This window comes from Paramagnetospirillum marisnigri (assembly GCF_001650715.1).
In the GTDB taxonomy this organism is placed as follows: domain Bacteria; phylum Pseudomonadota; class Alphaproteobacteria; order Rhodospirillales; family Magnetospirillaceae; genus Phaeospirillum; species Phaeospirillum marisnigri.
Genome location: NZ_LWQT01000088.1, coordinates 1 through 113,490, shown reverse-complemented (window position 1 = coordinate 113,490; position 113,490 = coordinate 1). Strand labels below are relative to the sequence as shown.

The 113,490-nt window shown below is 66.3% G+C and carries 106 protein-coding genes, 1 other RNA gene and 1 riboswitch (1 of these 108 only partly in view); of the genes, 45 read left to right on the top strand and 62 right to left on the bottom strand.

What is annotated here, in order from left to right:
* Both A6A04_RS16555 and A6A04_RS16550 read right to left on the bottom strand, forming a co-directional pair.
* On the bottom strand, positions 1-1,569 hold the 5' portion of the coding sequence (locus A6A04_RS16555) for a methyl-accepting chemotaxis protein (RefSeq protein WP_245651256.1). The gene continues 138 nt to the left of window position 1, outside the view; the window shows 1,569 of its 1,707 coding nt (coding positions 1-1,569); the start codon lies at positions 1,567-1,569; its stop codon lies off the left edge, out of view.
* 151 nt (positions 1,570-1,720) lie between these two features.
* The gene (locus A6A04_RS16550) at positions 1,721-2,593 is read right to left on the bottom strand and encodes a branched-chain amino acid aminotransferase (RefSeq protein WP_068494854.1); all 873 of its coding nucleotides are present in this window, start codon (positions 2,591-2,593) and stop codon (positions 1,721-1,723) included.
* 116 nt (positions 2,594-2,709) lie between these two features.
* Here A6A04_RS16550 and A6A04_RS16545 point away from each other — a divergent pair, with 116 nt between their 5' ends.
* The 5 genes from A6A04_RS16545 to A6A04_RS16525 all read left to right on the top strand — a co-directional run bounded on the left by A6A04_RS16545 (position 2,710) and on the right by A6A04_RS16525 (position 7,709).
* Positions 2,710-3,213 (top strand): MarR family winged helix-turn-helix transcriptional regulator, encoded by a 504-nt coding sequence (locus tag A6A04_RS16545; RefSeq protein WP_068494852.1) that lies wholly within the window; start codon positions 2,710-2,712, stop codon positions 3,211-3,213.
* Between the two features lie 5 nt (positions 3,214-3,218).
* Positions 3,219-3,902, top strand: coding sequence for a response regulator (locus A6A04_RS16540; RefSeq protein WP_068494851.1), 684 nt, complete (start codon positions 3,219-3,221; stop codon positions 3,900-3,902).
* Positions 3,903-4,008: 106 nt separating this feature from the next.
* Positions 4,009-5,334 (top strand): ATP-binding protein, encoded by a 1,326-nt coding sequence (locus A6A04_RS16535; protein ID WP_068494849.1) that lies wholly within the window; start codon positions 4,009-4,011, stop codon positions 5,332-5,334.
* A gap of 45 nt (positions 5,335-5,379) precedes the next feature.
* Positions 5,380-6,000 (top strand): ParA family protein, encoded by a 621-nt coding sequence (locus tag A6A04_RS16530; RefSeq protein ID WP_068494847.1) that lies wholly within the window; start codon positions 5,380-5,382, stop codon positions 5,998-6,000.
* Entirely contained in the window at positions 5,997-7,709 is a 1,713-nt protein-coding gene (locus A6A04_RS16525; RefSeq protein ID WP_068494845.1) for a sensor histidine kinase, read from the top strand. The genes A6A04_RS16530 and A6A04_RS16525 overlap by 4 nt, the downstream gene beginning before the upstream one ends.
* Here A6A04_RS16525 and A6A04_RS16520 read toward each other — a convergent pair whose 3' ends face one another.
* Together A6A04_RS16520 and A6A04_RS16515 are read right to left on the bottom strand one after the other, a co-directional pair.
* Entirely contained in the window at positions 7,710-8,102 is a 393-nt protein-coding gene (locus A6A04_RS16520; RefSeq protein ID WP_068494843.1) for a hemerythrin domain-containing protein, read from the bottom strand. It abuts the gene before it with no gap.
* A 102-nt stretch (positions 8,103-8,204) separates the two neighbouring features.
* Complete coding sequence (locus A6A04_RS16515) at positions 8,205-9,050, bottom strand: 23S rRNA (adenine(2030)-N(6))-methyltransferase RlmJ (protein ID WP_068494841.1); 846 nt, start codon at positions 9,048-9,050, stop codon at positions 8,205-8,207.
* 307 nt (positions 9,051-9,357) lie between these two features.
* On the opposite strand from A6A04_RS16515, the gene A6A04_RS16510 reads away from it, so the two are divergent.
* Together A6A04_RS16510 and A6A04_RS16505 are read left to right on the top strand one after the other, a co-directional pair.
* A complete protein-coding gene (locus A6A04_RS16510) occupies positions 9,358-9,882 on the top strand; it encodes a PAS domain-containing protein (protein ID WP_068494839.1) in 525 nt (174 codons plus the stop codon).
* Complete coding sequence (locus tag A6A04_RS16505; RefSeq protein WP_068494837.1) at positions 9,860-11,170, top strand: methyl-accepting chemotaxis protein; 1,311 nt, start codon at positions 9,860-9,862, stop codon at positions 11,168-11,170. Before A6A04_RS16510 ends, A6A04_RS16505 begins: the two co-directional genes overlap by 23 nt.
* A gap of 49 nt (positions 11,171-11,219) precedes the next feature.
* Here the strand turns inward: A6A04_RS16505 and A6A04_RS16500 are convergent, their stop codons facing one another.
* The 6 genes from A6A04_RS16500 to pseG form a co-directional block, all read right to left on the bottom strand.
* Positions 11,220-13,256: an aminotransferase class III-fold pyridoxal phosphate-dependent enzyme gene (locus tag A6A04_RS16500; RefSeq protein ID WP_068494835.1), complete on the bottom strand. Its 2,037-nt coding sequence runs from the start codon at positions 13,254-13,256 to the stop codon at positions 11,220-11,222.
* Positions 13,253-14,206 (bottom strand): Gfo/Idh/MocA family protein, encoded by a 954-nt coding sequence (locus A6A04_RS16495; protein ID WP_068494833.1) that lies wholly within the window; start codon positions 14,204-14,206, stop codon positions 13,253-13,255. The genes A6A04_RS16500 and A6A04_RS16495 overlap by 4 nt, the downstream gene beginning before the upstream one ends.
* Positions 14,203-15,390 (bottom strand): UDP-4-amino-4,6-dideoxy-N-acetyl-beta-L-altrosamine transaminase, encoded by a 1,188-nt coding sequence (gene pseC, locus A6A04_RS16490; RefSeq protein WP_068494831.1) that lies wholly within the window; start codon positions 15,388-15,390, stop codon positions 14,203-14,205. The genes A6A04_RS16495 and pseC overlap by 4 nt, the downstream gene beginning before the upstream one ends.
* A gap of 109 nt (positions 15,391-15,499) precedes the next feature.
* Complete coding sequence (gene pseB / locus A6A04_RS16485) at positions 15,500-16,531, bottom strand: UDP-N-acetylglucosamine 4,6-dehydratase (inverting) (RefSeq protein ID WP_245651255.1); 1,032 nt, start codon at positions 16,529-16,531, stop codon at positions 15,500-15,502.
* Between the two features lie 84 nt (positions 16,532-16,615).
* Complete coding sequence (locus tag A6A04_RS16480; RefSeq protein WP_068494829.1) at positions 16,616-18,427, bottom strand: glycosyltransferase family protein; 1,812 nt, start codon at positions 18,425-18,427, stop codon at positions 16,616-16,618.
* Entirely contained in the window at positions 18,424-19,866 is a 1,443-nt protein-coding gene (gene pseG / locus A6A04_RS16475; RefSeq protein WP_068494827.1) for a UDP-2,4-diacetamido-2,4,6-trideoxy-beta-L-altropyranose hydrolase, read from the bottom strand. The genes A6A04_RS16480 and pseG overlap by 4 nt, the downstream gene beginning before the upstream one ends.
* Positions 19,867-19,938: 72 nt before the next feature.
* On the opposite strand from pseG, the gene pseI reads away from it, so the two are divergent.
* Entirely contained in the window at positions 19,939-20,976 is a 1,038-nt protein-coding gene (gene pseI, locus A6A04_RS16470) for a pseudaminic acid synthase (protein ID WP_245651254.1), read from the top strand.
* 44 nt (positions 20,977-21,020) lie between these two features.
* Here pseI and A6A04_RS16465 read toward each other — a convergent pair whose 3' ends face one another.
* The 3 genes from A6A04_RS16465 to A6A04_RS16455 all read right to left on the bottom strand — a co-directional run bounded on the left by A6A04_RS16465 (position 21,021) and on the right by A6A04_RS16455 (position 23,935).
* Entirely contained in the window at positions 21,021-22,826 is a 1,806-nt protein-coding gene (locus A6A04_RS16465; RefSeq protein WP_172822796.1) for a glycosyltransferase, read from the bottom strand.
* A 28-nt stretch (positions 22,827-22,854) separates the two neighbouring features.
* Positions 22,855-23,271, bottom strand: a complete 417-nt coding sequence (gene dksA, locus A6A04_RS16460) for an RNA polymerase-binding protein DksA (RefSeq protein ID WP_068495079.1) — start codon at positions 23,269-23,271, stop codon at positions 22,855-22,857.
* Positions 23,272-23,506: 235 nt separating this feature from the next.
* On the bottom strand, positions 23,507-23,935 hold the full coding sequence (locus tag A6A04_RS16455; RefSeq protein ID WP_068494821.1) for a flagellar assembly protein FliX: 429 nt from the start codon (positions 23,933-23,935) through the stop codon (positions 23,507-23,509).
* A 250-nt stretch (positions 23,936-24,185) separates the two neighbouring features.
* On the opposite strand from A6A04_RS16455, the gene A6A04_RS16450 reads away from it, so the two are divergent.
* The 6 genes from A6A04_RS16450 to A6A04_RS16425 are packed head-to-tail and all read left to right on the top strand — an operon-like array spanning position 24,186 to position 32,740.
* Positions 24,186-25,361 (top strand): flagellar basal body P-ring protein FlgI, encoded by a 1,176-nt coding sequence (locus A6A04_RS16450; protein WP_068494819.1) that lies wholly within the window; start codon positions 24,186-24,188, stop codon positions 25,359-25,361.
* A 1-nt stretch (position 25,362) separates the two neighbouring features.
* Positions 25,363-25,704, top strand: coding sequence for a rod-binding protein (locus A6A04_RS16445; RefSeq protein WP_068494817.1), 342 nt, complete (start codon positions 25,363-25,365; stop codon positions 25,702-25,704).
* Between the two features lies 1 nt (position 25,705).
* Entirely contained in the window at positions 25,706-26,173 is a 468-nt protein-coding gene (locus A6A04_RS16440; RefSeq protein ID WP_068494815.1) for a hypothetical protein, read from the top strand.
* Positions 26,174-26,197: 24 nt separating this feature from the next.
* A complete protein-coding gene (flgK, locus tag A6A04_RS16435) occupies positions 26,198-28,810 on the top strand; it encodes a flagellar hook-associated protein FlgK (protein ID WP_068494813.1) in 2,613 nt (870 codons plus the stop codon).
* 11 nt (positions 28,811-28,821) lie between these two features.
* Positions 28,822-30,978: a flagellin gene (locus A6A04_RS23475; protein ID WP_068494811.1), complete on the top strand. Its 2,157-nt coding sequence runs from the start codon at positions 28,822-28,824 to the stop codon at positions 30,976-30,978.
* Positions 30,979-30,988: 10 nt separating this feature from the next.
* On the top strand, positions 30,989-32,740 hold the full coding sequence (locus tag A6A04_RS16425) for a tetratricopeptide repeat protein (RefSeq protein WP_068494809.1): 1,752 nt from the start codon (positions 30,989-30,991) through the stop codon (positions 32,738-32,740).
* Here A6A04_RS16425 and A6A04_RS16420 read toward each other — a convergent pair.
* The 23 genes from A6A04_RS16420 to A6A04_RS16310 all read right to left on the bottom strand — a co-directional run bounded on the left by A6A04_RS16420 (position 32,710) and on the right by A6A04_RS16310 (position 55,731).
* On the bottom strand, positions 32,710-33,120 hold the full coding sequence (locus A6A04_RS16420; protein WP_068494807.1) for a flagellar biosynthesis repressor FlbT: 411 nt from the start codon (positions 33,118-33,120) through the stop codon (positions 32,710-32,712). The two genes, A6A04_RS16425 and A6A04_RS16420, sit on opposite strands and share 31 nt — an antisense overlap.
* A gap of 185 nt (positions 33,121-33,305) precedes the next feature.
* The gene (locus A6A04_RS16415) at positions 33,306-33,908 is read right to left on the bottom strand and encodes a 2-hydroxychromene-2-carboxylate isomerase (protein WP_068494805.1); all 603 of its coding nucleotides are present in this window, start codon (positions 33,906-33,908) and stop codon (positions 33,306-33,308) included.
* Positions 33,909-33,918: 10 nt separating this feature from the next.
* Positions 33,919-34,587 (bottom strand): SDR family oxidoreductase, encoded by a 669-nt coding sequence (locus A6A04_RS16410; protein WP_068494803.1) that lies wholly within the window; start codon positions 34,585-34,587, stop codon positions 33,919-33,921.
* A 19-nt stretch (positions 34,588-34,606) separates the two neighbouring features.
* Entirely contained in the window at positions 34,607-34,981 is a 375-nt protein-coding gene (locus tag A6A04_RS16405; protein ID WP_068494801.1) for a RidA family protein, read from the bottom strand.
* 159 nt (positions 34,982-35,140) lie between these two features.
* A complete protein-coding gene (gene ftsZ, locus A6A04_RS16400; RefSeq protein ID WP_082914991.1) occupies positions 35,141-36,853 on the bottom strand; it encodes a cell division protein FtsZ in 1,713 nt (570 codons plus the stop codon).
* A 54-nt stretch (positions 36,854-36,907) separates the two neighbouring features.
* Positions 36,908-38,155: a cell division protein FtsA gene (ftsA, locus tag A6A04_RS16395; RefSeq protein ID WP_068494797.1), complete on the bottom strand. Its 1,248-nt coding sequence runs from the start codon at positions 38,153-38,155 to the stop codon at positions 36,908-36,910.
* Between the two features lie 2 nt (positions 38,156-38,157).
* Complete coding sequence (locus A6A04_RS16390) at positions 38,158-39,093, bottom strand: cell division protein FtsQ/DivIB (protein WP_068494796.1); 936 nt, start codon at positions 39,091-39,093, stop codon at positions 38,158-38,160.
* The gene (locus A6A04_RS16385; RefSeq protein ID WP_068494793.1) at positions 39,081-40,001 is read right to left on the bottom strand and encodes a D-alanine--D-alanine ligase; all 921 of its coding nucleotides are present in this window, start codon (positions 39,999-40,001) and stop codon (positions 39,081-39,083) included. The genes A6A04_RS16390 and A6A04_RS16385 overlap by 13 nt, the downstream gene beginning before the upstream one ends.
* The gene (gene murB / locus A6A04_RS16380) at positions 39,998-40,921 is read right to left on the bottom strand and encodes a UDP-N-acetylmuramate dehydrogenase (protein ID WP_068494791.1); all 924 of its coding nucleotides are present in this window, start codon (positions 40,919-40,921) and stop codon (positions 39,998-40,000) included. Before murB ends, A6A04_RS16385 begins: the two co-directional genes overlap by 4 nt.
* Positions 40,918-42,336 carry a UDP-N-acetylmuramate--L-alanine ligase gene (gene murC / locus A6A04_RS16375; protein ID WP_068494789.1) on the bottom strand — a complete coding sequence of 473 codons (1,419 nt, stop codon included), beginning with the start codon at positions 42,334-42,336 and terminating at the stop codon, positions 40,918-40,920. The genes murB and murC overlap by 4 nt, the downstream gene beginning before the upstream one ends.
* A gap of 3 nt (positions 42,337-42,339) precedes the next feature.
* Positions 42,340-43,449, bottom strand: coding sequence for an undecaprenyldiphospho-muramoylpentapeptide beta-N-acetylglucosaminyltransferase (gene murG / locus A6A04_RS16370; protein ID WP_068494787.1), 1,110 nt, complete (start codon positions 43,447-43,449; stop codon positions 42,340-42,342).
* Entirely contained in the window at positions 43,446-44,579 is a 1,134-nt protein-coding gene (gene ftsW / locus A6A04_RS16365) for a putative lipid II flippase FtsW (RefSeq protein WP_068494785.1), read from the bottom strand. Before ftsW ends, murG begins: the two co-directional genes overlap by 4 nt.
* Positions 44,576-45,937, bottom strand: coding sequence for a UDP-N-acetylmuramoyl-L-alanine--D-glutamate ligase (gene murD, locus A6A04_RS16360; protein ID WP_068494783.1), 1,362 nt, complete (start codon positions 45,935-45,937; stop codon positions 44,576-44,578). Before murD ends, ftsW begins: the two co-directional genes overlap by 4 nt.
* Positions 45,938-45,944: 7 nt before the next feature.
* Positions 45,945-47,033 carry a phospho-N-acetylmuramoyl-pentapeptide-transferase gene (gene mraY, locus A6A04_RS16355; protein ID WP_068494781.1) on the bottom strand — a complete coding sequence of 363 codons (1,089 nt, stop codon included), beginning with the start codon at positions 47,031-47,033 and terminating at the stop codon, positions 45,945-45,947.
* Positions 47,034-47,039: 6 nt separating this feature from the next.
* Complete coding sequence (locus A6A04_RS16350; RefSeq protein ID WP_068494779.1) at positions 47,040-48,434, bottom strand: UDP-N-acetylmuramoylalanyl-D-glutamyl-2,6-diaminopimelate--D-alanyl-D-alanine ligase; 1,395 nt, start codon at positions 48,432-48,434, stop codon at positions 47,040-47,042.
* Positions 48,431-49,846 carry a UDP-N-acetylmuramoyl-L-alanyl-D-glutamate--2,6-diaminopimelate ligase gene (locus A6A04_RS16345; RefSeq protein ID WP_245651253.1) on the bottom strand — a complete coding sequence of 472 codons (1,416 nt, stop codon included), beginning with the start codon at positions 49,844-49,846 and terminating at the stop codon, positions 48,431-48,433. The genes A6A04_RS16350 and A6A04_RS16345 overlap by 4 nt, the downstream gene beginning before the upstream one ends.
* A 22-nt stretch (positions 49,847-49,868) precedes the next feature.
* Entirely contained in the window at positions 49,869-51,638 is a 1,770-nt protein-coding gene (locus tag A6A04_RS16340; protein WP_068494775.1) for a peptidoglycan D,D-transpeptidase FtsI family protein, read from the bottom strand.
* Complete coding sequence (gene ftsL, locus A6A04_RS16335; RefSeq protein WP_068494773.1) at positions 51,635-52,222, bottom strand: cell division protein FtsL; 588 nt, start codon at positions 52,220-52,222, stop codon at positions 51,635-51,637. Before ftsL ends, A6A04_RS16340 begins: the two co-directional genes overlap by 4 nt.
* On the bottom strand, positions 52,219-53,181 hold the full coding sequence (rsmH, locus tag A6A04_RS16330; protein ID WP_068494770.1) for a 16S rRNA (cytosine(1402)-N(4))-methyltransferase RsmH: 963 nt from the start codon (positions 53,179-53,181) through the stop codon (positions 52,219-52,221). Before rsmH ends, ftsL begins: the two co-directional genes overlap by 4 nt.
* Before the next feature lie 2 nt (positions 53,182-53,183).
* Positions 53,184-53,651, bottom strand: coding sequence for a division/cell wall cluster transcriptional repressor MraZ (gene mraZ, locus A6A04_RS16325; protein ID WP_068494768.1), 468 nt, complete (start codon positions 53,649-53,651; stop codon positions 53,184-53,186).
* 346 nt (positions 53,652-53,997) lie between these two features.
* An RNA gene (rnpB, locus tag A6A04_RS16320) (RNase P RNA component class A) lies at positions 53,998-54,406 on the bottom strand.
* Between the two features lie 144 nt (positions 54,407-54,550).
* Positions 54,551-55,279, bottom strand: a complete 729-nt coding sequence (locus tag A6A04_RS16315) for a protein phosphatase CheZ (RefSeq protein ID WP_068494766.1) — start codon at positions 55,277-55,279, stop codon at positions 54,551-54,553.
* A complete protein-coding gene (locus A6A04_RS16310; protein ID WP_068494764.1) occupies positions 55,276-55,731 on the bottom strand; it encodes a bacteriohemerythrin in 456 nt (151 codons plus the stop codon). The genes A6A04_RS16315 and A6A04_RS16310 overlap by 4 nt, the downstream gene beginning before the upstream one ends.
* A 114-nt stretch (positions 55,732-55,845) precedes the next feature.
* On the opposite strand from A6A04_RS16310, the gene A6A04_RS16305 reads away from it, so the two are divergent.
* On the top strand, positions 55,846-56,829 hold the full coding sequence (locus A6A04_RS16305) for an endonuclease/exonuclease/phosphatase family protein (protein WP_068494762.1): 984 nt from the start codon (positions 55,846-55,848) through the stop codon (positions 56,827-56,829).
* Here A6A04_RS16305 and A6A04_RS16300 read toward each other — a convergent pair.
* Positions 56,816-57,220 carry a bacteriohemerythrin gene (locus A6A04_RS16300; protein WP_172822795.1) on the bottom strand — a complete coding sequence of 135 codons (405 nt, stop codon included), beginning with the start codon at positions 57,218-57,220 and terminating at the stop codon, positions 56,816-56,818. The genes A6A04_RS16305 and A6A04_RS16300 overlap by 14 nt on opposite strands.
* Before the next feature lie 150 nt (positions 57,221-57,370).
* Here A6A04_RS16300 and A6A04_RS16295 point away from each other — a divergent pair, with 150 nt between their 5' ends.
* Both A6A04_RS16295 and A6A04_RS16290 read left to right on the top strand, forming a co-directional pair.
* Positions 57,371-58,546 (top strand): cyclic nucleotide-gated ion channel, encoded by a 1,176-nt coding sequence (locus A6A04_RS16295; protein ID WP_068494758.1) that lies wholly within the window; start codon positions 57,371-57,373, stop codon positions 58,544-58,546.
* Positions 58,543-58,884, top strand: a complete 342-nt coding sequence (locus A6A04_RS16290) for a DUF1491 family protein (protein WP_068494756.1) — start codon at positions 58,543-58,545, stop codon at positions 58,882-58,884. Before A6A04_RS16295 ends, A6A04_RS16290 begins: the two co-directional genes overlap by 4 nt.
* Before the next feature lie 4 nt (positions 58,885-58,888).
* Here A6A04_RS16290 and A6A04_RS16285 read toward each other — a convergent pair whose 3' ends face one another.
* The 3 genes from A6A04_RS16285 to A6A04_RS16275 all read right to left on the bottom strand — a co-directional run bounded on the left by A6A04_RS16285 (position 58,889) and on the right by A6A04_RS16275 (position 61,098).
* Complete coding sequence (locus A6A04_RS16285; protein WP_068494754.1) at positions 58,889-59,593, bottom strand: hypothetical protein; 705 nt, start codon at positions 59,591-59,593, stop codon at positions 58,889-58,891.
* A gap of 181 nt (positions 59,594-59,774) precedes the next feature.
* A complete protein-coding gene (locus A6A04_RS16280; RefSeq protein WP_068494753.1) occupies positions 59,775-60,500 on the bottom strand; it encodes a response regulator in 726 nt (241 codons plus the stop codon).
* 16 nt (positions 60,501-60,516) lie between these two features.
* Positions 60,517-61,098, bottom strand: a complete 582-nt coding sequence (locus A6A04_RS16275) for a hypothetical protein (protein WP_068494751.1) — start codon at positions 61,096-61,098, stop codon at positions 60,517-60,519.
* A 212-nt stretch (positions 61,099-61,310) separates the two neighbouring features.
* Between A6A04_RS16275 and A6A04_RS16270 the strand changes: the two genes are divergently transcribed.
* From A6A04_RS16270 to A6A04_RS16235, 8 genes are all read left to right on the top strand, one after another.
* Positions 61,311-61,889, top strand: coding sequence for an ANTAR domain-containing response regulator (locus tag A6A04_RS16270; protein ID WP_068494749.1), 579 nt, complete (start codon positions 61,311-61,313; stop codon positions 61,887-61,889).
* A gap of 306 nt (positions 61,890-62,195) precedes the next feature.
* Entirely contained in the window at positions 62,196-63,491 is a 1,296-nt protein-coding gene (locus tag A6A04_RS16265) for a CmpA/NrtA family ABC transporter substrate-binding protein (protein WP_068494747.1), read from the top strand.
* A 17-nt stretch (positions 63,492-63,508) separates the two neighbouring features.
* Complete coding sequence (gene ntrB / locus A6A04_RS16260) at positions 63,509-64,366, top strand: nitrate ABC transporter permease (RefSeq protein ID WP_068494745.1); 858 nt, start codon at positions 63,509-63,511, stop codon at positions 64,364-64,366.
* Between the two features lie 11 nt (positions 64,367-64,377).
* Positions 64,378-65,169 carry an ABC transporter ATP-binding protein gene (locus tag A6A04_RS16255; RefSeq protein ID WP_068494743.1) on the top strand — a complete coding sequence of 264 codons (792 nt, stop codon included), beginning with the start codon at positions 64,378-64,380 and terminating at the stop codon, positions 65,167-65,169.
* Positions 65,170-65,191: 22 nt separating this feature from the next.
* Entirely contained in the window at positions 65,192-66,388 is a 1,197-nt protein-coding gene (locus A6A04_RS16250; protein WP_068494742.1) for a CmpA/NrtA family ABC transporter substrate-binding protein, read from the top strand.
* Entirely contained in the window at positions 66,385-68,832 is a 2,448-nt protein-coding gene (nirB, locus tag A6A04_RS16245; protein ID WP_068494739.1) for a nitrite reductase large subunit NirB, read from the top strand. The genes A6A04_RS16250 and nirB overlap by 4 nt, the downstream gene beginning before the upstream one ends.
* A 5-nt stretch (positions 68,833-68,837) precedes the next feature.
* On the top strand, positions 68,838-69,173 hold the full coding sequence (gene nirD / locus A6A04_RS16240; RefSeq protein WP_068494738.1) for a nitrite reductase small subunit NirD: 336 nt from the start codon (positions 68,838-68,840) through the stop codon (positions 69,171-69,173).
* A 159-nt stretch (positions 69,174-69,332) separates the two neighbouring features.
* On the top strand, positions 69,333-71,894 hold the full coding sequence (locus A6A04_RS16235) for a nitrate reductase (protein WP_068494736.1): 2,562 nt from the start codon (positions 69,333-69,335) through the stop codon (positions 71,892-71,894).
* Positions 71,895-71,951: 57 nt separating this feature from the next.
* Here the strand turns inward: A6A04_RS16235 and A6A04_RS16230 are convergent, their stop codons facing one another.
* Positions 71,952-74,057 (bottom strand): transglycosylase domain-containing protein, encoded by a 2,106-nt coding sequence (locus A6A04_RS16230; RefSeq protein WP_068494734.1) that lies wholly within the window; start codon positions 74,055-74,057, stop codon positions 71,952-71,954.
* Positions 74,058-74,153: 96 nt separating this feature from the next.
* On the opposite strand from A6A04_RS16230, the gene A6A04_RS16225 reads away from it, so the two are divergent.
* Positions 74,154-74,357, top strand: a complete 204-nt coding sequence (locus A6A04_RS16225; protein ID WP_068494733.1) for a ribbon-helix-helix protein, CopG family — start codon at positions 74,154-74,156, stop codon at positions 74,355-74,357.
* Positions 74,358-74,437: 80 nt separating this feature from the next.
* On the opposite strand, the gene A6A04_RS16220 is transcribed toward A6A04_RS16225, so the two are convergent.
* The 9 genes from A6A04_RS16220 to A6A04_RS16180 form a co-directional block, all read right to left on the bottom strand.
* Positions 74,438-74,923 carry an FKBP-type peptidyl-prolyl cis-trans isomerase gene (locus tag A6A04_RS16220; RefSeq protein WP_068494731.1) on the bottom strand — a complete coding sequence of 162 codons (486 nt, stop codon included), beginning with the start codon at positions 74,921-74,923 and terminating at the stop codon, positions 74,438-74,440.
* Positions 74,920-75,528 (bottom strand): glycerol-3-phosphate 1-O-acyltransferase PlsY, encoded by a 609-nt coding sequence (gene plsY, locus A6A04_RS16215; protein ID WP_068494729.1) that lies wholly within the window; start codon positions 75,526-75,528, stop codon positions 74,920-74,922. The genes A6A04_RS16220 and plsY overlap by 4 nt, the downstream gene beginning before the upstream one ends.
* A gap of 105 nt (positions 75,529-75,633) precedes the next feature.
* Positions 75,634-76,944 carry a dihydroorotase gene (gene pyrC / locus A6A04_RS16210; protein WP_068494727.1) on the bottom strand — a complete coding sequence of 437 codons (1,311 nt, stop codon included), beginning with the start codon at positions 76,942-76,944 and terminating at the stop codon, positions 75,634-75,636.
* Complete coding sequence (locus A6A04_RS16205; protein WP_068494726.1) at positions 76,944-77,897, bottom strand: aspartate carbamoyltransferase catalytic subunit; 954 nt, start codon at positions 77,895-77,897, stop codon at positions 76,944-76,946. The genes pyrC and A6A04_RS16205 overlap by 1 nt, the downstream gene beginning before the upstream one ends.
* Positions 77,898-77,951: 54 nt before the next feature.
* A complete protein-coding gene (locus tag A6A04_RS16200; protein WP_082914990.1) occupies positions 77,952-78,386 on the bottom strand; it encodes a bacteriohemerythrin in 435 nt (144 codons plus the stop codon).
* 65 nt (positions 78,387-78,451) lie between these two features.
* Complete coding sequence (locus A6A04_RS16195; RefSeq protein WP_245651252.1) at positions 78,452-79,027, bottom strand: mismatch-specific DNA-glycosylase; 576 nt, start codon at positions 79,025-79,027, stop codon at positions 78,452-78,454.
* On the bottom strand, positions 79,024-79,683 hold the full coding sequence (locus A6A04_RS22495) for an HAD-IA family hydrolase (protein WP_068494721.1): 660 nt from the start codon (positions 79,681-79,683) through the stop codon (positions 79,024-79,026). The genes A6A04_RS16195 and A6A04_RS22495 overlap by 4 nt, the downstream gene beginning before the upstream one ends.
* Positions 79,680-80,111 (bottom strand): cupin domain-containing protein, encoded by a 432-nt coding sequence (locus A6A04_RS22490; RefSeq protein WP_068494719.1) that lies wholly within the window; start codon positions 80,109-80,111, stop codon positions 79,680-79,682. The genes A6A04_RS22495 and A6A04_RS22490 overlap by 4 nt, the downstream gene beginning before the upstream one ends.
* Positions 80,108-80,713, bottom strand: a complete 606-nt coding sequence (locus tag A6A04_RS16180; RefSeq protein WP_068495073.1) for a glutathione S-transferase N-terminal domain-containing protein — start codon at positions 80,711-80,713, stop codon at positions 80,108-80,110. Before A6A04_RS16180 ends, A6A04_RS22490 begins: the two co-directional genes overlap by 4 nt.
* 135 nt (positions 80,714-80,848) lie before the next feature.
* On the opposite strand from A6A04_RS16180, the gene A6A04_RS16175 reads away from it, so the two are divergent.
* Positions 80,849-81,313 carry a hypothetical protein gene (locus tag A6A04_RS16175; protein WP_245651251.1) on the top strand — a complete coding sequence of 155 codons (465 nt, stop codon included), beginning with the start codon at positions 80,849-80,851 and terminating at the stop codon, positions 81,311-81,313.
* Here the strand turns inward: A6A04_RS16175 and A6A04_RS16170 are convergent.
* Together A6A04_RS16170 and A6A04_RS16165 are read right to left on the bottom strand one after the other, a co-directional pair.
* Positions 81,292-83,136 (bottom strand): phosphoenolpyruvate carboxykinase (GTP), encoded by a 1,845-nt coding sequence (locus tag A6A04_RS16170; RefSeq protein WP_245651250.1) that lies wholly within the window; start codon positions 83,134-83,136, stop codon positions 81,292-81,294. The genes A6A04_RS16175 and A6A04_RS16170 overlap by 22 nt on opposite strands.
* Positions 83,137-83,298: 162 nt before the next feature.
* On the bottom strand, positions 83,299-84,000 hold the full coding sequence (locus A6A04_RS16165; protein WP_068494717.1) for a HugZ family pyridoxamine 5'-phosphate oxidase: 702 nt from the start codon (positions 83,998-84,000) through the stop codon (positions 83,299-83,301).
* A gap of 152 nt (positions 84,001-84,152) precedes the next feature.
* Between A6A04_RS16165 and A6A04_RS16160 the strand changes: the two genes are divergently transcribed.
* Positions 84,153-84,617 carry a hypothetical protein gene (locus tag A6A04_RS16160; protein ID WP_068494716.1) on the top strand — a complete coding sequence of 155 codons (465 nt, stop codon included), beginning with the start codon at positions 84,153-84,155 and terminating at the stop codon, positions 84,615-84,617.
* Positions 84,618-84,967: 350 nt separating this feature from the next.
* Positions 84,968-85,324: a helix-turn-helix domain-containing protein gene (locus tag A6A04_RS16155; protein ID WP_172822793.1), complete on the top strand. Its 357-nt coding sequence runs from the start codon at positions 84,968-84,970 to the stop codon at positions 85,322-85,324.
* Here the strand turns inward: A6A04_RS16155 and queG are convergent, their stop codons facing one another.
* From queG to A6A04_RS16135, 4 genes are all read right to left on the bottom strand, one after another.
* Entirely contained in the window at positions 85,325-86,368 is a 1,044-nt protein-coding gene (queG, locus tag A6A04_RS16150; protein WP_068494713.1) for a tRNA epoxyqueuosine(34) reductase QueG, read from the bottom strand.
* Positions 86,355-86,837, bottom strand: coding sequence for a preQ(1) synthase (queF, locus tag A6A04_RS16145; RefSeq protein WP_068494711.1), 483 nt, complete (start codon positions 86,835-86,837; stop codon positions 86,355-86,357). Before queF ends, queG begins: the two co-directional genes overlap by 14 nt.
* Positions 86,821-88,296: a D-glycero-beta-D-manno-heptose-7-phosphate kinase gene (gene rfaE1, locus A6A04_RS16140; RefSeq protein ID WP_068494709.1), complete on the bottom strand. Its 1,476-nt coding sequence runs from the start codon at positions 88,294-88,296 to the stop codon at positions 86,821-86,823. Before rfaE1 ends, queF begins: the two co-directional genes overlap by 17 nt.
* 77 nt (positions 88,297-88,373) lie before the next feature.
* Positions 88,374-89,126: a metallophosphoesterase family protein gene (locus A6A04_RS16135; RefSeq protein WP_082914988.1), complete on the bottom strand. Its 753-nt coding sequence runs from the start codon at positions 89,124-89,126 to the stop codon at positions 88,374-88,376.
* Positions 89,127-89,277: 151 nt separating this feature from the next.
* Here A6A04_RS16135 and A6A04_RS16130 point away from each other — a divergent pair, with 151 nt between their 5' ends.
* The 5 genes from A6A04_RS16130 to A6A04_RS16110 all read left to right on the top strand — a co-directional run bounded on the left by A6A04_RS16130 (position 89,278) and on the right by A6A04_RS16110 (position 94,134).
* Complete coding sequence (locus A6A04_RS16130; protein ID WP_068494708.1) at positions 89,278-90,609, top strand: hypothetical protein; 1,332 nt, start codon at positions 89,278-89,280, stop codon at positions 90,607-90,609.
* An 8-nt stretch (positions 90,610-90,617) separates the two neighbouring features.
* Positions 90,618-91,880: an EAL domain-containing protein gene (locus tag A6A04_RS16125; protein ID WP_068494706.1), complete on the top strand. Its 1,263-nt coding sequence runs from the start codon at positions 90,618-90,620 to the stop codon at positions 91,878-91,880.
* The gene (locus A6A04_RS16120; RefSeq protein WP_068494704.1) at positions 91,877-92,620 is read left to right on the top strand and encodes an ABC transporter ATP-binding protein; all 744 of its coding nucleotides are present in this window, start codon (positions 91,877-91,879) and stop codon (positions 92,618-92,620) included. Before A6A04_RS16125 ends, A6A04_RS16120 begins: the two co-directional genes overlap by 4 nt.
* A gap of 166 nt (positions 92,621-92,786) precedes the next feature.
* Positions 92,787-93,590 carry an ABC transporter permease gene (locus A6A04_RS16115; protein ID WP_068494701.1) on the top strand — a complete coding sequence of 268 codons (804 nt, stop codon included), beginning with the start codon at positions 92,787-92,789 and terminating at the stop codon, positions 93,588-93,590.
* A 58-nt stretch (positions 93,591-93,648) separates the two neighbouring features.
* Positions 93,649-94,134: a YajQ family cyclic di-GMP-binding protein gene (locus tag A6A04_RS16110; protein ID WP_068494700.1), complete on the top strand. Its 486-nt coding sequence runs from the start codon at positions 93,649-93,651 to the stop codon at positions 94,132-94,134.
* Positions 94,135-94,396: 262 nt separating this feature from the next.
* Here A6A04_RS16110 and rnhA read toward each other — a convergent pair whose 3' ends face one another.
* Genes rnhA through ispH form a run of 3 tightly spaced genes read right to left on the bottom strand, consistent with a single transcriptional unit; the run spans position 94,397 to position 96,837 of the window.
* A complete protein-coding gene (gene rnhA / locus A6A04_RS16105) occupies positions 94,397-94,855 on the bottom strand; it encodes a ribonuclease HI (RefSeq protein WP_068494698.1) in 459 nt (152 codons plus the stop codon).
* Positions 94,856-94,886: 31 nt separating this feature from the next.
* On the bottom strand, positions 94,887-95,849 hold the full coding sequence (locus tag A6A04_RS16100) for a homoserine kinase (RefSeq protein ID WP_068494696.1): 963 nt from the start codon (positions 95,847-95,849) through the stop codon (positions 94,887-94,889).
* Between the two features lie 25 nt (positions 95,850-95,874).
* The gene (ispH, locus tag A6A04_RS16095; RefSeq protein WP_456095285.1) at positions 95,875-96,837 is read right to left on the bottom strand and encodes a 4-hydroxy-3-methylbut-2-enyl diphosphate reductase; all 963 of its coding nucleotides are present in this window, start codon (positions 96,835-96,837) and stop codon (positions 95,875-95,877) included.
* Positions 96,838-96,944: 107 nt separating this feature from the next.
* On the opposite strand from ispH, the gene A6A04_RS16090 reads away from it, so the two are divergent.
* The 5 genes from A6A04_RS16090 to gcvPB all read left to right on the top strand — a co-directional run bounded on the left by A6A04_RS16090 (position 96,945) and on the right by gcvPB (position 102,317).
* Entirely contained in the window at positions 96,945-97,562 is a 618-nt protein-coding gene (locus A6A04_RS16090; RefSeq protein ID WP_245651249.1) for a hypothetical protein, read from the top strand.
* Positions 97,563-97,668: 106 nt separating this feature from the next.
* Positions 97,669-97,776, top strand: a riboswitch (glycine riboswitch).
* 192 nt (positions 97,777-97,968) lie between these two features.
* Positions 97,969-99,084 (top strand): glycine cleavage system aminomethyltransferase GcvT, encoded by a 1,116-nt coding sequence (gene gcvT / locus A6A04_RS16085; RefSeq protein WP_068494692.1) that lies wholly within the window; start codon positions 97,969-97,971, stop codon positions 99,082-99,084.
* A gap of 3 nt (positions 99,085-99,087) precedes the next feature.
* Positions 99,088-99,465 (top strand): glycine cleavage system protein GcvH, encoded by a 378-nt coding sequence (gene gcvH / locus A6A04_RS16080; RefSeq protein WP_068494691.1) that lies wholly within the window; start codon positions 99,088-99,090, stop codon positions 99,463-99,465.
* A 12-nt stretch (positions 99,466-99,477) separates the two neighbouring features.
* Positions 99,478-100,830: an aminomethyl-transferring glycine dehydrogenase subunit GcvPA gene (gene gcvPA, locus A6A04_RS16075; RefSeq protein WP_068494689.1), complete on the top strand. Its 1,353-nt coding sequence runs from the start codon at positions 99,478-99,480 to the stop codon at positions 100,828-100,830.
* Complete coding sequence (gcvPB, locus tag A6A04_RS16070) at positions 100,827-102,317, top strand: aminomethyl-transferring glycine dehydrogenase subunit GcvPB (protein ID WP_068494688.1); 1,491 nt, start codon at positions 100,827-100,829, stop codon at positions 102,315-102,317. Before gcvPA ends, gcvPB begins: the two co-directional genes overlap by 4 nt.
* Before the next feature lie 107 nt (positions 102,318-102,424).
* Here gcvPB and A6A04_RS16065 read toward each other — a convergent pair whose 3' ends face one another.
* The gene (locus A6A04_RS16065) at positions 102,425-102,835 is read right to left on the bottom strand and encodes a bacteriohemerythrin (protein WP_245651248.1); all 411 of its coding nucleotides are present in this window, start codon (positions 102,833-102,835) and stop codon (positions 102,425-102,427) included.
* A gap of 101 nt (positions 102,836-102,936) precedes the next feature.
* Here A6A04_RS16065 and A6A04_RS16060 point away from each other — a divergent pair, with 101 nt between their 5' ends.
* Positions 102,937-104,142: an MFS transporter gene (locus tag A6A04_RS16060; RefSeq protein WP_068494684.1), complete on the top strand. Its 1,206-nt coding sequence runs from the start codon at positions 102,937-102,939 to the stop codon at positions 104,140-104,142.
* Positions 104,143-104,176: 34 nt separating this feature from the next.
* Here A6A04_RS16060 and A6A04_RS16055 read toward each other — a convergent pair whose 3' ends face one another.
* Positions 104,177-105,319 carry a DUF3426 domain-containing protein gene (locus tag A6A04_RS16055; protein ID WP_068494682.1) on the bottom strand — a complete coding sequence of 381 codons (1,143 nt, stop codon included), beginning with the start codon at positions 105,317-105,319 and terminating at the stop codon, positions 104,177-104,179.
* A gap of 150 nt (positions 105,320-105,469) precedes the next feature.
* Here A6A04_RS16055 and ftsE point away from each other — a divergent pair, with 150 nt between their 5' ends.
* The 5 genes from ftsE (at position 105,470) to A6A04_RS16030 (ending at position 111,010) form a co-directional block, all read left to right on the top strand.
* Positions 105,470-106,186: a cell division ATP-binding protein FtsE gene (gene ftsE / locus A6A04_RS16050; protein ID WP_068494681.1), complete on the top strand. Its 717-nt coding sequence runs from the start codon at positions 105,470-105,472 to the stop codon at positions 106,184-106,186.
* Positions 106,183-107,079, top strand: a complete 897-nt coding sequence (locus A6A04_RS16045; RefSeq protein ID WP_068494679.1) for a cell division protein FtsX — start codon at positions 106,183-106,185, stop codon at positions 107,077-107,079. Before ftsE ends, A6A04_RS16045 begins: the two co-directional genes overlap by 4 nt.
* A gap of 14 nt (positions 107,080-107,093) precedes the next feature.
* A complete protein-coding gene (locus A6A04_RS16040) occupies positions 107,094-107,699 on the top strand; it encodes a YdcF family protein (protein ID WP_082914986.1) in 606 nt (201 codons plus the stop codon).
* Entirely contained in the window at positions 107,696-108,430 is a 735-nt protein-coding gene (locus tag A6A04_RS16035; RefSeq protein WP_068494674.1) for a lysophospholipid acyltransferase family protein, read from the top strand. Before A6A04_RS16040 ends, A6A04_RS16035 begins: the two co-directional genes overlap by 4 nt.
* 240 nt (positions 108,431-108,670) lie before the next feature.
* Positions 108,671-111,010 carry an adenosylcobalamin-dependent ribonucleoside-diphosphate reductase gene (locus A6A04_RS16030; RefSeq protein WP_068494672.1) on the top strand — a complete coding sequence of 780 codons (2,340 nt, stop codon included), beginning with the start codon at positions 108,671-108,673 and terminating at the stop codon, positions 111,008-111,010.
* 171 nt (positions 111,011-111,181) lie between these two features.
* On the opposite strand, the gene A6A04_RS16025 is transcribed toward A6A04_RS16030, so the two are convergent.
* A partial coding sequence (locus A6A04_RS16025) for a Tn3 family transposase (protein WP_068494670.1) occupies positions 111,182-113,490 on the bottom strand: 2,309 nt, incomplete at its 5' end.

Below are 113,490 nucleotides of genomic sequence, written 5' to 3'. Positions count from 1 at the left end.
AATGTTCTCGTAGACGAAATTGGTCCCCGAGGCGGCGTTGTCGATATTGGCCGCGATTTCCTGGGTGGCCGAACCCTGCTTCTCGATGGCGGAAGCGATGGTGGTGGTGATGCCGTCCATGGACGAGATGGTGGTGCCGATGCCACGGATGGCGCGCACCGTCTTGTCGGTCTCGTCCTGGATGGTGTTGACCTGATTGGAAATCTGCTCGGTGGCGCCGACGGTCTGGCGGGCCAGATTCTTGACCTCGCTGGCCACCACGGCGAAGCCCTTGCCCGCCTCGCCCGCCCGGGCGGCCTCGACGGTGGCGTTGAGCGCCAGCAGATTGGTCTGTTCGGCGATGCCGGTGATCATCTCGATGATCTCACCGATCTTCTCGGCCGCCCCGGCCAGCCCCTGGACGCGGGTATTGACGGTGTTGGCCTCGCGGGTGGCGGTGGCGGCCACCTGATTGGACATGCCCACCTGCTGGGCGATCTCGTTGATGGACGAGGTCAGATCCTCGGCGGCGGCGGCCACCATGCGCACATTCTCGTTGGCCTCGGAGGCCTGGGCGGCGGCGGAATTGGCCCGTTCCAGCGCCTGATCGGCGGAGTCCACCATGCTGCGCGCCGTCAGCGTCATCTGCTGCGACGACGACGCCACCGAATCCAGCACGGCGGTGACGGTGCGATCAAAATTGGCGATCAGGTCTTCCAGGCGATGCATGCGCGCCTCGCGCGCCGCGGCGGCGGCGCGGGCCTCGTCCTCCATCTTGTGCTTGGCGATGGTATTGTCCTTGAACACCTGCACCGCCCGGGCGATGTCGCCGATCTCGTCCTGGCGCTCCAGCGCGGGAACCTCGATGGAGACGTCGCCCGCCGCCAGTTGGTTCATGCGCCCGGTCATGTCGTGGACCGGATCGGCGATGATGGCCTTGAGGCTCCAGCGCACCCCCAGCACAGCCAGGATGGTGGCCGCGATGCCGCCCAGGGTCAGCCAGGTCAGGATGCGTTTAAGCTTGGCCTCGGACTCCTCGGTGGACAGCGACGACGACAGAACGGCGATGACATCGCCGTCCTTCATCCCCATGGCACCGTGACAGGCGTGACAGACCTCGTCCTTGGCCCCTTCGGTGACGCCCAGCACGATGGGAAGGGAATAGCGGAAAAATCCGCTCTCAAAGCGGCTGACCGGCACCTTGGCGGCCATGGCCTCGCGGTCAATGTCGTCCATGGGCAGCTTGGGGGCTCGGTTAGGCTCGAGTTCCTTCATATAGGCAACCACCTGCGGCCCCCAGGCACTCCAGACCTTGCCGGGATAATGCACGTTGCGGCTGTCGAACCAGTTGTTGAAGACGGCAATGCCGATGTTGTCGCCATCCTCGGGCCGTTTGGCCATGACATTCTGGATCAGCGCATGCAGCGAGGTCATCTCATTGGCCGACAGTTGCAGCAACTGCCGTTCCATCTCGGACCGCTCGAAGCGGGCGATGGTGAGAACCACACTGGCGATAAGGGCGATGACGCCAAGACCGACGATGACCATGAAGCGGCTGGACAGCCGCATATTACGCCATACGTGCGACACGAACACTCCACCCGCTAGGCGACGGCCCCTGACCAGTCGCGGCGCCCAATGACTCTCCCCATCGGCAGACTATTACGAACGGATAAAAAAGAAAATACCGTCCATCATTGCCGGGCAAGGAAATCCCTTGGGTGCCGCGCTTTTTAATTCGTCAGGATCGCACCAGGGAATCGTAATCACTGATCAATTGGCGGGTTATTTCGCCCGGGGTGAAGGAATAGGCGCCAATCTCGCGCACCGGCGTCACCTCGGCGGCGGTGCCGGTCAGGAAGCACTCGCTGGCCTTGCCCATCTCCTCGGGGAGAATCGCCCGTTCCACCACCGTAATACCACGCTTCTTGGCCAGATCGATCACGGTCTGCCGGGTGATGCCGTTGAGAAAACAGTCAGGAGTCGGCGTATGCAGCTCGTTGCCGAATACGAAGAAGATATTGGCGCCGGTTGCCTCGGCGACTTGGCCGCGCCAATCGAGCATTAGGGAGTCCTCATACCCATCCGCCTCGGCCTTGTGCTTGTTCATGGTGGCGATCATGTACAGACCGGCCGCCTTGGACTGGGTGGGAGCGGTTTCGGGATGGGGACGCTTCCAGGCCGCCATGTTGAGACGAATGCCGCGCATGCGGGCCTCCGGGCTCCAATAGCTGGGCCAGGTCCAGGTAGCGACGGCGACGCGGATGCGCGACGACTGGGCGGCGACGCCCATCATCTCGGAGCCGCGCCAGGCCACCGGACGGACATAGCCGTCGACGATATTGTTGGCCTTGACGGTGGCCAGGGTGGCCTCGTCGATCTCCTCGACGGTGAAGGGCACCTCGAAGCCGAGGATGCGGCCCGAATCGATCAGGCGCTGCGAATGCTCGCGCAGCTTGAACACCTTGCCGTTATAGACGCGCTCACCCTCGAATACGCACGAACCGTAATGCAGGCCATGGGTCAGCACATGGATGCCGGCCGAGCGCCATTCAACCAGCTTGCCGTCGAACCAGATGAAGCCGTCACGGTCGTCGAAGGGGAGAACTGCCATGGGAGTATCCGTCCTGAGAAGATAGGGGCCCCGGCGGGGCGGCGAAGAGGAAAGCGCGACTGAAAATTACCGTTCGCACTTGCAAGACGTAACATTTTAAGGTCATATATGTCAACATGACTGACGTAAAAACCGGATTCAATCCCCTCTTCCTCCGTGAGGAGGAACTCCGCCAGGGCATCGAACTGCTGTTCTTCGCCTATCGCGACTTCACGGCCGAACCGGATGCCATCCTGGCCGATTACGGATTCGGTCGCGCCCATCACCGGGTGATCTATTTCGTCGGGCGCCACCCGGGCATCACCGTCAGCGACCTGCTGGAAATCCTGCGGATCACCAAGCAAAGCCTGTCGCGGGTGCTCGGCCAGTTGGTGATGGAAAAGTTCATCACCCAGCGCCCGGGCCTGCGCGACCGCCGCCAGCGCCTGCTGGAGCTCACGGAAAAAGGCATCGAGTTGGAGCGCCAATTGACCGAGCGCCAGCGCGCCCGCATCGCCCGGGCCTATCGCGAGGCCGGGGCCGAGGCGGTGGACGGCTTTCGCAAGGTGCTGCTGGGACTGGTGGAAGAAGCCGACCGCGCCCGTTTCCCGTCGCGTTCGCCCCATCGTCGCGGGGGATGACGACGGTGGACGACGCCCATATCCTGGTGGTGGACGACGATCGCAGGCTGCGCGAGCTGCTGCGCAAATACCTGGCCGATAACGGCTATCTGGTGGCCACCGCCGCCGATGCCGCCGAGGCGCGATCACGCATGGCGGGGCTGTCTTTCGATCTGATCGTGCTGGACGTGATGATGCCGGGCGAGGACGGCATGGCGCTGACCCGATCCTTGCGGGCCGAGGGCAACCGGGTGCCCATCCTGCTGCTGACCGCCCGGGGCGAGGTGGACGACCGCATCACCGGCCTGGAGGCCGGGGCCGACGACTATCTGTCCAAACCGTTCGAACCGCGCGAGTTGCTGCTGCGCCTGGGCTCGATCCTGCGCCGAGCCCCGCGGGACGAGCCGAAGCCGAAGCGCGAGATGGGGCTGGGAGCCTTCACCTGGGACCTGGAACGCGCCGAATTGCGCCTGGGCGAGACACCGGTCCACCTGACCCAGGCCGAGCGCGACCTGTTGGCGGTGCTGGCCGAGGTGGCGGGCCAGGGCGTCTCGCGCGATGATCTGGCGGCCCGCACCGGCAATTCGGCCAATCCCCGCACCGTGGATGTGCAGGTCACCCGCCTGCGCAAGAAGATCGAGGACGATCCCAAGCTGCCGCGCTATCTTCAGACCGTGCGTGGCATCGGCTACATGCTGCGGCCGGATTGACAGGGAATTTTGCCCCCTCCCTCCCGCTTCGCGGGTCCCTCCCTCCCCCGGCTTGGCCGGGGGAGGGTTGGGGTGGGGGCACGGGGCACGAGGGAACCGAGCCATCATGATCTCGCCCAGCCAGTGGTTGAAGCGGCTGCTGCCCCAGGGACTGCTGGGCCGGTCGCTGCTGATCATCATCATGCCGCTGGTGATGCTGCAGATGGTGTCCATCTATGTGTTCTACGGCGCCCATTGGGAGACCGTGGCCAAGCGGCTGGCCAAGGGACTGGCCGGGGATATCGGCGCCGTGATCGAGGCCACCCGCGCCTTCCCCGACCCCGAGGCCCAGGCCGTGACCCTGGCCATCGCGGCGGCCAAGATGGAACTGGACATCCGGTTCGTGCCGGGCGGCATCCTGCCCAACGAACCGCCACCGCCGCCGTCCAGCTTCCTGGAGCGGGCCATGGCCGAGGCCATGGATGAGCGGGTCCAGCGCCCCTATCGCCTGGATGCCGACGCCTTCGAGCGCGAGGTGGTGATCAAGGTCCAGCTTTCCGACGGACTTCTGGAAATCTACGCCCCCAAGAAACGGCTGTTCAGTTCCACCACCACCGTCTTCATCCTGTGGATGCTGGGCACCGCCATGCTGCTGTTCGGCGTCGCCACCGTGTTCATGCGCAACCAGGTCCGCAGCGTGCGCAAGCTGGCGGTGGCCGCCGACCGCTTCGGCAAGGGCCTGGACGTGGCCAATTTCAAGCCCGAGGGCGCCACCGAGGTGCGCCAGGCCGCCCAGGCCTTCAATATCATGAAGGGCCGCATCCAGCGTCAGATCCAGCAGCGCACCGAGATGCTGGCCGGCGTTTCCCATGATCTGCGCACGCCGCTGACCCGGATGAAATTGCAGTTGGCCATGATGGGTGATGCCGAGGGCCGCGCAGATCTGGAAGAAGACGTGGCCGAGATGGAACGCATGGTCGAGGGCTATCTCGCCTTCGCCCGGGGCGAGGGCAGTGAAAAACCCATACCGGCCTCGCTGCCCGATCTGGTGGACGAGGTGGTGGGCCGCTTCCGCCGCCAGGGATCCACCATCGACCTGCACAGCGAGGGCAAGCTGGTGCTGGCGCTGCGCCCCGACGCCCTGTCCCGGGCGCTGGGCAATTTGATCGGCAACGCCATCCGCTATGGCGGCCATGTCTGGGTGCGGGTGGGACAGCGGACCGACGCGGCCGAGGTGCTGATCGACGACGACGGTCCCGGCATCCCCGAGGCCAGCCGGGAAGAAGTGTTCAAGCCCTTCACCCGGCTGGAGGAATCCCGCAACACCGGCACCGGTGGCGTCGGCCTCGGCCTGACCATCGCCCGCGATATCGTGCGGACCCATGGTGGCGACGTGCTGCTGGAGGATTCTCCGCTGGGAGGCCTGAGAGTGCGGGTGCGGCTGCCGCTTTGAGATGATACCATCCGGCCAAGAAAACGGTCAGGCGGGAGACGGCGGATGAAGACGGTTCTGGTGGGCAATATCAAGGGCGGCTGTGGCAAGACCACCCTGGCCACCCATATCGCCGGCGCCTTCGCCGCCCAGGGACATGCCACCGCCATCGGTGATTGCGACCGCCAACGCTCCAGCCTCAACTGGCTTCGCCGCCGCCCGGAATCCCTGCCCTCCATCACCGGTCTCGACTGGTCCAAGGATGTGGGCTCGCCGCCCAAGGGGCTTGACCGGCTGGTGATCGACGCTCCTGCCGCCATGCATCACAAGGATGTGGAAGACCTGATCGACATCAGCGAAATCGTGGTGGTGCCGGTGCTGCCCGGCGCCTTCGACGAGGACGCCACCGCCCATTTCCTGGAACGGCTCGCCAAGGTCAAGGCCGTGCGCAAGAACAAGCGGATCGTCGCCGTGGTCGGCAACCGCCTGCGGCCCGGCACCCGTGCCAGCGATCATCTGGATGGATTTTTTGGCGGGCTTGGGTTTCCGGTGGTGGCTCGCCTGCGCGACAGCCAGATCTATCCCACGGTCGCTGCCCAGGGGGCCACCGTGCTGGAAGGAACCGACCGCCGGGCGCGGTCCTACGCCGTCGAATGGGAACCACTGCTGGAGTTGCTGGAGCGATGACGGCGCCCCCCTTTCGGCAAGGCGGCTCCAGGACCATCCGCAAGCGCCTGACGCTGCTGGCGGCGGCATTTTTGATCCTGCTGGATTGCGGCACCGCCACCTGGGTGGTCACCGAACGCAACGAGGCCATTACCATCGCCACCGGCTCAACGGTCAATACCGCCCGCCTGTTGTCCTCGGTGATCGAGGCCGAATTGGGGGCCATCGACAAGATCCTGGTGGGGACGGCGGAAGTACTGACCTTCCATCCGGAACCTGATCGCTGGGCCAATCCGGCCATCCTCGACTTCCTCCGCCGTCAGGCCAGATTGGTCCCGGGAGCACGGGCCATCCTGGTGACCGGCCCAAACGGCATGACCCGCTATGCCACCAATCTGACCGACCCGTTCCAGGCGGTGGATCTGTCCGACCGGCCTTACCATGCCGCGCATATGCGGCCAGGACCTTCGCGCCCCTATCTGGGCCAACCCTCCGTCAGCCGCAATGACAGCGCCTGGATCATCGCCATCAGCCGCCCCCTGACCAATCACGATGGCAGCTTCGGCGGCGTGGTGGCCGCGACCATCGATCTGCGGCAATTGGCCATCGCGCTCGCCATCGCCACCCCCAATCCCGGCGATACCGCCGTTCTGGTGGACGAGGAAGGGAGCATCATCGCCCGCGTCCCCGATCATCACCTGTTCGTTGGACGCTCCATCGCCGATATGCCGGCATTCCAGGACAGTCGCGACAAGCCGGTCTTCAGTGGGCAGGTCACCTCGCCACTGGACAATCGAGAGCGGTTATTCGGCAGCGCCAAGGGGCAGCAGTTCCCCATGATCGCGGTGGTATCCCGCGATATGGCCACGGTGCTGCGGGATTGGCAGACCCAAAGCCTCACCCTGGTGGCCGTCACCGTGCTGATCAATCTTGTGGGGGCGCTATTGGTGGCCGGGTTGCTGCGCCAACTAACACGAGTGGAGCGCACCCTGGCCGACCTGGCGGAGGCCCAGGCGGTGGCAGATACCGCCAATCAGGCCAAATCGGCTTTTCTCGCCAATATGAGCCATGAATTCCGCACCCCGCTCAACGCCATCCTGGGATTTTCCGACGCTCTGCTCGGCGGCATCCCCGGCCATGCCTGCCTCCCGCGCTGCACCGATTACCTCGGCCATATCCAAAGCTCTGGCCGACATCTGCTGGCACTGGTCAACGATATTCTGGATCTGTCCAAGATCGAGGTCGGCAAAGCCGAACTGGAGCGTGAGGACATGTCCCTGGGAGAGACCGTCCAGGACTGCATCTGGCTGCTGCGCCCCAAGATCGAGGAGAACCAGATCTCCGTGATCCATCACGGATTGGATCAGCCCCGAACCATCTCGGCCGATCCCCGGAGAATCCGCCAGATCGTCTTGAACCTTCTGTCCAACGCGGTGAAATTCACCCCGCTCGGCGGCAGCGTGACACTGACCCTGTCGTTCTTCCCCGAGAGGGCCTCGCTGTCGGTCAGCGACACCGGCATCGGCATGACCACGGACGAAATCGTCGTCGCCATGACCCCGTTCGGCCAGAACATCTCCGACATTGCCCGCGCCGAGGCGGGAACCGGCCTGGGCCTGCCGCTGTCCCGCCGACTGGCGGAAATGCATGGCGGCAGCCTGATACTGACCAGCGTCAAGGGTCAGGGCACCACCGCGACCCTGGACCTGCCGCTGGTGTCAGGGAACTGATCAGACCGCGAGGCGGTTCGCGCTGGCGTCCGGAGGCAAGGCCTGGCCATAGGCTTCGCGGCGACCGATATGGTCGATCCAGCCACGCCCCAGCGACAGCAGCGTCGAGCGGTCGATCACCGGCAACTCGCCGGAATGCCAGTCGCGCAGCAGCCGCTCCACCCGCGCCTGATAGGCCATGTGAGTCCGGACCGGACCATCGGCGGATGCGTCGCGGGCGAAGTGGCGCGACACCGCCCTGACCAGGGCTTCCAACGCCTTTTCCACCACCACCCGCGGCGCGGCGACGGCGAACACCACGTCCAGCTCGTTAAGAAGATTCAGCACCAGCCGGTGCTCGGCATCGATGCCGGCATCACCCACCGACAAGCGATTATCCCAAATGGCGATCATGCCAACCCACTCCCTGCCTTCCACGCTTCGCAATTTGCATTGCGGCGCAAAAAAAGGGCAGACGAGCAAAGGGATACCTACAAGAGAATTAGGGCTACCACCCTAGCCCCCCTCCTCGGCGATCAGCCACTCGACGGTTCCCCTGCCGCTTTGGGGGGCCAGCAGCCCGGCCAGCCAGGGCAGCATCTCGGCCAGAGACTCCTCCAGCCGCCAGGGGGGATTGATGATCACCAGGCCGCTGCCATTCAGCCGGAAAGGGTCGTCGTCGGAGCGCAGCAACAGTTCCGCCGCCAGCGTCTTGGCACCGCCCTCGTCGCGGACGGCCTGATGGAAGCGCCGCACCGTCTCGCGGCCCTTGATGGGATACCACGCCACCACGATCCCGGTGGGCCACAGGCGACGGATTCGCCGCAGCGTGACGCGCAGACGCTCCAACTCATCCTTGACCTCGAAGGGCGGGTCGATCAGCACGAGGCCCCGGCGCTCGTGGGGCGGCAGCAGCCCCTTGGCCGCCATGTGGCCATCCATGTGGTGAACCCCGACCCGGCGATCGGCGGCGAAACGCCGCCGCAGCATGTCGGCGTCCTCGGGATGCAATTCCACCAGGGCCAGACGATCGTCGTCGCGCATCATCTGGCGCACCACCTCCGGAGAGCCGGGATACCAGCGCAGGGTCCCATCGGGATTGAAGGCACGGACCATGCGGAGATAGGAATCGAGCGAGGGCGGCGCGCTGGGCTGGGCCAGCACCGGGGCGATGCCGCCCAGGAATTCACCCGTCTTTTCCGCCGCCACCGAGGCCAGGTCATAGGCGCCGATTCCGGCATGGGTATCCAGGACGAAGAACGGCTTGTCCTTGCGGCACAGCGACTCGACCACCAGGGCGATGGCGGCATGCTTCATCACATCGGCGAAATTTCCGGCATGGTAGGCGTGGCGGTAGTTCATGCGTCCTCGTCCGTGGCTGCCCGCACCTTAGTGAGTAGGCGGCGGGATGGCAACGCCACCAGTTTTCCCCAGGGTTGCCCTCCATGTATAGACATTCTATCTGGATGATTTTTTAAGAAGTCTAATTTGCGTGACATCCCAGCGGACACATTAAGACGAAATTCTTTGTATTTCCGTCAAAGGTTGACATTTTTTGACCTTGGCAATTTTCATCGCTCATTAATATGTTTTCGCGTACCATCGAATTTGTATTAGCACTATCCTTTCGGGTAGCCACCCATTTGCTATCCTCTCTGTGGGGAGAGACATGAAGACATCGGGCATATACCTTAGCGGCGTGGAGCGGACATTCGGTTCCGACGAAATCATTGTCAGCAAGACCGACACCAAGGGCCGGATCATCTATGCCAATGAGGTGTTTCTGCGTTTGGCCGGGTATTCCGAAGCGGAAATCCTGAACCAGCCGCACAGCATCATCCGCCACCCCGACATGCCGCGTTGCGTCTTCAAGCTGCTGTGGGACACCATCTCGGCGGGCAAGGAAATCTTCGCCTATGTGAAGAACCGATCCAAGAACGGTGACCACTACTGGGTCCTGGCCCACGTCACACCCACCTTCGACAAGAACGGCTCCATCGTCAGCTACCACTCCAACCGCCGCTCTCCCCGGCCCGAGGCCGTCGCCAAGGCCGAGGGCCTTTACAAGCAACTGCTGGCCATCGAGCAGGGCAACCCCGACCGCAAGGCAGGGATGGACGCGGCCTTCCAGGCCGTTGTCGCAACATTGCAGACCGCCGGAGTGCCTTACGATGAATTCGTCTTCTCTCTCTAAGGCCCTGATCGCCTGCCTGGTCGCCGCCGGTCTGTGCCTGATCGGCGCGGTGATCACCCTGACCCGTGGCGCAGCCCTGGACGCCGCCGCCATTGCCACCGCCGCCGTCAGCGCCCTGGTGGCGCTCTATTGCATCCATCAGGCCCGCACCGCCGTGCACCGGGCCTGCACCGTGCTGGGCGAGGCCGCCTCGGGGCGGCTGGACGCCCGCATCGTCGGCATCACCGAGGCCGGGGTGCTGGGGCAGTTGGAGCACACCATCAACCGCCTGCTCGACCTGACCGAGGTCTTCACCAAGGAGGCCGACGCCGCCATGGCCCTGACCTCCGAGGGCCGCTACTTCCGTCACATCCTGACCGATGGCCTGGTGGGTGAGTTCGCCGACCATGCCCGCCTGATCAACCGCGCCCTGACCGAGATGGAAAACCGCGCCAAGGCCTTCACCAGCGAGGCCACCGGCGTCGGCGAGACCATCAAGCACGTCACCGGCGTGGTCGCCGCCACCGCCACCGAGCTGGAAGCCACGGCGCGGCAAATGTCGGAGATCGCCAACCAGACCAGCGACACCTCGACCCGGGTGGCCGACGCCGCCAATGACGCCTCCACCCATGTGGAGACCGTGGCCGCCGCCGCCGAGCAGGTGGCGGCGGGCATCCGCGAGGTGGCCGAGCGCATCCAGTATTCCGCCACCATGGCCCAGGAAACCGTGCGGGTGGCCACCGAGACCGACGTGGCCATCAACGGCCTCAATCAGGCTGCCCAGAAGATCGGCGAGGTGGTCAACCTGATCACCGAGATCGCCAGCCAGACCAATCTTCTCGCGCTCAACGCCACCATCGAGGCGGCCCGCGCCGGCGAGGCGGGCAAGGGCTTCGCCGTGGTCGCCAACGAGGTCAAGCATCTGGCCAACCAGACGGCGCGCGCCACCGACGAGATTTCCAGCCAGATCGAATCCATGCGCAGCGCCACCCACCACGCGGTGGACGCGGTGCGCAACATCGCGGGCAAGATCAGGGACATCAACGACAACGCCACCGGCATCGCGGCGGCCACCGAGCAGCAAAGCGCCGCCGTGGCCGATATGAGCCGCTCCATCCGCAATGTGGCCGCCGATGTCCAGACCGTGGCCGACACTATCGGCGATGTGGCCTCCACCGCCGGAACCGCCACCGATGCCGCCGGTCAGGTGCTGATCGCGGCGGGCGACCTGGCCGCCCGCACCGTTGCCATGAACGACGATATCGACGCCTTCGTCTCGCGGGTCTGCTCGGGCATCAAGAAGGGATAAGGGAATGCGGGCGAGAGGGGCAGCGCTCCGGCGCCCCCTCCCGCGCTCCTTATCTCACCTTGAAAACCGGCATCACCGCCGGGCAGGGCAGCCGTTCCTCCAGCCTGCCCGTCGCCAGTTCCGCTTCTACCTTGGCCAGGGCCACGTCCCAGGCGGTCAGCACCCGGTTGATGTCGGCGGCGTCATGGGCGTAGCAGACGTTATGGCTGGCCAGGAACAGCACCCCGGCCCGCAGCATCTCGCGGGCAAACAGGGTCTTGATGGCTTCCTTGCGGGCCTTGGCGTGGTCCTGCACCGCCAGGATCTTCCACGGCGCCCGACCCACCAGCGAAAAGACATCGGAAAGGCCGTGGGCGGCGGTCAGCTTGCCCACCTCGTCGGCCAGGATGGTGCCGGTGCGCCAAAGGCCCTCGATCACCGGCTCGCGCTTCATCTTGTCGATCACCGCGATGGAGGCGGCCAGCGACAGCGCCTCGCCGCCGAAAGTGCCGGAGATGAACACCTCCTCCATCTCGCGCATGATGTCGGCGCGGCCCATCACCGCCGAGATGGGCATGCCGTTGCCCATGGACTTGCCGAACGAGGCCAGGTCGGGCGTCACCCCGAACAGGGTCTGCGCCCCGCCGAGATGGTAGCGGAAGCCGGTGATGACCTCGTCGAAGATCAACAGGGCGCCATGGGCATGGGCCAGTTCCTTCAGCCCCTCCAGGAAGCCGGGCGCCGGGTCGACGGCGTTCATGGGTTCCAGGATCAGGGCGGCCATCTCGCCGGGATGGTCGATGAATAGCTGCCGCGCCGAATCGAGATTGTTGTAGGCGAAGGTGTGGGTGAGGCCCTGCACCGCCTTGGGCACCCCCTTGTTGCGGGTGGTCGAGCCGATATACCAGTCCTGCCAGCCATGATAGCCGCACACCGCCACCCGATCGCGTCCCGTGAAGGCGCGGGCGAGGCGGATGGCGGCGCTGGTGGCGTCGGTGCCGTTCTTGCCGAAACGCACCGATTCGGCGCAGGGGATCAGCTCCACCAGCCGCTCGGCCAGTTGGGTCTCCAACTCGGTGGCGAGGCTGAAGGAGATGCCGTTGGTCAACTGGGCGCGAATGGCGGCATCCACATCGGGGTCCTGATAGCCCAGCACCACCGGCAGCAGGCCGCAGACCATATCCACATAGGAATTGCCGTCCACGTCCCATACCCGGCCGCCCAGGCCGTGGGTGAGGAACATGGGCGAGTCCTCGGGATACTGGATGCGGCTTTTCGAGAAGGTCTGGCTGCCCAGCGGGATCACCGCCTCGGCGCGTTCCAGCAGGGCCTTGCTGGTGGCTGCGCCGTTCCAGGGGGGCAGCGCCTCCTTGGCCAGGGACTTGGCGAAGCCCTCGTTGCGGGTGATGCGGGCGTTGATCCGGCGCAGTTCTGGCTCGGCGTCCAGCACCGCCAGCACGTCGAGATAGGAGCGCCGCTGGCCCAGTTTCGCGGTGACCGCCTCCAGGAAGTCCAGGTCGGCGGGCTCGTCCAGGGTCCAGCGCTCGGCATGCAGGCCGGGCAGCGGGCAGACCAGCGAGGCCTGCGGGAACCGGTGGCGACGGTCGCGGATGAAGACGGTGACATGCTCGCGGTCGGCGGGGCGGGTGGCCTCGCGCGCGGCGGCCTCCAGGGCGTCCATGGTGAAGGCCTCGCAGTCCAGCCCGTCGGGCCAACTGGCGGGGCTGGCATTGGAGGCATAGGCCAGCTTGGAGCGCTTCAACAGCGCCAGCACCTCGCCGCAGACCTGGGAGTCCAGCAGCGGGCAATCGGCGGTCAGCCGCATCACCAGATCGGCGTCCTGGGCGCGGGCCGCGCCGACGAAGCGGTCCAGCACGTCGTCCAGCGCGCCACGATGGCAGGCCACCCCGGCGCCCTTGGCCCAGGCCTCGACGGCATCGTCGTCGGGCTGGTCCGAAGTGGCGACCACCACCGAATCGCTGCCGGGAATGGCGCGGGCGGCATCGACCACCCAGTCGAGCACCGGGCGGCCCCGCAGCGGCAGCAGCACCTTGCCGGGCAGACGGGTGGAAGACAGGCGGGCCTGGATGACGGCGACGGCTTTCATGACGGTAATCCGGCTAGGGTGCGGGCCTTGATGACGCTGTCCAGCACGGCCAGGGCCTCGCGCCCGGAGCAGACCGGCGGGGCGCCCTTGACCGAGGCCAGGAAGGCGGACATTTCGGTGACATAGTCATCGGCATAGCTGCCGAGCAGGGTACGGTCCACCCGGTTCTCGCCCAAGGCATCCACATGGCGGAACTGGCGGCGGTCCAGGTCCACATGGATCTGTCCCCCCGTCCCCACCAGATGGAAGCCGCGCAGGCGCGGCCGGGTGACATAGTCCACATGCACGGTGGAGGTCACGCCGGTCTCGTGGTGCAGGAAGGCGTCGGCCATGTCCTCGGACTCGAGGCCCAGACTGCCGCTTTGCCCGGCGATGCAGGCCAGCGGCCGGAACTGGCCCAGCAGATGGGCGGCCAGGTCGAATTCGTGGATATAGTCGAAAATGGCGCCGCCGGTGCGGGGGTCGTTGGCATAGCCCTGGCGCCAGTCCTGACCGGGCCGCCAGTCGGGCAGATAGAGGGCGGCGAGGAAGCGGCCCCACAGCACCTTGCCAATCACGCCTTCGGCCAGGGCCATGCGGGTCATCTGGACGCAGGGATGGACCCGCAGATTGAGGGCGGCGGCCACCACCAGCCCGGCGGACTCGGCCTTGTCCAGCAGTTCGGGAAGGCGGCCGAGACGATGGCCCAGCGGCTTTTCCACCAAGGCATGGCGCCCGGCCTCGATGGCGGCGGCCAGATCGTCCTCGTGCCGATCCGAGGGGCTGGCGATGACCACCGCCTTGCACTTGGCCAGGGCCTCCTCGCGGTTGTCGGTGACCGCGCCACCCGCCGCCTCCAGCAGGGCACGGCGCTGGGGCGAGGGGTCGAAGCCTATCACCGTCTCGCCCAGATCCATGACGTTGCGGGCATGGCGCAGGCCGATGCTGCCCAGGCCGAGCACGGCGATCATGACAGCACCGCCTTCAGCGCCGCGACCACCCGTTCCACCTCGGCATTTTCCATGCCCACGAACAGCGGCAGAGTCAGGCAGCGGTCGTAATAGGCATCGGCGCCGGGCAGGGCGGTGTCGGAATAAAGGGCGCGGTAATAGGGCTGGCGATGCACCGGCAGATAATGCACCTGGGTGGAAATGCCGCGCTCGGCCAGGGCGCGCATCACCTTGGCCCGATTGGTTCCGGCGGCGGCGAAGTCGATGCGCACCACCTGGATATGCCAGGAGGGGACGCAGTCGGGACGGCGCCCCACCGGCTGGACCAGCGGCGCCAGCGGTGCCAGGGCGGCGCCGTAGGCCTCGACCAGCTCGGTGCGCCGGGTCTTGAAGCGGGCCAGCTTGGCCAGTTGGCTGGTCCCCAGGGCGCAATTGATGTCGGAGGCGCGGTAGTTGAAGCCGGGCCGCGCCATCTCGTAATACCAGGGATTGGGCTGCCCGCCGGCATCGAAGGCCTCGGCGGGCTGCAAGAAATCGGCGGCCTCGCGGGTGATGCCATGGCTGCGATACAGCCGCAGCCGCTCCGCCAGCCGGTCGTCGGCGGTGGTGACGGCACCGCCCTCGCCCATGGCCACGGTCTTGACCGGGTGGAACGAGAACACCGCCATATCCGAGGACGAACAGGCCCCGGTCAACCGTCCGCCCTGGACGCTGCCCAGGGCGTGACAGGCATCCTCCACCACGAACAGGCCGCGGCGGCGGGCCAGTTCGCCCAGTTCCGCCATGCCGACGCATTGGCCATTGAGATGAACGGGAAACACCGCCCGTGGCCGGGCAGTCCCGCAGCGCTTCAGCGCCGCCTCCAGATGCTGGGGCTCCATCAGGCCGGTGGCGGGATCAACATCGGCGAACACCACCTCGGCCCCCACATAGCGCGCCGCGTTGGCGGTGGCCACGAAGGTCACCGAGGGCACGATCACCGCGTCGCCCGGCCCCAACTCCAGGGCCATGGCCGCCAGATGCAGGGCGGCGGTACCCGAGGAACAGGCCACCGCGTGGCGCGCGCCGGTGACGGAGCGCAGCGCGGTCTCGAAGCCGGTGACGGCGGGGCCGCCGGTCAGGGCGTCGGAGCGCAGCACCGCCACCACGGCGGCGATGTCGTCGTCCTCGATGAGTTGGCGTCCATAGGGCAGCGCGCGGGTCATGATCTCCCCCGATTAACACACCGGATCGGACGTGGCACGATCGCCCCAAGCGGAGATCCCTCGGCTCCGCCTCGGGATGACAGCCCGGGATAGGCAGCGCCGCCCCCGGTCATAGCTCCAGCCGAGAGATCATGCCCAGCAGTTCGTGCTCGCTCAGCCACCAGGTATTGGTGTTGCTGGCATAGCGGAACTCCTCGGGCACCGGTTCACCCTCGCTGTCCTGGTCCTTGGACCAGAAGGAGAGCATGGGATGGATGACGTAGCGGTCGGCCAGTTCGCGGGTGGTGCGGGCCTCCTCCTCGTTGACCATGACCTCGTGCAGCTTCTCGCCGGGGCGGATACCCACCACCTTGATGGGAATGTCGGGCGCCATGGTCTTGGCCAGATCGGTCATCTTCATGCTGGGAATCTTGGGGATGAAGATTTCGCCGCCCCGCATCATGCACATGGAGGACAGCACGAAATCGACGCCTTGCTGCAGCGTGATCCAGAACCGGGTCATGCGCTCGTCGGTGATGGGCAGGAACTCGGCGTTCTTGCGGATCAGGTCGCGGAAGAACGGCACCACCGAACCGCGCGATCCCACCACATTGCCATAGCGCACGGCGCCGAAGCGGGTGGCGGACTTGCCCGACAGATTGTTGGCGGCGATGAACACCTTCTCGGCCGCCAGCTTGGAGGCGCCGTAGAGATTGACCGGGCTGACCGCCTTGTCGGTGGACAAGGCCATCACTGTGCCCACCCCATTGTCGATGGCGGCGCGCACCACGTTCTCGGCGCCCCAGACATTGGTGCGCAGGCATTCGGTGGGGTTGTACTCGGCCAGCGACACATGCTTCTGGGCGGCGGCGTGGATGACGATATCGACGCCGCGGAAGGCCATCTGCAACCGCTCCAGGTCGCGGACATCGCCCAGGAAATAGCGGATGGCGGGGTAGCGGGTGTCGTTAAATTCGTGCTGCATGTCGAAATGCTTTTGCTCGTCGCGGGAAAACACGATGAGCCGCTTGACGCAATCCAGCCCCAGCACGGTGCGGATGAACTGCTTGCCGAACGATCCGGTGCCGCCGGTCACCAGGATGGACTTGCCCGCCAGCTTGTCGCGGATGTCTTCACGCCGAAAGGTATTGAGAAGGGTCACGATCAGGGCTTCCTTGGCAAGAAATCGCACCCATCAGGGTGGCGTCAAATGGTTAAGATAATGCTTCCGGCGACCCATTGCGGGTCAGCCAAACGTCACCTGGGCCCAGTCATGGGCGGCGGCGCCCTCGGCATCCAGATCGGCCTCGGGCCTTGGCCGGGCGGCATGGCCCAGCATGGCGCCCCACACCGCCCTGGGATGGTAGTGCCGCAAGGCCCAGGCATGGCCCTCGGCGGCGATGCGGGCCGCCAGATCGGGGTGGCGTTCCATCAGCTTGGCCAGATGGACGATGTCGTCGAGGCTGCCCCAGGGCAGGTAATGGCGCCAGGGCGCGAGATAGGCCGCCGTGCCGGGATTGTCCTGCTCCACCAGCACCGAGCCCACCGCCAGGGTCTCCCACACCCGGCCGGTGACCAGATGGTCCTTGGGGGTGTGCAGCGAGATGTTGAGCACGCCGCGCGCCTCTCCCAGCACCCGGGCATAGGATGCCATGTCGGGCGCCAGATGGCGGCGGGCCTCGCCATAGATGGCGCGAAAGCGGATATCCTCGGTCATCAGCACCGACAGCAGGGCATGGCGGGCGAGGAAATTGACGCTGCCGATGAACACCAGCCCATCGCCTTGGGGCGAAGGCTGAAGGAACGGGCCGTGCTGCACCGGCACCACCAGCGGCAGGGTCTTGGCCCCCGTCTCCTCGGCATGGATGGGCGACAGGATGTCGGCCACCAGCGTGTCGCAGGCGGGCAGCCAGGCACGCACCAGCGGCATGGCATAGGGATGGGAATCGCGCATCAGGCACAGGACGCGGAACCCCAGGCGCCGCTTCAGGTCGAAGATCATGGCGGGATTGATGCCGCGCATGATCAGGGGCGAAACACAGTCCACCACCAGCACGTCGGGGCGAAGCCGCGCCATCTCGGCCTCGAACGCCCGGATGCGCCGTTCCACCTCGGCATCGGAACCCCGGAACTCCCGCGGCAGGGTCAGGGCGGAATCGGCATAAAGGTGAATGTCCACCCCGGCCAGCCGGGCCGTCTCGCCATAGTGGACGGCGAAGTCGTTGACCAGGGCGCGATCGCCGAAGGTCAGGAACACCACCCGCTTGCCCAGCGCATCCGGACCGAAATCGGGCAGCGCCACCCGGGGCAGCTCCGATTCCGGCAGGCGGAAGGCGGCGTCGATCCGGTCCAGCAGTCGCGCCTCGGCCCCATCGTCATACGAGGCGACGGCGCCGTGAAACTTGCCCAGCATGCGTTCCTGGTCCTCGCCGCCCGCTTGCCACAGCGGCTCGAACAGGGCGCAGGCCTGGGCCGGACGCCCCAGCAGCATGGCCATTTCACCCATATCCATGATCTGGGCGGCACCGATGGACCAGCGCCCGGTCCAGGCGGTCAGGAAGGCCTCGGCGCGCGCCGTCATATCGTGGGCGAGCAGGGCCTTGACGAAGCCCTTGTGAAGGCCACCCCAGCCGCCATCCTCCAGCAGCAGGCCTTCCAATTCGTCGATCACAGCGGCACGGCTATCGGCCAACTCCGCCAGCAGCAACAGCAGCGCCTCGGAGCGGATGGCGGCCAAGCCCACCAGCCCGTCCAGGGCGAGGCGGGCCTCGTCCGGCCGCCGCACCCGGATCAGGCAGCGGCCAAGCCGCAGGCGAAAGCTGGGCTGCAACGGCTCCAGCGAGATCATCATCTCACAGGCGGCCAGTTCCAGATCATAGAAGCCGCAATTGGACAGAGTCTCGGCGATGGGATGCCACAGCCCGCCCAGCGGCAGATGGCCGTGATCGCGCCACTGCCCCACCCGGCGCAGCAGCCCGTCCTGGAGCAGGTCCGGCACCTCGTCCAGAATCCAGCCGGTGGCCACCGCCGCCATGGTCTGCATCTCGGCCGGGGTCATGGCGGCGGCCTGCGGAAATAGAGGACGCCATCGGCGGCATCGGACTGGCGGAAACCGCAAGCGGTGAAGATGGACTGGCTGGCGGCGTTGGATTCGCGGATTTCGGCGACCATGGCGCCCGGCCCCCGCAGCCGTTCGATCCGTCCCACCGCGAAGGCCAGCAGAACCCGGCCCAGGCCGCGACCGCGCGCTTCCGGCGCCACCGAGATGGACACCCGCCATTCCCGTTCGCCCATGGTGTCGAAGCGGACCATGCCCACCTTGCCCTCGCCCCGCTCGCCCACCAGGATCAGGCGCTGGGGATCGGCCAGGACACCGGCCAGCCAGGCGAAATGGCCATCGCGCGCCACCTGCCCGGTTTCCAGGGAATTCTCGCGGGTCAGCGGATCGTTGCGCCAGGCCAGCAGGTCCTCGCCATCGGCCAGGGTGGCGGGGCGCAGCTCCACCGCCATCAGATCGGCCAGCCGGGCGGCGCCGTTGCCATCGCACAGGGCGCAGGCCTTGCGCGCCATCCGCCGCCGGGCCTCGTCGTCGCGGGCAAGATCGGCCAGGGCTTCGGCAATGGCGTCGGCGTCCAGGGCCACCAGCCGCGCCGCTCCCGCCCGCTCCAGCCCCGCCGCCACCTGGCGTTGATTATCGGCGATCACCACCGTGACGGTGGGCAGGGCCATGCGGGCGCGTTCCAGCGCCGAGGTTCCCGCCGCTCCCACCGCCAGACCGCAAGCCGCCATCACCCCGGCCATGTCGGCCACATCGGTCAACACCCGGGCGGGGGGCACAAGCCGGGCGGCGCGGTCCTTGACGCTGTCGAGATGCGGCGCCGCCCCACCCAGCACCACATCCACCGGCAGGCCCAGCCCGGCCTTGGCCAAGGCGTCCAGCGCCAGACCGGTGGCGTCGGCGGGGTCGGTGCCGCCCAGGGAGACCAGGATACGCCCCAACTCGCGGCCGGGATCAGCGCCGGTGAAGCCCGGCCGCAGCAAAGCGAAGCGCGGACCGGCCAGCGCCAGGGTGGCGCTGCCCACCCGCCCGTCATAGTCGGAGGCCTGCCGCCCTACCGTTTGGTCCAGCAGCAGGTCGCATTCATGGGGGCGGTCGGCGAGATCGTCGATCACCAGGATGCGCCCGGCCCAGGCGGCCAGCGCCCGTTCATAGGCGGCGTCGAGTCCGTAATGGTCCACCACCAGCCAATGGGGCGCGGGCATCTCCAGCAGGGCGGCGGGGTCGGTCTCGCGGCCTGGGGGAAGCTCGATCACCTCTCCCGGCCAGTTCTCCAGGGCACGGGCGGCGGCACGGGTCCCGGCGGCGCAGGCGAGGCGGCACGACCAGCCGCGCCCGGCCAGTTCCCCGGCCAGGGTCAGGCAACGCATGGCATGGCCGATCCCCAGGGCAGGGGAAGCGTCGGCGCGGAAAAGAACGGTTCTCGGCTCGCTCGGCATGACCCGATCATCGCCGCAAAGCCTGATGCGATCAACGCCGCGATATCGTAAGCTTGCCCCATGGACAGCATCATGATCGACGGCCGCGCCATCGGACCTGGCCACCCCCCCTATGTGGTCGCCGAGATGTCGGGCAACCACAACGGCGACCTTTCCCGCGCCTTCGCGCTGCTGGAAGCGGCCAAGGCCGCCGGGGCCGATGCGGTCAAGCTGCAGACCTACACCGCCGACACCATCACTATCGACCATGACGGGCCGGGCTTCGTCATCGAAGGTGGATTGTGGGCGGGGCGCAAGCTGCACGAATTATACGCCGAAGCCCACACCCCGTGGGACTGGCACAAGCCGCTGTTCGAGCGTGCCCGCGCCCTCGGCCTCGGCGTATTCTCGTCGCCCTTCGACGCGACGGCGGTGGATCTGCTGGAAAGCCTGGACGCCCCCGCCTACAAGGTGGCCTCGTTCGAACTGGTGGACCTGCCGCTGATCCGCCGCATCGCCGCCACCGGCAAGCCCATGATCATGTCCACCGGGCTGGCCCATCTGGGCGAGATCCAGGACGCGGTCGCCTGCGCCCGCGATGCCGGATGCCGGGAAATGATCCTGCTGCATTGCGTCTCGGGCTATCCCACCGCCCCCGAGGACGCCAATCTGCGCACCATCCCCCATCTGGCCGAGGCCTTCGGGGTACAGGCGGGACTGTCGGACCACACCATGGGCACCGCCGTCTCGGTGGCCGCCGTGGCCCTGGGCGCCACCTTCATCGAGAAGCACTTCACCCTGGCCCGCGCCGATGGCGGCCCCGATGCCGCCTTCTCGCTGGAACCAAGCGAACTGGCCGAACTGGTCAGCGGCGCCCGCACCGCCTGGGCCGCCCTAGGCCGGGTGTCCTACGACCTGAAGCCATCGGAAAGCGGCAATCTCCAGTTCCGCCGCTCGCTCTACGTGGTGGCCGACATGGCGGCGGGCGAGGCGTTCACCGCCGCCAATCTCCGCTCAATCCGCCCCGGCTTCGGGCTGGCCCCCAAATACCTGCCAGAGATCATCGGACGGCGGGCCTCGCGGGCGCTGGGACGCGGCACGCCCCTAGGCTGGGACATGATCGAGTCCTGACGCCCTCCTCCCCACCTCCCCCCGGCTCTGCCAGGGGAGATTCCTTATCTTTCCCCCTCCCCCGGCTCTGCCGGGGGAGGGTTGGGGAGGGGGCTTTGGTTCAGCACCGCCGACCAGAACCGACGGCAATCATAGTGCCGGTCCAGCCAGGACCGCGCCTCGGCGGCCATGCGCCGCGCCACATCCGGATTGCGTTCGACGAAGCGGCAAAGCTGGACGATGTCGTCCACATTGGTCCAGGGCAGGTAATGCCGCCAGGGAGTGAACAGCGCCGCCGTCGCCGCATTGTCCTGCTCGATCAGCACCGCGCCGCAGGCCATGGCCTCGAACACCCGGCCGGTGATCAGGAATTCGGTGCGGGAATGGGCGGCGACATTGAGCACGGCGCGGGCCCGGCGCAGCAGCCCGGCATAGGCGTCCAGATCGGGCACCTGGGCGGCGCGGACCTCGCCGGTAATGGCGGTGAAGGGAATGTCTTCGGTCAGCAGCACCGACAGCAGCATGTTGCGCACGCCATAGGTATTACTGCCCAGGAACAGCAGCCCCAGGTCACGTTCGCCCTCCCCCCTTTCCAGATGCTGGGCTGGCAATACCGCCACCACGATCCTGGCATGCAGATGGGAGTGTTCCGGCCGCAGCACCGCCGAGCCGGGATCGAAGATCACCATTGTGTCGGCCACGGCGCCCCAGGCTTCCAGGAAGGCCAAGGTCGGCTCCATGGCGTCACGCATCATGCAGACCAGACGGAAGCCCAGCCGGTCGGCCAGGTCCCGCATGCGGGCGGGGGCGAGGCCGCGTAAGGTCGGCATATAGGCGCAATCCAGCGCCACCACCTCGGGCCGTCGCCGCTCCACCTCGGCCTCGAACGCCTCCACCCGTCGCCGCACCGTATCGTCGTCGCAGCGGGTCTCGGCGGGATAGACGATGGCGGAATCGAGATAGAGATCCAGGGCCACTCCGGCCGCATCGGCCGAACGGCGGACATGTTCCGCCAGATCATTGGGGAAGGTCAGGCGGTCGAAACCGACGAACAGCACCCTTTGGCTCGGCAGCGGCGCCTGGGGCAGGTTGAGCCGGGCCAGATCGGCGTCCGGCAAAGCGAAGGCGGCGTCTATGCGTGCCCGGATGGCCTGCTCCATCTCGGGAGTATAGGGCGGCACCGTGCCATCGAAGCGCCCGGCCACCGCCCGGATGTCGGGATCATCCTTGGCCCACAGGCGTTTGAACTGGGACCGCGCCAGGGCGGCGTCACCCGCATGCATGGCCAGCCAGCCCAATTCCAGCAGCAGGCCGCCCTGGTCGGCGGGATGGGCTGTGACCCAGTCGGCCAGAAAGGCGCGGGCGGCGTCAGTCCGGCCCCGAGCCACCAGGGCGCGGATCAGCCGGTGATGGGTACCCTGCCAGGCCGGAGCTGCCGCCAGGATGGGAAGAAGTTCGGCGATGCAGGCCTCCACCTCGTCGGTCGGGGTCGCGGCCAGGTCCAGCCGCAGCAGCAGCGCCGACGGCCGGGCGGGATGGCCGGGGGGAATATCGGCCAGGAGAGCGCGGGCCTCGGCATCCTCGCCACGCAACTGATGGATTTCGGCCAGCCGCACCCGTATGGACGGCTCGGAGGGAAGCAGCCCGGACAGGGCACGCCAACAGGCCAACTCGGCGTCGCGGCAGCCTTGCTCCCGCAGCAGGGCGGCGACGGTGCTCCACAGGTCGGGAATGGGCCGCGTGCCATCGGCCTGCCAGGTGTCCAGCAGGTCGAACAGGGCGGCTTGCAGGGGTTCGGGGGCCTGGTCCTCGATCCAACCGGCGATCACGGCGGCGTGAAGAGTGCGCTCGGCGTCAAGGGAACCGGCCAAGGCGCGTCCTTCCATCACGACGGGTTGATCAATCCTCGCGGTGGGTCCGTTCCAACCGTTCGTGGCGCTCCTGCGCCTCGATGGACAAGGTGGCGATGGGCCGGGCCTCCAGCCGACGGATGCTGATGGGCTCGCCTGTTTCCTCGCAATAGCCGTAGCTGCCGTCGTCGATGCGCTGCATGGCGGCGTCGATCTTGGAAATCAGTTTGCGTTCGCGGTCGCGGGTGCGCAGTTCCAACGCCCGGTCGGCCTCGGCCGAGGCGCGGTCGGCGATATCGGGTTCCTGCATCCCGCCTTCCTGGAGGTGCTGCAAGGTCTCGTCGGATTCCCGCAGCAGCTCGGCCCGCCAGCGCAACAGCTTCTGGCGGAAATACTCCTTCATGTTTTCGTTCATGAAGATTTCGTCGTCGGCAGGACGATAATCCGGCGGCAGCGTGACGGTCATCCACATCCCTCGATGTCACGGTCGGGCTTGTGGCAAAAATCCAAGATCCGCCTTGCTGGGCAAATCATATATTTTTACCACAATTCAATCAGTTGGGGGCCGTTTCACCAGACGCTTGGGGAACCAAGCCTCTGGATCGGACCACCCGGTCGCGACGCAATATATGGATAGGGCAGCACCCCCGCAAGCGCAATCGCGCCGGATCACTTACGCCACCATCTTCGGGAATAAAAAGCTAAGCCCGCGACAGCTTGGCCAATTCCACCTCGACCCGCAGCTCAATCTCGTCGAGCAGGGCGGCCAGGCGGGGGTCGCCGCAATTCTCGCGCCGGGCGCGGACGCTTTGCGCCAATACGGTCATCTTGTCCTTGGGGATTTCGCCCATCAACAGCCCGTGACGCAATTCCTCGAGCCCGTCCAGCAGTTGCTCGCCCCGCTTCACCAGACGACGGCGGGCCTCGCGCTCGGTGGCGTCGTCCATCTGCTGCACCATCAACAGGGCATCGACCCGGGTGACGCCGATGGGTGCCTCGACGGCATGCGCCTCCTCCATCGAGTCCATGGACTCGATGAGCGCCTGGCGAAACTCGCCCTTGCCCTGGGTCTTTTCGGTCTTACGGGGGCCTGTGGCGCCCCCCTTGGGACCGACTCCGGAAATCTTCATGGGTCCACGATACCCTAAATCACCGCCCGGAACCTAGTCCCGCGCGCCGGAGGCTATTTCGCCAGAGCCGGGCCTTCCGGTCAACTGGGCAGGAATTGCCGGGGGCAAGGGGACGGAACTGCCCCCGGGGGGCGAACTTTACCGGCCACGGAGCCGAAAACCCTTGGAAATCCGCCAATTGCCGCCTGGCATGACTTTCGCAACGAGTTTGGCGCACGACCATGACCCGCTTGACCAGGGTGAAAGTACCATGAGCCGCATCGACGTCACCAAAGCCACCTTCGCCGCCCCCGTTCGCGCCTTCCTGCTGGCCGCATCGCTGGTGGCCGCCACGCTGGGCCTGATGCCGTCCGACGCCTTCGGCGCCTCGCGCATCAAGGACATCGCCGATTTCGAGGGCGTGCGCGACAACATGCTGGTGGGATATGGCCTGGTGGTCGGCCTGAACGGAACCGGCGACTCGCTGACCAACGCCCCCTTCACCAAGGAAAGCCTGGTCGGCATGCTGGAACGGCTCGGCGTCAACATCCGCGATTCCAGCGGCGCCATCACCTCGGTCAGCCCCAAGAACGTTGCCGCCGTCATGGTCACCGCCGTACTGCCGCCCTTCTCGCGCCAGGGATCGCGCATCGACGCGCAGATTTCCGCCATGGGCGACGCCAAGGACCTGCGCGGCGGAACGCTTCTGGTGACTCCGCTGATCGGCGCCGATGGCGAAGTCTATGCCGTGGGCCAGGGCCAGGTCGCCACCGGCGGCTTCTCCGCCTCGGGCGCTTCGGGCACTTCGGTGGTCAAGGGCGTCCCCACCGCCGGGCGCATCGCCAACGGGGCCATCGTCGAGCGTGAGCTGCCCTTCGAGATGGCTCACCTTGAAGCGGTGAAGATCAGCTTGCGCAATCCCGATTTCACCACCTCGCGGCGCATCGCCCAGGCGGTCAATTCCTATCTGGGCGGCGACATGGCCCGTCCGGTCGATCCCGGCACCGTCCAGATCGTGGTCCCCCCCAATTACCGCGGCAACGTGGTTGGCCTGCTGACCGATGTCGAACAGCTTCGGGTCGAGCCCGACCAGGTGGCCCGCGTCATCATCGACGAAGTGTCCGGCACCATCGTCATGGGCGAGAATGTGCGCATCAGCACCGTGGCCATCGCCCAGGGCCAGTTGACCATCCGCATCACCGAGACGCCGCAGGTATCGCAGCCCTCGCCCTTCTCCGACGCGGGCACCACCACCACCGTGCAGCGCACCGACATCCAGGTGGACGAAGGCGCGGGCAACAAGCTGGCCGTGGTCCCCCACAAGGTGACGCTGCAGGAACTGGTGGAAGGCCTGAACAGCCTTGGCATCGGCCCGCGCGACCTGATCACCATCTTGCAGGCCATCAAGGCCGCCGGCGCCCTGCAGGCCGAGCTGGAGGTGATGTGACATGACCGCCATCGCCGCCGCCGCCGCCAACGCCTACGACGCCTACCAGGCCGCTCCCAAGGCACCCAACATGGCCCAGACCGCCAGCAAGAGCACCGCCGCCAAGGTCGGCCGCCAGTTCGAGACCCAGTTCGTGTCGCAGATGTTTCAGCACATGTTCGCGGGCATCAAGACCGACGGCCTGTTCGGCGGCGGCTCGGGCGAGGAGATGTTCCGGTCCCTGCTGATCGACGAATACGCTAAAATGGTCGCCAATCGCGGCGGTTCGAACGGAAATGGCAGCGGCTTCGGGATCGGCTCCGCCGTCCAGAAGATGCTGCTGAAGCACCAGGAGGTGCAGTGACATGACCCACGACGATCACGACGATCACGTCCCCGACTCCTCGCCCATCATCGCCTTCGACGACCTGATGTTCGCCTGCACCAATCTGTGCGAACTGCTGGAGATCGAGAACGACGCCCTGGTGAGCCATGACGCGGAAACGGTCAAGATCCTGACCGAGAACAAGGTGGCCCTGGCCCGTCTGTACGAACAGGCCATGGAGCCCCTGGTCAAGAGCCCGGAACTGGCCGAGACCCTGGAACCGGAACAGCGCGAGCAGTTGATGGAGATCGGCCTGAAGCTGAAGGAACTGACCCGGATCAATGCCCTGCGCCTGGAGGCGGAAATGGAGTCCTATCAGCGGGTGATGGACATCCTGGCCGACCGCGCCAAGCAACGGACGGTCAGTGCCACCACCTATGGCCGGGCGGGAACCTTCGACGACGGCGGCGCCACCAGCGCCTCGCTCGCCTTCAACAAGTCGCTCTGACGCCAGAATGGCGGGGAGAACATCATGAGCATCACCCTGGGCCTGTCCACAGCACTTTCGGGACTTCTGACCAACCAGAAGGGCCTGGACGTCATTTCCCAGAACATCGTCAACGTCAACACCAAGGGCTATGTCCGCAAGGTGATGACCCCGGAATCGGTCACCGTCGGCGGCGTCGGCGCGGGCGTGCAGACCGGCGAGATCACCCGGACCGTCGACGAAGGCCTGCTGAAGGATATCCGCCGCCAGACCTCGACCCAAGGGCTGCTGGACAGCCTGCACGACTATTATCCCCGCATCGAGGACATGTTCGGCCAGGTGGCCAACAACGATTCCATCGCCCATCAGCTGATGACCATGAAGAATTCCTTCGAAACCCTGGCCGACCGTGTCAGCGTTTCGTCGTTGCAGACTTCGGCGGTGACCAGCGCCATGGACACCGCCCAGAAGCTGAACCAGACCACCGAGCAGATTCAGAATCTGCGCCTGGAAGCCGATCGCGCCATCCAGGACACCGTCAGCCAGGTCAATCAGCAGATCGAGAACATTTTCGACCTTAACCAGAAGATCGTGCGCGGATCAGCCATCGGCGCCGATGTCGGCGACCTGCGCGACAAGCGCGACCTGTCCCTGACCGAAGTCTCGAAATATATGGACATCCAGTATTTCGAGCGCGGCGACGGCTCGATCGGCGTCTATACCAAGACCGGCAAGACCCTGGTGGACAAGGGTCCCGCCACCATGACCCATGTGGCCACCACCGTCACCGCCGCCTGGATGACCCGGGCGGGCGGCAATTTCAACGCCATCACCCTGTCCACCTCGGCCGAACCCAACACCGATATCTCGGGCGACCTCCAGGACGGCAAGATCCGCGCCCTGCTCGACCTGCGCGACAAGGTCCTGCCCAATCTGCAGTCGCAGATGGACGAGTTGGCGGCCAAGATCAAGACCAACGTCAACCAAGTCCATAATCGGGGCACCAGCTTTCCCACCACCCGCTCCGAGATGACCGGCACCCGCCATTTCATCGACCCTAACAACCCCACGGTCAACGGCGGCCTGATCCCGGCATCCATCGATGCGAATCCGCAGAAGATGTGGCTGAGCAGCGGCGACACCACCATCGCCCTGTTCGACAGCAATGGCGACGAGATCGCCAGCACGACGCTCAAGACCATCATGAGCAGCACCGCCTATAATGACGCCGCCGGAGCCGCCACCTCCATCGACATCTCGTCCTCTGCCGCCACGCCCGGCGTGCAGTTGACCGATGTCGCCGCCAAGATTCAGAATTGGATGCGGGCCCAGTCCTATCAGAACAACCAGCTCAGTTCGGCCACCGCCAGCGTCGCCAACGGCGTGTTCGAGCTGAATACCGCCAATACCGCGGTGACCCTGTCCTTCCGCGACCAGGTGTCCACCACCAAGGGCGCGACCGCGGGCGACGCCACCATCAAGTTCGACGTGGACGGCGACGGCAATGCCGACCAGACGGTGGAGGGCTTTTCCAATTTCTTCGGCCTGAACGACTTCTTCACCATGGAATCGCCCAATTCCATCAGCGAATCCATCATCCTGCCCAGCAAGTTCACCCTGAATAACACCCGAACCTTCCGGCTTTACGACCCGTCGGGCCAGATCGGCAATTCCATCACCGTTCCGGCGGGATCGAATCTGGAAACCATCGCCGCCACCATCAATGCCAAGAGCCAGACCAGCGAGTCCAACATCCTCAACAGCGCGGCGCTGACCCTGACCGGCAATGCCACCTTCACGGTGGCCGATTCCAACGGCAACATCACCGGCTTCCCCATCACCTTGACCGCCGCGACCATCGACAACATCAACGACATCGCCGCCGCCATCAACAATGTGGGCGGCTCGATCCTGGCCAAGGTGGTGCAGAACGCACCCAACAGCTTTCAGCTGCGGGTCTGGGACAGCCGGGGCGTGGAGCTGACGGTTTCCGCCAGTGGCGGCACCGTGGGCACCGCCAGCCTGGACAATTATCTCGGGATGCGTTCGGCCAATCTGATCGAGGCCACGGTCATTCCCGATGGATCTGGCAAGCGCCTGCGCATCCGTCAGAACAGCGACAAGGAACTGTTCATCGGCGCCGACCCCGATACCCAGACCCCGCCCGGCAGCATCCTCACCGATCTGGGGATGCATGCGGCGGCCACCCGTTCCGCCTCCAGCCTGACCATCCGCGACGATATCCAGGGCTCGCCGTCCCTGATGGCGCGCGGCTCCGTCCGCTATAACGCCGATCTCGACAAGTACTACCTGTCCGAGGGTGACAACACCACGGCCACCGCCATCGCCCAGACCATGGGAAACAAGAACGCCATGGCCACGGCAGGTGAAATCTACGCGGGCAATTACAGCTTCGATGAATACGCTTCTGCAACCATTTCCGTGGTAGCCTCCAATTCGGCTCATACCGAGGACCGGCGAACCTACCAGACCACCCTGGGCCAGGCCCTGGAGCATCAGTACAGTTCGCTGAGCGGCGTGAACCTGGATGAGGAAGTTGCTAACATGATCACCTTCCAGCAGGCCTATTCCGCCTCGGCGAAGGTCATCTCGACGTTGCAGGATATGCTCGACACACTGGTCAACATCGTTCGTTAGGGAGGCCGATCATGACGAGAATCGGCACGCTTGGGGCCAATACCGCCTATGTGAACCGCATCTTGGACATTCAGGTCCAGATGCAGAAGGATCAGTATCAGTTCACCGAGAAGATCAAGAGCCAGTACTATTCCGGCATCGCGACCGAAACCAACTCGCTGCTCAACTTCGAGAACGAGAAGGCAACGGTGGATCAGTTCCTGACCAGCAACACTTCGGCCAAGACCAAGCTGGACACCATCGACATCTCGTTGACCGGCATCGAGAAGTCCCTGAAAAACTTTCGCGACCAATTCAGCAACTTCTATTCCGGCAACACCACCGACCAGAAGCGGGTCGAACAGATCCAGGAATTCGCCTTCCAGACCATGCAGGCGATCCAGACCTATCTGGGCGAAAGCAACAACGGCGAATATCTGTTCGCCGGTGGCCGCGTCACCACCGATCCGGTGCAGTTGGGCGCCACCACGCTGACCCAGTTCCAGACCACCTACGACGGCAGCACCCGAACCTGGCCGACCACGCGCGCGGCCCAGTTGCTCGACAGCTTCGTCGGACGCGCCGACACCACCAAGCTGTATTTCAACGCCACCAGCGGCACCATCCAGGCCGCCGACGCCGACAGCCTGGCCCCCCTGGCCAGCACGGCATCCATCTCCATCACCAACAGCGTCTCCAACAACCAGACCTTCCAGATCCGCAGCCACGCGGCCATGAATGTGGGTGGTTCCGCCATGGCGGAAACCAATGGCGCGGGCTCGGGTTCGCCCACCATCAGCTATGGCGCCACGCCGACCCAGATCCTTCCCGCCGCCACCGGCGACCTGAACTTCGCCTTCGCCGCCAATGGCAACCTGAAGATCACGCCGACCACCGCCAACTCGCTGTCGGCATTGTCGGCGGGAAGCACCTTCACCATCAACGGCTCGACCGGCAACGCCTGGGACGGCGCCTTCAAGGTGGTCAGCAACACCAACGGTGTGGTCGAGATCGCAACCGACACCACCAAGGCCAAATCCGAAAGCATCCTGCAGACCGGCGCCACCGCACCGCTCAGCCTGTCGCGCAACTATGGCGCCGCCACCTCGCTGACCACCGGCACGGTTACCTTCACCGCCACCCCCCAGGCGACGCCGCCCGCCCTGACCGGTTCGACCCTGGTCACCGTCACCTCGGCGGGTAATGATCTTGGCGCCTATAGCGCGGGCGACACCATCTCCATCGGAGGGTCTTCCTATCACAACGGGACCTTCACCGTGGCCTCGGCCAGCGCCACCACGGTCAGCTTCTATGTCAATACCGACGCGCTGCGGGTCAGCCAGTTCATCCCCCAGAGCGGCCGCAATGACGTCACCATTGATTTCGACGTGGGTCCGGGCGAGACCAACGACCAGTTGATCGCTGGCGGCGGCACCAGCGGCAATACCGGCTACGGGACCCTGACCTTCAGCCCCACCGGCACCACCGGCGAGCGCATCACCGCCTCGGGCGGCGCCACCTCGTTCCTGGACGGTTCGGGCAATCCCTATCCGGCGGTGGGCCAGGTCATCCACCTGTCCAGTTCCACCGGCGTCAATGACGGGACCTACAAGATAACCGCCAACAACGGCAATTACATCGAGGTCGAAAGCACCCTGCTGACCACCGAATCGGTCAGCACCGCCGATATCGAGGCGTCGTCCTGGTACAAGGGCGACACCATGCAGATCCAGCATCGCGTCGACAACGACCGTCAGGTGGACATGGGTGTCTACGCCTCGGACCCGGCCTTCGAGAAGGCCTTCCGGGCGCTGGGCCTGATCGCCCAGGGCAAGTTCGGCACCGCGGGCGGCCTGGACCAGAATCAGGGCCGCATCTCCCAGGCTCGCTACCTGATCACCGATTCGCTCGAATCCCCGGCGGCGGGAACGCCCCCCTTTGGCGCCGAACTGCGCGGCGACATCTCCATGGTGCAGCAGCGCGTGGGCTTCGTCGCTTACGAAATCAACACCAAGACCCAAAGCCTGAAAAGCTTCAAGGGCTTCCTCGACACCCGCATCGCGCAGATCGAGGTGGTGGATGACGCCTCGGCGGCGGCGGCCCTGCTTGCGGATACCAACGCGCTGCAGGCCAGCTATCAGTCCCTGGCGAAGATCCAGTCCCTGAGCCTCCTGAACTATCTGAGCTAGGATTGACCGCGTGATCGATATCGAGTCTGAACTGCGCCAGGGCATCGAACGGCAACAGGCCGGGGACATGGCCCAGGCGGTGGGACATTACAAGGCCGTCCTGTCCGCCGAGCCCAACAACGTGGACGCGCTCAACCTCATGAGCGTGGTGGCCTCCAGCCTGGGCGACTTCAACACCGCCGCCTCGCTGGCCTATACCGCTATCGCCGAACAGGGCGACTGGTTCCTGTCCCACCTTAATTTCGGCAACGCCCTGATGGGGCTCGGCCGTCCGGCCGAGGCAGTGGATGCCTACCAGAAGGCGGTGACCCTCAATCCGCAATCGCCCGAAGCCTATGTCAACCTGTCCGATGCCCTGGTCCAGTCCAACCGTCCGGCCGAAGCCGCCGACATGGCGGTCCAGGCCATCATCATCAAACCGGAAATGGCCGATGCCCACGTCAATTTCGGCAATGCCCTCTTGGCGCTCGACAGCCCCGGCGAGGCGGTGGAGGCCTATATCAGGGCTTCCATGATTGACCCCGAGAATGCCCTGGCCTGGATGAATCTGGGCAATGCCTATATCAAGCTGGGGGTGATCGACCCGGCGGTCGATGCCTATCGGCGCGCCATCGCCCTGTCCGACGGCCCCATCAAGCGCCTCAATCTGGGCAGCGCCCTTTACGGCGCCGGACGTCTGGCCGAAGCCGCCCAGGCCTATCGCGACTGCCTGGCGCTCGACCCGAAATTCCTCGACGCCCATATCAATCTCGGCGCCGTCCTGCGCGACATGGGGGCGCTGGACGAGGCCGAGGCGACGGTGCGCGCCGCCCTGGCCCTGGCCCCCGACGAGCCCGAACTGCATTGGAACCTGGCGCTGGTGCTGTTGACCAAGGGCGACTACTCCCAGGGCTGGCAGGAATACGAATGGCGCTGGCAGACGCCGCATTTCGCCCGCTTCGTGCGCGAGTTCCACCAGCCGGAATGGCAGGGCGAGCCCCTGGAGGGCCGTTCCATCCTGATCCATGCCGAACAGGGATACGGCGACGCGCTGGAAATGGCCCGCTACATCCCCCTGCTGTTCGACAAGGGGGCGGCGGTCACTCTGGAATGCCGCCAGGGACTGGGACGCCTGTTCTCCACCTTGCATCCCGACCTGACGGTGATCGAGGTGGGCGACGGCCCACTTCCCCGTTGCGACTTTCACCTGCCCATGATGTCGCTGCCGCTGGCTTTCGGCACCACCTTGGAAACCATCCCGGCCAAGGTGCCCTATCTGTCGGTGCCCAAGGGCGCCGCCTCCTTCGCCGATCTGGCCGATCGTCCAGGCCCCCGGATCGGCGCGGTGTGGAGTGGCAGCGCCGGGCGCCGCGACAACCAGCCCCGCAGCTTCCGCCCCCACGACCTGATGGATCTGGTGGACGCCCCCATCTATTCCCTGCAGAAGGGTGATGTCGCCGCCACCGCGTCGGACCTGTTCGACCACGGCCTGATGGTCGATCTCGGCCCCCGGCTGGAGGATTTCGCCGACACCGCCGCCGCTATCGCCGCCATGGACCTGATCATCACCGCCGATACCGCGGTGGCGCATCTGGCGGGCGCCCTCGGCAAGCCGGTGTGGATTTTACTGCCCTATCCCAGCTCGGCTTTCCTGTGGATGAGCCAGCGCACCGATACGCCGTGGTATCCAACGGCACGGCTGTTCCGCCAGACCAGCCCAGGAGACTGGAGCGGCGTCATCGCCGAGGTGCATCAGGCCTTGGCGCCTGGGCTCTTGGCGTAGCTTTCCAGCACCTGCGCCTCGTGCTTCAGGAGCTTGCGAGCCAGCTTCAGCGCCTTGTAGTACTCGCTGGAGGCCACGGCGGCCCGCAATTCCTCTCCGATGGGCGCGGCGCTGAGGCACGAGGCCACATAGTCGTTGAGGCAGCGTTCGAACAGCCCCAGATACTTGGCGCGGCTGCCGGGGAAGATATAGGCGTTCTGCACGAAGAAATAGACTCGCCCGGCCGGCGTGATGTTGTCGCCGTCGGCGATGATGTCCTTTTCCCGCAGGATGTTGGAATCGTTCAGCACGCGCAGCTTGGTGGAATGCCCGGCATTCTCCACCACGGCGCCGTTCACGATCACCTTTTCGCCGGGCTTCAGATCGATCAGCAAAGGCACGTCAATTCTCCCTAGAGCCGGATGCTTTGAGGTTGCTATCTCCTCAAAGCTGAATCCGTCTCTACTTAATAGGTTAGAGGGCGATTCAGACTTCAGAACGTCGCTTGAACGCGCCGATCTGAAGTCATCGCGCTCTAGGCGTCGGCCCACGCATTGGTTTTATCGGGCGCGAGGCGCCCTGGCAACTACCAGCCGCCGCGCTTGACCCAGTCCTCGACCATGGCCATGCGATCGGCGCCCCAGAAACCCTCGCCATCCACCAGGAAATAGGGCGAGCCGAACACCCCGGCGGCGATGGCGGTCTCGGTCTCGGCGCGCAACCGCTGCTTCCAGGTCTCGTCCTGGATCGCCAATGCCAGCACATCGGCATCGACACCGATCTCTCGGCCGATCTCGGCGGCGACGCCCGGATCGGAAATATCGCGTCCATCGGCGAAATAGGCGTGGTAGACCGCCTTGGCATAGGCCTTGGCCTGGACCGGATCGCCATCGGCCAGCCACCAGAAGGCCCGCGACGGCGCCAGGGTCGGGATGGGGAAACGGTCGGGCAAGCGATAGGGCACCTGCAACAGGCGGCCCATCCGCTCCCAGTCGTGGCGGGAATAGGCGCCCTTCAGCGGTTGGTCCACCAGCGGCTTGTTGCCCGAGGCCTTGAAGGCCGAGCCCACCATGATGGCCTTCCACTCCACCGCGCGCCCCGTGCGCCGTTCCAACTCGTCGGCCTGCACCGCCGCGAAATAGCCATAGGGCGACGAGAAATCAAAATAGAAGGCGATGGTGGAACCCATGACGTCCTCCCTACCAGGGCAGCCTGCGGCCATCGTAATGGATCAGCGCTCCGCTGTCGGCAGGTTTCAGCCCATCCAGCACCGCCTTCATCCCGGCGATGGCCTCGGCCGGGGACAGCGGCGCCGAGGGGCCGCCCATATCGGTCTTCACCCAGCCCGGAGACAGCGCCACCGTGGTGACGCCCCGGTCCTTGAGGTCGATGGCGAGGCCCTTGATCACCATGTTGAGGGCCGCCTTGGCGGCGCGATAGGCGTAGGAGCCGCCCGAGCTGTTCTCGGCCACCGACCCCATCAGCGACGAGACGGCGGCGAAAATCTTGCGTCCGTCCAGATTGTCCACCAGCGCCTCGGCCAGCTTCAGCGGCGCCAGGGCGTTGATGCGCACCACCTCCAGGAATCTCTCGGGATCGACCGAGCCGAACTCCTGATGTTCGCCATAGATGCCGGCATTGTGCAGCACCACGTCCAGCTTCACCCCGGCCAGGGCGGAGACCAGTCTGCGGACGGAAGCGGCATCGCCCACGTCGCAGACATAGATTTCCGCCCCCGCTTCGGACGGCGCGCGTCCCTTGGCGGGATCGCGCACCGTGGCCAGCACCCGCCAGCCATCGGCGGCATATTGGCGGACGAATTCCAGGCCCAGCCCCCGACTGGCCCCCAGGATCAGGATGGTCGGCATGACAGGGCCTCCTTCGGGCTTACTGCTTCAGGGCGGTGACTTCGATTTCCACCTTCATGCGGGGATCGACCAGGCCGCAGACGATGGTGGTGTTGGCGGGGCGGATGCCCTTGAAGGCCTTGCCCAGCACCGGCGCGATGGTCTCGAAGAACGAGGCCTCGGTGATATAGGCCTTGACCCGGACCACGTCGGCCAGGGACGAGCCCGCCTGTTCCAGCGCCGCCGCGATGGTGGCGATGCACTGCTCGGCCTGGGCGAGAACGTCGTCGGCGATCTGGCCGTCCTTGAAGCCCGAGGTGCCGGAGACGAAGACCCAGGGGTCCTGCTGCACGGCACGGGAATAACCGGCCACTTCTTCGAACGACGAACCGGAGGAGATCAGGCGACGAGTCATGAAGGCGATCCTTATCAACCAGGAATGAGGAGCCTTGAGTCATAGCCGATTCCCGGCGCCTCGCAAAGGCTGGGCGAAAAAAAGGCCCGCCCGGAGTTCCCGGAGCGGGCCTGAAAGTTCAGCGCGGGCGGGGCGTCACCCCGCATGGACCGCAAGCGGTCAGTTGGCCTGGCGACGCAGGAAGGCCGGAATGTCCAGATCCTCGCCCGAGCGCGGCGCCTCGCGACGGGTCTCCATGCGAGGGGCCGGAGCCGGAGCCGCTTCCTGGGCCCGGGCCATGGCCGGAGCGGGCGACACCGCCTGACGGCCGCGATTGACCAGACGGTCGATCAGGCTGCCCACCCGGCGGGTTTCCGGCTGGGGATGCGGCGCCATGGGCGGGGTCACGTCATGGTGATGACCGGTATCGGTGATATCCGAGAGGACCTTGTGCATGTCGCCCATGTCCGGCTCGCGCTCGGAGGCATAGGCCGCCGGGCGGCCCAGGCTGGGCTCGGGGCGCATCTCGGGGTCGAGACGCAGATGCGAATCCGGCCGAAGCTGCGGCTCGGGGCGCATCTGGGGCTCGGGGCGGGGAGCCGGTTCGGGAACCCGGATGTCCAGTTCCGGCTCGCGCTGGGCCCGCAACGCCGCCGCGCTGGCCGCCGCGCTGGCGGTGGCGGTGGTGGCGGTGTGGCCGTGGCTGGGCTGGTGGGAATGGACCTGGGCGGCGGCGACCGCCGCCGCGACCTGGGGCTGGACCTGGGGCTGGGCCGAGGCGACGGCGGGCGGAGCCACGCTGGCGGCGGCCTGGGGCCGGAACTGGGGCTGAACCTGGGCAGCCGCCGGCATGGGCGGACGGGCCAGGGGCGCGGCGGCCTGGGGCTGCCCCACCAGCGAGATCACCGTGGGCTTGGGCTGGGTCGCGGCTTCGCAGGCGATGCCGGTGGCCACCACCGACACCCTCATCTTGCCGGTCAGCTTCTCGTCGAAGATGGCGCCGAAGATGATGTTGGCCTCGGGGTCGACCTCGTCGCGGATACGGTTGGCGGCCTCGTCCACCTCGAACAGGGTCATGTCCTGGCCGCCGGTGATGTTGATCAGAACGCCCTTGGCCCCCTTCATGGAGGTGTCGTCCAGCAGCGGATTGGAGATGGCGGCCTCGGCGGCGTCGATGGCGCGCTTGTCACCCTCGGCCTCGCCGGTGCCCATCATGGCCTTGCCCATCTCGCTCATGACGGTGCGGATATCGGCGAAGTCCAGATTGATCAGGCCGGGCATCATCATCAGGTCGGTGACGCCGCGCACGCCGGAATACAGCACATCGTCGGCCATCTTGAAGGCATCGGCGAAGGTGGTTCGCTCGGTGGCGACCCGGAACAGATTCTGATTGGGAATGATGATCAGGGTGTCGACGAACTGCTGCAGTTCCTCGATGGCGCCCTCGGCGGTGCGCATGCGGTGCGCGCCTTCGAAATGGAAGGGCTTGGTCACCACGCCCACGGTCAGGATGCCCTGCTCGCGCGCGGCGCGGGCGATCACCGGCGCGGCGCCGGACCCGGTACCGCCGCCCATGCCGGCGGTGATGAACACCATATTGGCGCCGTTGATCTGGCCCAGGATCTCTTCCAGGCTTTCCTCGGCCGCCGCCCGGCCCACATCGGGACGCGATCCGGCGCCCAGGCCCTGGGTGACCTGATTGCCCAGCTGGATGCGCCGCTCGGTGCGGCTTTGCCCCAGCGACTGGGCGTCGGTGTTGGCGACGATGAATTCGACGCCTTCAAGCCGGGACAGGATCATGTTGTTGACGGCGTTGCCACCGGCGCCACCGACGCCGATCACCGTGATACGTGGCTTGAGCTCTTGATGAGCCCCGGGAAGAAAAGTCAGCATTGTCATAGTCCTCCGCGCTGTTTCGGCCGTTTCGTTGTCGGCCATCCGTTGATCTCAAAAATTCCGTTTCAACCAGGACCCCAAGCGGCCCAGGCCCGAGCCCGAGCCATCCCCCGCCCCGGCGGCACGCTTGCCCCGCGCGGGCGCGGGGGCGTGGGCCAGGGCGTAGCGAATCAATCCGCCGCAGGTGGAAAAGGCCGGGCCGTTGGTGGCTTCCGGCAGTCCCTGCAGCCCCACCGGCCGACCGAGGCGTACCTGCTTGTCGAGCACCAGCCCCGCCAGTTCGCGCACGCCCTGCATCTGGCTGGCGCCGCCGGTCAACACCACCCGGCGCCCGGCCATCTTGTCGAAGCCGCCCTGTTCCAGATGGTTGCGCACCAGTTCGAACGTCTCTTCCAGCCGGGGCTGGATGATCTGGATCAGCATGCTGCGCGGCACCTGGTTGCTGGCGCCGTCCTCATCCTCGCCCACCAGCGGCACCTTAAGGATCTCGCGGTCGTCGCTGGGGCTGGGAATGGCGCTGCCATACAGGGTCTTCATGCGCTCGGCATGAACCAGCGGCGTCGACAGGCCACGGGCGATGTCGCTGGTGACATGGGCACCGCCCACGGGAATGACGTCGGTATGGACCAGTTGGCCGCCCAGGAACACGGCGATGGAGGTAGTGCCGCCGCCCATGTCGATGCAGGTGACGCCCAGTTCCTTCTCGTCATCCACCAGGCAGGCCAGACCCGAGGCATAGGGGCTGACCACCCGGGCTTCCAGGTCGAGATGGCAGCGGTTGACCACGGTGGCGAGATTGCGCACCGGGCCGCTGCCCGCCGAGATGATATGGATGGCGACGCCCAGGCGGTCGCCGAACATGCCGCGCGGGTCCTTGATGCCCTCGTTGCCGTCGATGGTGTAGTCCACCGGAATGGCGTGGATCAGCTCCCGATCGGGGCTCTCATGATGGGCGCGGCCGTGTTCCAGCATGCGGCGGATATCGGCCTCGTTGACGGCGTGGCCGTTCATGGCCACCTCGACCTTGACATTGGCCGAGCCGGGATGGCCGCCCGAGATGTTGACCGCCACCATGCGGATGCGCTCGCCCGCCATTTCCTCGGCGGCATCCACCGAGGCGCGGATCGAGGTTTCCAACTCCTCCATGTCCACCACGGCGCCGTTGCGCATGCCGCGCGCCAGTTGGTGGCCGATGCCGAGAATGCGCGGCGCCCCGTCGTCCTGGACCCGGGCGATGAAGCAGCAGACCTTGGTGGTTCCCACGTCGAGGGCGGCGATCAGACCGTTGCGCTGGGCCATGGTCAGTCCTCCTTCCCTGGCTCGGCGACCGGTCGGCGCTCGGCCGATTGCTGCGGATCGCTTTTCAGGATCAGGCGCTCGGGTACCCGCAGATCGACCATGGTGACCTGCTTCGAGCTCAGGCCCCGCTTCTTCTCCAGTTCGGCCAGCCGACGCCAGGCCTGGGGGGTATCCAGCTCGGGCAGGCGGACTTCCAGGCCGCGCTCCACATCGTCCAGCTTGACGGTCCAGCGGCGGTTGCCCACCCGGATGGCGGCCTTGACCCGCCCGGCCAGTTCCGGCTCGGCGGCCAGCAGCGCGAACAACTCGTCGGTGCGCTGGGGTGCGCCATCGCCGACGATCAGCGGCAGGTCCTCGAAGCCCTCGATGGCGCCGGGAATGCGGTGGCCGTCGCGGTCCACCAGCACGAAGCGGCCCTCGGTCTGCCACAGGGCCACCGGCTGGCGCTCGACGATGGAGACATGCACCGCGCCGGGCAGACGGCGTTCCACCGCGGCGGCGCGCACGCTGGGCAGCGCCTCCAGCCGGGAACGGGCGGCGAAGATGTCCAGGCCCAGGATGGGATCGCCGTGATGGGCGGCAAGGGCGGTGACCACCTGATCGGTGGGGGTGCGCCGCCGACCCGATACGGTGATGTCGGTGATGCGCAGCCCCAGATCGGCGCTGAGGGACAGGGCGGCGGCGGCGGTGTCTCGCGCCAGGCGTTGCGGCCGCCCCGAATGCCAGATCACCGCGCCGGTCACCAGCACGGCGGTCACCGCCACGCCCAGCGCGGCGAATTTCTGCAACGGCGACAGGTCCAGACGCCAGCGCGCCGTCTTGCGCTTGGGCTGACGCTTGGCGGCGGGCTGGCGCGGCGGCTTCGGCGATGGCGGGGCGGAACCCGGCAGCCGGTCGTCGGCGGTGATGACGATGTCGCTGGCGCTTATGCGTCGCATCGCGCCTCCTCCACCATCCACCGCACCAGGGCCGGAAAGTCGATGCCCGCATGGGCGGCGATTTCCGGAACCAGGGAGGTGGCGGTCATGCCCGGCTGGGTATTGACCTCCAGCACGATCATCCGGGGCGGACGGCCCGGCACGGTATCGTCGTAGCGCAGGTCGGTGCGCGACACGCCGCGGCAGCCCAGCACCCGATGGGCCTCCACCGCCAGGCGGCAGGCCTCGGCATAATCCGCCGCCGGAATGGGGGCGGGCATGATATGGCGCGAGCCGCCCGGCGCATACTTGGCCTCGTAGTCGTAGAAGCCGCGATCGGAGGTGATCTCGAGCGCGCCCAGGGCCTTGTCGCCCATGACCGCCACGGTCAGTTCGCGGCCGGGGACGAATTCCTCCACCAGCACCACATCGGCCTCGAACGGCCAGTCGGCCAGCGGATCGCGGTTGTCGCCCGCCTGCAGGATATAGACCCCCACTGACGAGCCTTCGTTCAGCGGCTTGACCACATGGGGACGGGGCAGCGGCGAGGAATCGCCCTTGCGCACCACGACGCCCTTGGCCACCGGAATTCCGGCGCTTTCGAACATGGAGCGGGCGAAGGCCTTGTCCATGGCGGCGGCCGAGGCCAGCAGGCCGGAATGGGTATAGGGAATGCCCAGCAGATTCAGCACGCCCTGGACGCAGCCATCCTCGCCGAAACGGCCATGCAGGGCGTTGAACACCACATCGGGCCGGGTTTCCTCGATGGCGCGGGCCAATTCCAGCACATTGCGCCCGGCATCCACCAGGGTGACTGCGTATCCCGCCTTCTCCAGCGCCTTGGCGGCGGCCTGGCCGGACCGCAGGGACACGTCGCGCTCGGCCGAGGCTCCCCCCATCAGGACGGTGACGCGCTTTGCCTGGCTCATGACTCTTTCCTCATGCCGATGCGCTGGATTTCCCAGCGAAGCTCGATGCCACTGGTTTCCATCACTCGGCGCCGCACCTCGTCGCCCAGATCCTCGATATCGGCGGCGGTGGCTTCGCCGAGATTGAGCAGGAAATTGCAATGCTTCTCCGAGACCTGCGCGCCGCCCTTCACCAGCCCCCGGCATCCGGCGGCGTCGATCAGCTTCCAGGCCGAATGACCCGGCGGATTGGCGAAGGTGGAACCGCCGGTACGCGCCCGGGTCGGCTGCGCCTCCTCGCGCCCCGCCTTGATCTCGTTCATGCGGGCCGCGATCTCGGCGGGTTTGCCCGCCCGGCCCTTCAGGCTGGCGGCCAGGAAGATCCAGGCGTCGTCCAGGGCGCAATGGCGATAGGTGAAGCCCAGATCGTCCAGGGTCAGGATGTGCAGTTGGCCGGACCGGTCCAGCGCCTCGGCGCTGGCGGTGACGTCCTTCATCTCGGTGCCGAAGGCGCCCGCATTCATGCGCAGCGCGCCGCCGATGGTGCCGGGAATGCCCGACAGGAATTCCAGCCCGGCAATGCCCTCTTCCTGCGCCACTCGCGCCACGGTCAGGTCCAGGGCGCCCGCCCCGGCGGTGATGGAATTCTGGCTGACGGCGATCTCGGCGAAGGGGCCGGTCAGGCGGATGACCACGCCGGGCACACCGCCGTCGCGCACCAGCAAGTTGGAGCCCACCCCGATGGTGGTCACCGGTATCTCCGGCGGCAGGTCCACCAGGAAGGCGGTCAGGTCGTCCAGGTCGGCGGGGCGGAACAGCACCTCGGCCGGTCCACCCACCCGGAACCAGGTATAGGGCGCCATGGGCGCGTCGAAGCCGATCCGCCCCCGAACCGGGGGCAGGCCGTCGCGCCAGTCATGGGTGCGCCGCTTGACCATCATTCAGCGGGCTCCGGAAGAATTGCCAGCTCGCCCGGCAGGGCATGGGCCCAGCCGGTGATGTTGCCCGCCCCCAGGCAGACCACCATGTCGCCCGGTCGGGCAAGGGTGTTGACCAGCGGCGCCAGTTCCTTCGGCCCGGCCAGGGGAACGGCGTGGCGGTGGCCGTGTTCCTGCAATCCCTTGACCAGCCCGGCCTTGTCGAAGCCCTTGATCGGGCTCTCGCCCGCCGCGTAGACATCGGCTACCACCACGGTGTCGGCGTCGTTGAAGCAGGTGCAGAATTCAGCGAACAGGTTGGACAGGCGGGTGTAGCGGTGGGGCTGCACCACCGCGATCACATTGCCGGTGGTGGCGCTGCGGGCCGCCTTGAGCACGGCGGCGATCTCCACCGGATGATGGCCGTAATCGTCGATCACGGTGACGCCCTTGGCCTCGCCGGTCTTGGTGAAGCGGCGCTTGACCCCGGCGAAGCCGCCCAGCGCCTTCTTGACCACGTCGTTGGGCAGGCCCAGCTGGTCGGCGCAGACCACGGCGGCCAGCGAGTTCAGCACGTTGTGCTCGCCGAACATGGGCAGGTGGATATCCTCGATGCAGCGCACCCGCTCGGTCACCCGGTCGGTGATGATCACGTCGTAGCGGGCGCCATCGGGACCGGTGCGCAGATTGCAGGCCCGCACCAGCGCTTGGGGGCTGAAGCCATAGGTAACGATCTTGCGGTCGGGCACCTTGGCGATCAGCGCCTGCACTTCCGGATGGTCGATGCACATGGCGGCGAAACCATAGAACGGGATGTTCTCGACGAAGGTGCGGAAGGCGTCGCGCAGCCGGTCGAAGCTGCCGTAATAATCCATGTGCTCGGGGTCGATATTGGTCACCACCACGGCGGTGCTGGGCAGCTTGATGAAGCTGCCGTCGCTCTCGTCGGCCTCGACCACCATCCAGTCCGAGGCCCCCAGCCGGGCATTGGTGCCATAGGCGTTGATGATGCCGCCGTTGATCACGGTGGGGTCCATATGGGCGGCGTCGAGCAAGGCCGCGATCATGGAGGTGGTGGTGGTCTTGCCATGGGTGCCGCCGATGGCGATGGCGGCTTTCAGGCGCATCAGCTCGGCCAGCATCTCGGCGCGGCGCACCACCGGCACCAGCTTGGCCCGGGCCGCCAGAACTTCCGGATTGTCGGGCTTGACCGCCGAGGACACCACCACGACGCGGGCCTCGCCCAGCGCCTCGGCGGCATGGCCGATATGGACGGGAATGCCCTTCTTGCGCAGCCGCTCCACGTTGTAGTTGTCGGCGATGTCGCTGCCCTGGACCGCGTAGCCCAGGTTGTGCAGGATTTCGGCGATGCCGGACATGCCGATGCCGCCGATGCCGACGAAGTGGATGGTGCCGATGGAGAGAGGCATGTGGCGCATGGGTCAGAGCCTCCTGTCGGCGGGGATGAGACCGATCACCAGATCGGCGAGACGGGCTGCAGCGTCGGGGCGACCGGCGCGGGCGGCGCATTCGGCGGTACGGGTCAATGCCTCGGGCTGGCCCAGCAGCGAGTCCAGGCGGGCCGACAGGGTTTCGGCGGTGAAGGCGTCCTGGCCGATCAGCCAGGCGCCGCCGCTGTCCTCCACCGCATGGGCATTGGCGGTCTGGTGGTCGTCGATGGCGAAGGGATAGGGCACCAGGATGGCGGGGCGGCCCAGGGCGGTCAGCTCCGCCACCGTCGAGGCACCGGCCCGGGCGATCACCAGATGGGCACCGGCCAGCCGTTCGGGCACGTCAGAGAAGAAGCTTTGCAGAGTGGCGTCGATACCGCTGCCCTCATAGGCCTTGCCCACCGCCTCCAAATCCTCGGGGCGGCATTGCTGGGCGATGCGGATACGCCGCCGCAGGCTCTCGGGCAGCCGCATCAGCGCCGCCGGAACCACCTCGGACAGAATCCGCGCCCCCTGGCTGCCGCCCAGCACCACCAGATGGATGGGGCCGTCACCGGTGATGGGGGCATAGGGGACATGGCGCTGGGCGTCGATGGCGGCGCGCACCGGCATGCCGGTATGGACCAGCTTGGCCGCCAGCCGGGCGTCGATGTGCTCGACCTCGGCGAAGGAGGTGGCGATCCGCGCCACCTTGCCCGCCAGCAGGCGGTTGGCGCGGCCCAGCACCGCGTTCTGTTCGTGCATCACCGTGGGAACCCCGCCCAGCACGGCGGCCACCATGCCCGGCACCGAGGCATAGCCGCCGAAGCCGACCACGGCGGCGGGCATGATGCGCTTGATCAGGCCGTGGGCCTGGAACACGCCGATGGTCAGTTCCGCCATGGCGCGCAGCTTGGCCAGCCGCCCGCGCCCGGCGATGCCGCCCGCCGAGATGCGGTGGGTCTCAAGGCTGCCCAGGGTGCCGCCATAGGCGGCACCGCGCTTATCGGTGATCAGCGCCAGGCGATAGCCGCGCTCCAACAAGGTCGAGGCCAATGCCTCGGCCGGGAAGACGTGGCCGCCGGTACCACCGGCCGCCAGGGCGATCAAGGGCGCGTTCATGCGTCGTGGCCCTCCCTGCCGTAGCGGGTTCGGGTCAGCGCCAGTACCATGCCCATGCCGAGCGCCAGCGCCACCATGGACGAGCCGCCATAGGAGATGAAGGGCAGGGTCATGCCCTTGGGCGGCATCATGCGCAGGGTCGAGGCCATGTTGACCATGGCCTGCAGACCGAACTGCACCAGCAGCCCGGCGGTGGCCAGCACCACGAAGAGATTGTCTTCCTTCAGCACGCGCGAGAAGCCGCGCAGCACGATGAAGGCGAACAGCGCCACCACCAGCAGGCACAGCACCACGCCGAATTCCTCGCCGCCCACCGCCAGGATGAAATCGGTATGGGCGTCGGGCAGCGACAACTTGACCCGGCCCTCGCCCGGCCCCTTGCCGAACAGGCCGCCGTTCTTGAAGGCCTTCATGGCGGTCTCGACCTGATAGCCGCCATTGCCGGCGGGATCGAGGAACTTGGCGACTCGGTTCTGGACATGGGGGAAGGCGTAATAGGCGCCGAGCGCGCCCAGCGGCGCCGCCAGACCCAGTCCGATCACCCAGCCGATGGACAACCCGGCCAGGAAGAACTGGGTGGCCCAGATGGCGGTGACGATGGCGGTCTGGCCCACATCGGGCTGGATCAGCAGCAGCACCGCCACCAATCCGAACAGGCCGGTGGCGATGAGACGGCCGGGGAAACCTTCCTCGATGCGCGCCGAGGCGAACATCCAGCCCGACACCACCGCGAACATGGGCTTGACGAATTCCGACGGCTGGATGGACAGCGGCCCCAGATTGAGCCAGCGCTTGGCGCCCTTGATCTCGGCGCCCAGCAGCGGCACCAGCGCCAGCAGCACGATGGAACCCAACAGGCCGATCACCGCCATGCGGCGGATCTGCTTGGGGCTGAACAGCGACACCCCGATCATGATCACCAGGGCCGGGGCCAGGAACATGAACTGGCGCCGCACGAAGTGGAAGCTGCTCTGGGCATTGATGCGCTCGGCCACCGCCGGGCTGGCGGCCATGGTCAGCAGCAGGCCGACACCCACCAGCAGGAACAGGGCGGCGATGGTCCAGCGGTCCACCGTCCACCACCAGCGGCCCAGGGTCGAGGTATCTGTGCGTCCGAAGCTGATGGTCATGATGCGAACTCCATGACCAGCTCGCGGAAGCTGTCGCCGCGATGCTCGAACGACTTGAACTGGTCCCACGAGGCGCAGGCGGGCGACAGCAGCACCACCGCGCCGGGGATGGCGTCGGACACCGCCAGATTGCGGGCGGCGGCCACCGCCTTCGCCAGGGTGCCGCAGCGGGTGAAGCGGACCTTGCCCTCCAGGGTGGCGGCGAAGGACTCGGCGGCCTCGCCGATCAGGAAGGCGTGCTCGATCCGGCCGAAATGCTGTTCCAGCGAAGCGATGCCGCCTTCCTTGGCCTGGCCGCCGATGATCCAGTAGACATGGTCGTAGCAGACCAGGGCCTTCTCGGCCGCGTCGGCATTGGTGGCCTTGGAATCGTTGATCCAGGCGATGCCGTCGACCTCGGCCACCAGTTCCTGACGGTGGGCTAGGCCGGGATAGCTTTCGAAGGCGGCGACGATGGTCTTGGCGGCAATGCCGTCGGCGCGGGCGGCGGCGTAGACGGCGCAGGCGTTCTGCCAGTTATGGGCGCCGGGCAGGCGGGGGAAGGACTTCAGGTCGCAGACCGGCTTGCCATTGTCCAGCAGGATGCCGTCAGGGGCGGACACGCCATCGGCCAGGGCCTCCCTGACCGAGACCGGCACCACCCGGACGCCGAGGCGGGCCAGTTCGGCAGCCATGGACTTGCAGGCGCCGTCATCGACGCCCACCACCGCGACACCGCCGGGAGTCAGGAAGTCGAACATCCGGCGCTTGGCCGCCACATAGCCCGCCATGCCGCCATGCCGCCCTAGATGGTCGGGAGTGATGTTGAGCAGGATGCCCACCGACAGCTTCAGGCTGTCCACCAGTTCCAGCTGATAGGAGGACAGTTCCAGCACATAGCGGCCGTCGCCGGGCAGCACCGGCAGGTCCAGGGCGGCGGTGCCGAGATTGCCGCCCGCCGCCACCGGCGCGCCGGATCGTTCCAGCACATGGGCCAGCAGGGTGGTGGTGGTGGATTTGCCGTTGGTGCCGGTCACGCCCAGAAAGCGATGGTCGGCCAAGGCGCGGGCCAGCAGTTCCACGTCGCAGACCAGCGGCACGCCCGCCGCCCGCACTTTCTCCGCCACCGGATGGGGCTTGGGATGGGTATGGGGAATGCCGGGACTCCACACCACCAGATCGGCCTTGGTGAAATCCTTGACCATGGGATCGCCGATGGGCAGCGCGCTTTCCGCGCCCTGGCGCCGGGCGCCCTCGTCGTCGTCCCAGGCCATCACCCCGGCCCCCGAGGCCAGCAGCGCGCGCGCCGTGGCGGTCCCGGACTTGCCGAGACCCATCACCGCGACGCGCTTGCCCTTGAGGAAGGGGACCGGAATCATGCTCGGACTACCTCAGCTTCAGGGTGGACAGGCCGATCAGGGCCAGGATGGTGGCGATGATCCAGAAGCGGATGACCACGGTGGGCTCGGCCCATCCCTTCTTCTCGTAGTGGTGATGCAGCGGCGCCATGCGGAACACCCGCTTGCCGGTCAGCTTGAACGACGCCACCTGGACGATGACCGAGACGGTTTCCAGCACGAACAGGCCGCCGACGATGCCCAGCACCAGTTCATGCTTGGTGACGATGCTGATGGCGCCGAGCGCCCCGCCCAGGGCCAGCGAGCCGGTATCGCCCATGAACACCATGGCGGGCGGCGCGTTGAACCACAGGAAGCCGAGCCCGGCCCCCACCAGGGCGCCGCAGAACACCGCCAGCTCGCCCGAACCGATGACGTAGTGGATTTGCAGGTAGTTGGCGAAGACGGCGTGGCCCACCAGATAGGAGATGATGGCGAACACGCCGGCCGCGATCATCACCGGCACGATGGCCAGCCCGTCCAACCCGTCGGTGAGGTTCACCGCATTGCCGGCGCCGACGATGATGAACACCGCGAAGGGCAGGTAGAACCAGGACAGCTGCAGCAGCACGGTCTTGAAGAACGGCACCGCCAGGGCGCCCGACAGCGGCTCGCGCTGCAAGGCCATCACCCAGATGGCGGCGCCCAGGCCGATGGCGATCTCGCCCACCAGCTTGGCCTTGCCGGGCATGCCCTTGGGGTTCTTCTTCGAGACCTTCAGATAGTCGTCGAGGAAGCCGATCAGGCCATAACCCAGGGTCACCAGCAGCACGATCCAGACATACTGGTTGCGCAGATCGGCCCACAGCAAGGTGGAGACGCCCAGCGCGATCAGGATCAGGAAACCGCCCATGGTGGGGGTTCCCTTCTTGGTCAGCAGATGGCTTTCCGGGCCGTCGGCGCGGATGGGCTGGCCCTGCTTCTGCCACTTGCGCAGGGAGTTGATGATGGTCGGACCCAGCAGGAACGACACGATCAGCGCGGTCAGCACCGCGCCACCCGTGCGGAAGGTCAGGTATTTGAACAGGTTGAAGACCGGGATCTGGTCGGCCAACGGAAAGAGGAGGTTGTAGAGCATTGCTTCCTATTTCTCCTCTGCCAGGGCCTGGACCACCCGGCCCATGCGGCTGCCAGCCGAGCCCTTGACCATCACCACGTCGCCGGGGCGGATGGCCTGGCGCACCAGGGGCGCCAGGGCGTCGGAGGTTTCGGCATGGGTGCCGCGCCGGAAATCCGGCAGGGCGTCGTGCAGGTGGCGCATCAGCGGACCGGCGGTAAAGACCAGATCGATGGTCCAGGTGTCGATGGTTTCGGCCAGACCGGCATGCAGGGCCGGGCCGGTCTCGCCCAGTTCCAGCATGTCGCCCAAAACGGCGATGCGCCGGGCGCCCTTGGCGGGCTTGGCCGAGGCCAGGGTGGCGATGGCGGCGCGCATGGACACCGGCGAGGCGTTGTAGCTTTCGTCGATCAGTTCGACGCTGCCATCGGCCAGGGCGATCTTGCGGCGTTCGCCGCGGCCCTTGGGGGCGGTCATGGCGGAAAGGGACTTGGCGGCGGCATCCATATCGGCGCCCAGGGCATCGACCACCAGCAGCACCGCCAGGGAATTCATCGCCCACTGGCGGCCGGAAATGCCGATGCGATAGGACAGGGCGCGATCGCGCACCAGGGCGAAGACGGCGGTGGACGCCGGATCGATGCCGCAATCCAGCAGCCGGGCCGTGGCCTCGATATGGCTGCCGAAGCTGCGCACCCCATGGCCGCCGGCGGCATCGGCCAGAAGTTGGAAATGACGATTGTCGCGGGGCAGCACGGCGATGCCGCCGTCTTCCAGCCCGTCCAGGATTTCCGCCTTGGCCTCGGCGATGGCCTCGGTGGAACCGAAGAATTCCATATGCACCGCTTCCACCGTGGTGATGGCGGCCACATGGGGGCGGACCAGACGGCTGAGCGGGGTCAACTCGCCCGCATGGTTCATGCCCAGCTCGAAAATGCCGAAGCGGGTGTCGCTGGGCATGCGAGCCAGGGACAGCGGCGCGCCGAGATGGTTGTTGAGATTGCCGGTGCTGGCATGGGTGGCGCCCTGTTGCGACAGGGCCAGGCGCAGCATCTCCTTGGTGCCGGTCTTGCCGACGCTGCCGGTGATAGCGGCGATGGTTCCCGGGCAGCGGGCGCGGGCGGCGGCGGCCAGGACGTACAACGCCTCGACGGTGTCCTTGACCAGCAGCAGCGGCGCGTCACTGGCGACACCGGCGGGCAGGCGATGGACCAGGGCGCAGGCCGCCCCCTGGGCCAGGGCGGCGGCCACATGGTCATGACCGTCATGATTGGGACCCGCCAGGGCGATGAACAGGTCGCCGGGCTGGACGGTGCGGCTGTCGATGGATACGCCCGAGGCCTCCCAGGCGAGGCCGGAGGGAGTCCCGCCCACGGCGGCGGCGGCTTCGGCGCTGGTCCAGAGCGGGGAGTGCTCGCTCATGACAGCCTCCCATCGGCGCAAAGCACGGCGGCGCGGGCTTCCTCGCGGTCGTCGAAGGGAATCACGCTGGCACCGACGATCTGGCCGGTCTCGTGGCCCTTGCCCGCCAGCAGCAGCACGTCGCCCTTCTGCAAACCGGCGACGCCGATACGGATGGCCTCGCGGCGGTCGCCGATCTCGATGGCGCCGCAGCAAGCCGACAGAATGGCGGCGCGGATGGCATCCGGGTCCTCGGAGCGGGGATTGTCGTCGGTGACGATCATGGCGTCGGCCAGACGGCAGGCTACCGCCCCCATCTGGGGCCGCTTGCCGGGGTCGCGGTCGCCGCCGCAGCCGAACACCACCACCAGACGGCGCCGGGCATGGGGCTTCAGGGCGCGCAAGGCGGTTTCCAGCGCGTCGGGGGTATGGGCGTAGTCCACATAGATGGCGGCGCCATTGGCGCGTTCCGCCACCCGCTCCAGGCGGCCGGGCACGCCGTCCAGCCGTTCCAGGGCGGCGGTGGCGGCCTCGGCATCGGCCCCCGAGGCCAAGGCGAGGCCCAGGGCGGCCAGGGCGTTCATGGCCTGGAAATCCCCCGCCAGGGGCAGCGCGACGGTGACGGCGCGGCCCAACACCTCGAGGCGCAGTTCCTGGCCGAAGGGACGGGGCGAGGACTCCACCAGCCTCAGCTCGGCGCCGTTCCGGCCATAGCCCAGAACCTTCAGCCCATGGGCGGCGGCGGCTTCGGCGAAGCGCGGCGCCTCGGGGCTGTCCATGTTGATCACCGCCACCGCGCCCGGCGGCAGCAGTTCGGTGAACAGCCGCAGCTTGGCCCGGCCATAGCTCTCCATGTCGCCGTGATAGTCGAGATGGTCGCGGGTCAGATTGGTGAAAGCGGCGGCGGTCAGGCGCACGCCGTCCAGCCGGTATTGGTCGAGGCCGTGGCTGGAGGCCTCGATGCAGGCATGACTGACGCCGAGGTGGGCCAGACGGGCCAGGGCGTCGTGCAGCGCCGCCGGATCGGGGGTGGTCAGGCCACCCCGGTTGTCCCAACCGCGCGCCAGGATGCCCAGCGTGCCGATGGCGGCGGCGTGATGGCCCAATTCCTCCATCAGGCGGCCATAGAACACGGCAGTGGAGGTCTTGCCGTTGGTGCCGGTGACCGCCACCACGCTCTTGGGCTGGTCGCCATGGAAGGCGGCGGCCAGTTGGGCGAAACGGCGCCGGGGATTGGCATCGGTGATCTGGGCGACACCGGGCGGCAGGTCGAGGTCGGAACCTTCCGGCGCCAAGACCGCCGAGGCGCCCGCCTTCAGCGCGGCGGGCACGAAGTCGCGACCATCGGCCTTGGTCCCCAACAGGGCGGCGAACAGGAATCCGGGCGCGACGGCACGGGAATCGGCGGTAATCCCGGCGATATCAACGTCCATGGCGAGCGTCGTTCCCATCATTTCACTCAACCGCCGCAACTTCCCGGCTCCTTCCGGAGGTGTTGACATTGGACTTGGCCACCGGCGAGGCCGCCGGAACCACGGTCTTGGGCATCAGCCCCATCAGGGGCGCGATCTGGGCCACCACCCGGCTGACCACCGGCGCCGCCGTCCAGCCCGCCGTGATGAAGCCATAGGTCTCCTTGGTGCCCTGGGGCTCGTCGATCATGATCAGGATGGCGTAGCGCGGCGCATCCATGGGGAAGGCCGCCACGAAGGACGACAACACCGCCTTCTTGCGATAGCCGCCATGGCCCGCCTTTTCGGCGGTGCCGGTCTTGCCGCCCACCTCGTAACCCGGCACGTCCGCCTTCTTGCCGGTGCCCTCGGTCACCACCATGCGCATCAGCGAGCGCATCTGGTCCGAGGTCTTCGGCTTGATGATGCGGATGCCCGAGATCTTCTCGTCGGGAGCACGGGCCAGCAGGGTTGGCGGGTGGTATTCGCCGCCATTGACCAAGGTGGCGACCCCGCTCACCAGCTGCAAGGGCGTCACCGACAGGCCATGGCCGAAGGCGATGGTGATGGTATTGATCTCGCGCCAGGGGCTGGGAACCATGGGAGCGCCCACCTCGGGAAGTTCCAGGGCGGGCGGCGCCAGCATGCCGATGCGGGCCATGAAGGCGCGCTGGCCCTCGGTGCCCACGTCCAGCGCCATGCGGGCCGAACCGATATTGGAGGAATGGATCAGGATTTCCGGCACCGTCATCCAGCGGTTCTGGGCATGGTCGTCGTGGATGGTGTGGCCGCCGAACACCAGCGGCTTGGTGGCGTCGAAGCTGGAATTGAGGTTGATCCGCCCCGAATCCAGCGCCATGGCGGTGTTGAACAGCTTGAAGGTGCTGCCCATCTCGTAGGCGCCCTTGGTGGCGCGGTTGAACATGGACGGGTCGGTGGGCGGCGGCGGATCGTTGGGATCGAAGTCGGGCAGGCTGACCATGGCCAGCATCTCACCGGTATGGACGTCCATCACCATGCCGGTGGCGCCCACCGCCGAGAATTCCTGGACGGCGCGGGCCAGTTCGTTGCGCACCACGGTCTGGACCCGGATGTCGATGGACAGGCCCAGCGGCTCGCGGCTTTCGCGGATGGCGTTCTCGAACCGCTTCTCGATCCCGGCGAGGCCCTTGTTGTCGACGCCGGTCATGCCGACCACATGGGACACCAGATTGCCGTGGGGATAGATGCGGCGCTCGCCCTTCTCGAATTGCAGGCCGGGAATGCCCAGCGCGTTGACGTCGTATTGCTGGCGCGGCGTCAGGTTGCGCTTCAGGTAGACGAAGCTGCGGGCCGAGGACAGTTTCTCGATGGTTTCCTCGATATCGAGATCGGGCAACACCGCCACCAACTGGGCGGCGGCGCCTTCCACATCGACCTTGGCCGCCTTCAGCTTTTCCGGCTCGGCGAACAGCGACATGGTGGGCAGCGACGAGGCCAGCAGGGTGCCGTTGCGATCCGAGATGTCGGCCCGTTCCATCTCCAGGCCGTCGGAACGGGCGCTGGGCGCCGCGGTCGGCTTGGCCGGGCGGGTGTCGAACAGCGACACATCGATCATGCGCAGGGCGATGCCGATGAAGGCCAGCAGGAAGACCAGCGAGGTGAAAACCAGGCGGGAGCGGCCGGTCTCGATGGCCTGCATGCGCACGCCGTCCAGCCGCAGCGCCGCCCCGGCCTGCAGATCGTCGCCGGCATGGAAGCCGGGTTGATGACGCTTGGCCTGGAAAAGACTCATCGGCCGCCCCCGTCGTTTTGCTGCGCCAGGGACGGCGATTTGATGATGATGGCCCGTCCCCCGGTGGCGGGGGCAGGCGCGGCAGTGGGCGGGGGTGTCTCCGTCTTGGCCATGGTGACGCTGCCGGGCTTGGACGGCTGCGGCTTGGGCGTCGGCTTGGCCGCCTCGGAGGACGGCTTCTGCCTGGACGGACCATCGGCCAGCTTGACCGGCTGCTTGTGGAGCGGTTCCACCGGTTTGGCATTGGGAGGCGCCAGCACCGGACGGGGTGGCGTCGCCGCCGCCAGCATGGTGGAGGGCAGGCCGTTCCGCAGAACCGAGTCCAGGGTGGCCACCTCGTTCGCCTTCACCGGATGCATGCCGAGATGCTTTTCCGCCAGGGCGCGCAGGCGGGTGGGATCGTTGAGATAGCTCCATTCGGCGCGCAGGATATGGATGGTTTCCTGGTTGCTCTGGATCTGGCTGTTGAGCGCGGTCAGTCGGCGCTCCTGGTCCTTGACCTCGTGCTTGACGAAGAACAGGAAGACGCCGATGCAGGCGGCAACGCTGGTCCACAGGATGGTGGCGAACAGGCCGCGCTTCATGATGCCCTGCCTTGCCCGGCCCAGGCCGGAGCATCGGTGCGGATGGCGGCCCGCAGCTTGGCGGAGCGCGCCCGGGGATTGAGGCGGGTTTCCTCGGCCCCCGCCTTGACGGCGCGGCGATGCAGCAGGGTGAAGCTGGCGGCCGGGCCGGATGCCGCCTGGGGCAGATGGCGCGACGGACGCGCGGCCTCGCCGCTGCGATCCTTGAAGAAGCCCTTCACCACCCGGTCTTCCAGGGAATGGAAGGTCACCACCGCCAGGCGGCCACCGGGAGCCAGCAGCCGCTCGGCCGCCGCCAGCCCGCGCTCCAGCTCGCCCAGCTCGTCATTCACCGCGATGCGCAGCGCCTGGAAGGTGCGGGTGGCCGGATCGATGCCGTCGGCATGCTTGGGCACCACCCGGCGGATCACCGCCGCCAGTTCCGAGGTGCGCTCGAACTTCTTGTCCTTGCGGGCGATGACGATGGCCTTGGCCACCCGGCGCGACAGCCGCTCCTCGCCATAGCGGAAGATGATGTCGGCCAGCGCCTCCTCGGCGGTGCCGTTGACCAGATCGGCGGCACTGGGGCCGGACTGCTCCATGCGCATGTCCAGCGGCCCGTCCTTGCCGAACGAGAAGCCGCGTTCGGCCTCGTCCAACTGCATGGAGGACACGCCGATGTCCAGGGCGACGCCGTCTACCTGGTTGACACCCCGGGCACGCAGAAGCGCGTCCATGTCACCGAAGCGGCCTTCGATCATGACGAAAGCGCTGCCCCGGGCGGCTTCCAGCCCCCGCCCCCGCGCCACCGCGTCGGGGTCGCGATCGATGGCGTGGACAGTGCAGCGGGCGGCGTTCAGCACCGCCATGGAATAGCCCCCGGCGCCGAAGGTGCCATCCACATAGATGCCACCGTCGCGGGGCGCCAGGGCCTCGACCACTTCGGACAGCAGGACCGGGATATGGGCTTGGTCGGCCATGGTCAGCCTCCCGCCGGAATCTTGGGACGCAGCGCCAGGGTCGGCCGCTGGGCCAGGGCGCGGGCGCGGATATCGGCCTCCACCGCCTTATAGGCTTCGGGCTCCCATATCTGGAAGGTCTGGCCCTTGCCGACGAAGGCAACGGCATCGGTGATGCCGGCATGGGCCAGGATATCCTCGGGCAGGCTGATGCGGCCTTCCGGGTCCCAGGCCAACTGACGGGCGTCGGCGAAGATCAGCGAGGCGAGGCTGTCCTGCTCGGGGCTGAAGGCGTCGAAATTCTGGGCGCCGTCGGACAGGCGCTCCATGAAGTCCATGCCGCAGCCCTCGATGCACGGGCCGGTGAACGAGCGATAGGCGACGATTCCCTGGAATACCCCAGACGCCAAGGCCGAGCGGAAGGTGGCGGGAACCGAGGTCCGCCCCTTCTTGTCGATCCGATTGACGAATGTGGAAAGAAACAGCGCCACCCTCGTCCGCCTTGCCAGAGATGTTTCCGATCCCACCCTCCCGACACACTACGCCCCTGGCGCCGAATAGTGGGTCTTAATGGGATAACATGGGAAAACATGGGCGTCAATGGAATCGGATAGTAAAAGTTTGGGACGGAGCAGGGTTTGCTTAATGACGAGGCACTTTTACTAAAGTACTCGAGGAAATGCCCGCAACTCGCTGATTCTACCGCAGCTTTTGCGAATACGATGTGAATGGAGATATGATCTGTTCACGATACGAACCATGAACCGATGCGCCGGGGCGCGCCAAGGGGGCCTGAACGGGCCATTTGGGACCAGATGGGAAATCCGTGCGGAAAAAGGCGTCAGACGGCCTGTAAGCCGGGTTCTGTCCCTTCCGTCCCATGGTCTCCCATGGCACGAAAATAGACGGCCATTCATCTGGGACGCCCGTTACCGGACGCCTCTCGCGACCGACCCGGGCGGCTACGCGGAAACGCGTTTCGGCCCTCCGAAGAGGACACATGCCGCCCCTATTTGGTCTTGCTCCCGGTGGGGTTTACCGTGCCGCTTCCGTTGCCGGTCGCGCGGTGCGCTCTTACCGCACCCTTTCACCCTTACCCGCTGCCTGGAACAGGGAGCGGGCGGTTTGCTTTCTGTGGCACTTTCCCTAGGGTCGCCCCCGCCGGACGTTATCCGGCACCGTGTTTCCGTGGAGCCCGGACTTTCCTCCCCCCGATTGCTCGAAGGGCGGCCGTCCGGCCGTCTGACGCGGGGGGACTTTGGCCCCTGGGGGGGGGCCACGTCAAGCCGCATCGCCGGAAATGCAAGAGCCCCCGGCGGGCGGAGGCTCTTGTCGAAGCAATTTAAATAAAAACCAGGCGAATACCTGATAAATACTTTGGAATAGCCGATCAGCCGAACAGGCTGTCGATCTCGGCCTGGCTGATTCCCTTGTTCTCCAGCTGCGGCCCGTTGAGCAACTTGGAATCGTCGTCGCGATGCTCCTCGAAAATCTTGGGAGAGACATCGGCAATGTTCTCCGGCCCCCAGATCTCGATCATGGCGTTGATGCGATCTTCCACGTATTTCAAGGTCTTGACCACCTTGGTGATGCGCTGGCCGGTAATGTCTTGGAAGTTACAGGCCTCGAAGATGCTGCTGACGGTATCGCCGATATCCTCGACCAGCCGCGAGACATAGCCATCGGCGGCATGGGCCTGGATTTCCTTGCCGATGGACTCGATCTTCTCGGCGGCCTCGAGGATCTGCTCGGTGGCGCGCTCGGTGGACGAGACAATGGCATCCAGTTCGAAGGTCACCGCGATCAGTCGGTCGTCATCGGCATCCTTGGGCTTCAAGGCGGCGATCTCGGCCTTGGTATGCTCGATGCAGACGGCCAGGGCCCGCAGCTCGGTCTTCAGCATGGAGACCTCGGCCGCCTTTTGCGGCAGCGCCTCGTCGGCGGCCGAAGGCGGCGGCGGCGGCGGCGGAGCCTCGCCATGCAAAATCAAATGCTTCAGGTCGTCGCGCAGTTCGCGGATGGCCTTCAGAACCTCGGAATTGGTGGCGTTGGGGGTGGCTTCGCCCCGCTGCTGCAGGCGCTTGATCTCGGCCGTGAACAGTTTCCGCTCGGTAGTCATGATGCGCCCAAGCCCCTTTTCTCCATCACCGGCGGGACAGGCCCACCGTCTAGTGCCCGTTCCACCCACGGCCTGTAAGAGTTATCCGAAACCAGGATGTGTCCGGTCAACCACTTCTTCAGCAAATCGACCACTTCGTCTCCCAATCCCCGCTTATTTCCATGGCGATAATCATCGCGTATGCGGTTCACCTTGGCAGCGAGTTCCCGGTGTTCACGTTGATGGGCCTCCAACTGGGGAAACCCTGCCGCCGCCATGATGGCCTCTTCGCGTTCGAAGTGGTGTTCGACATATTCGGCAAGAACAAACAGAACGTTTTCGATGACATCGCGGCTTTGGCCGGTTTCAGCCGCGTCGAACAGTTGATCAAGCAGGCTGATCAAGACCCGGTGATCGGAATCCAGCATGGGATGGCCGACGTCATAGGCACTGTTCCACCCCAGTTCGGCCATTTCTCCCGTCCCCGGCTTTCTCCCCTGCGATCACTATACCCGAGTGCCGACCGGGCACAAGGCGCAGGCTGATGGGGCTCGCCCGCGATGGCGCGGCTGGGTTAGACTTGGTCCATGACGCTGCGCATCGCGACCTTCAACCTGGAAAACCTCGATGACCGCCCCAAGGGCGCCATCGCCTTCGAGGACCGACTGCGGGTGCTGCGGCCGCAACTGCGCCGCCTCAGGGCCGACATCCTCTGCCTGCAGGAGATCAACGCCCACCCCGTCACAAAGCACGGCCCCCGCCTGCTGTCCGGCCTGGACCGGCTGGTGGAGGGCACCGAGCTCGAATCCTTCCATCGCATCGTCAGCCTGAACCGGGGCGGCCGTCACCCGTCCGACCTGCATAATCTGGTGATCCTGTCGCGGCTCGAACCGCACTCCCACCGTCAGGTCTGGCACGATCTGGTGGAGCCCTGCCACTGGCGCCCCAACCATGCCCTGCCGCCCCAGGAGCAGGCCAGCCCGGCCGAATGGGACCGGCCGGTGTTGCACGCGGCCTATCCCCTGGGCGACGGACGCCAACTGCATGTGATCAATGTCCATCTGCGCGCCCCGCGCGCCGCCTGGCTGGCCGGGCAGAAGGAGCCTCACGGCCGCTGGCTGTCGGTGGCGGGCTGGGCCGAGGGATTTTTCCTGGCGGCGGTCAAGCAGGCGGGCCAAGCGCTGGAGGTGCGGCTTCTGGTCGAGGAGATCCTGGATGGCGACCCGGATGCCCTGGTGGCGGTCTGCGGCGATTTCAACGCCACCGACCGCGAGGCGGTGCTGCGCATCGTGCGCGGCGACGAGGAGGATACCGGCAATGGCCATCTGGCCATGCGCATGCTGGTGCCAGTGGAACGGTCGCTGCCGGAAAGCGCCCGCTTCTCGGTCATTCATCACGGCCATCCGGTCTTGCTGGATCACATCCTGGTGTCACGGCCGCTGCTGGGCAGCTTCCTGACGGCCGAGCTGCATACGGAAACCCTGGGCGACGAACTGGTCTCCCCCGCCGGAATCAGCGGCCCGCCGGAAAGCTATCACGCCCCCATGGTGGCGGAATTCAATTTGCCTTGAGCATGTAGGGCTTATAGGCCATGTCCTCGGCCTTGATATGGCGCAGCAGCCAGTCCGACAGGAACTCGAACAGTTCCTCCGCCAGGAGGCTGCCTGGCTCCTGATCATAATCGGCCTTCATGGACAATACCGCGCCGGTCAGAGCGGCATGGGACTCGCGATGAGCCTCCAGGCGGGGAAACCCCACCCGCCGCATGCACTTCTCCTCCTCATCGAAATGAAATTCGGTATAAGCGAGAAGATCGGCCAGCACCTGCCCCACGGCGGTGTTGGCATCGACCGTGCGCATGACCGCGTGCAGGCGACAGAGCATCTCGAGCAGACGACGGTGATGCCTGTCCATTTCCTCATCGCCCACGCTCAACGACTCGTCCCATTCAATGACCGGCACGCCCACCCCCCAAAAGTCATAATTCATCACACCCTATCAGCAATGCAAACAACCGGCAAAGACATGTGCGAAATATGATGCAGGGGATATGTGCCGGGTGGCGCCAAAAAGTATGGCCCGCTATAGTGATGGTGGTACAGGGGAGAGCCAATGCGGGCGTGGTTGCAGGGACTGATTGCCGAAGGGCCATTTCCGCCCAGGCGGGCGGTATTTTTCCGGTCGGCCCTGGTGGTCTGCATCGTCGTGTCCACCGCCATCGCCATCCTGGACACCTCCGAGGGCATCTGGGGCCAGCACGAGGAGTTGGCCCGGGACTTCAGCGCCCTGTTGCTGCTGGTCCTGACCGCCGATTATGGCCTGCGCCTGCTCACCGCGGGCTTTTCGCCCCAGGAAGGCGAGACGGCGCTGAAGGCCCGGCTGCGCTACACCCTCAGCCTCTATGGTATCTTCGACTTCATGGCGGTGGTGCCCTTCCTGGTGGGCGAGGCCTTCGACCTGCCCCGGGACGGCGCCACCATTTTCGGCATCCTGCGCTTCCTCAAACTGGCCCGCTACTCCCCCGCCCTGGAAACCCTGGGCGTGGTCGTGTTGAACGAGCTGCGCCCCCTGCTGGCCTCGCTGTTCATCATGCTGCTGATGGCCATCGCCTCCTCGACCCTGCTCTATTTCGCCGAGCGCAGCGTCAATCCCGGCTTCAAGTCGGTGTCGGACGCCATGTGGTGGTCCATCGTGACGCTCAGTACGCTGGGCTATGGCGACGTGGTCCCCACCACGGTCCTGGGCAAATTGCTGGGCAGCGTGGTCGCCGTGCTGGGCCTGTGCATGTTCGCGCTGCCGGCCTCGATCCTGGCATCCGGATTTTCCGAGGAGATGCGTCGGCAAAACTTCGTTTCCACCTGGCATCTGGTGGCCAAGGTGCCGTTCTTCGCCCGGCTGCAGGCCAACCAGATCGCCGAGATCGCCAGCCTGCTGAAACTGTCCCGCGCCATCAAGGGCGAGGTGCTGATGCGGGAAGGCGATACCGGCGAGTGCATGTATTTCATCGTCAGCGGCCAGGTGGAGGTCAAGGGCAAGGGCGGTACCTTCGTCCTGAAGAACGGCGACTTCTTCGGCGAGATCGCCCTGATCGAGCGCTGCCCGCGCACCGCCACGGTCAAGGCCATCAGCCGCTGCCAGTTGCTGGTCCTTGACGCCCGCGACTTCCATAAATTCGTCGCCCATGACCACGCCCTGCTGGAAGTGATCTGGGAGACCGCCCGCTCGCGCATGGCCATGGACAATATCCAGCCCAGCGGCGGCGGCCTGCCGCCGGTGCCCAAGGCGTGAGCGAACCCCGCCTCAAGGCTCGGCTATGGGTTCATGCGGCTATCCGCCAATGCGGCGTATTGGCCATCCCCGCCTTCGTGGTGGCCAAGGGCGACGAGGACGCGGGCGCCGTGCTGGTCAAGCTCAATCGCGGCGCCGCCGGATGCGAGGTCTTCACCCAGGTGCGCGACGGTACCGGCCAGGCGGCCTGGCTCCCCGCCACCGGGGCCGATCCGGTGCCCGAGGCCAAGGCCGACGCCTATATCGCCCGCCAGCGGCAGTTCGACCCCGACCTGTGGGTGCTGGAGGTGGAGGATCGCGCAGGCCGCCTGCCCTTCCTCGACCATATCCTGAAATAGGGTATCAGCCCTCGGCGCCCGCCGACAGATCCATCCAGACCAGGGCCAGGGTCCCGCCCGTGACCGCCATGGCGAGATAGCGCACCGCCGCCGCTCCGGCATCGGCCAGGGTCAGCCCGTCCAGCAGATCGACCTGGGGCAGCCACAGCACCCCTTCCAGCAGCAGATTGGCGGGCAGCCAGGCCAGCAGCACCGCCACGCTCACCGCCATGCCCCCCTTCATCACCAAGTCGGGCAAACGCCAGCCGACCCGGCCCGCGCCGGGCTCCAGCGCCGCCTCGGCCGCCAGCAGATAAGCCACGCCCAGCAGCAGATGGGCCAGGGCCAACATGGGCATCAGGGCATCGTCCACCGACAGGCCGGTGGCCATGGACAGCGAGGCCGAAATCACATGGGCGGGAAAGGCGACGAAGGTCTCCGCCAGCATCCAGCCCAAGGCCACGAACACTTCCCGCCGCCCCAGGCGGAAATAGGCCAGCCCGAGCGGCCGCTCGCCCATGGCCACCAGCCGCATCCAGACGGTGGCGAAGACGCCATGGGCCATCAGGTCGGCGATGCCGCCCAACAAGGGGTGGCGGGCAGAGACCGCCAGACTGAGCAGGCTGACCGCCAGGCAGAACCAGGACAGCCGCAGGAAGGTGGGAAATTCCCGGGCCAGCAGGCCGATGGAGCGCACCACGAGAGGACTGAAGCGGAATATCCGGGTCATCGACGCCTCCGCCTCCCGCCTAGTGTCCCGATTCTGAAATTCGCAGCATATTATCCAAGCTCCTTTCGAATTTCAGAATCGATCAGGACACTAGCAACCTGTTGTTTCTAGTGTGGCTCACGAATTCGAAGTTCCTAATGACGCGCGCGGCGAAAATGATAGGAACTTCGAATTCACCACACTAGCGGGCCGCCTCGAAATGGCCCCGTACCAGATTGATCTGGCGGATCAAGTCATCGGCGGAGATGGGCTTGGTCAACACCTTGGAAGCGCCCACCTGACGGGTGATCTCGTGGGCTTCCTCGGATTTGTCGCTGGTCAGGATCAGCACCGGCTTGCGGCTGTTGACATTGGCCTTGTCGCTGCGAAGGGTGCGCAGGAACTCGATGCCGCCCATATGCTCCATATGCAGGTCGCAGATGATGATGTCGGGCTCGCACTCGCCCGAGCGCAGCATGTCCAGCGCCTTCAGCCCGTCATTGGCCTCGGAGACCTGGGACGGGTTGGCCTTGGTCAGCAGCTTCTTGATGATGCTGCGCATGACCTCCTGATCGTCGATGATCAGGATATGCATGCCGCTACCGCCGATCAGCATGGACAGGGCGGCGCCGTCCTTGAACTTCTCGATCTGCTTGGTGGCGCCCTTTGGCAGCGGCACCCGGTGTTCACGGCAATACAGGGTCAGGGCCTGGCCCACATCCTCGCGCGAGAAGATGAAGTCCTTGGCCGAACCACCGGCGAACACCGCCGGAAAGCGGATGGTGAGCGAGATGTCCTGGGCCGGATCGAAATTCAGTTGATCGGGCGCGGTGTTGGGCAGGTTCTTGCCGATGCGCTCGCCGTAGCGGCGCATGGCGTCGAGAAAGTCCGCCCGGGGAAAAACGATGACACGGCGCTCTAGGATCATCTGATCTCCGTACCTCCTAATGCTTCTTGCCGCCGGCCGGCTCCGGCGGCTTGATCTGGTCTTTCTCGATCATGGGCAGGGTCGAGCGGATTTTCATGCCCACGGCACAGGATTCGACTTCCTGCTTGGCGTTGAGACATTTGATGGGCGGCGTCCCGAAATCGGCCAAGGGGGAGAAGCTCAATTGCGCAGCACCGATGGCGCAGGAAAACAGCCGCGCCGTCTGCCCCCCCGGAGCCAGCGCCCCGATATTGATCACCCAGTTGTCCAGGATGTCACCCTTGCTGCTGACCGAGGTTCCCACCATGCCCAAGGCGATGGTGGCGGAGGAATTGTTGAACAGCACGAAGTTCATGCGGCACTTGCCGGCCCCGGCCCCCGCCAGCATGGAAGCCGCCAGCGACACGTCGCCCAGGCTTTCGCCCGCCTGTTCCGGAGCGATGGTCTTCTCGCGCGGGCCGGAAGCTGTGCTGGCGATGGGCGAGGTGGCACCGCCGCCGCTTTCGCCCGCGCCTTCCTTCTTGCCGCCTGCCAATGCCTCGGCCGACAGCAGCACGGACAAGGCCATCGCCACACGAACCACGATCCAGATCACCACGCCCCTCCCCAGGGATTTCATATGCGTGACACTACCAGTAACTTCGGGCGGGCCGAAGGGACAATCGCATTGCCTGGAATTTAGGCAAGCCCGACCAGCCGCTCCGGCCCTAAACAAGTATCATGGCGACCTGTATGGCGCCCCGCCGTACCGCCGTGCTATGGCATGGGCCATGCACCGCTCGGTGCGGAGCACAGGCGTAGAGGATTGGCATGGGACTGCGGGTGATCGTGGTCGATGACGAACGTGACCGGGCCGCCCTGGTGAAGGCGGCACTGGAAAGCGACGGCTTCGTCGTGGTCGCGGTGCTGACCAGCGGCACCGGCCTGCATGCCAAGGTGGCGGAACTCGCCGCCGACGTCATCATCGTCGACATCGACTCTCCGGACCGCGACATCCTGGAAGACATGCGCCGGGTAGGAATCGAGCAGAACCGCCCGGTGGTGATGTTCGCCCAGGACGGCAAGCCCGAAACCATCAAGGCAGCGGTGGAAGCCGGGGTGTCCGCCTATGTGGTCGACGGCCTCAACCCCAGTCGCGTGAAGCCGGTGATCGACGTGGCCATCGCCCGCTTCGCCCAGTTCCAGGACCTGCGCGCCCAGTTGGACAAGGCCAAGAGCACCTTGGCCGAGCGCAAGCAGATTGAGAAGGCCAAGGGCATCTTGATGAAGCGGCGCCAGATCGAGGAGGATGCCGCCCATGGCTTGCTGCGCAAGATGGCCATGGACCAGAAGCTTCGACTGATCGATGTGGCCAACAAGGTCATCGAGGCCGCCGAGCTGCTGGGCTAGCCCTTTTTTAGGCAATGCTCGCCATAAGCCTATTTTTTAGGCGTATCTAAAATCCCCCGTTTGCCAATCCCCTTAAATCCCGTGACTTTTGTCACTGGCACGCTCCTTGCTGCAGTGCAAGACGAAGGCGGCCAACTCTCAATGGCGAGAGGTCTCCTTCCCCAGATTGAGCGGCCCACCCGGCAATGACGCCGGGCCGGGCCAGGAACAAAGGCGTTCCACGGACCAGCGCTGCCCCTTGGGGTCTGCGTCGCTCCGCGGAACGCCTTTTTTGTTTTTGGTTCAGCCAAAGAGGGACAAACCATCATGACCACCAAGACCTCCGATCGGGCCCCCGGAATTTCCCGCCGCTCCGTCCTGGCCACCGCCGCCGTGCTGGCCGCCGCCCGCGCCGCCCTGCCCGCCGGTGCCTGGGCCGCCGTTGGCGACGCTCCCGAGGTCAAGGGTGCCTCGTTCGGCTTCATCGCCCTGACCGATGCCTCGCCGCTGATCATCGCCAAGGAAAAGGGCTTCTTCGCCAAGCACGGCATGCCCGATGTCCAGGTGCTGAAGCAGGCGTCGTGGGGCACCACCCGCGACAATCTGGAACTGGGCTCGGCCGGTGGCGGCATCGATGGCGCCCATATCCTGACCCCCATGCCCTATCTGATGGCGTCCGGCCGGATCACCAAGAACAACGCCAAGGTCCCCATGAACATCCTGACCCGGCTCAACACCAACGGTCAGTGCATCTCGGTCTCCAATGCCTACAAGGACCTGAAGCTGACCACCGACGCCAAGGCCTTCGGTCCGGCCCTGGCCAAGGCCCGGGCGGCGGGCAAGGAAATCAAGGTGGCCATGACCTTCCCCGGCGGCACCCACGACATGTGGATCCGCTACTGGCTGGCCGCCAACGGCATCGACCCGGACAAGGACGTCTCCACCATCACCGTGCCGCCGCCCCAGATGGTGGCCAATATGAAGGTGGGCACCATGGAGGCCTTCTGCGTCGGCGAGCCGTGGAACGACCAGTTGGCCCACCAGGGCATCGGCTTTTCCGCCGTGACCACCGGCGAGTTGTGGAAGGACCATCCGGAAAAGAGCCTGGCCATGCGCGCCGACTGGGTCGAGAAGAACCCCAAGGCGGCCAAGGCGGTGACCATGGCGGTGCTGGAAGCGGCCCAGTGGTGCGAGGCCAATATCGAGGAGATGTGCAAGATCGTCTCGGGCCGCGAATGGTTCAAGGTGCCGGTGGAGGACATCGTGGCGCGGGCCTCGGGCTTCCTCAATTACGGCGACGGCCGCCTGGTGGAAAAAAGCCCCCATGTCATGAAGTTCTGGAAGGACTTCGCCTCCTATCCCTTCCAGAGCCACGAACTGTGGTTCCTGACCGAGAACATCCGCTGGGGCTACCAGCCCGCCGACCTGGACACCAAGAGCCTGATCGCCCAGGTCAACCGCGAGGATATCTGGCGCGCCGCCGCCAAGGATCTGGCGGTTCCCGCCGCCCATATCCCCGCCTCCACCTCGCGCGGCGTCGAGAAGTTCTATGACGGCAAGGTGTTCGATCCGGCCAATCCGGCCGCCTATCTGAAGAGCCTCGCCATCAAGCGCGTCGCCTAAGGCACCAGGAGGACAGCATGACCATGGTAAGCAATATCACCGCTGCCGCCCCCGCCGAGGCGAGCACCCCCGCCAAACGCCCGCTGGCCAAGAGCCAGGCGGCCAAGACCGCCAGGGAGATCGCCGGGCGGGTCTTGCCGCCGGTCCTCGGCCTCGCCGTGCTGCTGGGAGTCTGGCAACTGGCCTGTTCCGGCCCCAACGCCCTGCTGCCCGGCCCGGTCAAGGTGATCCAGTCCACCTGGCCGCTGATCGTCGACCCGTTCTTCGATCACGGCGGCGTCGACAAGGGCCTGTTCTGGCACATCTTCGCCTCGCTGAAGCGGGTGGCGGTGGGCTTCGCCCTGTCCTCGGTGGCCGGTATCTTCCTGGGCGTGCTGATCGGCCAGAGCACCCTGGCCTTCCGCGCGCTGGACCCCATCTTCCAGGTGCTGCGCACCGTGCCGCCGCTGGCCTGGCTGCCCATCTCGCTGGCGGCCTTCCGCCAGGCCGACCCCTCGGCCATCTTCGTGATCTTCATCACCTCCATCTGGCCCATCATCCTCAACACCGCCGTCGGCGTGCGCAACATCCCCCAGGATTACCGCAATGTCGCCCTGGTGCTGCGGCTGTCGCCCATCGAGTTCTTCTTCAAGATCGTGATCCCGGCGACGGTGCCCTACATCTTCACCGGCCTCAAGATCGGCATCGGCCTGTCCTGGCTGGCCATCATCGCGGCTGAGATGCTGATCGGCGGCGTCGGCATCGGCTTCTTCATCTGGGACGCCTGGAACAGCTCGCTCATGAGCGAGATCATCCTGGCCCTGGTCTATGTGGGTCTGGTGGGCTTCATGCTCGACCGCCTGATCACCTTCGTCGGCAAACTGCTTTCCAACTGAGGAGAACCGCCATGTCCGCCTATCTGTCCATCGAGAATGTCGGCATCTCCTTCAGCTCCGACAAGGGCACCTTCCGCGCCCTGGACGATGTGGTGCTGCGCATCGCCAAGGGTGAGTTCGTCTCGGTCATCGGCCATTCCGGCTGCGGCAAGTCGACCCTGCTCAACATCGTCGCCGGTCTGCTGCAGGCCACCGAGGGCGGCGTGCTGCTGGAAGGCCGCGAGGTCGACAGCCCCGGCCCCGACCGTGCCGTGGTGTTCCAGAACCACTCGCTGCTGCCCTGGCTCACCGTCTACGACAATGTGCGCATGGCGGTGGACAAGGTGCTGAGCCGCACCAAGAGCAAGGCCGAGCGCCACGACTGGGTGCTGCACAACCTGTCGCTGGTGCGCATGGACCACGCCAAGGACAAGAAGCCGGGCGAAATCTCGGGCGGCATGAAGCAGCGGGTCGGCATCGCCCGCGCCCTGGCCATGGAGCCCAAGGTGCTGCTGCTGGACGAGCCCTTCGGCGCCCTGGACGCCCTGACCCGCGCCCATCTCCAGGACTCGTTGATGGAAATCCACGGCCGCCTGGGCAACACCGTCATCATGATCACCCACGATGTCGACGAATCGGTGCTGCTGTCGGATCGCATCGTGATGATGACCAACGGCCCCGCCGCCCGCATCGGCCAGATCCTCGATATCGACCTGCCCCGGCCGCGCTCGCGGGTGGACCTGGCCGACAACCCGCATTTCAACCATCTGCGGGCCGAGGTGCTGCGGTTCCTGCACGGCCACGCCCCGGCCAAGGCCGCCTGAGAACCCCTAAGGGAGAGACGTCATGGCGCTGGAAAAATCCCGCCTGAAGCTCGGCATGGTGCCGCTAATCGACGCCGCCCCGCTGGTGGTGGCCAAGGAACGCGGTTTCTTTTCGGAAATGGGACTCGATGTCGAGCTGTCCCGCGAGGCCTCCTGGGCCTCGGTGCGCGACAAACTCGCCGTCGGCGCCCTGGACGGCGCCCAGATGCTGGCGCCCCAGTCCCTGGCCATGAGCCTGGGCCTGTCGCCGCTGAAGGTCCCCATGGTGGCGGGCATGGCCCTGAACCTGGGCGGCAACACCATCACCCTCGCCAACGCCCTGTGGGAGCGCATGGGCGAGGCCGAGCCAAGGGCGGCGCTGAAGGCGCTGATCGCCGAGGACAAGGCGGCGGGCCGACCGGTGATGAGCTTCGCCGTGGTCTATCCCTTCTCGTCCCACGCCATGGAACTGCGCCTGTGGCTGGAAGCCGCCGGGATCGACCCCGAGCGCGACGTGCGCATCGTGGTGGTGCCGCCGCCCCAGATGATCGCCTATCTCTCGGCAGGCAATATCAGCGGCTATTGCGTCGGCGAGCCCTGGGGCAGCCTGGCCGTCCGCCTGGGTCTCGGCCGCATCGCGGCCACCAGCGGCGACATCTTCGCCGGGCGGCTGGAAAAGGTTTTCGCCGTCACCCGCGACTGGCTCGACCACCACCCCGAGACCCATCACGCCCTGCTCACCGCCCTGATCGGCGCCGCCAAGTGGTGCGACGACAACCGGGCCGAACTGGCCGAACTGCTGGCCCAGCCGCAATACATCAACGCCCCGGTCGATGCCCTGCGGGCGCCGCTGCTGGGCGAGGGCGGCCTGCCCTGGGACCTGATCACCTTCCATGCCCGCGCCGCCAACTTCCCCTGGCGATCCCAGGCCATGTGGTACCTGGAGCGCATGAAGCTCTGCGGCCAGTTGCCCGCCGCCGCCGATGCCCGCGCCGCCGCCGACGCGGTGTTCCGTCCCGATCTCTATCGCGCCGCCGCCCAGGACCTGGGCCTGGCGGTGCCGCTCACCGACTACAAGACCGAGGGCGAGCATGCCGGTCCCTGGATGCTGGTCCGCGCCACCGCCCCCATCGCCATGGGTCCCGACCTCTTGCTGGACGGTTCGGTGTTCGACCCCCTGCGCGCCAACCGTCCCGAAGAGCCCGCCAGCCGGGCCGCCGATACAGGAGACCTGTCATGAACGCCCTCCCCCGCCAGAAGCTGGTCGTCGTCGGCAACGGCATGGCCGGCATGCGCACCGTCGAGGAATTGCTGGCCATCGCCCCGGCCCGTTTCGACATCACCGTGTTCGGCGCCGAGCCTCACCCCAACTATAACCGCATCATGCTGTCCTCGGTGCTGGCGGGCGAGAAGGCGGTGGACGACATCATCATCAATTCGCGCGACTGGTACGACGAAAACCACATCGCGCTCCATGCCGGCGACCCGGTGGTGGCCGTCGACCCGGTCGCCAAGACCGTCACCGCCGCCTCGGGCCTGGTGGTTCCCTATGACCGGCTGCTGCTGGCCACCGGCTCCAAGCCGCTGATGCCGCCGCTGCCCGGCCTGGACCTGCCCGGCGTGGTCGCCTTCCGCGATATCGCCGACGTGGAGAGGATGCTGGCCGCCGCCGAGGCCGGACAGCGCGCCGTGGTCATCGGCGGCGGTCTGCTGGGGCTGGAAGCGGCCTGGGGCCTGCGCCGTCGCGGCATGCCGGTGGCCGTGGTCCATCTGATGGACACCTTGATGGAACGCCAGTTGGACGTCGAGGCCGGGCATCTGCTGCAGAAGGACCTGACCGAGCGCGGCCTGCACTTCTTCATGGGCGGCCAGACCGAGGAGGTCATGGGCACCGAGCGCGCCGAAGGGCTGAAGCTGGCCGATGGCCGCGAGGTTCCCGCCGATCTGGTGGTGGTGGCCATCGGCATCCGCCCCAATGTGGATCTGGCCAAGGCGGCGGGCCTCGAAGTCAATCGCGGCATCGTGGTCGGCGACGGCATGCGGACCTCGGATTCCTCCATCTATTCCGTCGGCGAATGCGTCGAGCATCGCGGCCAGGTCTTCGGCCTGGTGGCGCCACTGTGGGAACAGGCCAAGGTGGCGGCCGCCCATCTGGCCGGGAACGCCGACGCCATCTATGTCACCCCGGCGCTGTCCACCCGCCTCAAGATCACCGGCATCGACGTGTTTTCCGCCGGTCGGCTGGCGGCCCAGGACGAGGCCGACGAGGAGCTGATCTACCGCGACTCCGCCAAGGGCATCTACAAGAAGCTGGTGCTGCGCGATGGCAAGCTAGTGGGCGCCGTCATGTATGGCGATGTGGCCGACGGCAACTGGTACTTCCAGCTGATGCGGGAAGCGGCCGATGTGGCCGAGATGCGCGACCGCATGATCTTCGGCCAGGCCTATGCCGACCACGCCTGCAAGGGCAAGGGCGGCATGGACGTGGCCGCCATGGCAGACGATGCCCAGGTCTGCGGCTGTAACGGCGTTTCCAAGGGCGCCATCGTCAAGGCCATCACCGAGAAGGGGCTGACCAGCCTGGATGAGGTCAAGGCCCATACCAAGGCCAGCGCCTCTTGCGGCCAGTGCGCGAGCGTGGTCCAGGCCATCCTGGCCCATGTCACCGGCGAGGTGGTGGAGGCCAAGGCGGCGGGCATGTGCGGCTGCACCGACCTGTCCCATGACCAGGTCCGCCGCGAGATCGTCGCCCAGGACCTCAAGACCATGGACGACGTCCGCGCCGCGCTGGGCTGGCGCCATGCCGATGGCTGCGCCAAATGCCGCCCGGCGCTCAACTACTACCTGATCTGCGCCTGGCCCGCCGAATACGTGGATGACAATCAGAGCCGCTTCATCAACGAGCGGGTCCACGCCAATATCCAGAAGGACGGCACCTATTCGGTGATCCCACGCATGTGGGGCGGCGTCACCACGCCCGCCGAGCTGCGCGCCATCGCCGATGTGGCCGACAAGTTCGCCATTCCCACGGTGAAGGTCACCGGCGGCCAGCGCATCGACCTGCTGGGCGTCAGGAAGGAACAGCTTCCCGCCGTCTGGGCCGATCTCAACAAGGCCGGACTGGTATCGGGCCACGGCTATGCCAAGGGCCTGCGCACGGTCAAGACCTGCGTCGGCTCGGAATGGTGCCGGTTCGGCACCCAGGATTCCACCGGCCTGGGCATCAAGCTGGAGCGCATGATGTGGGGGTCGTGGACGCCGCACAAGGTCAAGCTGGCGGTGTCGGGCTGCCCGCGCAACTGCGCCGAGGCCACCATCAAGGATATCGGCATCATCTGCGTCGAGGCGGGCTACGACATCGTGGTCGGCGGCAATGGCGGCATCGAGCTGCGCGGCACCGACCATCTCGCCCGGGTCGCCACCGAGGCCGAGGTTCTCGAATACTCCGGCGCCGTCATGCAGATCTACCGCGAGGAAGCCCGCTACCTGGAACGCATGGCGCCCTGGGTCGAGCGGGTCGGCATCGAGTCCATCAAGAAGCGGGTGGTGGATGACGCCGCCGGACGCGCCGCCGCCCATGCCCGTTTCCTGTTCTCGCAAGCCTACGCCCAGATCGATCCCTGGGCCGAACGGGTCAAGGGCCTGGACGCCCACGAATTCAACGCCCTGGCCGAGGTGGAGTAAGCATCATGAAGGATTGGATCAGGATCGGCGCGCTGTCCGACATCCCCCGCCTGGGAGCCAGGACCATCGAAACCGCCCAGGGCCAGGTGGCGGTGTTCCGCACCAAGGACGACGAGGTCTTCGCCCTGTTCAACCGCTGCCCCCACAAGGGCGGGCCTTTGTCGGAAGGCATCGTCTCGGGCAAGGTGGTGGTGTGCCCGCTGCATTCCTGGACCATCGACCTCGCCACCGGCGAGGCCACCGCGCCGGACGAGGGCTGCACCCGCCCGGTTGAGTCCAGGCTGGCCGATGGCGAGATTTTCCTGCTCCTGGAGCGCGGCAGGAAGGTGGCCCATGGCTAGAAGAGCCCCCACCCCGGCCCTCCCCCGGTGGAACCGGGGGAGGGGGACATCCACCGCCTCTCCCCTCCCCCCGGCGGGCCGGAGGGAGGTCTCTTTCCTTCCCCTCCCCCCGGCGGGCCGGGGGGAGGTCGGGAGGGGGGCCATGCCGGAGGCGCTATCATGAGCACCACCATCCGCACCACCTGTCCCTATTGCGGCGTCGGCTGCGGCGTGATCGCGGCGCGGCCGGACGAGGCCGGGGACTGGGTGGTGACGGGCGATCCCGACCATCCCGCCAATTTCGGCAAGCTCTGCGTCAAGGGCTCGACCCTGATGGAAACGGTGGGCCTGGACGGCCGCCTGCTCCATCCCGAGATGGACGGCCGAAGGGTCGGCTGGGATTCGGCGCTGGACCGGGTGGCGGAGCAATTTTCCGCCACCATCGCCGAGCACGGCCCCGATTCCGTGGCCTTCTACGTCTCGGGCCAGTTGCTGACCGAGGACTACTACGTCGCCAACAAGCTGATGAAGGGCTTCATCGGCTCGGGCAATATCGACACCAATTCCCGGCTGTGCATGTCGTCCACCGTGGCGGGCCATGTCCGCGCCTTCGGCTCCGACACCGTTCCCGGCTGCTACGAGGATATCGAGCAGGCCGATCTGGTGGTGCTGGTGGGCTCCAACGCCGCCTGGTGCCATCCGGTGGTGTTCCAGCGTCTGCTGGCGGCCAAGACCCGCCGCCCCGAACTGTGCATCGTGGTGATCGACCCGCGGCGCACCGCCACCGCCGAATGCGCCGACCTGCATCTGGCCATCCGCCCCGGTAGCGACGCGGTGCTGTTCAACGGCCTCGCCGCCCATCTCAAGGGCGAGGAGGCCGAGGTGGAATGCGGCGTCCCCCTGGAGCAGATCGTCACCTTCTTTTCCTGGTTCGCCGAGACCGAGAAGACCGTCACCCTGTGGTCCCAGGGCATCAACCAGTCCACCTCCGGCACCGACAAGGTGGATTCCATCATCAACTGCCACCTGATCACCGGCCGTATCGGCAGGCCGGGCATGGGGCCGTTCTCGCTGACCGGCCAGCCCAACGCCATGGGCGGGCGCGAGGTCGGCGGGCTGGCCAATATGCTGGCGGCTCATATGGGCTTCGACGAGGCCTCGGTGGACCGGGTCGGGCGGTTCTGGACCGCGCCCCGCATGGCGACACGGCCGGGGCTGAAGGCGGTGGACCTGTTCCGCGCCGTCTCCGAGGGTCGCATCAAGGCGCTGTGGATCATGGCCACCAATCCGGCGGTCAGCCTGCCCGAGGCCGATCTGGTGCGCGCCGCCATGGCGGCCTGCCCCTTCGTGGTGGTGTCCGACTGCGAGGCCGATACCGACACCGCCCGCCTCGCCCATCTGCGGCTGCCCGCCCTGGCCTGGGGCGAGAAGGACGGCACCGTCACCAATTCCGAGCGGCGCATCTCGCGCCAGCGGCCGTTCCTGCCCGCGCCGGGCGAGGCCCGGGGCGACTGGTGGATCATCTCGCAGGTGGCAAGCCGCATGGGCTTTGGCGAGGCCTTCGCCTATGCCGGGCCGGGCGAGATTTTCCGCGAGCATTGCCGCCTGACCGGCTTCGAGAACCAGGGCAGCCGCGATCTCGACCTGTCCGGACTGGAAGACACCGATTACGCCACCCTGGCGCCGATCCAGTGGCCGGTGCGCCAGCCGGGCCGGGGCACGGCGCGGATGTTCGCCGATGGCCGCTTCTACCACGCTGATCGCAAGGCCCGCCGGGTCGAGGTCACGCCCCGCCCCCCCGCCGCCTTGGCCAATCCTGAATTCCCCCTGATCCTCAATACCGGCCGCACCCGCGACCAGTGGCACACCATGACCCGCACCGGGCGCTCGCCCCGCCTCGCCGCCCATGCCCCCGAACCCAGTCTGGCCATCCATCCCGCCGACGCCGCCCGGTTCGGCCTCGCCGACAATGCCCTGGCGCGGGTGAGCGGACGGCGCGCCTCGGCCGTGCTGCGGGTGGCGCTGGACGCGGGGCAGCGGCCGGGCGAGGTCTTCGCTCCGATCCACTGGACCGACCGCACCGCCTCGGGCGCGGTGGTGGGCAGCCTGATCGACGCCGCCGTCGATCCCGTCTCGGGCCAACCCGAGCTGAAGCACGCCCCGGTGCGCGTCGAGCCCTTCACCGCCGCCTGGCACGGCGTATTGCTATCGCGCGAGGCTGTCGAGCTTCCCCGCGACATCTACTGGTCCAAGGCAGCGGGCCAGTCCCATTCCATCTGGCGGCTGGCCGGGGCGCAAGGCCAGGACTGGCCCCGCATCGGCCGTGACTGGCTGGGCGACAGCGGCGAATGGATCGAGTTCCTCGACCCCAACCGGGGCCATTACCGTGCCGCCCGGCTGGTGGACGGACGGCTGGAGGGAGTGCTGTTCATCTTCCGCTGGGCCACCGATTTCTCGCCCGACTGGGTGGCGGCCGCCTTCGGCCGCGCCGCCATCCTTGGCGAGGAGCGCGCCACCCTGGTGGCGGGGGCGCCGCCCGGCGGCGACAGGGGGAGCGACAAGACGGTCTGCGCCTGCTTCCAGGTGGGGCTGTCGGCCATCCGCGCCGCCATCCACGATCATGGCCTGACCAGCCCCGCCGAGATCGGCGCCATGTTGAAGGCGGGCACCAATTGTGGCTCCTGCGTGCCAGAAATCCGCGCCATCCTGGCCGGGGAGAGTGCCAAGGAACGGGCGGCTTAGACCTGCGGGCAGGATGCCCGCGCTCCCCAAATCGGAGCGCGGCCGTCCCGGCCGCCTTTACCTCCCGAAGATGCCCTTCAGCAGGTCGTCGATGGCGCCGCCGATGCCGCGCGCCACATCGGCCCCGGCCTCGGTCACGCCCGAGACCACATCCTCCACCACCGACGGCTCGGGAGCGGGCATGGGCAGGCCATGGGCGGGAAGGCCCTTATGGGCGGCCAGCATCACCTGTTTCCACAACTGGGCCGGCAGGCCGCCGCCGGTGACCTTCTTCATCTCGATGCGATAGTCGTCATTGCCCAGCCACACCCCCGCCACATAGTCGGCGGTATAGCCCATGAACCAGGCGTCGCGGTAATCCTGGGTGGTGCCGGTCTTGCCCGCCGCCGGACGGTCGAGCCGGGCCGCCTTGCCCGAGCCTTCCTGGATGACGGCGGTCATCATGTCGTTCATGCGGGCCAGCACCTCGGGCGCGATCACCTGGCCGAAGCCGCCGCCGGAGCGCTGATACAGCACCTTGCCCGCCGGATCGGTGATCTGGGCCACGCCATAGGCGGTCACCCCCATGCCGCCATTGGCGAAACTGGCATAGGCGGTGGTCAGCTCCAGCGGCGAGACCTCGCTGGTGCCCAGCGCCAAGGTGGCGTCGTTGCGCATCTCCGAGGTGATGCCCAGCTTGCGGGCGGTGGCGATGACCCGGCCGGGCCCCACCTCCTCCACCAGCCGGATGGCGACGGTATTGACCGATTCCGCCAGGGCGCGGCGCAGGGTGATGGGGCCGAGATACTTGCCGGTGTAATTGCCCGGCGTCCAATTGCCGCGCTTGATGGGGGCATCCTCGAAGGTGTCGTCGGGGGTAAAGCCCTTTTCCATGGCGGTCAGGTAGACGAAGGGCTTGAACGACGAGCCCGGCTGGCGCAGCCCTTGCGTCGCGCGGTTGAACTGGCTGTCGTCGTAATCCTTGCCGCCCGCCAGCGCCCGCACGGCGCCATCGGGGCTCATGACCACCACCGCGCCCTGGGAGGCGTTGGCCTTGGCTCCGGCGCCGTTGAGCATGGCGGCCAGCGAGGTCTCGGCCTTGCGCTGCATGCCGATGTCCAGCGTGGTACGGATGATGATGTCCTTGCCCGCCACCTCGCCGAACTGGTCGAGATGGCTCATGACCCAATCGGCGAAATAGCGGCCCGAGGGCGGCGGGCGGCGGATCAACTGCGAGGCGCCGGTGACCTGGACGGTGTCGGCGGTCTTCTGGTCGATATAGCCCGCCTTGACCATATTGGCCAAAACGGCGGCGGTGCGCTGGCGCGAGGCCTCGGGGTCGTTGAGCGGGCTGTAGCGCGACGGCGCCTTCAGCAATCCGGCGATGACGGCGGCCTGATACAGGTCGACCTTGCGGGCCGAGACGTCGAAATAGCGCTTGGCCGCCGCGTCCACCCCGAAGGTGCCCGAACCGAGATAGACCCGGTTGAGATACAGCGTCAGGATCTGTTCCTTGGAGAAGCGCTTCTCCAGCCACAGCGCCATCAGCAGTTCCTGCACCTTGCGCTTCAGATTGCGCTCGGGAGTCAGGAACAGGTTCTTGGCCAATTGCTGGGTGATGGTGGAGCCGCCCTGCACCGCGTGCCCGGCCTTGAGATTGGTATAGAAGGCCCGCGCCAGCCCGATGGGGTCAAAGCCCCAATGGCTGTAGAAGCGGCGGTCCTCGGTGGCCATCACCGCCTGGGCGATGAAGGGCGACATCTGGTCCAACTCCAGCGGCTCGCCGTAGAGGTCGCCGAAAGCGGCGAAAACCTCGCCGTCCACCGATTGGAACACCACCGAGGGCCGCCGTGTGGTGGCGGTCATGCGGTCGATATCGGGCAGATCGATGGCGTAGAAGGCCACCAGACCGGCGATGGCGATGCCGATCCAGATGGCCAGCGTCAGCCCCCAAAGCAGCAGCCGCTTCAGCCAGCGCCGGTTCCCCCCCCCGGAACCGCCGGACTTGCCGCGCCGGGGCTTGGGCTGCTTGGCGGGCTTGGAGGAACGGGACGACGGCGACACGGGCGGCGGCGGCGGTTCGGCCGCGCCACTGGCCACCAGCCGGTCGGCGGGGTCGATGGACAGCGTGAAGGGATTGCGTCCCTGGGACTTGGAGCGGGAAGACGAGGAAGGAGCGGCCATGGGGGGCTTTTACCACGAATGCGGCGTCGGTCGGAACTGGCAACGCGGGCGGGTTGGATGTAGACTGGAGGCCTTGCTTTTCACGAGGACGCCATCATGGAAACCCTTGCGGTCACGATTCCCCCCGAACTGAAACAGCGCCTGGAGGCGCTGGCGGCGGAGACCGGCCAGACCCTGGGGGAATGCCTGCTGGTGGCGGTGACGGAATATGTCGAGAACTGGGAAACCCACCTGTCCGACGTCCACCAGATCGACGAGCACGAGGCACGCGCCGTGCTGAAAGCCGCCGTCAACGAATAGTCCCATGGCCATTCCCCGAAGGCTGAGGCCGCCCGCCATCGGGCGGCCTTGTCCGTTCTGGGCGTCAAATACGGCGAAATTCAGTGCGAATGGCCGGGATGGTGGACATGGCCATGGCCGACTTCCTCGGCCGAGGCGGCACGGATGGCGGCGACGGTGCATTCGAAATCCAGCACCACGCCCGCCAGCGGGTGATTGGCGTCCAGCACCGCCTTGCCGTCCTCGATATCGGTGACGCGATAGATGTTGGTCTCGCCGCTGCCATCGGAGGAGGCGCCTTCGAACTGCATGCCCACCTGGAGATTGGCGGGGAACTTATCCACCGATTCCACCTCCACCAGTTCGGCGTCGTACTCGCCGAAAGCCTCGTCGGGCTGCAGCCGCACCTTCAGGGTGGCGCCCACCGCCTTGCCCTCCAGGGCCTCCTCGATCTTGGGGAAGATGCCGTCGTAACCGCCGTGCAGGTATTCGATGGGGGTCGAACCATCGTCGATCAGCTGACCATCGGGGTCCTTGACCATGTAGTTCAGGGTAACGACGGTGTCCTTGGCGACCAAAGTGCTCATGACGGGGTGTCTCCGGTTTTCTTTCCGCCGATCCTGGGCTCCTCGCCCCGGACCAGCCGGATGATGTTGGATTTGTGGCGATAGAACCCCATCACCGCCAACCCGGCGGCCATCAGGGCATAGTCTGGTCCGGCGAAATAGAAGGCATAGGCGGGGGACAGGGCCAGCCCCACCAGGGCCGACAGCGAGGAATAGCGGAAGACGGCGGCGACGAGAATCCAGGTGCCGCAGCAGGCCAGCCCCACCGGCCAGGAGGCCGCCATCAGCGTGCCGAAGGTGGTGGCCACCCCCTTGCCGCCCTTGAAGCCCAGCCAGACCGGGAAGTTGTGGCCCAGAACGGCGGCGAAGCCCGCCACCGGCACCACCTCGCGGCCCAGCAGGACCCAGACCAGCCCGACGGCGATAGCGCCCTTGCCGCCATCCAGCAGCAGCGTGGCCAGGGCAAGCCCCTTGCGCCCGGTGCGCAGCACATTGGTGGCGCCGATATTGCCCGAGCCGATCTGGCGGATATCGCCCAGCCCGGCGAGGCGGGTCAGCACCAGGCCAAAGGGGATCGAGCCCAGCAGATAGCCCGCGACGGCGGCGAGGATCAGGTCGAACGCCATTCAAACCCCTCGGATGGAGAGCAGCGACTGGGCCGTTGATGCCCCGCGAGCGCGTGCGAGCGTAAGCCAAGAGAGCGGAGCGAGCGCCCGGCGCCTGAGGGACAACTAACAATCCCCCAGATACACGGTGCGGCCGTCGACCACGGTACGCATCACCATGCCCTGGACCGGGCGGTCGTCGAAGGGCGAGTTCTTGGACTTGGAGCGGAACTTCTTGGCCTCCACCTTCCAGCCGCGCTCGGGGTCGAACAGCACCAGATCGGCCGAGGCCCCCACCTTCAGCCGCCCGGCCGCCAGCCCCAGCACGTCAGCGGGGGCGCAGGTGATCAGCTTCAGCGCGCCCAGCAGGTCGAGATGACCGTTATGGGCCAGTTCCAGGGTGACCGGTAGCAGGGTTTCCAGCCCGACACCGCCGAACTCGGCGGCAGCGAACGGCACCCGCTTGGAATCCTGGTCCTGGGGGGCGTGGTCGGAGGCCACGGCGTCGATGGTGCCGTCGCGCAGCGCCGCCACCACCGCCACCCGGTCGGACTCGGTGCGCAACGGCGGCGACAGCTTGGCGAAAGTGCGGTAATCGCCCACCGCCAGCTCGTTCAGGGCGAAATAGGGCGGCGCGGTATCGCAGGTGACCTTGAGCCCCCGCGCCTTGGCCTTGCGGATGATGTCGATGCCCTCGGCGGTGGAGACATGGGCGGCGTGGTAGCGGCCGCCGGTGATCTCCACCAGCCGCATGTCGCGCTCCAGCATGATGGCCTCGGCCGCCGCCGGGATACCCGACAGCCCCATGCGGGTGGCCAGTTCGCCTTCGTTCATCAGGCCGCCCTCGGCCAGCGAGGGCTCTTCCGGATGCTGCACCACCATCAGGCTGAACGTGGCGGCATAGGACAGGGCGCGGCGCATGAGTTGGGCGCTGCGGATGGCCCTGACCCCATCGGTAAAGCCGAGCGCGCCGGCCTCGGCCAGCATGCCCATCTCGGACAGTTCCTTGCCTTCCAGGTTCTTGGTGGCGGCGGCGTAGGGATAGACCTTGGCCAGCCCGATCTTGCGGGCGCGCCGGGCGACGAATTCCACCGAGGCGACATCGTCGATCACCGGATCGGTGTTGGGCAGGCAGACCATGGCGGTGACGCCGCCCGCCACCGCCGCCTCGCCCGCCGATTTCAGGGTCTCCTTGTGCTCCTCGCCGGGTTCGCGCAGTTGCACGCGCATGTCCACCAGACCGGGAGCAAGACACAAACCCTTGCAGTCCACCACCTCGATCCCCGAGGGAACGCCGCCCTGGAACAGGCCCGGCCCCACATCGGCCACCGTCTCGCCATTGGTCAGCAAGGCTCCCTTGGCGTCCAGCCCGGTGGCCGGGTCCAGCAGTCGGGCATTGACATAGGCCACCAGGCCGGAGGGATTGCGGGCGGCCATCACGCGGCTCCTTCGGACGCGGGCAGGCCGCGGGTCAACAGGTCGAGACAGGCCATGCGCACCGCCACGCCCATTTCCACCTGGGCGCGGATCAGGGAGCGTTCCACATCGTCGGCCACGTCGGAATCGATCTCGACGCCCCGGTTCATGGGGCCGGGATGCATGATCACCGCGTCGGGCTTGGCGATGGCCAGCTTCTCGCGATCCAGGCCGAAGAAGTGGAAATACTCGCGGATGGAGGGGATGAAATTGCCGCTCATGCGTTCGTTCTGGATGCGCAGCATCATGATGACGTCGACGTCGGCCAGCCCCTTGCGCATGTCGTGGAACACCTCCACCCCCATGCGGTCGACGGCGGAAGGCAGCAGGGTGCGCGGCCCGATCAGCCGCACCGAGGCCCCCATGGCGTTCAGCAGATAGATGTTGGACCGCGCCACCCGGGAATGACGCACATCGCCGCAGATGGCCACCGTCAGCCCCGACAGCTTGCCCTTGTGGCGACGGATGGCCAGGGCGTCCAGCAGGGCCTGGGTGGGATGTTCGTGGCTGCCGTCGCCGCCGTTGATGACGGCGCAGTTGACCTTTTCCGACAGCAGCTTGACCGCGCCCGAATCGGGATGTCGCACCACCAGTACATCAAGATGCATGGCGTTCAGGGTCATGGCGGTGTCGATCAGGGTCTCGCCCTTCTGCACCGATGATCCCGCCGACTGCATGTTGATGACGTCGGCGCCCAGACGCTTGCCCGCCAGTTCGAAACTGGTGCGGGTGCGGGTCGAGTTCTCGTAGAACAGGTTGATCACGGTGCGACCGCGCAGCAGGTTCTTGCGCTTGTCGTTGGAGCGGTTCTGCTCGACATAGCCCTCGGCCAGATCGAGCAGTTGGGTGATCTCGACCGGCCCCAGACCCTGGATGCCGAGGAGATGACGGTGCGGGAAGCGTGCGTCTGTCATGGTCCGCGAACTATAGGGCGGCTCGCGCCCACGGGCAAGACGCCAGCACCCCGCTCATACCGTGTCGGTGACACTCTTGCCCGCGACGTATTTGGACAGCTTGGTGTCCTCGCTTACCGTATGGCTGGCAAACCAGTGGAACAGGAAGGGGATCAGGCTCGACAACCGATTGATGCCGCGACAGATATCATCCACATGGCTGTTGAGCTCCTGCAACACCTCGGCATGCCCACGCCGATGCGCCATGATATCGGGATAGCCATGGTCTTCCATGATGTTCTCTTCGCTGGTGAAGTGAAACTCGGTATAGAGCTTCAACTCGCGCAGAAGCCTAAGCACCTTCATCACGTCACCGCCCTCGCGGATCAGAACGTCGATGGACTTGATGATGTCGAAAAACACCCGATGCTCGGAATCGATGCGCGCATGCCCGACCTCGAAGAGTGGACTCCATTCGATGGTGATGGAATTCCCCATACCTGGCAGCATCAACTCCCCCTTATCGGTTAAGGATTCCACGGACAGGGGTCCGCGCCACCTCGATCGACCCTACACTAACCGGTCTTCTCGCAACTCGGAAGGGACGAGCGCCAAACGATCCTATCCGTATCGTCGAGACGGTCTTGGACGCACCGCCCCAACTCATCCCAGGGACGCCGGTCGAAATACATCCGGGCCCGCCCCGAGGTCGAGGGAAGCACGAAGAGCGGGATTCCATCCAATGTCTTGGACTGAAGGCCGTATCCGACCGAACGCCGAGCGAAATAGACACCGGCGGCGAATTTGCTGCTGAACGCGATCATGCCCGGACGATGGCGGCGCATCTTTTCGACAAAGCCAGCGACATCGAACCCTTCGCGGCTGAGTTCGGCATCGGCCCCCCATTCGGTCTTGTTCAAGTCGGTGAGGCCGAGCCCGAAGCCCAGGACTTCGCGACACTCCGCCGGAGCCAGCAGGCGCGGCGTCAACCCGGCCTCGAACAGGGAGATCCAGAAGATGTTGCCGGGATGGGCGTAATAGGCCCCGGCCTCCTTGGAGGCCCGGCTTGGCGCCGTTCCGCACAGCACCAGCTTCAAACCATCGGCCAGGACGTCGGGGACGATCACCTTGCGCCCGCCCGTCCCGGTCACGGCCGCAGACGGCGCAGCGTCTCCAGTCCCACCTTGGCCAGGCTGGGATACACCGCCAGCGCGCCGCTGAAATCATCGCCGCTGGTATACATGCTTTCGCTCACCACCACCCCCAGCCCGGCGGCGCAGGCGGCCCGCACGCCATTGCTGGAATCCTCGATGGCCAGGCATTGCCCGGCATCGAGCCCCAACTGCGTCATGGCCATGTGATAGACCTGGGGATCGGGCTTCTTGCGGGTGGTATCCTCGCCGCAGACGATGACCGGGAACCATTCCCGGCGATGGCCCAGCAACGCCACCACATTGGCCCGGCTGGTCGTCGACGCGATGGCCAGCTTGAGCCCCGCCGCGCGGGCCTCGGCGATCAGGGCGTCGACACCGGGGCGAAAGGCTACCCGGCCGCTATTGACCATGTCGGTATAGATTTCGGTCTTGCGCCGATGCAGCGCCGCCACCAGTTCCGGCGAGGCATCGGGGTCATAGGCCAGGATGCGTTCGCGCCCGCCCGACACCTTCAGCAGTTTGCGATAAAGCTTGGGATCCCAGCGCCAGTTCAGTCCCAACTGCCCGAACGCCAGCAGGAAGGCATGGCGATGCGCTTCCTCGGTCTCGGCCAGGGTGCCGTCCACGTCGAAGATCAGCGCCGCCAGGGTCACGACTGTCCTCCCGGCGCCCAGCCGGGCGGCGCCATCTCGAAGCCCTCGAAGCGGAAGGCGGGCGATACCGTGCAGCCCACCAGGGTCCAGGCCCCCAGCGGCTCGGCCGACTGCCACGCCCCCGGCGGCACGACCACCTGGGGGATATGGCCGTTGGCGATATCGGGCCCCAATACGGCGTCGGTCTCGACGCTGCCGTCCTCGGACTGGCGCAGCACCAGCGGCGAGCCCGCGTGGAAATGCCAAATCTCGGTCGCGTCCACCCGGTGCCAGTGCGAGCGCTCCCCCGCCTTCAGCAGGTAGAAGATGGCGGTGCCGACGCCGCGCGAGCCATCGGCGGGCGCGTCGCGCCAGGTCTCGGCGTAATGGCCGCCCTCGGGATGGGGACGCAGCCCCAGGCGGGCGATGATGGCCTCGGCCTCGTTCATTCTTTGGGTTCCGTGGCGACCAGGGACGGCCGGGTGATGGTCTGGGCGTACCATGCCGCCAGCCTGGGCCGGTTGGGGCGCCAGGCATCGGTGGGGAAGCGGAAATCCAGATAGGACAGCGCCACCGCCATGGTGATCTGGCCGATCATGAAGGTGGCGCCCCAGCTGGCGCACTCTTCCTCCAGCACGTCCAGCGCCCGGTCGATGGCGCGCTGCTGGCGGTCGGTCCAGTCGGTCCAGCGCTTGTCCTCGGGGCGCATGGTGGCTTCCAGCCGACGCACCAGCGCCGCGTCCAGGATGCCGTCGCCCAAGGCCTGCAGCTTCAACTGGGTCCAGCGGGTGCCGCCCGAGGCGGGAAACAACTTGCAGCCGTCATGCAGCGAGTCCAGGTATTCGCAGATCACCGGCGAATCGAACAGGGCCTCGCCGCCATCGGTGACCAGGGCGGGCACCTTGCCCAGGGGATTATCGCTGGGAAGGTCGGTATCGGGCGCCCAGGCATTGGTGGGCACCATCTCGATGCGGCTGTCCAGCCCGGTTTCCTTGGCGACCACCACGCATTTGCGGGCATAGGGCGAGGTGGCGGAAATGCGCAGCTTCATGGCGGGGTCCTTCGACAACGGGCCGGGGGCACCCATGCTTGGCCCGCCCGGCGGCGGAGTCAAGTCTTCCTGGTCGCTGGATAATGGCGATGAAATCCATCACACTGCGCGGCGGACCAGCAAGGGGAGACCGCCATGCGGCGTGGGATCGTGGCTTTGATCGGTATGGCGGCCCTGGCCGCCTGCTCCAATGCGAACGAGGAAACCCTGGGGCGCCTGCAACCTGGCCGCACCACGGTGGAGGCGGCCGTTGCCGCCCTGGGCAGCCCCGACCGCGACGAGGCGCTGGCCGATGGCTCGCGCATGCTGACCTATACCGATGTGATCGCGCTGCCGCGTCCGGCCACCTTCGCGCCGGGTCTGGTCTATGCCTGGGGCGGCTGGAAGGTCACCAATAACGAGGCCGGGCTGATGTTCGGCCCCGATGGGCTGCTGCGCTTCTGGTCATGGTCGACCAATCGCAATCCGTCCATCAAGGTGGTGGGCCGCGACGTGGTGCCCCATCCCGGCCTGGACCCGGAACACGACCCCAAAAACCAAGACCCCCATCCCGAAAACGGGACGGGGGCCTCGCGGTCCTACGGCAACCCGGCCAACTGACGTCGGCCGGGTTTCGGCGAGCGGGTCAGTTCCCACACGGCGGGGGCACGCCACAGCCGCGACTTCAGCAGTTCGCGTTCGAACAGCATCTCCTTGGGCACCCGGTCGAAGAACTTGTCGAACAGCTCTTCCTGGCTGCGGGCGTCGGAAACACCGGCCTCGCGGTCGATGCGCATCAGGTCCTGGAACTTGTCGCGGGCATAGTCCATGCCGCTCCATTCCATGTCCTGGTACTTGGGCACCAGGCCGATGGGGCTTTCCACCGCGGCGGCATTGCCCTGGACCCGGTCGATGATCCACTTCAGAACCCGCATGTTCTGGCCATAGCCCGGCCACATGAACTTGTTGTTCTCGTCGCGGCGGAACCAGTTGACCCGGAAGATCGGCGGCGGATTGTTGACCTTGCGGCCCATGTTGAGCCAGTGGTTGAAGTAATCGGCCATGTTGTAGCCGCAGAACGGCAGCATGGCGAAGGGATCGCGGCGGATGGCGGCCTGGCCGACGGCGGCGGCGGTGGCTTCGGAGCCCATGGTGGCGCCGAGATAGACGCCATGGGCCCAGTTGAAGCTTTGCACCACCAGCGGCGCGTTCTTGGACAGACGACCGCCGACGATGAAGGCGGAGATGGGCACGCCCGCCGGGTTCTCCCAATCGGGATCGACGCTGGGGCACTGGCTGACCGGCGCGGTGAAGCGGGCATTGGGATGGGCGGCGGGGTCCTTGGACTCCGGCGTCCAGTCCTTGCCCTTCCAGTCGATCAGATGGGCGGGCGGGGCATCGCTCAGGCCTTCCCACCACACATCGCCCTCATCGGTCATGGCGACATTGGTGAAGATGGAATTCTTGGCGCAGGCGGCGATGGCGCTGGGATTGGTGGCGGCGCCGGTGCCAGGAGCGACGCCGAAGAACCCGGCCTCCGGGTTGATGGCGTAGAACTTGCCGTCCTTGCCCGGCTTGATCCAGGCGATGTCGTCGCCCACGGTCCAGATCTTCCAGCCATCGAAGCCCTTGGGCGGCACCAGCATGGCGAAATTGGTCTTGCCGCAGGCGCTGGGGAAGGCGGCGGCCACATAGGTCTTCTCGCCCTTGGGGCTTTCCACGCCGACGATCAGCATGTGCTCAGCCAGCCAGCCCTCGTCGCGGGCCATCACCGAGGCGATGCGCAGGGCGAAGCACTTCTTGCCCAGCAGGGCGTTGCCGCCGTAACCCGAGCCATAGGACCAGATCTGCCGTTCCTCGGGGAAATGGGAAATGGTGATGTTGTCGGGATTGCAGGGCCAGGCCACGTCCTTGGCGCCATCTTCCAGGGGGGCGCCGACCGAATGCAGGCACTTCACGAAGTCGCGGTCACCGCCCAGCAGGTCGAGTACCGGCTGGCCCATGCGGGTCATGATGCGCATATTGGCGGTGGCATAGGCGGAATCGGTGATCTGCACGCCGATATGGGCGATGTCCGAGCCCAGCGGCCCCATGGAGAACGGCACCACATACATGGTGCGGCCCTTCATGCAGCCGTCATACAGCTTGGTCATGCGGGCCTTCATCTCGCCGGGCTCGACCCAATTGTTGGTGGGGCCGGCATCGTTCTTGTTGTGCGAGCAGATGAAGGTACGGTCTTCGACACGGGCGACGTCGCGGGGGTCGGAGCGGCAGAGATAGGAACCGGGGCGGAGCGCGGGGTTCAACTTGATCATGGTGCCACCGGCAACCATCATCTCGCACAGGGCATCGTATTCCTGCTGGGAACCGTCACAGATATGGATGCTGGCGGGGCGGCACAAGCGCGCCATCTCGTCGATCCAGGCCAGGAGTTTGGTATTCATGGTCGTCCCGCCGGGGATACCGAGCTTGCTCATGTCCGTCCTTCTCCGCTTCGCAAGACCGCTGACGGCTGTACCGCCGCCTTGAAATGAGGACGCGAAGATAGCCCCCGGGACGGCGCCGGGCAATGGCCTTGGTGGGAAAAGTTCACCGAAACTTAAGAATTACTCGAATGCCTGACCTGCGGTATTGACGAAGCTGCGCCAGGCCTGTTCCGGACCCTCGGCGGGAGTGTCGAAATCCACCCTCGCCGAGGCCTCTCCCGACGCCAGATCGACCCCGTCCAGGTCGATCCCCACCGCCTGCCAGGCCCCGCCCCCCACAAGGCCCGCAAGCTGCTCGGGAGCCAGGGCGTTGATCCGGTCCAACAGCCCGGTTTCGGCCGTCGCCATGGCGGCGGCCGCAGCCTCGGAGACCAGCGGCGCGTCGAACCACACCGCCCTGGCGAAGCCACCGACGAAATGAACCCGCTCGATCCGCAGCCGCCAGATGCCGAAATCGCCAAAACCGGCATAGAGCGCCGCGGCCGGATGACGGGCCAGGAAGCGGGAGCGCAGGCGCGGATCGCTATCGGGCTCGGCGCTCCCCACCAGGGTGACGCGGGGGCCGGTCTGGGGATTGGCATGCCCCTCGGTCCCGTCCAGCAGCAGCGAGGCCCGGGGATCGGCCCGCAGATTGCGGGTATGATCCGCCAGACCCGACAGCAGCAGGATGGGCGACAGGTCGTGATCGAAGGCCAGCGTCACCAGCGAGACATAGGGGCGGCCATCCAGGCTGGTGGCCAGCGCCGCCTTGCGTTGCGCCCGCGCCACCTGCCGCAGGGCGAAACGATTGTTGGCGGGCAGGGCGGCGGCATCTTCGGTCATGGTGGTCCTCGCTTGTCTTGGCCGGGGATCATCGCAGATGACGGTCCGCGTGGGAATCGTCCAGGCCCCGAACCGATCCTTCCGGAAGTGATTGCGACTCAGCCGCACCAGGGCGTAGTCTGATTTCTTGGTCCTCAGCCGAGGAGGTATGGGTGTCGTTTGACGGCATCATCGGGTCGGATGGCGCGAACCGCGTCCGCAGCGCGCAATCCGCTGCGGCGGCCGGTGGCGTATTGGCGGCCATCCCCATCCGACAACGCTCGGAACCCCTCGATTCGTCGCAAGTCTCACGCCGCCCGGCCCCGTCGCAGCGCGACCGCTTTCAGGTCGCCCCCAAGGCCGACGACACATCGCCCAACCGGTCCCGCGCCACCCGCGATGACGCCCCGGCCGAACGGGGAACGGACGGTCCGGTTTCCGCCTTCCTGGCCCAATCCCTGGCCCAGGACGGAAACGGCGCGGAGTCTCCCGCCGTCGCCGCCGATATCAGGATCGGCATCGACGCCTATCGCCGCGCCGCCGGCCCCGAGACCGGTGAAACCGATCCCCAGGTGGATATCCTGCCTCCTCCCGGGGGCGCCCTCGCCTCCGGCCATCGCCTGGATCTGGCGATATAAAGATCATGATCGGGCCTTCACCCCATGGTGAAGGAGCGACGGCATCACCATATCCATAATCTGCGCACGGTCTCTCAACGCTGAGAGGAAAATCGCATCGCGGCAAATCATCTTTGCAGTTGATGCATATGGAAGAAATATAAAATCTACGCAGAATAAGAGGCACTTACTAGTGTGTCGGTTTTCCACAAGACATGAGGATAGGGGTTGATCAGGGGCTTATTTCCGACTATGTGAAGAGGAAGGTCGCCATGACTGATACACCGTATATAGTTCAAAATGCGGCCAAGCTCACTAGTGATAAACTGAAAAACATGCCCCAAAACACTGAGGCGAAAGCCGAGCGTCCCATGAATCGCGCCAATGACACCGATCGCCATGTGGGCACCCGCATTCGCGAGCGGCGGATCATGCTGGGCCTGTCCCAGCAGCAGATGGCCGACCTGATCGGCGTGACCTACCAGCAGGCCCACAAATACGAGCGCGGCATCAACCGCATCTCGGCCGGACGGCTGTACGAGATCGCCCAGGTGCTGGGGGTTCCTGTTGGTTTCTTCTTCGAAGGCCTGGAAAACCGCCGGGGCGCCGATCTGTCGGCCCGCCAGCGCATGTGCCTGGAACTGGCGCGCAATTTCACCAGCATCGCCAACGAGAAGCATCAGGACGCCCTGTCCCAGTTGGCCCGCGCCCTGGCCAGCGAAAGCTGATCAGGCGAATCCCAAACGCCTGAGGGCCCAGTCCGCCATGGCGCGGACCTGGGAAGAGGCATCCTGTTGCAGGCGCCGGGCCACCTCGGCCAGGTCCGGTCGGCCGCTATTCCCCACCGCCACCAGCACCGAGGCGACCAGCCGGTCGCGCCCCGCCCGCTTGACCGGCGAGGCGGTGAAGACCTCGCGGAAGGCGGCCTCATCCAGCCCGGCCAGATCCGCCAGACGGGGAAAGCCCAACTCGACCCGGGACAGGAAGTCCGGCTCGACGGTGGGCGTCGCGAACTTGTTCCAGGGACAGGCCGCCAGGCAGTCGTCGCAGCCATAGATGCGGTTGCCCATCAGCGGCCGCAGCTCATCGGCGATGTCGGCCTTGGCCTCGATGGTCAGATACGAGATGCAGCGGCGCGGCTCGATCCGTCCGTCCCCGTCCAGCGCCCCGGTGGGGCAGGCATCGACACAGGCCCGGCACGATCCGCAGTGATCGGTTTCGGGCGGATCGGGCTCGACCTCCAGGGTGGTGAGGATTTCCGACAGGAACAGCCAACTGCCCCAGCGCCGGGATACGATATTGGTGTGCCGCCCGCGCCAGCCCAGCCCGGCCTGCTCGGCCAGGGGCTTTTCCATCAGCGGCGCGGTATCGACGAACACCTTCAACTCACAGCCCCAGGTCTGGGCCAGCCAGCGGCCCAACGCCTTCAGCCGTTTCTTGACCGTGTCGTGATAGTCGCGGTTGCGGGCATAGACGCTGATATTGCCCCGGTCGGGCTGGCGGGTGGCCGCCAGGGGGTCGTAGCCGGGAGCATAATTGGTGCCCAGCACGATGGCGCTGCGGGCCTCGGGCCACAAAGCGGCGGGGCTGGAGCGGCGATCAAGGGTCTCGGCCATCCAGGCCATGTCGCCGTGCCGCCCCTCGGCCACATAGGCGGCCAAGTCGTCGCCAAATCGGGCGGGCAGGGTGGCGGCGGCGAAGCCAACGGCGGAAAAGCCCAATTCCAGCGCCTTGGCGCGGATCAGGGATTTGGGGGAGTCACCCTCTTCCACGGTATCCGGGCACGCCCTGGTCGGGCAGCCACAGGCCCTCGGGCGGGGTGCCGGTCTGCCAGAACACGTCGATGGGAATGCCGCCCCGCGGATACCAGTAGCCACCGATGCGCAGCCAGACCGGCTTGCAGGCCTCCACCAGCCGCTTGCCGATGCCCACGGTGCAGTCCTCGTGGAAGGCGCCGTGGTTGCGGAACGAGCCCAGGAACAGCTTCAGCGACTTGCTTTCCACCAGCGAGGCGGCGGGCACGTAGTCGATCACCAGATGGGCGAAGTCGGGCTGGCCGGTGATGGGGCACAGCGAGGTGAATTCCGGCGCGGCAAACCGCACCAGATAGGTCGTGCCGGGATGGGGATTGGCCACGACCTCCAGCACCGCCGCCTCGGGCGAGTCGGGCAGCGGCGTCTGCCGCCCCAGCTGGGTCAGGCCGTCGCTCACGTCAAACCTCCCGTCAACTGGGGCCGCCATTCATGCGGCGGATGGTGTTAGTGGTGCTTTGCCCATCCACCAACTCGGCCAGCACCACCTTGCCGCCCCATGACTGCACCTGCTCGGCGCCCACCACCGTATCGATGGTGTAATCGGCGCCCTTGACCAGCACGTCGGGCCGCAGGGTCTCGATCAGGGATAGCGGCGTGTCCTCGCCGAAGATCACCACCAGATCCACCATGGCCAGGGAGGACAGCACCGTGGCCCGCGCCGTCTCGGGTTGCACCGGCCGGGTCGGCCCCTTGAGCCGCTGCACCGAAGCGTCGCTGTTCAGCCCCACCACCAGCCGGTCGCAGGCGGCCCGGGCCTGGGTCAGGATCGAGACATGGCCGGGATGCAGCAGGTCGAAACAGCCATTGGTGAAGCCCACCTTCTGGCCCTTGCGCTTCCAGCGGTCCACCAGTTCGGCGGCCGAGATGGCCGACCACATGATCTTGGATTCGCCCTGGGCGAGGTCGCCATGATGCAAGGCCGCCACCACTTCCTCGGCATAGGCCACGGCCGTACCGACCTTGCCGACCACGATACCGGCGGCGACATTGGCCAGACGGGCGCCTTCCACCAACGTCGCCCCCGAGGCCATGGCGGCGGCCAGGGTCGCCACCACCGTATCGCCCGCACCGGACACGTCGAACACCTCGCGCGCTTCCGCCGCCAGATGGTTGACCGTGCCGTCGCGGGTGACCAGGGTCATGCCGTCCTGGCTGCGGGTGACCAGCACCGCCTCGATGTCGCAGGTGGCGATCAGATGGCTGGCGGCGGCGACCACCGCCTCGTCACCGTCCACCGGCATGCTGGTGGCCTCGGCCAGTTCCTTGCGATTGGGGGTGACGATGGTGGCCCCGGCATAGATGGAATAGTCCGACCCCTTGGGATCGACCACCACCCGCTTGCCCGCCGCGATAGCCCGGCGGATCAGCTCGGCGGTAACCGGTGGCGCCAGCACGCCCTTGCCGTAATCCGACAGGACCATCACCCCGGCCTTGGGCAGCAGACGCTCGACCCGGGTCAGCAACTGTTCGCGGATGGCATCCGACACCGGCATGCGCGACTCGCGGTCGGCGCGCAGCAATTGCTGGTGCGAGGCGAAGAAGCGGGTCTTGATGGTGGTCTGGCGGCCGGTCTCGACCACGATGCAGGGGTCGATTTCTCCATGTTCGCCCACCAGACGGGTCACCTCGCGCCCGGCGACATCGTCGCCAACCACCGAGACGAAGGCCGGCGCGGCCCCCAGGGCCACCAGATTGCGCACCACATTGCCCGCTCCGCCCAGCATGGCGGTTTCCCGCTCGATGAACACCACCGGAATGGGGGCCTCGGGGCTGATCCGGTCCACCGAACCATAGACGAAGCGGTCCAGCATGGCGTCGCCGATGCACAGAACCCCGGTGTTGCGAAGCTTCTCGACGCGATCGACAAGGGCGGAAAATTCGGTCATGGAACCCCGGTTTTCGAGAGGGATCGGCCTGTCGGGCTCGGTTAACCCAACGGGCCTCGGCTTGCAAGATAAAAGGCTCAGGTCCCCAGGAAACGGCGGCTGTTCCCTTCCAGCACCAGGCAGGTCAGACGCCCGGTGCGATAGGCCAAGGTGTCGATAGCGATGCGATGGGGATGGATTTCCGGCTCGGTCACGCCGGTATGTCCATGCACCACGACCTTGTCGAAGGGGCCTTCATGGCTGAGGAAGGGTTCGCGAATCCACATCAGGTCGAAACTGTCTTGCTGCTCCAGCGAAATGCCGGGGCGGATGCCCGCATGCACAAACACATAGTCGCCTTCCACATGGCGGGCGGGCATGCGCGACAGGAAGCGCAGATGGGTCGGCGGCATGGCGCGGTACAGCTTGCGCTGCAGCGCCGGATAGTCGGCCACCAGATCGTCGGGAAGTCCGCCGAGATAGGACCTCAGCGCCTCCAACCCGCCATTGCGGAACCAGGACGGCGCCATGGAGAAGTCGGCGAGGAACTGCATCAGATAGTCTTCATGATTGCCGCGCAGGCAAACCCATTGCGATCCGGCCAGCGGCCCCGAGGCGGGCGGTCCCGCCACCAGCCGATCAACCACCGCCCGGGAGTCCGGCCCACGATCGATCAGGTCGCCCAGGCAGACCACCACCACCCGGTCGGGCGGGCTTTCCGCCAGACGCGCGCAAGAGACATCCTCGGCGATGAGATCCAGCAAAGACCCCAGCAGATCCAGCCGACCATGGATGTCGCCGATGGCATAGACCCTGGTCCCCTTTGGCGGCGCCATCTGGGGCGGCGCCATCGGTGAGAGATCGTTTTGCGGCAATGCTTGTTTGCTCATTTCCTCTAGGACACACCGACCGGCCAATGGTATTTTCACGAATTGTAACCTCGCTTTATATCTGGCGGGCAAAAATGGTCCTGGCAAGCACGGACCGAGAAATGGAGATGGGATGAACGCCGGAGCGTTCGGAACTGGGCAGCAGGAAGTCGTCACGCCCGAGAACCTTCTTTACGATGCCGCCGAACGGGTGGGGCGCATCAGGGAGGGGCGCGTGGCGTTACACCTGCATCTGTCGCAGTTGCAGCCCGCCAATCGCGACGAGGGCCGCATCCGCATCGCCTTCCGCCTGTTCGAGACCATGGTCGACGCCTTCCATGGCCAGATGTTCCTGCTGACCAATTCCGATATCGTGCTGCTGTGCAAGGACGCGCGCATCAGCGAGCTGGACGCCATGGTGTTCAAGCTGCGCGCCCTGTTCTCCACCGATCCGCTGACCTATGCCGAATCCGCCGATGGCCAGGACCGCTTCGTCACCTATTACGACCTGGAAGCGGATTTCGATACCTTCTTCTCGCTGTGCGGCGCCATGGTCGCCCAGGCCAAGAAGCAGATGGCCGCCGACCGCAAGGCGCCGCAAATCCAGGAACTGGATTCCAAGACACTGACCAAGGTCCTGGAACGCATCGGCGCCACCGACATCGCGGGCGTGGTGCGGCGCCAGGCCTGCATCATCATCAACGACAAGATGACCGCCGAGGTGGCGTTCCAGGAATTCTTCATGTCCATCATGGACCTGCAGAAGGCCCTGGCCCCCGACGTCAACATCCTGTCGAACCGCTGGCTGTTCCAGCATCTGTCGCAAATTCTCGACCTTCGGGTGCTGTCGGTGCTGCAGGATTCGGGCTTCCGCAAGATGCCCGCCGCCTTCTCGGTCAACCTCAACATGGCCACCATCGAGACGCCGGTGTTCCAGCAGTTCGAGGCCTCCATCCGGGGCCGCGCCGGGCTGGTGGTGGAATTCCAGCTGCTCGACATCTTCAACGACCTGGACGGCTTCTTCCGGGCGCGCGACAAGCTGCGCTCGCGCGGGCACAAATCGGTGCTGGACGGCATGAGCCCGCTGACGCTGCAGTTCATGGACGCCGAGCTGTTCGACACCGATTTCGTCAAGGTCAGTTGGAGCCCCGACATGATCGACGACATCAAGACCGCCGAGTTGCAGCACGCGCTGGGTCCGGTGGGCTTCGACCGCGTCATCTTGTCGCGCTGCGACACCGAACTGTCCATTTCCTGGGGACTGGCCCAGGGCATCCGCATGTTCCAGGGACGCTTCCTGGACTCCATGATTTCCGCCGTCACCATGGCCCAGTGCGACAAGTCGTCCGCCTGCACCTTGAACCAATGCACCCAGCGCCATGGCGTCCTGACCGGCCGCACCCGGGTGGAATGCGGCAATAACGACATGCTTGACGCCTTCCCGCCGCTCAAGGCCCTCCGGTAGCGCCGCCCATGTTCAACCCGCCCCCCGCCGCCGCCCAGCCCCGCGCCGCCAGCCAGGAAAACCTGCTGCTGGACTATGTCCACCGGCTGGAGCGCCACCGCGCCGACCGCAAGGCGGTCCACGTCCACCTGTCCGGCCTGCAGGCGGTCAACCGCCGCGACCACCATATGCGCATCGCGGGCAATACCTTCGAGAACCTGGTCAAGATGATGCAGGCCCAGGTGTTCACCATGGGCAATTCCGACCTGATGGTGATCTACAAGGCCCAGGCCCAGGACGAGGTCGAGGCGGCGGTGGTCAAGCTGCGCTTCCTGTTCTCGGAAGACCCGCTGGTGCTGGAGGAACAGCATTCCGGCGGCGGCAGCGGCCATTTCAGCACCTGGTATTCCCTGGACCGCGAATACGAGGTGCTGCTGACCCTGGCCCAGAAGATGGTCCAGGACGAGGCCGCCAAGCGCGCCGCCAAGGCCTCTCCCACCGCCATGGCCAATCGCGGCCCGCAAAAGCCGTCGGGATCGCCCTTCACCCCGGAACTGCTGGCCCGGGTCGAGAACTCGCTGGGCCAGGCCGACCTGGCCAATCTGATGCGCCGCCAGGCCATCTGCGCCATGGTGGGCAAGGCTCCGCCCCAGCCGGTGTTCCACGAGCTGTTCATCTCCATCGCCGATCTGCGCCAGACCCTGTTTCCCAGCGTCAACGTCAATTCCAGCCCCTGGCTGTTCCAGCAGTTGACCGAGACCCTGGATCGCCGCGTCCTATCCTTGCTGAACAAGCACGACGACCGCACCCTGGAAGGCGATATCAGCATCAATCTCAATGTCTCCACCATCCTGACCCCGGAATTCCTGGTGTTCGACGACAACATCAAGGCGGGCATGCGCGGCACCATCGTGCTGGAACTGCAGAAGGTGGATATCTTCGCCGATCTGGGCGCCTATCTGTTCGCCCGCGATTTCGCCCATGACCGGGGCTATCGCATCTGCATCGACGGCCTGACCTATCACCAATTGTCCTTCGTCGACCGCGAGCGCCTGGGCGCCGACCTGATCAAGCTGGTCTGGGACCCGTCGCTGACCGAGGAAAAGGACAAGAAGACCGAGGCGCTGCGCCGCATCGGCGTCACCCGCATCATCCTGTGCCGCTGCGACAACCAGGCGGCCATTGAATTCGGCCATTCGGTGGGCATCACCCTGTTCCAGGGCCGCCATATCGAGACCCTGGTCCAGGGCGACCCGCGCAAGCGCGGCCTTAGGGCGCGGCCCCGGCCTTGACGGCGGCGATCAAGGTCTCGTCGGTCAGCAAGCGCTTCGGGCCGGTCCTGGCGGTGGACGATATCAGCTTCACCGTGGAAACCGGTTCGACCACGGCGTTGCTGGGCGGCAACGGCGCCGGCAAGACCACCACGCTATCCATGCTGCTGGGGCTGCTGCTGCCCAGCAGCGGCGCCATCGCCATCCTGGGCGAGGACATGGTGCGCCACCGCTATCGGGTGCTGCCGCGCCTCAATTTCTCCAGCCCCTATGTGGAACTGCCGCTGCGCCTGACCGTGCGCCAGAACCTCACCGTCTATGGCCATCTCTACGGCGTCGCCCAATTGGGACACCGCATCGCCGAACTGGCCGAGGAACTGGAGCTGGCCGACTTCATCGACCGCCCGGCGGGCAAGCTGTCGGCCGGTCAGAAGACCCGGGTGGGGCTGGCCAAGGCGCTGCTGAACAAGCCGGACCTGCTGATGCTGGACGAGCCCACCGCCTCGCTGGACCCCGACACCGCCGACTGGGTGCGAAGCTATTTCCAGGACTACCGCGACCGCACCGGCGCCACCATCGTGCTGGCGTCGCACAACATGACCGAGGTCGAGCGCATGTGCGACCACGTCCTGATCATGAAGCAGGGCCGCATCGTCGACCAGGGCTCGCCCGCCGAGCTGATCGGCCGCTTCGGCCGCGACACGCTGGAGGAAGTGTTCCTCGACATCGCGCGCGACCGCCGCAAGGCGGCGGAGTCATGAGCGAGGCGCAGCCGAAGCGCGGCGCCATTGTCTTTGGACCCGGGCGGGCTATAGCCCGCAGGGAGGCGCCCGGAGCGCAGCGGAGGAGCCCCTCAGCAGGAGCAGTGCTCCTGCGAGACCTATGGGAAGGGGCCGCGAGGCCCCGCCCGGCGAATGAGGGACAAACATGACTCTCTTCCTGTCGCTGCGCCGCGTCGGCGCCATGTGCCTGCGCCATCTCTACATCCTGAAGGGATCGTGGCCGCGCATCCTGGAAATGGCCTATTGGCCCGCCATCAACATGGTGGTGTGGGGCTTCACCAGCCAGTTCTTCGCCACCAACTCCACCTGGGTGGCCCAGGCGGGCGGCGTGCTGATCGGCGCCGTCATCCTGTGGGACGTGATGTTCCGGGGCAATCTGGGGGTGGCGCTGTCCTTCCTGGAGGAGATGTGGTCACGCAATCTCGGCCATCTGTCGGTCAGCCCCCTGCGCCCGGCCGAGCTGGTGGCCTCCATGCTGTGCATGAGCCTGGTGCGGACCGTCATCGGCGTGCTGCCCGCCGCCTTTCTGGCCATTCCGCTCTATCACTTTTCCATCTTCGAACTGGGCCTGCCGCTGCTGGCGTTCTGGGCCAGCCTGATGGTCAGCGGCTGGGCCATCGGCCTGGGGGTTTCCGCCCTGGTGCTGCGTTTCGGCCTTGGCGCCGAGAGCCTGGCCTGGGTGCTGATCTTCGCCATCGCGCCGCTGGCCGGAATCTATTACCCCATCAGCACCCTGCCCGTCTGGCTGCAACCCTTGGCCTGGGCGCTGCCGCCCGCCCATGTCTTCGAGGGCATGCGCTCGCTGATGCTGGGCCACGGCTTCCGCGCCGACCTGCTGGTCTCGGCCTTGGCCCTGAACGCGCTCTATCTGGCCGCCGGGGTGGCGGTGTTCCTGTGGGTGTGGCACGGCGCCCGCATTCGCGGCGCCCTGCTCAACGTGGGTGAGTGACAAGACCGCCCGCCCCGCGATACATAGATCAGCAGTTTCAGACCGGGGACCATTCGCCATGCCAAGCTTCGACGTCGTTTCCAAGACCGACCTCGCCGAGGTCGACAACGCCCTTGCCGGCATCATGCGCGAAGTGGCGCAGCGCTACGACTTCAAGGGCTCCAAGTGCTCGGCCGAGCGCAAGGACCAGATCATCACCGTGCTGGCCGACGACGACATGAAGCTGAAGCAGATGCACGAACTGCTGGCCGTCCACTTCACCCGGCGCAAGGTCGACCCCAAGGCGCTGGACTATCAGACGGTGGAAAAGGCTTCGGGCAACACTGTGCGCCAGGTGGTCAAGATCAAGGACGGCATCGAAACGGTGCTGGCCAAGCGCCTGGTCAAGGAGATCAAGGACGCCAAGCTGAAGGTGCAGGTGGCCATCCAGGGCGACGAACTGCGCGTCACCGGCAAGAAGCGCGACGACCTGCAAGAGGCCATCGCCCTGCTGAAGAAGCTGGAAGTGGACCAGCCGCTGCAATACATCAATTTCCGGGATTAGACGCTGTCCGGTTTAGGTGGAAGCATCCTCTCCCCCCGTCATGGCCGGGCTTTACCCGGCCATCCATGGACCCTCGGATCAAGTCCGGGGCTGATCCGGGCATCCACGCCCATCCGCCAAACTCATTGTTTCTCAGGGCGGTTAGGCGGAGCCACGTGGATCACCGGGACGCAGCCCGGTGATGACGACTGAAAAGGAAGCCCCTTGGTGCCTTGGTGGTGACCCACCTGATCCATCAGCCGGATTTTGAACCGGACGACCCCTACCGCGCCCGGATCTCGGCGATGCCGTCGCGGGCCAACTGGTCGGCGCGTTCGTTCTCTGCATGCCCGGCATGGCCCTTGACCCAGTGCCAACTGACCTTGTGACGCGAGACCGCCTCGTCGAGCAGCCGCCACAGATCCTCGTTCTTCACCGGCTTCTTGTCGGCGGTCTTCCAGCCCCGGGCCTTCCAGCCGCGCAGCCATTCGGTCATGCCCTTCATGACGTATTGGCTGTCGGTGTAAAGATCGACGGCGCAGGGCCGGGTCAGGGTCTTCAGCGCCTCGATCACCGCCATCATTTCCATGCGGTTGTTGGTGGTGGCGGGATCACCGCCCTTCAGTTCCTTCTCCTTGCCCTTAAAGCGCAGGATGGCGCCCCAGCCGCCGGGGCCGGGATTGCCGGAACAGGCGCCATCGGTGAAGATTTCCACCGAGGCGGGCTTAGCATCCTCGCTCATGATGTTTGTCCCTCAGGCGTGGGAAAGGGCCTCATTCGAGGCCGTATTCGCCGGGGCCGCCGACGCCTTGGTGGAACACCAGCTTGCGGAAATATTCCATGGGGTCCTTGCGCTTGACATAGGCCCCGGCGGGGGTGTTCAGCCAGTCATAGCTGCGCGTCAGCAAGAAGCGCAGGGCGGCGCCCCGGGCCAACAGCGGCAGGGCGTCCATCTCGTCGGCCGACAGGGGCCGCACCCGGCGATAGCCGCCCAGCATCAGCCTGGCCTTGGTGGCGTTGAAGGCGCCGTCGGCTTCGAAGCACCAGGCGTTGAGGCAGATGGCAATGTCATAGGCCAGGAAATCGGTGCAGGCGAAATAGAAGTCGATCAGCCCCGACAAGCGTTCCCCCAGGAAGAACACATTGTCGGGGAACAGATCGGCATGGATCAGACCCACCGGCAGGGATTGGGGCCAATGGGCCTCGAGATAGGCCAGTTCCGCTTCGACCACTTCGGCCAGGTCGGCCTTGATCTCGGGGGCGCGGGGCCGGATGGCCTCGAACAGGCCGCGCCAGCCGTCCAGCGACAGATTGTTGGGCCGGGTCAGGGGGAAATCGGCGCCCTTCAGATGCATCTCGGCCATGGCCGGGCCAAGCTCGGCGCAGTGGTTCAGCGCGATGCGGCGGTGCCACACCCCCTTGAGGAAGCTGACCAGGGCGGCGGGGCGCCCGCAGAGGCTGCGCAGGATGCGGCCATCGCGGCCCTTGATGGGGGTGGGGCAGGCCAAGCCGCGCGCCGCCAGATGCTCCATCAATCCGATGAAGAACGGCAGGTCGTCGGGATTCACCCGGCGCTCGTACAGGGTCAGGATATAGGAGTCACGGTCGGTCTGGAGCAGGTAGTTGGTATTCTCCACGCCTTCGGCGATGCCCTTGCACGACACCACCTGGCCGATATCGTATTCGGCGACGAACGCATCCAGCTCGTCGTCGGAGACCTCGGTATAGACCGCCATTCCCCCCCGCCCCCTTGTTTCGCGTCTATTCCGACAAAGCCTGCGGCAGCTTGAAGGTCACCGTCTCGGTGGTCACCTTCACCTCCTCGATAGTGACGTCGAAGCGTTCGCGCGCGGCGGCCACCACTTCCTCCACCAGGATTTCCGGCGCCGAGGCCCCGGCGGTGATGCCCAGCCGGTCCACTCCATCCAGCAGGCTCCAGTCCACCTCGGCGGCGCGCTGCACCAGCACCGAGCGGGCGCAACCCGCCCGGGCCGCCACTTCCACCAGCCGCGACGAGTTCGACGAATTGGGCGAGCCGATCACCATCAGCGCCTCGCAGCGCGGAGCAATGGTCTTCACCGCCGCCTGCCGGTTGGTGGTGGCGTAGCAGATGTCTTCCCGCTTCGGCCCGACGATGTCGGGGAAGCGGCGGTACAGAACCTCGGTCACCGCCGCGGCGTCATCCACCGACAGGGTGGTCTGGGTGATATAGGCCAGCATCTCGGGATCGACCGGCTGCACCTCCTCCGCCTCGGCCGGGGTGCCCACCAGCAGCACCGCGCCTTCGGGAACCTGGCCGATGGTGCCGATCACCTCGGGGTGCCCGGCATGGCCGATCATGATGATCTGGCGCCCCATGGAATGGTGCAGCTCGGCCTCGCGGTGGACCTTGGTCACCAGCGGGCAGGTGGCGTCCAGCGAGGTCAGGCCGCGACGGTCGGCCTCGGCGGGAACCGTCTTGGGCACGCCATGGGCCGAGAACACCACCGCCGCGTCGTCGGGCACCTCGTCCAGTTCCTCGACGAAGACCGCGCCCTTCTGCGCCAGGGATTCCACCACGAACTTGTTGTGGACGATCTCGTGGCGGACATAGACGGGGCGGCCATATTTCTCCAGCGCCTTCTCCACCACATGGATGGCGCGGTCGACACCGGCGCAGAAACCGCGCGGGCTGGCCAGGACCAGGGTCAGGGGGCGTTTGGCGGGAACGGTGGCATTGGTCACGAGCATTACCCTCTTGGTCAAGGCGGCTGTCGGCTTGTGCGGCGTCGCCGCCTTCTTTAAAGTCGATCCGTGTTTAGCAGATGTTGCACCGTCGAAGGAAGAATGGCATGAGCGATTTCGCCAACCGGCCTGAAAGCCTTCCGGTCTCCCCTCCCTGGTTCAGGAAGCCCATGCCCCTCCGTCTCTCCCGTCTGGCCGTGCTCGCCGTGGCCGCCCCGCTCGCTCTTGCCGGTTGCGCCAGCGATTTCGACATCTTGAACCCCACCAAGAAGCGCACCCCGCCGCCTTGCCCGCCCATCTACATCCTGTCCGACGCCGCCAAGATCACCCAGTACCGGCCAGGGCCGGGGCGCGATCTGACCGATGTGGAATTGGAAGCCGAGATCGTGGCTTTCAAGGGGGAGTGCTCCTACACCCCCAAGGGGTCCGAGGTCACCATCCAGGTCGGCTTCGAGGTCAAGCGCGGCCCCGCCGCCACCTCGCGCGAGTCGACGCTGAACTATTTCGTCGCCATCCCGAAATACTATCCCTCGGCCGCGGCCAAGGCCGAATTCTCGGTGCCGGTGAAATTCCCGGAAGGGATGGACCAGGCCCGGACCACCGACAACGATGTGTTCATGCTGCTGCCCATCAAGAGCAAGGACATCATCAATGATTACGAGATTTATATCGGCTTCCAGCTTTCGCCCGAGGAATTGGAGGCCAATCGCCGCCTGAAGCGATAGGCGGCGCGCCACCCAATCATCGGTGATGATCGGGCGATGACCTACAACATATAGATCACAACTCGGGTTGACTCCATGGGTGGGGCGTCTAAGATGGCCCCCGCAGATGATCCCCGTGGGAGAGATCGCCCCGGTTCCGGCAACGGAGCCGAGGGTGGCGCCGAAGGAGCAACCGCCCCTGGAAACTCTCAGGCAAACGGACCGCGGGGGGATGAAACTCTGGAAAGCGTGCCGGATGGCCCCGCAAGGCTGACCGGCCCACCGACGATGTAAGCCGCCACCGCCCCCTGGGCGAGACGGTGAATCTTTCAGGTTCCAAGGACAGAGGGGGGCAAACCGGACGACGCCACAGGCATGTCCGCGAGCCCTTTGACCCCGGCGGCCCATGCCGCCAAGGAGGAACCCGGTGAGCGATTCCCATACCCCATTGCTGACAGTCCCCCTGGACGCGCTGCATCGCGAGCTGGGCGCCAAGATGGTGCCGTTCGCGGGCTATTCCATGCCGGTGCAGTACCCGGCCGGGGTTCTGGGCGAGCATCTGCATACCCGCGCCAGCGCCGGGCTGTTCGACGTCTCGCATATGGGGCAGGTGGAAATCAGGGGCAAGGACTGCGCCCGCTGGCTGGAGACCCTGGTCCCCGGCGACATCATCGGCCTGGGCCTGGGCAAGACCCGCTATACCGTCTTCACCAATGACCAAGGCGGCATCCTCGACGACCTGATGGTCAGCAAACTGGCCGACGACCACCTGTTCCTGGTGATCAACGCCGCCTGCAAGCATGAGGACTTCGCCCATATGCAGGCCGCCATCGGGACCCAGGTCGAGATGCGCATGATCACCGACCGCGCCCTGGTGGCGCTGCAAGGCCCCAAGGCGGCCGAGGCGCTGGGAACCCTCTGCCCCGATGCCCTGGCCATGACCTTCATGACCATCCGCGAACTGGACATCGCGGGCATCGGTTGCCTCGCCACCCGCTCGGGCTATACCGGCGAGGACGGCTGGGAGATTTCGGTCCCCACCGACCGGGCCGAGGAGTTGGTGCGCAAGCTGCTGGCCCTGCCCGGAATCATGCCCGCCGGTCTGGGGGCGCGGGATTCGCTCCGCCTGGAAGCCGGGCTGTGCCTCTATGGCTCGGACATCGACACCGCCACCACCCCGGTGGAAGCGGGTCTTTCCTGGATTCTGGGCAAGCGCCGCCGCGCCGAGGGCGGCTTCCCCGGCGATGCCATCATCCAGAAGCAACTGGCGGAAGGCCCTTCCCGCCTGCGGGTCGGTATCCAGCCGCTGGGCCGGGCGCCCGCCCGTGCCCATACCGAGATCACCGACGAGGCGGGCAACCGCCTGGGCGAAATCTGTTCCGGTGGTTTCGGCCCCTCGGCCGACCGCCCCGTCGCCATGGGCTATGTCCCCAAGGACTTCGCCGCCCAGGGCACCAAACTGAAACTGATGGTTCGCGGCAAGGCGCTGGATGCCGAGGTCGCTTCCCTTCCCTTCGTCCCCCACCGCTATTTCAAGGGCTGAGCTATGAGCGAGATGCGTTTCACCAAGGACCACGAGTGGATCAAGGTCGAAGGCGACCAGGGCACCGTCGGCATTTCCGATTACGCCCAGCACGCGCTCGGCGACGTGGTGTTCGTCGAGGTCCCCGAGCCGGGCCGCACCATCGCCAAGGGCGACGAGGCCGCCGTGGTGGAGTCGGTCAAGGCGGCGTCCGAGGTCTATTCCCCGGTGTCGGGCACCGTGACCAAGGGCAACCAGGCCATCGTCGACCAGCCCGGCCTGGTCAACGAATCCGCCGAGGATGGCGCCTGGTTCTTCAAGCTGACCCTGTCCGATCCGGCCGAACTGGCCGACCTGATGGACCGGGCCGCCTATGACGCCTATCTCGCGACCCTGGAATAGGACCTTTCGCGCATGCGCTACCTGCCGCTGACCGAGTCCGATCGCGCCGCCATGCTGGCGGATATCGGGGTCAAGGACGTGGACGCCCTGTTCCGGGACGTCCCCGCCGCCGCCCGCCTCGCCGAGGCGCTGCCGCTTCCCCGCCACCAGGGCGAGTTGGAAGTGGAACGCGCCTTCACCCGCATGGCCGGGAAGAATCTGTCGGCGGGCTGCGCCCCCTTCTTCATGGGCGCGGGCGTCTATCGCCACCACATCCCGGCGGCGGTGGACCAGTTGCTGCTGCGCGGCGAGTTCCTCACCGCCTATACCCCGTATCAGCCGGAAGTCAGCCAGGGCACGTTGCAGGCGCTGTTCGAGTTCCAGACCCAGGTGGCCATGGTCACCGGCATGGAGGTGGCCAATGCCTCCATGTATGACGGCGCCACCGCCTGTGCCGAGGCCGCCATCATGGCGTGCCGCGTCACCAAGCGGCGCAAGGTGCTGCTGTCGGGCTCGCTGCATCCCCATTACGTGGAAACCACAGAGACTTCGTTGCGTTTCACCGAGATGGAGGCCGAGCCGCTGCCCCCCGATCCGCTGGGGCTGGAGGACCTGCTGGGCCGCCTGGACGGAGACACCGCCTGCGTGGTGGTGCAAAATCCCGGCTTCTTCGGCGGCATCCGCGACCTGCGGCCGCTGGCCGCCATCTGCCACGAGTTGGGCGCGCTGCTGGTGGTGATGGTGGCCGAGCCCACCAGCCTGGGTCTGTTCGACTCGCCCGGCGCCATGGGCGCCGATATCGTGGTGGCCGAGGGCCAAAGCCTGGGCATGGGCATGAATTTCGGCGGCCCCGGCCTGGGCCTGTTCGCGACGCGGGACAAATTCGTGCGCCAGATGCCCGGCCGCCTCGCCGGTCAGACCCTGGACGTGGACGGCAAGCGCGGCTGGGTGCTGACGCTTTCGACCCGCGAGCAGCATATCCGCCGCGAGAAGGCCACCAGCAATATCTGCACCAATTCCGGCCTGTGCGCCCTGGCCTTCTCCATCCATCTGACCCTGCTGGGCGGCACCGGCTTCACCCGGCTGGCCGAACTGAACCACGCCAAGGCGGTGCAGTTGGAGCAGAAGCTGTCCCAGGTAAAGGGGCTCAGGGTCCTGCCCGACAGCTATTACAACGAATTCGCCGTCCATCTGGGCGACGAGGTCAAGGCCGCCGAGGTGGTCGATCGCCTGGTGGACAAGGGCATCCTGGCCGGGGTTCCTGCGTCGCGCTTCTATCCCACCTGGCCGGAACTGGCGCCGGTGCTGATCGTCGCCGCCACCGAGATGAACACCGAGGACGACATGGACCGCCTCGTCGCCGCCCTGAAGGAGACTCTGTCATGAGCGAGACCACGTCCTTCAGCGGCAACAAGGGACTCCAGATCGAGGAGAAGCTGATCTTCGAGATGGGCAATCCCGGCGCCGTCGCCGTCGACCTGCCCGAGCCCGGCCCCGTCGATCTCGACCGCATGGGCGGCGTTCGCAAGCGTGCCGACCTCGCCCTGCCCGACCTGTCCGAGCCCCAGGTGGTGCGCCACTACACCCGCCTGTCCCAGAAGAACTACGGCATCGACACCGGCTTCTATCCGCTGGGATCGTGCACCATGAAGCACAATCCCCGCCTGTCGGAGAAGGTGGCGCGCCTGCCCGGCCTCGCCGACCTGCATCCCTTCCAGCCGCGCCAGACCGTCCAGGGCGCCTTGGAGGTCATCGACCAACTGGCCTGGTGGCTGAAGCAACTGACCGGCATGCCCGCCGTGGCCATGAGCCCGGCGGCGGGCGCCCATGGCGAATGGTGCGGCTTGATGGCCATCCGCGCCGCCCACGAGGACAGCGGCCAAGGCCATCGCCGCCGCGTCCTGGTTCCGGAAAGCGCCCACGGCACCAATCCCGCCACCGCCGCCATGTGCGGCTACAGCGTCGATCCCATCCCGGCCAAGGAGAACGGCAGGGTCGACCTCGATGCCCTGAAGGCCAAGCTCGGCCCCGATGTCGCCGCCCTGATGCTGACCAATCCCAATACCTGCGGCCTGTTCGAGTCCGAGATCATCGAGATCGCGGCCGCCGTCCACGGCGCCGGGGCCTATTTCTACTGCGACGGCGCCAATTTCAACGCCATCGTCGGCCGGGTGAAGGTGGCCGATCTCGGCATCGACGCCATGCATATCAACCTGCACAAGACTTTTTCCACCCCCCATGGCGGTGGCGGTCCCGGTGCCGGTCCCACCGTGCTGTCGGCGGCCCTGGCCCCCTTCGCCCCGGTGCCCTATGTGGTCTCCGGACCGGACGGGCTGGAACTGGTGGAAGGACGCCGCGAGGGCACCAAGCCCTTCGGCCGGGTCAAGGGCTTCCACGGCCAGTTCGGCGTCTTCGTCCGCGCCCTGGCCTATATCCTGTCCATGGGCGCCGACGGCCTGCGCCAGGCCTCCAGCGACGCGGTGCTCAACGCCAACTATCTCCAGGCCCGGCTGGGCGACGTGCTCACCCCGTCGTTCGACGGTCCCTGCATGCACGAGGCCCTGTTCGACGACCGCTTCCTGAAGGATACGGGCGTCACCACCCTGGATTTCGCCAAGGCCCTGATCGACGAGGGCTATCACCCCATGACCATGTATTTCCCCCTGGTGGTGCATGGCGCTCTGCTGATGGAACCCACCGAGACCGAGTCCAAGGAGGCCCTGGACCAGTTCATCGCCGTGGTGCGGGGACTGGCGGAAAAGGCCAAGGCGGGCGCCGCCGAGGACTTCAAGGCCGCCCCCCGTCATACGCCGCGCCGCCGCCTGGACGAAACCCTGGCGGCCCGCACCCCCATCTTGCGCTGGAAAGCCTAGCCCCCCCTCCCGACCTCCCCCCACGCTTGGCGCGGGGGGAGGGGAGGCCTCTGGGGATATAGTGGACGATCAAGGAACCTGCCGAGGAGGAGAGACTCCCCTTGCTCTCAGCCGTGCTGCCCGGTTTCCCGCAGATAGGCGGCGTATTTGACGTCAAAGGTCATGATGTGGCCGCCCAGCCAGTTCATCAGGAATTTGGCGAGTTCAGAATCAATCGCCTCGGCACCGGATACCATCAGGCGATTGATGAGCCCCTCCAACTGGAACACCAGATGCTCATGTTCGTATTTATGGGCCTCAAGCGCCGGATATTGTGCACCGGCCATGCTTTCCTCCTCGCGGGAGAAATGCTCCTTGGTATAGGAGGCCAATGCCCCAATAGCCCGATTGATGGCGTCGGCTCCGTGTGAGGCCGATGCGAAAATGTCGGCCATGAGGTTGAACAGCTTCTTGTGATCTGCGTCGATGGCATCAACATTGATCAATAGATCATCCGACCATTCAATTTGCGTGACCATGCAGACCCCCACCATCAGAGCTATTATTTTAGTATCGATTAACATAGCCAAGGCTGCCTTTTCTGGCAATGCCCTGCCCGGCTGGTGTTACCATTACCGCCATGAGTGACGCCGCCACGCCGTCCACCGGGTCCAGGGCCGTCTTCTGCCTGTGCGCGGCGGAAGTGCTGACCATGGTCGGCGTGTTCTCCTTCCCTGCGCTGCTGCCCGACTTCATCGCCCAATGGGGTCTGAGCAATACCGAGGCGGGCTGGATTTCCGGGGTGGTCTTCGCGGGCTATACCGTGGCGGTGCCGGTCCTGACCACGCTCACCGACCGCATGGACGCCAAGCGGGTCTATCTGTTCGGCGCCCTGGTGGCGGCGGTTGCCGCCCTGGGCTTCACCCTGACCGCCGAGGGTTTCTGGTCGGCCCTGGCCTGGCGCGCCTTGAGCGGCGTCGGTTTGGCCGGAACCTATATGCCGGGCCTCAAAGCCCTGGTGGACCGCACGTCCGGCCCGCGACAACCCCGCTGGATCAGCTTCTACACTGCCAGTTTCTCCCTGGGCACCTCGGGCTCGTTCCTGGTCACCGGCTGGGTGGCCGAGGCCCTCGGCGGCTGGCGGGTGGCCTTCGGACTGGCCGCCGCCGCCGCCGCCCTGGCCCTGGTCCTGGTGGCGCTCGCCCTGCCCGGGGTCCGGCCCATCCCGCCCGAGCGCAAGACCAATCCCTTCGATTTCGGGCCGGTGCTGAAGAACCGCGCCGCCATGGGCTATGTGCTGGGTTATGCCGTCCATGTCTGGGAGTTGTTCGGAGCGCGGTCCTGGATGGTGGCCTTCCTGGCCTGGGTGCTGGCGGCCCAGCCCGGCGCCTGGGGCCCCAGCCCCACCTCGATCGCCACCATGGCCGCCCTGGTGGCCATGGCCGCCAGCATCATCGGCGCCGATTGGGCGGTGCGCTTCGACCGTCGCCGGGTCTGTGCCGCCGCCATGCTGGGCTCGGCCGCCATGGCCGCCGGGATCGGCTTTTCCGGCGGCCTGCCCTATGGCGTGGTCGCCGGGCTGATGCTGCTCTACAGCGCCCTGATCCAGATCGACTCGGCGGCGCTGACCACCGGCGCGGTACTGGCCGCCGATCCGGCGCGGCGCGGCGCCACCATCGCGGTGCATTCCCTGCTGGGATTCGGCGCCGGATTCGTCGGGCCGCTGGCTTTCGGCATGGTGCTGGACGCCATGGGCGGCGCCAATTCCGGCAGTGCCTGGGGATTGGCCTTCGCCTCGCTGGGCGCGGTGGTGGCGCTGGGGCCGCTGGCGCTTCGCCTGCGCTGAGTATGAAAAAGCCCCGCCGAGGCGGGGCTTTCCGTTACTTGGCCGCCGGAGCGGGAGCGGGGACCGGAGTTGGCGCTGGAGCAGGCGCCACCGGACTTGGCGCAGGCGCCGGAACCGCGGCGGCGGGCGTGGTGCCATTGGTCACCGCCGGAGCCGGAGCCGGAGCCGGAGCAGCGGCGGGCGCCGCACCATTGGCCGGGGCGGCCGAAGGCGTGGCCGGAGCCGGAGCGGGCGGCGGCACGTCGGGAACCGGCGGCGGCGCCAGCGGCTTGGGCGCGGGCGGCGGCATCGGCTTGACCGCCTCGCCCGATTCGATGAACACCACCACCACCTCGACGGCGCTGGGATCGGGGCGTTCCAGCATGATCTTGAAGCTGGCGGTGCCCTGGGGGTCCAGCGCCGAGACCGGCGGCTGCGACAGCTTTTCCTGCACCGGCTGCTTGTTCTTGTCCATGAGCACCAGCTTCATGGTGGGAACCGGCCGGACGCGATCGGTGATATTGGCGATGATGCCGCGCACCACCAGCACGTCGGTATCGTTGTGGACGAAGCGTTCCGGCGTGCCCGCCTTGCGCAGTTCCAGCCCGGCGCCGGGCTTTTCGCGCCGCAGACCGGCCTGGGCCAGCATCTCGCCCGCTTCGGGGACCGCTTCCACCAGTTGGTCCTGGAAATAGTAACCGGCGCCGCCCAGGCCGCCGAGAACCAGCAGGACCAGCAGGAACCACAGGAAACCGGTGCCCTTCTTCTCGTCGGGGCGGCTGGTGGAGAACACGTCGGGAATGGGCTGCGGCCCGGTATTGAGCAGGCTGCTGGCCGCTTCGTCATCGTCCAGGTCGGAGGCCGACGAGGACGAGGAGGAGGGAAACGGGGGCAGCGGATCGCGGCGCGGAGCACCGAAGCCGGGCACCGGCAGCGAGCCGAAATCATCGTCCCTGACCGGCGGATCGTCGAAGCGGGGCGGGTCGATGCGGCGGTCGCCGCCGTCGCCCATGGGCGGAGGGGCCGAGAAGGACGAGCCGCCGAGATCGAAATCGGTGTCGTCCTCGTCCATCACCATCAGTGGCTCCTGGAACCACTTATGGCCGCACTTGGCGCACTTCAGCTTGCGTCCGGACGCTCCCAGGGCCGAGTCCGGAATGGAGAAGTTGGTCGTGCAACTGGGGCAGGTGATGAGCATGGTTCGCGAAGTCCCCGAAATCACGTATTTTCTTATAGGCTGGAGTGCGTATCAACACAAGCACGGGCTGGCTTTGCCAGGGCAGGAGGGGGGCGGTGGACAACAGGGCGCCGCGCGTGGCATCTTTGGCCCCGATCGGGAGAAGACGCAGTGCGGCAACGCCCACGTGGTGAAAATATAATCCGGTTCGATAATGTCGGGCTGCGTTACGGCCTGGGGCCGGAAGTGCTTCAGGACGTAAGCTTCGCCTTGCCGTCCGGATCGTTTCACTTCCTGACCGGCCCATCGGGCGCGGGCAAGTCGTCGTTGCTGCGTCTGATGTATCTGGGGCTGCGTCCGACGCGCGGCCGCGTCATCCTGTTCGACCGCGACATCGCCAATACCAAGCGCTACGAGCTTCCCGCCCTGCGGCGGCGCATCGGCGTGGTGTTCCAGGATTTCCGCCTGCTCGACCACCTGACCGCGCTCGACAACGTGGCGCTGCCGTTGCGGGTGCGCGGCGTCAAGGAATCCGAGATCAGGAAGCATGTGCCGGAACTGCTGTCCTGGGTCGGCCTGGCCGATCAGTTGGGCGCCAAGCCCTCGACCCTGTCGGGCGGGCAGAAGCAGCGGGTCGCCATCGCCCGCGCCGTGATCGGGCGTCCCGACCTGCTGCTGGCCGACGAGCCCACCGGCAATGTGGACGACCACATCGCCATGCGGCTGATGTATCTGTTCGAGGAACTGAACAAGCTGGGCACCACCATCGTGGTGGCCACCCATAACGAATTGCTGGTGCAGCGCTTCGCCCATCTGCCCCGCCTGCATATCGAGCACGGCACCATCAGCAAGCGGGTCCGGCCGCCACCGGAGGAGGTGGTGGAATGAACCTGTTCCGCCGACGCTCCGACCTGCCGCTCGCGGGTGACGCCACATCGCGCTTCCTGCCCTGGCTGGTGGCGCTGATGGTGTTCCTGGCCGCCATCGCTGTGGCGGGAGCCTTCGTCATCAACAATGTCATCGACCGCTGGGACCACGACGTCTCGGGCACGCTGACGGTTCAGATCCTGCCCGCGGGCGGCGCACAGGCCGAGGCCGCCACCGACGACCGCGTCCGCCTCGCCATCGACGTCATGCGCAAGGTTCCCGGCGTGCAGTCGGTCAAGGCGCTGGACAAGAAGCGCACCCTGGCCCTGCTGGAACCCTGGCTGGGCGGTACCGATGTCCTTCAGGACATGCCCCTGCCCCGGCTGATCGACGTGGCCGTCGACCCCGCCGCCCGCATCGACCTGGCCGAGGTGGCCGAACGGCTGAGCCAGGCGGTGCCCGGCGCCTCGCTGGACGACCACCGTGTCTGGCTGTCGCGCCTGATCAATCTGTCGCGCACCATCCAGTGGCTGGCCATCCTGGTGGTGGCGCTGATCGGCGCCGTGACCGCCGCCACCGTGGTCTACGGCACCCGCACCGGCATGGCGGTGCATCACGGCATCGTCGAGGTGCTGCATCTGATCGGTGCCCATGACGACTATATCGCGCGCCAGTTCGCCGATCGCGCCTTCGCCATGGGATTTTCCGGCGGGCTGATGGGCCTGGGCCTCGCTCTGCCCGCCCTGACCCTGATCGGCTGGGCGGCGCGGCGGCTGGAAGGCGGCTTCCTGCCCAGCCTCTCGCTGCCGCTGCTGGGCTATGTGGCCATCGGCCTGCTGCCGCTGCTGGCCGCCGCCCTGGCCATGCTGACGGCGCGGCTCACCGTCCACGGCACCCTGTCGCGGATGCCATGAGCGGGCGGATACGCATGCCCCGGATCGTCTCGGTGCTGGGCACCACCCTCGCGGTGCTGCTCGGCGCCTGGGGCGGCGGTCTGCTGGTGTTCGCCGCCACCATGGCCGCCGGGGTCGAGGACCGCGACACCGTCACCGATGCCATCGTGGTGCTGACCGGCGGCAGTGACCGGCTGACCACCGGCCTGACCCTGCTGGCCCAGGGCAAGGGCCGGAGCCTGTTGATTTCCGGCGTCCACAAGGGCGTCGATCTGCCCGAGCTGCTGCGCAAGGCCGGACAGCCGCCCATGGAAAGCCATTGCTGCATCACGCTGGGCCATGCCGCCGACGACACCGTGGGTAACGCCGTCGAGACCGCCGCCTGGATGGCCGAGCAGCGCTTCACCTCGTTGCGCCTCGTCACCGCCGCCTATCACATGCAGCGCGCCATGCTGGAATTGCGCCGGGTCATGCCGCAGGCGGCGATCGTGGCGCATCCGGTGTTTCCCGATGCCTTCAAGAAGGACCAGTGGTGGCGCTGGCCCGGCACCGCCCATCTGCTCGCCACCGAATACACCAAGTATCTGGGGGCGCTGGCGCGGCCCCTGTTCATCCCCAAGCCGCCCGAGAGGAAATCGTGACAGCCATCCGTTCAGCCCTGTTCGTCGTCCATATCTGGCTGTGGACCCTTGTCCTCTCGGTGGTCTATCTGCCGCTGCTCGTTTTGCCGCGCAAGGCCATGATCCCGGCCATCCGGCTATGGCTGTCGGGTGTCCAGGCGGGTCTGCGCCTCATCGCCGGACTGTCTTACGAGCTGCGCGGCGCCGAGAACCTGCCGCCCGGGCCGCTGCTGATTGCCGCCAAGCACCAGTCGGCCTTCGAGACCTTCGTCTTTCATCTGCTGTTGAACGACCCCGCCTTCATCCTGAAGCGCGAGCTGCTGTGGATACCTTTCTTTGGCTGGTATCTGGGCAGGAGCGGCGTCATCGCCATCGACCGCTCGGCGGGCACCAAGGCGCTGAAAGCCATGGTCAAGGGCGCCGAGGACGCGGTGGCCCAGGGCCGCCCGGTGATCATCTTCCCCGAGGGCACCCGCGCCCCTCCCGGCGAGAAGCTGCCCTATCACACCGGCATCGCCATGATCTATGGCGCGCTGAAGGTGCCAGTCGTGCCTATCGCCTTGAATTCAGGGCTTTTTTGGCGCCGCCGCGGCTTCTTGAAGAAGCCCGGAATCATCACCATCGAGGCGCTGCCCGCCATCCCGCCCGGCATGGACCGCAAGGCCTTCATGGCCGAGCTGGAAAGCCGGATCGAGACCGCCACCGACCGCCTGGTGGCCGAGGCGAGGCAGCGCTTTCCCGACGCCGGATAAATCCCTGAATCGGGTAGGGAATCCCCCGCCCTGTGTGGATAAGTCTGTGGATTCCAATGCATTGCCGGTCATCCCCAGCCTCCTGGGCGTGAATCCCGGGGATAAGCCAATTCCGGCTTGTCCCTCAAGGGCTTGGTGAATCCCAACCCTGTTGGTACAAAAAAAGAACACCGGCCTTGATTCTGGCGGCCCGCGAGTCCTAGACTGGGGCGAAACGAATAGGGCGGAGACGGTGGTTCCATGACTCAGGTTGCGTCCATTTCCCAGCAGATCTGGGACATGAAATACCGGCTGAAGACCGGCGACGGCGAGCCCGTGGACAAGACCATCGAGGACTCCTGGCGCCGGGTCGCCCGCGCCCTGGCGACCGAGGAGAAAGACTCCGCGCTGTGGGAGGACCGCTTCGCCGACGCCATGATGGATTTCAAGGTGCTGCCCGCCGGGCGCATCCTGTCGGGTGCCGGAACCGAGCGGCGCGTCACCTTGTTCAACTGCTTCGTCATGGGCAACATCCCCGACGACATGGCGGGGATTTTCGAGCATCTGAAGGAAGCCGCCCTGACCATGCAGCAGGGCGGCGGCATCGGCTACGACTTCTCGACGCTCCGGCCCAAGGGCGCCCCGGTCAAGGGCGTCGGCGCCGACGCCTCGGGGCCGCTATCCTTCATGGATGTGTGGGACGCCATGTGCCGCACCATCATGAGCGCGGGCTCGCGCCGGGGCGCCATGATGGCCACCATGCGCTGCGACCATCCCGATATCGAGGCCTTCATCGACGCCAAGCGCGAGGCCGGGCGGCTGCGCATGTTCAACCTGTCGGTGCTGGTGACCGACGCCTTCATGCTGGCGGTGAAGGAGGGCACCAGCTGGGAGCTGACCTTCAACGGCACCACCTATAAAAGCCTGCCGGCGCGCGAGTTGTGGAACAAGATCATGCGCGCCACCTACGCCTATGCCGAGCCGGGCGTGATCTTCATCGACCGCATCAACCGCCTGAATAACCTGTGGTATTGCGAGGATATCCACGCCACCAATCCCTGCGGCGAGCAGCCCCTGCCGCCCTATGGTGTCTGCCTGCTGGGCTCGGTCAATCTGGCCCGGCTGGTGGAGCATCCGTTCGAGGACGGCGCAGCCCTCGACCTCGACAAACTCGACCGGTTGGTGCGCACCGCCGTGCGCATGATGGACAACGTCATCGACGTCTCCAACTATCCGCTGGAGCAGCACCGGCATGAGGCCCAGGCCAAGCGCCGCATCGGGCTGGGCATCACCGGCCTGGCCGACGCCCTGATCCTGTGCGGTGCCCGCTATGGCGGCGCCGCCGCCATCCGCCTGACCGAGACCTGGATGGCGGCGCTGCGGCGCTCGGCCTATCTCGCCTCGGTGGAGCTGGCCAAGGAAAAGGGCAGCTTCCCGCTCTACGATGCCGAGAAGTATCTGGCGGGCGAGACGGTCAGATCCCTGGATGCCGACGTGATCGAGGCCATCAAGGCCCACGGCATCCGCAACGCCCTGCTGACCTCCATCGCGCCGACGGGCACCATTTCCCTGTTCGCCGACAATGTGTCCTCGGGGCTGGAGCCGGTGTTTTCCTTCACCTATAGCCGCGCCGTGCTGCAAAAGGACGGGACGCGGCGCGAGGAGGAGGTGAGCGACTACGCCTATCGCCTGTTCCGCCGCCTCAAGGGCGACAACGCCCCGCTGCCGTCCTGCTTCGTCGATGCCCAGAGCCTGACCCCCGGCGACCATGTGGTGATGCAGGCCGCCGTGCAGAAATACGTGGACTCTTCCATCTCCAAGACCATCAACGTGCCGGAAAGCATCGACTTCGAGTCGTTCCGCGATGTCTATCAGCAGGCCTATGACCTGGGCTGCAAGGGCTGCACCACCTATCGTCCCAACGATGTCACCGGTTCGGTCCTCGAGGTCAAGCCCGACACCGCCAAGGAGAAGGCAGCCGAGGCCGAGCCGGAACTGCCGCTGGAAAAGACCCGGGTGCGCCATTCCGACCCGTTCGAGGCGGGCGGCATCGTCCACCTGACCCAGCCGCTGGACCGTCCCGAGGCGCTGCCCGGCTCAACCTACAAGGTGCGCTGGCCCGATTCCGACCATGCCATGTACATCACGCTCAACGACATCATCCAGGACGGACGGCGCAGGCCGTTCGAGGTGTTCATCAACTCCAAGAACATGGAGCATTTCGCCTGGACGGTGGCGCTGACCCGCATGATCTCGGCGGTGTTCCGGCGCGGCGGCGACGTGGCCTTCGTGGTCGAGGAGTTGAAGGCGGTGTTCGACCCCAGGGGTGGCCAATGGGTGGGCGGGCGCTACGTGCCGTCGCTGCTGGCCGCCATCGGCGAGGTGATCGAGCGCCACATGATCGCCATCGGCTTCCTGCCCGACCCCAAGGCGGCGCGCGACCCCGTCGAGGCCCGCGATGATCGGTGGGGAGAGGGGCGCCAGGTGGTCAATATGGAAGGCACCCGGCTGCGCCACTGCCCCAAATGCAACCAGCCCGCCTTGCTGCGCTCGGAAGGCTGCGACACCTGCACCTCGTGCGGCTATTCCAAATGCGGCTGAGCGGCCGGGACGGCCGCGCTCCGGTATAACGTGTCGGTTTGCGCATAAGCGGAGAATGACGCCTCATAAATCGAGAATTCACACTTCATAAAACGAGAATCTTGGGTGAAACGAAGGGGGTCATCTAACGAAAGTGCATACCTTGTACGCTAAGGTCGTACAAAACAGGAACTACGCTGCGAGAAGCGATACTGGGCGATGGAATGGCCGCATGCCGCCGTCACCGAATTCCTCGATGGCCCAGCTGTAATCACCGGTCAGGCTGATGTGCTCCCAACCGAGCGGAGCCACATGCTTCATCAGCTCCGTGCTGACGGTCATGCCGCGACGCGCCAGTTCGGCAAAGGCCAATTCCAGGTAGCGGGTGTTCCAGAGGATGATGGCCGCGACCAGCAGGTTGAGACCAGAGGCCCGATAGGACTGGTTCTCAAAACTGCGATCACGCATTTCTCCCAGGCGGTTAAAAAACACCGCTCGTGCCAGTGCATTTCTTGCCTCTCCCTTGTTCAGTCCAGCACCCGTTCGGCGCCGCAAACCAGGATCGCGGAGCCAATCAAGAGTGAACAGAGTTCTCTCCAATCGCCCCAGATCACGTAATGCCACGGCAAGGCCGTTCTGGCGAGGATAGGCCGACAATTTGCGCAGGGCAGCCGATGCTGTCACGGTGCCGGCGCGGATCGAGACCGCCAATCGGATCAGAGGTTCCCAGTTTATCGCCAGATGATTGGCATCGATTCTGCCGCCGAGCAGCGGCACCAGGATCTCCGGGGCTTTCAGTCCAGGCGGAAGATACAGGCGTCGATCCTTGAGATCGCGAATACGCGGAGCGAACCTGAACCCCAGCAGGTGGCAGAGTCCAAAGACGTGATCGGTGGCGCCACCGGTGTCGGTGTAGTGTTCACTCGGCTGAAGGCCGGTCTGATGGTACAGCAAGCCGTCGAGAACATGGGGGGCTTCGCTTGCCGATGCCGCGATGACCTTGGTGTAGAATGGGCCATACTGGTCGGAAATATGGGTGTAGAAGCTGACGCCCGGTTCATTGCCGTGGTGGGCGTTGATGTCGCCAATAGCCTCACCACGGCCTCCGGCTTTGAAGAACTGGCCATCGGACGAAGAAGTCGAGCCATCCCCCCAGGCGTTGGCCAGCGGCACGGCGCGGTGAACATCGATAATTCTCGACAGGGCCGCAGCATAGCAATCTTCGCGAACATGCCAGTCATGAGCCCAGGCCAACCGTCCCGCTGTAATCCCCCGGCAGGATTCCGCCATTCGAGCCAGGCCGAGATTGATGCCGTCAGCCAGAACGGCGGTCATCAGAGCGGTCCGATCCTCTGGCGGTTTGCCGCTCCGCTGATGGAGGAAGCAGTCGGAAAATCCTGTCCAGCTATCCACTTCAATCAGGAGGTCGGTGATCCGCAGGCGCGGAAGAAGCCCATAGGCGGCATTTCGCAAGGCCACGGCTGCATCTGGTGTGTCGGCCTTATGAGGCGTCACCTTCAACTCGCCGTCCTTGATCGTGACGTCGGGCAACTTATTGGATTCGGCCAGAGTGCCGACCTGCTGAAGGGCGCCATCAAGAGACTGCCCCACCATGCCCAGATGATCCATGGGCTCACCGGATACAGCGACCGGAAGCGGCCCCTCGTGACGCAGAGCCTGGAACACCGGAAGCGGCAGCAGGCAGTCCTCAAAGCTGCGAAAGACCCGGCTTCCTTCTACCCAGACATCGCCGGCGCGGAGACGATCACGGAGCTCGGATAAGGTGCATATCTCGTAGGACCGACGATCAACCTCGCCCTGGACGATCACGAACGGCCGCCAACTCCGGCGAATGAACGTTGTCGGCACCTTGTCCGGCAATTTACGCAGACCCGACTGATACATGTCTCGCATAATGGCCAGGGCATCCAGCAGCAACTGACACGCCGGCACGCCTTGAAATGACAGGCCCGACAGCAGAATCTGGGCGAAGGGCTTGACGGTGGCGTAGCGCATGATCAATTCCGTCCGGGGGTCGACGGTCTCCGGTCGGGCGATATCCTCCGCCGAGGCTACATTCTTGACGAAATTGGCCCACCCGGTTGCGTTCTCGATGGCCATCTTTGGGTTGCCCCCCTGTTCGCATGCCGAGATGAGCACCCGGCATGCCCTGGCCAGGGCCGCCAGCTGGCCATGGGCCTCGCGAACCGACTGGAGGGCGCGATCAGCGGTCCGGCGTTCGGCCCGTCGCGACAGCTTGCCTATCAACTTGTCAAACATTCCAAGAATGCTGTCGATGAGGCTGGTCTCCAACTGCAAGGTTGTGGCGGCAAGGGTGGCATGGCGACGCTCGGGCGCAAGGTCTCGGAGATGCTGAGCCGTCATCCACAGCCCCTCGTCAGCCATGCGGGACAATGTCCCGGCTGTCACTGCCGCCTGAATACTCCCCAGAAGGGGCGACTGAAAATTCCCCACCTTGACGCACTCGCCCGGCCCTGGGG

Excerpts from the sequence above, each read along its gene's own strand:
- A6A04_RS16550 (WP_068494854.1), bottom strand. The coding sequence starts at position 2,593 with ATGGCAGTTCTCCCCTTCGACGACCGTGACGGCTTCATCTGGTTCGAC.
- A6A04_RS16545 (WP_068494852.1), top strand. The coding sequence starts at position 2,710 with ATGACTGACGTAAAAACCGGATTCAATCCCCTCTTCCTCCGTGAGGAG.
- A6A04_RS16535 (WP_068494849.1), top strand. The coding sequence starts at position 4,009 with ATGATCTCGCCCAGCCAGTGGTTGAAGCGGCTGCTGCCCCAGGGACTG.
- A6A04_RS16530 (WP_068494847.1), top strand. The coding sequence starts at position 5,380 with ATGAAGACGGTTCTGGTGGGCAATATCAAGGGCGGCTGTGGCAAGACC.
- A6A04_RS16525 (WP_068494845.1), top strand. The coding sequence starts at position 5,997 with ATGACGGCGCCCCCCTTTCGGCAAGGCGGCTCCAGGACCATCCGCAAG.
- A6A04_RS16520 (WP_068494843.1), bottom strand. The coding sequence starts at position 8,102 with ATGATCGCCATTTGGGATAATCGCTTGTCGGTGGGTGATGCCGGCATC.
- A6A04_RS16515 (WP_068494841.1), bottom strand. The coding sequence starts at position 9,050 with ATGAACTACCGCCACGCCTACCATGCCGGAAATTTCGCCGATGTGATG.
- A6A04_RS16510 (WP_068494839.1), top strand. The coding sequence starts at position 9,358 with ATGAAGACATCGGGCATATACCTTAGCGGCGTGGAGCGGACATTCGGT.
- A6A04_RS16505 (WP_068494837.1), top strand. The coding sequence starts at position 9,860 with ATGAATTCGTCTTCTCTCTCTAAGGCCCTGATCGCCTGCCTGGTCGCC.
- A6A04_RS16500 (WP_068494835.1), bottom strand. The coding sequence starts at position 13,256 with ATGAAAGCCGTCGCCGTCATCCAGGCCCGCCTGTCTTCCACCCGTCTG.
- A6A04_RS16495 (WP_068494833.1), bottom strand. The coding sequence starts at position 14,206 with ATGATCGCCGTGCTCGGCCTGGGCAGCATCGGCCTGCGCCATGCCCGC.
- pseC (WP_068494831.1), bottom strand. The coding sequence starts at position 15,390 with ATGACCCGCGCGCTGCCCTATGGACGCCAACTCATCGAGGACGACGAC.
- A6A04_RS16480 (WP_068494829.1), bottom strand. The coding sequence starts at position 18,427 with ATGACCCCGGCCGAGATGCAGACCATGGCGGCGGTGGCCACCGGCTGG.
- pseG (WP_068494827.1), bottom strand. The coding sequence starts at position 19,866 with ATGCCGAGCGAGCCGAGAACCGTTCTTTTCCGCGCCGACGCTTCCCCT.
- pseI (WP_245651254.1), top strand. The coding sequence starts at position 19,939 with ATGATCGACGGCCGCGCCATCGGACCTGGCCACCCCCCCTATGTGGTC.
- dksA (WP_068495079.1), bottom strand. The coding sequence starts at position 23,271 with ATGACCGTCACGCTGCCGCCGGATTATCGTCCTGCCGACGACGAAATC.
- A6A04_RS16455 (WP_068494821.1), bottom strand. The coding sequence starts at position 23,935 with ATGAAGATTTCCGGAGTCGGTCCCAAGGGGGGCGCCACAGGCCCCCGT.
- A6A04_RS16450 (WP_068494819.1), top strand. The coding sequence starts at position 24,186 with ATGAGCCGCATCGACGTCACCAAAGCCACCTTCGCCGCCCCCGTTCGC.
- A6A04_RS16445 (WP_068494817.1), top strand. The coding sequence starts at position 25,363 with ATGACCGCCATCGCCGCCGCCGCCGCCAACGCCTACGACGCCTACCAG.
- A6A04_RS16440 (WP_068494815.1), top strand. The coding sequence starts at position 25,706 with ATGACCCACGACGATCACGACGATCACGTCCCCGACTCCTCGCCCATC.
- flgK (WP_068494813.1), top strand. The coding sequence starts at position 26,198 with ATGAGCATCACCCTGGGCCTGTCCACAGCACTTTCGGGACTTCTGACC.
- A6A04_RS23475 (WP_068494811.1), top strand. The coding sequence starts at position 28,822 with ATGACGAGAATCGGCACGCTTGGGGCCAATACCGCCTATGTGAACCGC.
- A6A04_RS16415 (WP_068494805.1), bottom strand. The coding sequence starts at position 33,908 with ATGGGTTCCACCATCGCCTTCTATTTTGATTTCTCGTCGCCCTATGGC.
- A6A04_RS16410 (WP_068494803.1), bottom strand. The coding sequence starts at position 34,587 with ATGCCGACCATCCTGATCCTGGGGGCCAGTCGGGGGCTGGGCCTGGAA.
- A6A04_RS16405 (WP_068494801.1), bottom strand. The coding sequence starts at position 34,981 with ATGACTCGTCGCCTGATCTCCTCCGGTTCGTCGTTCGAAGAAGTGGCC.
- ftsZ (WP_082914991.1), bottom strand. The coding sequence starts at position 36,853 with ATGCTGACTTTTCTTCCCGGGGCTCATCAAGAGCTCAAGCCACGTATC.
- ftsA (WP_068494797.1), bottom strand. The coding sequence starts at position 38,155 with ATGGCCCAGCGCAACGGTCTGATCGCCGCCCTCGACGTGGGAACCACC.
- A6A04_RS16390 (WP_068494796.1), bottom strand. The coding sequence starts at position 39,093 with ATGCGACGCATAAGCGCCAGCGACATCGTCATCACCGCCGACGACCGG.
- A6A04_RS16385 (WP_068494793.1), bottom strand. The coding sequence starts at position 40,001 with ATGAGCCAGGCAAAGCGCGTCACCGTCCTGATGGGGGGAGCCTCGGCC.
- murB (WP_068494791.1), bottom strand. The coding sequence starts at position 40,921 with ATGATGGTCAAGCGGCGCACCCATGACTGGCGCGACGGCCTGCCCCCG.
- murC (WP_068494789.1), bottom strand. The coding sequence starts at position 42,336 with ATGCGCCACATGCCTCTCTCCATCGGCACCATCCACTTCGTCGGCATC.
- murG (WP_068494787.1), bottom strand. The coding sequence starts at position 43,449 with ATGAACGCGCCCTTGATCGCCCTGGCGGCCGGTGGTACCGGCGGCCAC.
- ftsW (WP_068494785.1), bottom strand. The coding sequence starts at position 44,579 with ATGACCATCAGCTTCGGACGCACAGATACCTCGACCCTGGGCCGCTGG.
- murD (WP_068494783.1), bottom strand. The coding sequence starts at position 45,937 with ATGATTCCGGTCCCCTTCCTCAAGGGCAAGCGCGTCGCGGTGATGGGT.
- mraY (WP_068494781.1), bottom strand. The coding sequence starts at position 47,033 with ATGCTCTACAACCTCCTCTTTCCGTTGGCCGACCAGATCCCGGTCTTC.
- A6A04_RS16350 (WP_068494779.1), bottom strand. The coding sequence starts at position 48,434 with ATGAGCGAGCACTCCCCGCTCTGGACCAGCGCCGAAGCCGCCGCCGCC.
- A6A04_RS16345 (WP_245651253.1), bottom strand. The coding sequence starts at position 49,846 with ATGGACGTTGATATCGCCGGGATTACCGCCGATTCCCGTGCCGTCGCG.
- A6A04_RS16340 (WP_068494775.1), bottom strand. The coding sequence starts at position 51,638 with ATGAGTCTTTTCCAGGCCAAGCGTCATCAACCCGGCTTCCATGCCGGC.
- ftsL (WP_068494773.1), bottom strand. The coding sequence starts at position 52,222 with ATGAAGCGCGGCCTGTTCGCCACCATCCTGTGGACCAGCGTTGCCGCC.
- rsmH (WP_068494770.1), bottom strand. The coding sequence starts at position 53,181 with ATGGCCGACCAAGCCCATATCCCGGTCCTGCTGTCCGAAGTGGTCGAG.
- A6A04_RS16315 (WP_068494766.1), bottom strand. The coding sequence starts at position 55,279 with ATGACTACCGAGCGGAAACTGTTCACGGCCGAGATCAAGCGCCTGCAG.
- A6A04_RS16310 (WP_068494764.1), bottom strand. The coding sequence starts at position 55,731 with ATGGCCGAACTGGGGTGGAACAGTGCCTATGACGTCGGCCATCCCATG.
- A6A04_RS16305 (WP_068494762.1), top strand. The coding sequence starts at position 55,846 with ATGACGCTGCGCATCGCGACCTTCAACCTGGAAAACCTCGATGACCGC.
- A6A04_RS16295 (WP_068494758.1), top strand. The coding sequence starts at position 57,371 with ATGCGGGCGTGGTTGCAGGGACTGATTGCCGAAGGGCCATTTCCGCCC.
- A6A04_RS16285 (WP_068494754.1), bottom strand. The coding sequence starts at position 59,593 with ATGACCCGGATATTCCGCTTCAGTCCTCTCGTGGTGCGCTCCATCGGC.
- A6A04_RS16280 (WP_068494753.1), bottom strand. The coding sequence starts at position 60,500 with ATGATCCTAGAGCGCCGTGTCATCGTTTTTCCCCGGGCGGACTTTCTC.
- A6A04_RS16270 (WP_068494749.1), top strand. The coding sequence starts at position 61,311 with ATGGGACTGCGGGTGATCGTGGTCGATGACGAACGTGACCGGGCCGCC.
- A6A04_RS16265 (WP_068494747.1), top strand. The coding sequence starts at position 62,196 with ATGACCACCAAGACCTCCGATCGGGCCCCCGGAATTTCCCGCCGCTCC.
- ntrB (WP_068494745.1), top strand. The coding sequence starts at position 63,509 with ATGACCATGGTAAGCAATATCACCGCTGCCGCCCCCGCCGAGGCGAGC.
- A6A04_RS16255 (WP_068494743.1), top strand. The coding sequence starts at position 64,378 with ATGTCCGCCTATCTGTCCATCGAGAATGTCGGCATCTCCTTCAGCTCC.
- A6A04_RS16250 (WP_068494742.1), top strand. The coding sequence starts at position 65,192 with ATGGCGCTGGAAAAATCCCGCCTGAAGCTCGGCATGGTGCCGCTAATC.
- nirB (WP_068494739.1), top strand. The coding sequence starts at position 66,385 with ATGAACGCCCTCCCCCGCCAGAAGCTGGTCGTCGTCGGCAACGGCATG.
- nirD (WP_068494738.1), top strand. The coding sequence starts at position 68,838 with ATGAAGGATTGGATCAGGATCGGCGCGCTGTCCGACATCCCCCGCCTG.
- A6A04_RS16235 (WP_068494736.1), top strand. The coding sequence starts at position 69,333 with ATGAGCACCACCATCCGCACCACCTGTCCCTATTGCGGCGTCGGCTGC.
- A6A04_RS16230 (WP_068494734.1), bottom strand. The coding sequence starts at position 74,057 with ATGGCCGCTCCTTCCTCGTCTTCCCGCTCCAAGTCCCAGGGACGCAAT.
- A6A04_RS16225 (WP_068494733.1), top strand. The coding sequence starts at position 74,154 with ATGGAAACCCTTGCGGTCACGATTCCCCCCGAACTGAAACAGCGCCTG.
- A6A04_RS16220 (WP_068494731.1), bottom strand. The coding sequence starts at position 74,923 with ATGAGCACTTTGGTCGCCAAGGACACCGTCGTTACCCTGAACTACATG.
- plsY (WP_068494729.1), bottom strand. The coding sequence starts at position 75,528 with ATGGCGTTCGACCTGATCCTCGCCGCCGTCGCGGGCTATCTGCTGGGC.
- pyrC (WP_068494727.1), bottom strand. The coding sequence starts at position 76,944 with ATGGCCGCCCGCAATCCCTCCGGCCTGGTGGCCTATGTCAATGCCCGA.
- A6A04_RS16205 (WP_068494726.1), bottom strand. The coding sequence starts at position 77,897 with ATGACAGACGCACGCTTCCCGCACCGTCATCTCCTCGGCATCCAGGGT.
- A6A04_RS16200 (WP_082914990.1), bottom strand. The coding sequence starts at position 78,386 with ATGCTGCCAGGTATGGGGAATTCCATCACCATCGAATGGAGTCCACTC.
- A6A04_RS22490 (WP_068494719.1), bottom strand. The coding sequence starts at position 80,111 with ATGAACGAGGCCGAGGCCATCATCGCCCGCCTGGGGCTGCGTCCCCAT.
- A6A04_RS16180 (WP_068495073.1), bottom strand. The coding sequence starts at position 80,713 with ATGAAGCTGCGCATTTCCGCCACCTCGCCCTATGCCCGCAAATGCGTG.
- A6A04_RS16175 (WP_245651251.1), top strand. The coding sequence starts at position 80,849 with ATGCGGCGTGGGATCGTGGCTTTGATCGGTATGGCGGCCCTGGCCGCC.
- A6A04_RS16170 (WP_245651250.1), bottom strand. The coding sequence starts at position 83,136 with ATGAATACCAAACTCCTGGCCTGGATCGACGAGATGGCGCGCTTGTGC.
- A6A04_RS16165 (WP_068494717.1), bottom strand. The coding sequence starts at position 84,000 with ATGACCGAAGATGCCGCCGCCCTGCCCGCCAACAATCGTTTCGCCCTG.
- A6A04_RS16155 (WP_172822793.1), top strand. The coding sequence starts at position 84,968 with ATGAATCGCGCCAATGACACCGATCGCCATGTGGGCACCCGCATTCGC.
- queF (WP_068494711.1), bottom strand. The coding sequence starts at position 86,837 with ATGGCGGCCCCAGTTGACGGGAGGTTTGACGTGAGCGACGGCCTGACC.
- rfaE1 (WP_068494709.1), bottom strand. The coding sequence starts at position 88,296 with ATGACCGAATTTTCCGCCCTTGTCGATCGCGTCGAGAAGCTTCGCAAC.
- A6A04_RS16135 (WP_082914988.1), bottom strand. The coding sequence starts at position 89,126 with ATGGCGCCGCCCCAGATGGCGCCGCCAAAGGGGACCAGGGTCTATGCC.
- A6A04_RS16130 (WP_068494708.1), top strand. The coding sequence starts at position 89,278 with ATGAACGCCGGAGCGTTCGGAACTGGGCAGCAGGAAGTCGTCACGCCC.
- A6A04_RS16125 (WP_068494706.1), top strand. The coding sequence starts at position 90,618 with ATGTTCAACCCGCCCCCCGCCGCCGCCCAGCCCCGCGCCGCCAGCCAG.
- A6A04_RS16115 (WP_068494701.1), top strand. The coding sequence starts at position 92,787 with ATGACTCTCTTCCTGTCGCTGCGCCGCGTCGGCGCCATGTGCCTGCGC.
- A6A04_RS16110 (WP_068494700.1), top strand. The coding sequence starts at position 93,649 with ATGCCAAGCTTCGACGTCGTTTCCAAGACCGACCTCGCCGAGGTCGAC.
- rnhA (WP_068494698.1), bottom strand. The coding sequence starts at position 94,855 with ATGAGCGAGGATGCTAAGCCCGCCTCGGTGGAAATCTTCACCGATGGC.
- A6A04_RS16100 (WP_068494696.1), bottom strand. The coding sequence starts at position 95,849 with ATGGCGGTCTATACCGAGGTCTCCGACGACGAGCTGGATGCGTTCGTC.
- A6A04_RS16090 (WP_245651249.1), top strand. The coding sequence starts at position 96,945 with ATGAGCGATTTCGCCAACCGGCCTGAAAGCCTTCCGGTCTCCCCTCCC.
- gcvH (WP_068494691.1), top strand. The coding sequence starts at position 99,088 with ATGAGCGAGATGCGTTTCACCAAGGACCACGAGTGGATCAAGGTCGAA.
- gcvPA (WP_068494689.1), top strand. The coding sequence starts at position 99,478 with ATGCGCTACCTGCCGCTGACCGAGTCCGATCGCGCCGCCATGCTGGCG.
- gcvPB (WP_068494688.1), top strand. The coding sequence starts at position 100,827 with ATGAGCGAGACCACGTCCTTCAGCGGCAACAAGGGACTCCAGATCGAG.
- A6A04_RS16065 (WP_245651248.1), bottom strand. The coding sequence starts at position 102,835 with ATGGTCACGCAAATTGAATGGTCGGATGATCTATTGATCAATGTTGAT.
- A6A04_RS16060 (WP_068494684.1), top strand. The coding sequence starts at position 102,937 with ATGAGTGACGCCGCCACGCCGTCCACCGGGTCCAGGGCCGTCTTCTGC.
- A6A04_RS16055 (WP_068494682.1), bottom strand. The coding sequence starts at position 105,319 with ATGCTCATCACCTGCCCCAGTTGCACGACCAACTTCTCCATTCCGGAC.
- A6A04_RS16045 (WP_068494679.1), top strand. The coding sequence starts at position 106,183 with ATGAACCTGTTCCGCCGACGCTCCGACCTGCCGCTCGCGGGTGACGCC.
- A6A04_RS16040 (WP_082914986.1), top strand. The coding sequence starts at position 107,094 with ATGCCCCGGATCGTCTCGGTGCTGGGCACCACCCTCGCGGTGCTGCTC.
- A6A04_RS16030 (WP_068494672.1), top strand. The coding sequence starts at position 108,671 with ATGACTCAGGTTGCGTCCATTTCCCAGCAGATCTGGGACATGAAATAC.